General features: G+C 53.2%; 109 protein-coding genes, 3 tRNA genes, 1 pseudogene and 1 riboswitch (2 of these 114 only partly in view). Of the genes and pseudogenes, 66 read left to right on the forward strand and 47 right to left on the reverse strand.

The genetic code is table 11. From position 1 onward, the window contains the following. From V9K92_RS06115 to V9K92_RS06125, 3 genes are all read left to right on the forward strand, one after another. Positions 1–1212 carry the 3' portion of a 3-hydroxyacyl-CoA dehydrogenase NAD-binding domain-containing protein gene (locus V9K92_RS06115; RefSeq protein WP_337353574.1) on the forward strand. Its footprint begins 1008 nt before the window's first position, so the window shows 1212 of its 2220 coding nt (coding positions 1009–2220); the start codon falls outside the window, past its left edge; its stop codon occupies positions 1210–1212. Positions 1213–1380: 168 nt separating this feature from the next. Beyond that, the gene (locus V9K92_RS06120; RefSeq protein WP_337353575.1) at positions 1381–2022 is read left to right on the forward strand and encodes a helix-turn-helix transcriptional regulator; all 642 of its coding nucleotides are present in this window, start codon (positions 1381–1383) and stop codon (positions 2020–2022) included. Between the two features lie 12 nt (positions 2023–2034). Then, positions 2035–2913: a thermonuclease family protein gene (locus tag V9K92_RS06125; RefSeq protein WP_337353576.1), complete on the forward strand. Its 879-nt coding sequence runs from the start codon at positions 2035–2037 to the stop codon at positions 2911–2913. Positions 2914–2917: 4 nt separating this feature from the next. On the opposite strand, the gene V9K92_RS06130 is transcribed toward V9K92_RS06125, so the two are convergent. The 3 genes from V9K92_RS06130 to V9K92_RS06140 form a co-directional block, all read right to left on the reverse strand. Beyond that, positions 2918–3301, reverse strand: a complete 384-nt coding sequence (locus tag V9K92_RS06130; protein ID WP_307282645.1) for a VOC family protein — start codon at positions 3299–3301, stop codon at positions 2918–2920. Between the two features lie 23 nt (positions 3302–3324). Then, on the reverse strand, positions 3325–4980 hold the full coding sequence (locus V9K92_RS06135) for a lysine--tRNA ligase (RefSeq protein WP_337353577.1): 1656 nt from the start codon (positions 4978–4980) through the stop codon (positions 3325–3327). Between the two features lie 127 nt (positions 4981–5107). Next, positions 5108–5947 carry a transporter substrate-binding domain-containing protein gene (locus V9K92_RS06140; protein WP_337353578.1) on the reverse strand — a complete coding sequence of 280 codons (840 nt, stop codon included), beginning with the start codon at positions 5945–5947 and terminating at the stop codon, positions 5108–5110. A 299-nt stretch (positions 5948–6246) separates the two neighbouring features. Here V9K92_RS06140 and V9K92_RS06145 point away from each other — a divergent pair, with 299 nt between their 5' ends. Continuing rightward, positions 6247–8073 carry a glycosyltransferase gene (locus V9K92_RS06145; RefSeq protein WP_337353579.1) on the forward strand — a complete coding sequence of 609 codons (1827 nt, stop codon included), beginning with the start codon at positions 6247–6249 and terminating at the stop codon, positions 8071–8073. Here the strand turns inward: V9K92_RS06145 and ppk2 are convergent. Continuing rightward, the gene (gene ppk2, locus V9K92_RS06150; RefSeq protein ID WP_336440624.1) at positions 8066–8971 is read right to left on the reverse strand and encodes a polyphosphate kinase 2; all 906 of its coding nucleotides are present in this window, start codon (positions 8969–8971) and stop codon (positions 8066–8068) included. The two genes, V9K92_RS06145 and ppk2, sit on opposite strands and share 8 nt — an antisense overlap. A 92-nt stretch (positions 8972–9063) precedes the next feature. Between ppk2 and phoR the strand changes: the two genes are divergently transcribed. Continuing rightward, positions 9064–10329: a phosphate regulon sensor histidine kinase PhoR gene (gene phoR, locus V9K92_RS06155; RefSeq protein WP_115051322.1), complete on the forward strand. Its 1266-nt coding sequence runs from the start codon at positions 9064–9066 to the stop codon at positions 10327–10329. Between the two features lie 64 nt (positions 10330–10393). Here phoR and V9K92_RS06160 read toward each other — a convergent pair whose 3' ends face one another. Next, a complete protein-coding gene (locus V9K92_RS06160; RefSeq protein ID WP_115051321.1) occupies positions 10394–10915 on the reverse strand; it encodes a GcrA family cell cycle regulator in 522 nt (173 codons plus the stop codon). Between the two features lie 499 nt (positions 10916–11414). Here V9K92_RS06160 and V9K92_RS06165 point away from each other — a divergent pair, with 499 nt between their 5' ends. From V9K92_RS06165 to V9K92_RS06180, 4 genes are read left to right on the forward strand one after another with little or no spacing between them, the layout of a single operon-like run. Beyond that, entirely contained in the window at positions 11415–12620 is a 1206-nt protein-coding gene (locus V9K92_RS06165) for an aspartate aminotransferase family protein (RefSeq protein ID WP_336440622.1), read from the forward strand. A gap of 10 nt (positions 12621–12630) precedes the next feature. After that, positions 12631–13569, forward strand: coding sequence for an ornithine carbamoyltransferase (gene argF / locus V9K92_RS06170; RefSeq protein ID WP_115051319.1), 939 nt, complete (start codon positions 12631–12633; stop codon positions 13567–13569). Continuing rightward, the gene (locus tag V9K92_RS06175; protein ID WP_307282664.1) at positions 13514–14566 is read left to right on the forward strand and encodes an Hsp33 family molecular chaperone; all 1053 of its coding nucleotides are present in this window, start codon (positions 13514–13516) and stop codon (positions 14564–14566) included. The genes argF and V9K92_RS06175 overlap by 56 nt, the downstream gene beginning before the upstream one ends. An 11-nt stretch (positions 14567–14577) precedes the next feature. Next, complete coding sequence (locus V9K92_RS06180; protein ID WP_115051318.1) at positions 14578–14790, forward strand: alkylphosphonate utilization protein; 213 nt, start codon at positions 14578–14580, stop codon at positions 14788–14790. An 11-nt stretch (positions 14791–14801) separates the two neighbouring features. Here V9K92_RS06180 and V9K92_RS06185 read toward each other — a convergent pair whose 3' ends face one another. The 3 genes from V9K92_RS06185 to V9K92_RS06195 form a co-directional block, all read right to left on the reverse strand. After that, positions 14802–15098, reverse strand: coding sequence for a hypothetical protein (locus tag V9K92_RS06185; protein WP_307282669.1), 297 nt, complete (start codon positions 15096–15098; stop codon positions 14802–14804). A 14-nt stretch (positions 15099–15112) separates the two neighbouring features. Then, positions 15113–15505 (reverse strand): Co2+/Mg2+ efflux protein ApaG, encoded by a 393-nt coding sequence (gene apaG, locus V9K92_RS06190; RefSeq protein WP_336440620.1) that lies wholly within the window; start codon positions 15503–15505, stop codon positions 15113–15115. Positions 15506–15725: 220 nt separating this feature from the next. Continuing rightward, the gene (locus V9K92_RS06195) at positions 15726–16934 is read right to left on the reverse strand and encodes an O-succinylhomoserine sulfhydrylase (RefSeq protein ID WP_115051315.1); all 1209 of its coding nucleotides are present in this window, start codon (positions 16932–16934) and stop codon (positions 15726–15728) included. Between the two features lie 61 nt (positions 16935–16995). Then, positions 16996–17075, reverse strand: a riboswitch (SAM riboswitch). 82 nt (positions 17076–17157) lie between these two features. On the opposite strand from V9K92_RS06195, the gene V9K92_RS06200 reads away from it, so the two are divergent. The 5 genes from V9K92_RS06200 (at position 17158) to V9K92_RS06220 (ending at position 20769) form a co-directional block, all read left to right on the forward strand. Beyond that, complete coding sequence (locus V9K92_RS06200) at positions 17158–18249, forward strand: 2'-deoxycytidine 5'-triphosphate deaminase (protein WP_337353580.1); 1092 nt, start codon at positions 17158–17160, stop codon at positions 18247–18249. A 60-nt stretch (positions 18250–18309) separates the two neighbouring features. Further along, positions 18310–18383 (forward strand) — tRNA-Gly (locus V9K92_RS06205). 93 nt (positions 18384–18476) lie between these two features. After that, positions 18477–18743 (forward strand): DUF6460 domain-containing protein, encoded by a 267-nt coding sequence (locus tag V9K92_RS06210; RefSeq protein ID WP_115051313.1) that lies wholly within the window; start codon positions 18477–18479, stop codon positions 18741–18743. Positions 18744–18829: 86 nt separating this feature from the next. Next, complete coding sequence (locus V9K92_RS06215) at positions 18830–19324, forward strand: CAP domain-containing protein (RefSeq protein WP_337353581.1); 495 nt, start codon at positions 18830–18832, stop codon at positions 19322–19324. A gap of 89 nt (positions 19325–19413) precedes the next feature. Further along, positions 19414–20769 (forward strand): MATE family efflux transporter, encoded by a 1356-nt coding sequence (locus tag V9K92_RS06220; protein WP_337353582.1) that lies wholly within the window; start codon positions 19414–19416, stop codon positions 20767–20769. On the opposite strand, the gene V9K92_RS06225 is transcribed toward V9K92_RS06220, so the two are convergent. Both V9K92_RS06225 and V9K92_RS06230 read right to left on the reverse strand, forming a co-directional pair. Further along, a complete protein-coding gene (locus tag V9K92_RS06225; RefSeq protein WP_337353583.1) occupies positions 20766–21863 on the reverse strand; it encodes a quinone-dependent dihydroorotate dehydrogenase in 1098 nt (365 codons plus the stop codon). The two genes, V9K92_RS06220 and V9K92_RS06225, sit on opposite strands and share 4 nt — an antisense overlap. Next, positions 21860–22207, reverse strand: coding sequence for a DUF952 domain-containing protein (locus V9K92_RS06230; protein WP_115051599.1), 348 nt, complete (start codon positions 22205–22207; stop codon positions 21860–21862). Before V9K92_RS06230 ends, V9K92_RS06225 begins: the two co-directional genes overlap by 4 nt. A 134-nt stretch (positions 22208–22341) precedes the next feature. Here V9K92_RS06230 and V9K92_RS06235 point away from each other — a divergent pair, with 134 nt between their 5' ends. Next, positions 22342–22782 carry a hypothetical protein gene (locus V9K92_RS06235; protein ID WP_337353584.1) on the forward strand — a complete coding sequence of 147 codons (441 nt, stop codon included), beginning with the start codon at positions 22342–22344 and terminating at the stop codon, positions 22780–22782. Positions 22783–22904: 122 nt separating this feature from the next. Continuing rightward, a complete protein-coding gene (locus tag V9K92_RS06240) occupies positions 22905–23348 on the forward strand; it encodes a VOC family protein (RefSeq protein ID WP_115051308.1) in 444 nt (147 codons plus the stop codon). 41 nt (positions 23349–23389) lie between these two features. On the opposite strand, the gene pip is transcribed toward V9K92_RS06240, so the two are convergent. Then, on the reverse strand, positions 23390–24340 hold the full coding sequence (gene pip / locus V9K92_RS06245; RefSeq protein WP_115051307.1) for a prolyl aminopeptidase: 951 nt from the start codon (positions 24338–24340) through the stop codon (positions 23390–23392). Positions 24341–24566: 226 nt separating this feature from the next. Here pip and V9K92_RS06250 point away from each other — a divergent pair, with 226 nt between their 5' ends. Then, positions 24567–25229: a response regulator gene (locus V9K92_RS06250; RefSeq protein ID WP_115051306.1), complete on the forward strand. Its 663-nt coding sequence runs from the start codon at positions 24567–24569 to the stop codon at positions 25227–25229. A gap of 27 nt (positions 25230–25256) precedes the next feature. Here V9K92_RS06250 and V9K92_RS06255 read toward each other — a convergent pair whose 3' ends face one another. Further along, positions 25257–28742: a hybrid sensor histidine kinase/response regulator gene (locus tag V9K92_RS06255; protein WP_337353585.1), complete on the reverse strand. Its 3486-nt coding sequence runs from the start codon at positions 28740–28742 to the stop codon at positions 25257–25259. A 196-nt stretch (positions 28743–28938) separates the two neighbouring features. Between V9K92_RS06255 and mscL the strand changes: the two genes are divergently transcribed. Together mscL and V9K92_RS06265 are read left to right on the forward strand one after the other, a co-directional pair. Beyond that, entirely contained in the window at positions 28939–29343 is a 405-nt protein-coding gene (gene mscL, locus V9K92_RS06260) for a large conductance mechanosensitive channel protein MscL (protein WP_115051304.1), read from the forward strand. 193 nt (positions 29344–29536) lie between these two features. Further along, complete coding sequence (locus tag V9K92_RS06265) at positions 29537–30703, forward strand: pyridoxal phosphate-dependent aminotransferase (RefSeq protein WP_337353586.1); 1167 nt, start codon at positions 29537–29539, stop codon at positions 30701–30703. Between the two features lie 12 nt (positions 30704–30715). Here the strand turns inward: V9K92_RS06265 and hemA are convergent, their stop codons facing one another. After that, positions 30716–31993, reverse strand: a complete 1278-nt coding sequence (gene hemA, locus V9K92_RS06270) for a 5-aminolevulinate synthase (protein ID WP_115051302.1) — start codon at positions 31991–31993, stop codon at positions 30716–30718. 198 nt (positions 31994–32191) lie between these two features. Next, on the reverse strand, positions 32192–35584 hold the full coding sequence (locus tag V9K92_RS06275; protein WP_337353587.1) for an autotransporter domain-containing protein: 3393 nt from the start codon (positions 35582–35584) through the stop codon (positions 32192–32194). Positions 35585–36108: 524 nt separating this feature from the next. Here V9K92_RS06275 and galE point away from each other — a divergent pair. Next, positions 36109–37098, forward strand: coding sequence for a UDP-glucose 4-epimerase GalE (gene galE, locus V9K92_RS06280; protein WP_115051300.1), 990 nt, complete (start codon positions 36109–36111; stop codon positions 37096–37098). A 14-nt stretch (positions 37099–37112) separates the two neighbouring features. On the opposite strand, the gene V9K92_RS06285 is transcribed toward galE, so the two are convergent. Both V9K92_RS06285 and V9K92_RS06290 read right to left on the reverse strand, forming a co-directional pair. Then, complete coding sequence (locus V9K92_RS06285) at positions 37113–37556, reverse strand: MgtC/SapB family protein (protein WP_115051299.1); 444 nt, start codon at positions 37554–37556, stop codon at positions 37113–37115. Between the two features lie 452 nt (positions 37557–38008). After that, entirely contained in the window at positions 38009–38626 is a 618-nt protein-coding gene (locus V9K92_RS06290; protein WP_337353588.1) for an FMN-dependent NADH-azoreductase, read from the reverse strand. Positions 38627–38734: 108 nt separating this feature from the next. Here V9K92_RS06290 and V9K92_RS06295 point away from each other — a divergent pair, with 108 nt between their 5' ends. Further along, complete coding sequence (locus tag V9K92_RS06295) at positions 38735–39637, forward strand: LysR family transcriptional regulator (protein WP_307282722.1); 903 nt, start codon at positions 38735–38737, stop codon at positions 39635–39637. A gap of 287 nt (positions 39638–39924) precedes the next feature. On the opposite strand, the gene V9K92_RS06300 is transcribed toward V9K92_RS06295, so the two are convergent. Further along, complete coding sequence (locus tag V9K92_RS06300; protein ID WP_337353589.1) at positions 39925–40668, reverse strand: hypothetical protein; 744 nt, start codon at positions 40666–40668, stop codon at positions 39925–39927. 98 nt (positions 40669–40766) lie between these two features. Between V9K92_RS06300 and V9K92_RS06305 the strand changes: the two genes are divergently transcribed. Next, positions 40767–42083, forward strand: coding sequence for a hypothetical protein (locus tag V9K92_RS06305; protein ID WP_337353590.1), 1317 nt, complete (start codon positions 40767–40769; stop codon positions 42081–42083). Positions 42084–42309: 226 nt separating this feature from the next. Here V9K92_RS06305 and rnhA read toward each other — a convergent pair whose 3' ends face one another. The 5 genes from rnhA to V9K92_RS06330 form a co-directional block, all read right to left on the reverse strand. Beyond that, complete coding sequence (rnhA, locus tag V9K92_RS06310) at positions 42310–42801, reverse strand: ribonuclease HI (protein ID WP_337353591.1); 492 nt, start codon at positions 42799–42801, stop codon at positions 42310–42312. Positions 42802–43063: 262 nt separating this feature from the next. Further along, complete coding sequence (locus V9K92_RS06315; protein WP_337353592.1) at positions 43064–43447, reverse strand: hypothetical protein; 384 nt, start codon at positions 43445–43447, stop codon at positions 43064–43066. 335 nt (positions 43448–43782) lie between these two features. After that, positions 43783–44382, reverse strand: a complete 600-nt coding sequence (locus tag V9K92_RS06320) for a hypothetical protein (RefSeq protein ID WP_337353593.1) — start codon at positions 44380–44382, stop codon at positions 43783–43785. A 2-nt stretch (positions 44383–44384) separates the two neighbouring features. Continuing rightward, on the reverse strand, positions 44385–45140 hold the full coding sequence (locus V9K92_RS06325) for a hypothetical protein (protein ID WP_337353594.1): 756 nt from the start codon (positions 45138–45140) through the stop codon (positions 44385–44387). 548 nt (positions 45141–45688) lie between these two features. Continuing rightward, a complete protein-coding gene (locus tag V9K92_RS06330) occupies positions 45689–46264 on the reverse strand; it encodes a recombinase family protein (protein ID WP_337353595.1) in 576 nt (191 codons plus the stop codon). A gap of 669 nt (positions 46265–46933) precedes the next feature. Here V9K92_RS06330 and V9K92_RS06335 point away from each other — a divergent pair. The 3 genes from V9K92_RS06335 (at position 46934) to V9K92_RS06345 (ending at position 50710) form a co-directional block, all read left to right on the forward strand. Continuing rightward, on the forward strand, positions 46934–47278 hold the full coding sequence (locus V9K92_RS06335) for a hypothetical protein (RefSeq protein ID WP_337353596.1): 345 nt from the start codon (positions 46934–46936) through the stop codon (positions 47276–47278). Positions 47279–48696: 1418 nt separating this feature from the next. Then, on the forward strand, positions 48697–49344 hold the full coding sequence (locus tag V9K92_RS06340) for a hypothetical protein (RefSeq protein ID WP_337353597.1): 648 nt from the start codon (positions 48697–48699) through the stop codon (positions 49342–49344). A 211-nt stretch (positions 49345–49555) separates the two neighbouring features. Beyond that, complete coding sequence (locus tag V9K92_RS06345) at positions 49556–50710, forward strand: protein NO VEIN domain-containing protein (RefSeq protein ID WP_337353598.1); 1155 nt, start codon at positions 49556–49558, stop codon at positions 50708–50710. A 260-nt stretch (positions 50711–50970) separates the two neighbouring features. Here V9K92_RS06345 and V9K92_RS06350 read toward each other — a convergent pair whose 3' ends face one another. From V9K92_RS06350 to V9K92_RS06375, 5 genes are all read right to left on the reverse strand, one after another. After that, the gene (locus V9K92_RS06350) at positions 50971–54183 is read right to left on the reverse strand and encodes a type I restriction endonuclease subunit R (protein ID WP_337353599.1); all 3213 of its coding nucleotides are present in this window, start codon (positions 54181–54183) and stop codon (positions 50971–50973) included. 3 nt (positions 54184–54186) lie between these two features. Beyond that, the gene (locus V9K92_RS06355; RefSeq protein ID WP_337353600.1) at positions 54187–55449 is read right to left on the reverse strand and encodes a restriction endonuclease subunit S; all 1263 of its coding nucleotides are present in this window, start codon (positions 55447–55449) and stop codon (positions 54187–54189) included. A 2-nt stretch (positions 55450–55451) separates the two neighbouring features. Beyond that, a complete protein-coding gene (locus tag V9K92_RS06360; RefSeq protein WP_337353601.1) occupies positions 55452–57035 on the reverse strand; it encodes a type I restriction-modification system subunit M in 1584 nt (527 codons plus the stop codon). 211 nt (positions 57036–57246) lie between these two features. Continuing rightward, a complete protein-coding gene (locus V9K92_RS06365) occupies positions 57247–58971 on the reverse strand; it encodes a DUF6538 domain-containing protein (RefSeq protein WP_443094444.1) in 1725 nt (574 codons plus the stop codon). A 79-nt stretch (positions 58972–59050) separates the two neighbouring features. Continuing rightward, positions 59051–59125: transfer RNA gene (locus V9K92_RS06375), tRNA-Thr, on the reverse strand. 155 nt (positions 59126–59280) lie between these two features. Between V9K92_RS06375 and V9K92_RS06380 the strand changes: the two genes are divergently transcribed. The 9 genes from V9K92_RS06380 to yacG all read left to right on the forward strand — a co-directional run bounded on the left by V9K92_RS06380 (position 59281) and on the right by yacG (position 65074). Next, positions 59281–59472, forward strand: a complete 192-nt coding sequence (locus tag V9K92_RS06380) for a hypothetical protein (RefSeq protein WP_115051296.1) — start codon at positions 59281–59283, stop codon at positions 59470–59472. 213 nt (positions 59473–59685) lie between these two features. After that, positions 59686–60975, forward strand: a complete 1290-nt coding sequence (gene murA / locus V9K92_RS06385) for a UDP-N-acetylglucosamine 1-carboxyvinyltransferase (RefSeq protein WP_115051295.1) — start codon at positions 59686–59688, stop codon at positions 60973–60975. Positions 60976–61104: 129 nt separating this feature from the next. Further along, a complete protein-coding gene (locus V9K92_RS06390; RefSeq protein WP_115051294.1) occupies positions 61105–61542 on the forward strand; it encodes a DUF2948 family protein in 438 nt (145 codons plus the stop codon). Between the two features lie 25 nt (positions 61543–61567). Beyond that, positions 61568–62860, forward strand: coding sequence for a histidinol dehydrogenase (hisD, locus tag V9K92_RS06395; RefSeq protein ID WP_337353602.1), 1293 nt, complete (start codon positions 61568–61570; stop codon positions 62858–62860). 7 nt (positions 62861–62867) lie between these two features. Then, a complete protein-coding gene (locus V9K92_RS06400; RefSeq protein WP_115051292.1) occupies positions 62868–63344 on the forward strand; it encodes a UPF0262 family protein in 477 nt (158 codons plus the stop codon). Between the two features lie 17 nt (positions 63345–63361). Next, entirely contained in the window at positions 63362–63829 is a 468-nt protein-coding gene (locus tag V9K92_RS06405; protein WP_115051291.1) for an arsenate-mycothiol transferase ArsC, read from the forward strand. A gap of 127 nt (positions 63830–63956) precedes the next feature. After that, positions 63957–64175 (forward strand): translation initiation factor IF-1, encoded by a 219-nt coding sequence (gene infA / locus V9K92_RS06410; protein ID WP_008122731.1) that lies wholly within the window; start codon positions 63957–63959, stop codon positions 64173–64175. A 33-nt stretch (positions 64176–64208) separates the two neighbouring features. Then, positions 64209–64835, forward strand: coding sequence for a Maf-like protein (locus V9K92_RS06415; protein WP_336440607.1), 627 nt, complete (start codon positions 64209–64211; stop codon positions 64833–64835). A gap of 29 nt (positions 64836–64864) precedes the next feature. Beyond that, a complete protein-coding gene (yacG, locus tag V9K92_RS06420) occupies positions 64865–65074 on the forward strand; it encodes a DNA gyrase inhibitor YacG (RefSeq protein ID WP_443094445.1) in 210 nt (69 codons plus the stop codon). 26 nt (positions 65075–65100) lie between these two features. Here yacG and V9K92_RS06425 read toward each other — a convergent pair whose 3' ends face one another. Beyond that, the gene (locus tag V9K92_RS06425) at positions 65101–66186 is read right to left on the reverse strand and encodes a Gfo/Idh/MocA family protein (protein WP_337353603.1); all 1086 of its coding nucleotides are present in this window, start codon (positions 66184–66186) and stop codon (positions 65101–65103) included. A 185-nt stretch (positions 66187–66371) separates the two neighbouring features. On the opposite strand from V9K92_RS06425, the gene V9K92_RS06430 reads away from it, so the two are divergent. Together V9K92_RS06430 and V9K92_RS06435 are read left to right on the forward strand one after the other, a co-directional pair. Further along, positions 66372–66447, forward strand: a tRNA-Phe gene (locus V9K92_RS06430). A 510-nt stretch (positions 66448–66957) separates the two neighbouring features. After that, positions 66958–67707 (forward strand): hypothetical protein, encoded by a 750-nt coding sequence (locus tag V9K92_RS06435; protein ID WP_337353604.1) that lies wholly within the window; start codon positions 66958–66960, stop codon positions 67705–67707. Between the two features lie 61 nt (positions 67708–67768). On the opposite strand, the gene chrA is transcribed toward V9K92_RS06435, so the two are convergent. From chrA to V9K92_RS06455, 4 genes are all read right to left on the reverse strand, one after another. Then, positions 67769–68983, reverse strand: a complete 1215-nt coding sequence (gene chrA, locus V9K92_RS06440; protein WP_337353930.1) for a chromate efflux transporter — start codon at positions 68981–68983, stop codon at positions 67769–67771. Between the two features lie 52 nt (positions 68984–69035). After that, positions 69036–69335, reverse strand: a complete 300-nt coding sequence (locus tag V9K92_RS06445; protein WP_307282771.1) for a PadR family transcriptional regulator — start codon at positions 69333–69335, stop codon at positions 69036–69038. 77 nt (positions 69336–69412) lie between these two features. Continuing rightward, complete coding sequence (gene arsK / locus V9K92_RS06450) at positions 69413–70675, reverse strand: arsenite efflux MFS transporter ArsK (protein ID WP_337353605.1); 1263 nt, start codon at positions 70673–70675, stop codon at positions 69413–69415. A 32-nt stretch (positions 70676–70707) separates the two neighbouring features. After that, the gene (locus V9K92_RS06455; RefSeq protein WP_307282780.1) at positions 70708–71037 is read right to left on the reverse strand and encodes an ArsR/SmtB family transcription factor; all 330 of its coding nucleotides are present in this window, start codon (positions 71035–71037) and stop codon (positions 70708–70710) included. A 40-nt stretch (positions 71038–71077) separates the two neighbouring features. Here V9K92_RS06455 and V9K92_RS06460 point away from each other — a divergent pair, with 40 nt between their 5' ends. The 7 genes from V9K92_RS06460 (at position 71078) to V9K92_RS06490 (ending at position 75565) form a co-directional block, all read left to right on the forward strand. Next, the gene (locus V9K92_RS06460) at positions 71078–71608 is read left to right on the forward strand and encodes a DUF6428 family protein (protein ID WP_337353606.1); all 531 of its coding nucleotides are present in this window, start codon (positions 71078–71080) and stop codon (positions 71606–71608) included. A gap of 69 nt (positions 71609–71677) precedes the next feature. Continuing rightward, entirely contained in the window at positions 71678–72034 is a 357-nt protein-coding gene (locus V9K92_RS06465) for a metalloregulator ArsR/SmtB family transcription factor (protein ID WP_115051284.1), read from the forward strand. Beyond that, complete coding sequence (arsN2, locus tag V9K92_RS06470; RefSeq protein ID WP_337353607.1) at positions 72027–72518, forward strand: arsenic resistance N-acetyltransferase ArsN2; 492 nt, start codon at positions 72027–72029, stop codon at positions 72516–72518. The genes V9K92_RS06465 and arsN2 overlap by 8 nt, the downstream gene beginning before the upstream one ends. Positions 72519–72529: 11 nt before the next feature. Further along, positions 72530–73591, forward strand: coding sequence for an ACR3 family arsenite efflux transporter (gene arsB / locus V9K92_RS06475; protein WP_337353608.1), 1062 nt, complete (start codon positions 72530–72532; stop codon positions 73589–73591). Beyond that, positions 73588–74007 (forward strand): arsenate reductase (glutaredoxin), encoded by a 420-nt coding sequence (gene arsC / locus V9K92_RS06480; RefSeq protein ID WP_337353609.1) that lies wholly within the window; start codon positions 73588–73590, stop codon positions 74005–74007. Before arsB ends, arsC begins: the two co-directional genes overlap by 4 nt. Continuing rightward, on the forward strand, positions 73982–74710 hold the full coding sequence (gene arsH / locus V9K92_RS06485) for an arsenical resistance protein ArsH (protein WP_115051280.1): 729 nt from the start codon (positions 73982–73984) through the stop codon (positions 74708–74710). Before arsC ends, arsH begins: the two co-directional genes overlap by 26 nt. A gap of 129 nt (positions 74711–74839) precedes the next feature. Beyond that, positions 74840–75565, forward strand: a complete 726-nt coding sequence (locus tag V9K92_RS06490; protein WP_337353610.1) for a membrane-anchored protein — start codon at positions 74840–74842, stop codon at positions 75563–75565. Here V9K92_RS06490 and V9K92_RS06495 read toward each other — a convergent pair. From V9K92_RS06495 to V9K92_RS06505, 3 genes are all read right to left on the reverse strand, one after another. Beyond that, a complete protein-coding gene (locus V9K92_RS06495; protein ID WP_336440597.1) occupies positions 75562–76263 on the reverse strand; it encodes a polysaccharide deacetylase family protein in 702 nt (233 codons plus the stop codon). The genes V9K92_RS06490 and V9K92_RS06495 overlap by 4 nt on opposite strands. Before the next feature lie 2 nt (positions 76264–76265). After that, positions 76266–77021 (reverse strand): glycosyltransferase family 25 protein, encoded by a 756-nt coding sequence (locus V9K92_RS06500; RefSeq protein WP_337353611.1) that lies wholly within the window; start codon positions 77019–77021, stop codon positions 76266–76268. 141 nt (positions 77022–77162) lie between these two features. Beyond that, complete coding sequence (locus V9K92_RS06505) at positions 77163–77306, reverse strand: DUF1127 domain-containing protein (protein WP_336440595.1); 144 nt, start codon at positions 77304–77306, stop codon at positions 77163–77165. Positions 77307–77488: 182 nt separating this feature from the next. On the opposite strand from V9K92_RS06505, the gene V9K92_RS06510 reads away from it, so the two are divergent. From V9K92_RS06510 to V9K92_RS06545, 8 genes are all read left to right on the forward strand, one after another. Then, entirely contained in the window at positions 77489–78787 is a 1299-nt protein-coding gene (locus V9K92_RS06510) for an amidase (protein ID WP_337353612.1), read from the forward strand. A gap of 85 nt (positions 78788–78872) precedes the next feature. Then, positions 78873–79184, forward strand: coding sequence for a Dabb family protein (locus V9K92_RS06515; protein WP_115051274.1), 312 nt, complete (start codon positions 78873–78875; stop codon positions 79182–79184). A gap of 5 nt (positions 79185–79189) precedes the next feature. Next, the gene (locus V9K92_RS06520; RefSeq protein ID WP_443094446.1) at positions 79190–80461 is read left to right on the forward strand and encodes a glycerate kinase type-2 family protein; all 1272 of its coding nucleotides are present in this window, start codon (positions 79190–79192) and stop codon (positions 80459–80461) included. 154 nt (positions 80462–80615) lie between these two features. Further along, positions 80616–80828, forward strand: a complete 213-nt coding sequence (locus V9K92_RS06525) for a hypothetical protein (RefSeq protein WP_115051272.1) — start codon at positions 80616–80618, stop codon at positions 80826–80828. A gap of 528 nt (positions 80829–81356) precedes the next feature. Then, entirely contained in the window at positions 81357–81767 is a 411-nt protein-coding gene (locus tag V9K92_RS06530) for a hypothetical protein (protein WP_336440591.1), read from the forward strand. Positions 81768–81942: 175 nt separating this feature from the next. Then, positions 81943–82149, forward strand: a complete 207-nt coding sequence (locus tag V9K92_RS06535; RefSeq protein WP_115051270.1) for a hypothetical protein — start codon at positions 81943–81945, stop codon at positions 82147–82149. Positions 82150–82254: 105 nt separating this feature from the next. Next, entirely contained in the window at positions 82255–83277 is a 1023-nt protein-coding gene (locus V9K92_RS06540) for an LLM class flavin-dependent oxidoreductase (protein ID WP_337353931.1), read from the forward strand. A 134-nt stretch (positions 83278–83411) separates the two neighbouring features. After that, entirely contained in the window at positions 83412–83789 is a 378-nt protein-coding gene (locus tag V9K92_RS06545; protein WP_115051269.1) for a hypothetical protein, read from the forward strand. Between the two features lie 61 nt (positions 83790–83850). Here V9K92_RS06545 and proC read toward each other — a convergent pair whose 3' ends face one another. From proC to V9K92_RS06560, 3 genes are all read right to left on the reverse strand, one after another. After that, the gene (gene proC, locus V9K92_RS06550) at positions 83851–84669 is read right to left on the reverse strand and encodes a pyrroline-5-carboxylate reductase (protein ID WP_337353614.1); all 819 of its coding nucleotides are present in this window, start codon (positions 84667–84669) and stop codon (positions 83851–83853) included. A 72-nt stretch (positions 84670–84741) separates the two neighbouring features. Continuing rightward, complete coding sequence (locus tag V9K92_RS06555) at positions 84742–86046, reverse strand: O-antigen ligase family protein (RefSeq protein ID WP_337353615.1); 1305 nt, start codon at positions 86044–86046, stop codon at positions 84742–84744. Further along, the gene (locus V9K92_RS06560; RefSeq protein WP_443094447.1) at positions 86015–87013 is read right to left on the reverse strand and encodes a glycosyltransferase family 2 protein; all 999 of its coding nucleotides are present in this window, start codon (positions 87011–87013) and stop codon (positions 86015–86017) included. The genes V9K92_RS06555 and V9K92_RS06560 overlap by 32 nt, the downstream gene beginning before the upstream one ends. Positions 87014–87090: 77 nt before the next feature. Between V9K92_RS06560 and V9K92_RS06565 the strand changes: the two genes are divergently transcribed. From V9K92_RS06565 to V9K92_RS06575, 3 genes are read left to right on the forward strand one after another with little or no spacing between them, the layout of a single operon-like run. Further along, a complete protein-coding gene (locus V9K92_RS06565; RefSeq protein WP_337353616.1) occupies positions 87091–88260 on the forward strand; it encodes a glycosyltransferase family 4 protein in 1170 nt (389 codons plus the stop codon). A 2-nt stretch (positions 88261–88262) separates the two neighbouring features. Next, complete coding sequence (locus V9K92_RS06570) at positions 88263–89009, forward strand: WecB/TagA/CpsF family glycosyltransferase (protein ID WP_336440587.1); 747 nt, start codon at positions 88263–88265, stop codon at positions 89007–89009. Continuing rightward, entirely contained in the window at positions 89006–89866 is an 861-nt protein-coding gene (locus V9K92_RS06575) for a DUF6492 family protein (RefSeq protein WP_337353617.1), read from the forward strand. Before V9K92_RS06570 ends, V9K92_RS06575 begins: the two co-directional genes overlap by 4 nt. Here the strand turns inward: V9K92_RS06575 and V9K92_RS06580 are convergent. Beyond that, positions 89863–91122 carry a lipopolysaccharide biosynthesis protein gene (locus V9K92_RS06580; RefSeq protein WP_115051595.1) on the reverse strand — a complete coding sequence of 420 codons (1260 nt, stop codon included), beginning with the start codon at positions 91120–91122 and terminating at the stop codon, positions 89863–89865. The genes V9K92_RS06575 and V9K92_RS06580 overlap by 4 nt on opposite strands. A gap of 68 nt (positions 91123–91190) precedes the next feature. Between V9K92_RS06580 and V9K92_RS06585 the strand changes: the two genes are divergently transcribed. The 3 genes from V9K92_RS06585 (at position 91191) to V9K92_RS06595 (ending at position 94160) form a co-directional block, all read left to right on the forward strand. Then, positions 91191–91589 (forward strand): type II toxin-antitoxin system RelE/ParE family toxin, encoded by a 399-nt coding sequence (locus tag V9K92_RS06585; RefSeq protein WP_337353618.1) that lies wholly within the window; start codon positions 91191–91193, stop codon positions 91587–91589. Continuing rightward, on the forward strand, positions 91586–91864 hold the full coding sequence (locus V9K92_RS06590) for a helix-turn-helix domain-containing protein (protein ID WP_307282839.1): 279 nt from the start codon (positions 91586–91588) through the stop codon (positions 91862–91864). Before V9K92_RS06585 ends, V9K92_RS06590 begins: the two co-directional genes overlap by 4 nt. Before the next feature lie 121 nt (positions 91865–91985). Beyond that, positions 91986–94160: a GumC family protein gene (locus V9K92_RS06595; RefSeq protein WP_337353619.1), complete on the forward strand. Its 2175-nt coding sequence runs from the start codon at positions 91986–91988 to the stop codon at positions 94158–94160. Between the two features lie 26 nt (positions 94161–94186). Here V9K92_RS06595 and V9K92_RS06600 read toward each other — a convergent pair whose 3' ends face one another. Beyond that, positions 94187–95440 (reverse strand): sarcosine oxidase subunit beta family protein, encoded by a 1254-nt coding sequence (locus tag V9K92_RS06600; protein ID WP_307282845.1) that lies wholly within the window; start codon positions 95438–95440, stop codon positions 94187–94189. Between the two features lie 200 nt (positions 95441–95640). Here V9K92_RS06600 and folD point away from each other — a divergent pair, with 200 nt between their 5' ends. Continuing rightward, on the forward strand, positions 95641–96540 hold the full coding sequence (folD, locus tag V9K92_RS06605) for a bifunctional methylenetetrahydrofolate dehydrogenase/methenyltetrahydrofolate cyclohydrolase FolD (RefSeq protein WP_115051261.1): 900 nt from the start codon (positions 95641–95643) through the stop codon (positions 96538–96540). 38 nt (positions 96541–96578) lie between these two features. Continuing rightward, the gene (locus V9K92_RS06610) at positions 96579–97541 is read left to right on the forward strand and encodes a GlxA family transcriptional regulator (RefSeq protein WP_115051260.1); all 963 of its coding nucleotides are present in this window, start codon (positions 96579–96581) and stop codon (positions 97539–97541) included. A 77-nt stretch (positions 97542–97618) separates the two neighbouring features. Here V9K92_RS06610 and edd read toward each other — a convergent pair whose 3' ends face one another. The 3 genes from edd to zwf all read right to left on the reverse strand — a co-directional run bounded on the left by edd (position 97619) and on the right by zwf (position 101700). Continuing rightward, positions 97619–99445 carry a phosphogluconate dehydratase gene (edd, locus tag V9K92_RS06615; protein ID WP_307282848.1) on the reverse strand — a complete coding sequence of 609 codons (1827 nt, stop codon included), beginning with the start codon at positions 99443–99445 and terminating at the stop codon, positions 97619–97621. A gap of 66 nt (positions 99446–99511) precedes the next feature. Further along, positions 99512–100246, reverse strand: a complete 735-nt coding sequence (gene pgl, locus V9K92_RS06620) for a 6-phosphogluconolactonase (protein ID WP_337353620.1) — start codon at positions 100244–100246, stop codon at positions 99512–99514. Then, entirely contained in the window at positions 100228–101700 is a 1473-nt protein-coding gene (gene zwf, locus V9K92_RS06625) for a glucose-6-phosphate dehydrogenase (RefSeq protein ID WP_115051257.1), read from the reverse strand. The genes pgl and zwf overlap by 19 nt, the downstream gene beginning before the upstream one ends. Positions 101701–101870: 170 nt before the next feature. Between zwf and V9K92_RS06630 the strand changes: the two genes are divergently transcribed. The 5 genes from V9K92_RS06630 (at position 101871) to V9K92_RS06650 (ending at position 108160) form a co-directional block, all read left to right on the forward strand. After that, positions 101871–103346, forward strand: a complete 1476-nt coding sequence (locus V9K92_RS06630) for an aldehyde dehydrogenase family protein (protein ID WP_337353621.1) — start codon at positions 101871–101873, stop codon at positions 103344–103346. Positions 103347–103384: 38 nt separating this feature from the next. Next, positions 103385–104134 (forward strand): SDR family oxidoreductase, encoded by a 750-nt coding sequence (locus V9K92_RS06635; RefSeq protein ID WP_307282860.1) that lies wholly within the window; start codon positions 103385–103387, stop codon positions 104132–104134. A 121-nt stretch (positions 104135–104255) separates the two neighbouring features. After that, on the forward strand, positions 104256–105098 hold the full coding sequence (locus V9K92_RS06640; RefSeq protein ID WP_115051254.1) for an oxidoreductase: 843 nt from the start codon (positions 104256–104258) through the stop codon (positions 105096–105098). 145 nt (positions 105099–105243) lie between these two features. Beyond that, complete coding sequence (locus V9K92_RS06645; protein WP_115051253.1) at positions 105244–106680, forward strand: glutamine synthetase family protein; 1437 nt, start codon at positions 105244–105246, stop codon at positions 106678–106680. 193 nt (positions 106681–106873) lie between these two features. Beyond that, positions 106874–108160, forward strand: a complete 1287-nt coding sequence (locus V9K92_RS06650; RefSeq protein WP_307282868.1) for an NAD(P)/FAD-dependent oxidoreductase — start codon at positions 106874–106876, stop codon at positions 108158–108160. 25 nt (positions 108161–108185) lie between these two features. Here the strand turns inward: V9K92_RS06650 and V9K92_RS06655 are convergent, their stop codons facing one another. Continuing rightward, positions 108186–109310 carry a beta-ketoacyl-ACP synthase III gene (locus tag V9K92_RS06655; protein ID WP_337353622.1) on the reverse strand — a complete coding sequence of 375 codons (1125 nt, stop codon included), beginning with the start codon at positions 109308–109310 and terminating at the stop codon, positions 108186–108188. 140 nt (positions 109311–109450) lie between these two features. On the opposite strand from V9K92_RS06655, the pseudogene V9K92_RS06660 reads away from it, so the two are divergent. After that, a pseudogene (locus V9K92_RS06660) lies at positions 109451–109774 on the forward strand (inorganic phosphate transporter); the annotation flags it as partial. Between the two features lie 297 nt (positions 109775–110071). Here V9K92_RS06660 and V9K92_RS06665 read toward each other — a convergent pair. Next, on the reverse strand, positions 110072–110305 hold the full coding sequence (locus V9K92_RS06665; protein WP_115051250.1) for an SMc00767 family acetate metabolism repressor: 234 nt from the start codon (positions 110303–110305) through the stop codon (positions 110072–110074). A gap of 22 nt (positions 110306–110327) precedes the next feature. Continuing rightward, a complete protein-coding gene (gene aceA, locus V9K92_RS06670; RefSeq protein WP_337353623.1) occupies positions 110328–111617 on the reverse strand; it encodes an isocitrate lyase in 1290 nt (429 codons plus the stop codon). 242 nt (positions 111618–111859) lie between these two features. Here aceA and V9K92_RS06675 point away from each other — a divergent pair, with 242 nt between their 5' ends. Next, positions 111860–113305, forward strand: coding sequence for a helix-turn-helix domain-containing protein (locus V9K92_RS06675; RefSeq protein ID WP_307282876.1), 1446 nt, complete (start codon positions 111860–111862; stop codon positions 113303–113305). Here the strand turns inward: V9K92_RS06675 and V9K92_RS06680 are convergent, their stop codons facing one another. Further along, positions 113306–113756: the 3' portion of a LysR family transcriptional regulator gene (locus V9K92_RS06680; protein ID WP_115051247.1), read on the reverse strand. 419 nt of this gene lie beyond the right edge of the window; 451 of the gene's 870 nt are visible here — the last part of the coding sequence; its start codon lies off the right edge, out of view — the gene reads right to left on this strand; its stop codon occupies positions 113306–113308.

The following is a 113756-nucleotide window of genomic DNA, read 5'->3' on the forward strand; positions in this document are numbered from 1 at the left end:
ATGGGGGCAAGTATTGCCTATGTTACCGCGAAAGCCGGCATTCCTGTCGTTCTTATCGACCAAAGCGTTGAAGCCGCGGAGAAGGGTAAGGCTCACTCTGCTGATCTGATTACCAAGGAAGTACAGAAGGGCAAAGCGACTGCTCAGGATAAAGAGGCGCTTCTCGACCTGATCACCACCTCGTCGGACTATGCCGATCTTGATGGTGCTGACCTTGTTATCGAAGCGGTGTTTGAAGATCGTGAAGTGAAACGGGTCGTGACGGAAAAGGCCGAGGCCGTGCTTAAACCTGGCGCTGTTTTCGCGTCAAACACTTCGACGCTTCCCATTACTGGTCTAGCAAAAGTTTCTGTCCGGCCAAAAAACTTTATCGGCATTCATTTCTTCTCGCCCGTCGACAAGATGATGCTGGTGGAGGTCATTATGGGCAAGAAAACCTCCGAAAAGGCGCTTGCCGTGGCGCTCGATTATGTGCGCGCTATCAAGAAGACGCCCATTGTCGTCAACGATACCCGTGGGTTCTACGTCAATCGCTGCGTCCTGCGGTACATGTCAGAGTCCTACAACATGCTGATTGAGGGCGTTCCTCCGGCAATGATCGAGAATGCCGCTCGCATGGCAGGGATGCCCGTTGGCCCATTGGCTCTCGGCGATGAAACGGCAATCGATCTTGCTCAGAAAATCCTGAAGGCGACGCTTGCTGATCTTGGCCCCAAGGCGGTCGACCCGCGTCACGTAGAGCTGATCAATACGCTGGTTGATAAATATGATCGTCGTGGCCGCAAAAATGGCAAGGGCTTCTACGACTATCCTGCCAAGCCTGCGAAAAAACATTTGTGGCCGGAGTTGAAGACACTCTATCCGCAACAGGATGCCGATAAGATCGACGTTGAAGTGCTTAAACAGCGTTTCCTTGTAACGATCGCTCTGGAAGCGGCACGCGTGATGGAGGAGGGGATCGTTACCGATCCGCGCGAGGCAGATGTTGGCTCCATTTTGGCCTTCGGCTTTGCTCCTTATACGGGTGGAACGTTGTCATATATTGACGGTATCGGCGCAGCGAAGTTCGTTGAGATCGCCAAGGGGCTGCAGCGGAAATATGGAGCGCAATTCAAAGCTCCAAAGCTCTTGCTCGATATGGCCGAAAAGGGCGATACGTTTTACGAGCGCTTCAATCCCTATCCTGCGGCAAAGACAAAGAAAGCCGCTTAGTATCAAGGCGGGGACCGTTTGAACGGTTCCCGCCTTTTCTAGAATAATAAAATAATGGCGGTTTGAATAAGCGGAATAAGAAAGTTTTCCGTAATTTCTCTCGACTTTTGTTAAGATGCCGCTTAAAATCATGTTCAAGGTATTTTTTCCTTTTACTTGGATATGTCCATGTTTTCACATGACCGCATATGGGCGGCCATCGATGCGCTGGCTCAACGTCATTCTCTTTCCGTGTCCGGGTTGGCGAAGCGTGCCGGCCTTGACCCAACGACATTCAACAAATCCAAGCGATATGCTGCGGATGGCCGCGCGCGTTGGCCCTCAACCGAGTCACTGGCAAAGATCATGGAAGCAACTGGCGCTTCTCTGGATGAGTTCATGACGCTAGTGCACGGAAAAGCATTCAATGCTGCTGGCGCAGCGATGCGATCCATCCCGCTTCTGGGTTTCGCGCAAGCTGGTGCAGGCGGATTTTTCGACGATGGCGGCTTTCCTGTCGGCCAGGGATGGGATGTTGTGGAGTTTCCTATCGGACCGGACGATGCGGTCTATGCGCTTGAAGTGTCGGGAGATTCAATGCTGCCTCTTTACCGGGATGGCGATACAATTATCGTGGCGCCCGGCGCAGCTATAAGGCGGGGTGACCGTGTGGTTGTTCGAACCAAGGACGGCGAAGTCATGGCAAAAATTCTTTCACGTCAGACGCCTCGGACAATAGAACTACAGTCAATGAATCCCGAACATGCAAACAGGACTTTTGACGCAGCCCATATTGATTGGATTGCGCGTATCCTTTGGGCGAGCCAATAGGAATTCGCACTCATGCGCCAGATACCGCTCTATGTCCTGACCAGTCTGGTCGCGCTGGCTCTAGCTTATTCCTTCATTGCACCCTTCCATGGAGCGCTTGAGTCAACCATTGCGTCGGATCAGGAAGTGAGTGCTGCTGTCGAGGATTTTGAGCTGCCGGCCGAAATGCAGAGCGGAGCTTCGCCAGAGCAGGATCAACCAGCCCCACAAGAAGAGGCTCAATCAACCATTGATCAGCTTCCTCTGCGTCAGGTGGATCCGGATGATGGCACTGCTCCCACGAAGGTGGGACCATTGGAGCGCATAGCTCCCCGCCAGCCTTTAAGCGATATCGGTCAGGCTACGCCTCCTGCTCCACCCCCCGCAGCTGTGGCAGTGGACGATACCGCAAAACCGGCCTTGCTTTACCGGCCTGTCGCGACAAGTGCAGGCGACATCGAAGTATCCGGATACAAGATTTCACTTAGGGGGATAAATGCGCCGGCTATTGAAGAAACCTGCAATGCCGATGGCGTTGATTGGCCCTGTGGGATGGCTGCGCGCACTGCCTTGCGCAATTGGCTGCGCTCACGCGCAATCGAGTGCAACGTACCGGGGCAGCCCTCGGATGAACTGATTGCAACTGAATGCAAGCTGGGAAGTATGGATATTGCCGATTGGCTCGTGTCAAATGGCTGGGCGCGTGCCCAAGACGGTACGCCTGCGGTTGAGATGATGAAAAAAGCCCAGGAGCAAAAGCTTGGTATGTTCGGCAGTGCGCCGCCATCCTTACCAACGGACACGGAACTGCCGCTGCCTCAGCCGACAGAAACACCCGAGATCATTGAAAATCCCGTCGCACCCCCGCCACTTACCTCTCCCGACGCTCCGTTTCCACCCGCCCCACAGTAATGTCTCAAGGCAGGTGGCATACGGCTTCGATATTGTGCCCGTCGGCATCACGAATGAACGCCGCGTAATAGTTTGGATGGTAGTGAAGCCGTAACCCGGGTTGCCCATTGTCACTGCCGCCTGCTGTTAATCCCGCTTTGTGGAAAGCATCGACAATATCGCGGCTGTTCACTCTAAAGGCCACGTGGAGGGGCGGCTTGTTCGGTGTGCCGCTGATCACCCAAAAATCAGGTTTACCATTTTCGCCGAAACCGGCGACGTCGGCATGGCCGGTGATCGAAGCCGGGATTTCGGTAATCAACGTGTATCCGATTGTAGCCAGCGTATTGGCGTAGAACTTTTTACTCTGCTCGAAATCGCTGACGATTATCCCGGTATGGTCAATCATTCACGTCTCCAAATGAACTCCGATCAGAGTAACTCACCAGCCAGCGCTTTAGCAATCAAAGCACGTGTTTCCTCGATACCATATAATGCCACGAATGAACCAAAACGTGGCCCGCGTTCCTGACCGATTAGAACTTCATAGAGCATCTGGAAGAACGATACGGCGACGCCGGGGCCACCCTCCGGGCTTTTCTTGGTGTGATCCTGATAACGCTCTATTGCACGCGCAACATCCAGAATTGCATTCTGTATGGTATTGCCATCGGCACCGGTCGGCAATGTCGACAATTTTTCCGACATTTCTTGCAGCGCGACCCGCTCTACCTCATCGGGCATGCGGAACTTCTTGGTGGGTTTGACGAAATCGTTGAAGTACCGAATGGCGTAGGTCACCAATGCGTCGAGCTCTGGGTTTTTCTCCGGCGTAACACCTGCGGCGTGGCGCGAAATAAATCCCCAAAGAACGCTGCTGCTATCCGCATTGGATGCGCTGACGAGATTGAGCAACAGGGCAAAGGGCACAGGCATTTCCACGGTTGGCGGATTACCGCTGTGCAGGTGCCAAACCGGATTATTCAGCCGGTCTTTCCATGATTGCCGCTCATAGGCCGAAAGATACGTGAAATACTCGTCTACAGCCTTGGGAATAACATCAAAATACAAGCGCTTTGCGGTGCGCGGCTTCTGGAACATGTACAGCCCCAGACTTTCAGTCGGAGCATAGGACAGCCACTCATCGATGCTGAGGCCATTTCCCTTGGACTTGGAAATCTTCTGCCCGATATCATCGAGGAACAATTCGTAGACGAAGTGCTCGGGCGCGCGTCCGCCCAGTATCTCGCAAATACGATCATAGATAATCGCATTTGTTTGATGATCCTTGCCGAACATCTCAAAATCAACACCAAGGGCTGCCCAACGCATGCCGAAATCCGGCTTCCATTGCAGCTTGACGTTGCCCCCCGTTACGGAAAGGGTCGTTTCCTCACCATTTTCATCGTCAAAGGTTATCGTGCCGTTCTTCGCGTCGACCTTCTTCATCGGCACATAGAGAACCCGCCCGCTTGTTGGCGAAATTGGCAGGAATGGGCTGTAAGTTGCCTGACGCTCTTCACCAAGTGTCGGCAACATGACCTTCATTATGTCATCATAGCGTTCGACGGCGCGCAGCAAGACCTCATCAAAGCGGCCATCCTTGTAATATTCAGTTGCGCTGGCAAATTCGTAATCGAAGCCGAACGTATCGAGAAACCGGCACAGCATGACGTTGTTATGGTCAGCGAAGCTCTTATAGTCACCGCCATAGGGATTAGGGACCGATGACAGCGGCTTATGCAGGTGAGGTTGCAGCATTGACGGGTCCGGCACATTGTCCGGTATCTTGCGCATACCATCCATATCGTCGGAGAAGCACAAAAGTTTCGTTTTCACGGTGTCATTGGTCAAAACCCGGAAGGCATGCCGCACCATAGTAGTGCGAGCAACTTCACCGAATGTGCCGATATGCGGCAAGCCGGAAGGGCCGTAACCAGTTTCGAAAAGAACCGTCTCTGGATATCCGGTCTTCTGGTAGCGTTTGACAATCTTCTGCGCCTCTTCGAAGGGCCAAGCTTTGGCCTCTGCTGCCGCCGCGATCAATTCGGGGGTCAGTTCGATATGGGTGTTTGGGCGCGAAGTCATTCGTTTATCCTGTATTGCTGCTATATTGTGGAGCGGGCGGACACTATGGCGGCAGATATCCCGCGTCAATCGCATGTGTCCCTGCAGCGCCCGGTCAGAATTGATTTTTTACGCTTATAGGGTGCCGTTAATAAAAATCGACGGGGAAATACCGCAAATACAGCTCCGATATCGTACCCTTTGCTTCCATTGACTTCAGGGCAAAATTGAAGCCTTCGGCAAGGTCATTGTTTTGAAGCGTTGTAGCAATCATCAATCCGTCGCCGAGAAATTGCGGGGCGGTATAGGGGCGTCCTGCAAAGACACAGCAGTTTGCAGCATCGGTGCTGCCGATCCAGAATGACAAATCTGAACCATCACCAAATACGGCATCAATCTTTTTTGCTTTAAGATCCTTGAGCATAAGATCGCGTGTGGGATAGCCAATCCAATGAGCTTTTGGAAAGTAATCTGCGAATATCGCCTGGTGCACGGAGTCTGAAATCACGCCGACATTCTTGCTTTCCAATACTTTGTCGATTGGGTCGCTCAATTGATTGTCTCTTAATGTCACAAAGCGCGCCACCAAGCGTATATATGGTGCCGTAAAGGCATATTTTTGCCTAAGCGCAGCCGTAGGCCTTAATCCGGCAAGTATGGCTTCCGCCTCACCGCTCTCCAGAGCTGTCTGCAGTTCGTTCCATGGCCGCGCTTCTATTTGACAGATCGCTGTAACATCAAGCTCGGCGCATATCGCCCGCGCCAGATCAATATTGAAACCCGATATGCGGCCGGTATTGTCAATGAAATTAAATGGCGGGTAGTCGACGGTTGTAACAAAACGGATGCGCTTGACCGCCGTCAGATCAGGTTTGGACACCCGCTCGCGTCCGTCCCAATAATGGGGAAAATCCCCGGCATAAGCCGTCTGCGCTATCGTTAGCAGAAGAAGCCCCAACACAAAGGTGACGATAGATCGAAAATACATGAGGTCTCGGAACGCACTGATTTGCACAGAGGCTAGCGCATAAGGCGGAAAACCGAAACCGCTATTTGAACGCATAGGTTTATATAATTGCGCGGACTGCACGCAGCAGTGTTGTATATAGACTAAAATACTATTGACCCGCGTATATATTGAACAATTATAGTGATTTATTGTATAGTTGCTTTATAAAAAGCAATAATTACTTATAATTGTAGGTATATTCCGATGCAACCAAAAGACGATTATTCTCGTATCTATGTGTGGGCACGGAATGAGCCTTTTGCGATATTGAGTTTGCGATGACGGAGCGCCGTCTGGAGCCATCCATTGCAGCACGGCTTTGTTATGCGGGCCTGCCAAAAACCGCCTTGGTAGAGGCATTCACGCGGTATCGTCAAAACGGCACGTCATTTATCGAGGAACTTTACGCGGTAAATGGCATAGACCATTTGCTGCTCACGCAATGTCTCGCAGAGGAAGCAGGCCTGGTCTTTGAGAACATAGACGATGATCTTCATATTATCTCACCAAGCGGCGCGGAATTTGTGGATATGCGCCACAGGCGGCATATCGTGGGAGTCACTGCGGATTTTACGCTGAAGATTTATACCGCACCCACGCTCTCAACCATTGCCCGGATCAAGCAGGGTCTTGTCGATAGAGGTGTTGAGGGTCCTCCCGTCAACATAATCTCCCCAGCACGCCTGACGCAGTTTTTTCTGGCAAAGCATTCGGATCATCTAGCACGCAACGCTGTTAATATGCTTGAGAATGGTCCAAGACATTCGGCTCGCACCGTGGCCGACGGTCAGCAAGGCGTTATTATCGGAATGATAATTACTGTTTGCCTGTTCCTCGCAATGCTCGCTCCGAACTCGCTTTGGCAGGCATTTCACGCTCTTTTCTCTCTGCTGTTTATGGGCTGTATTCTTTTGCGGTTTCTGGCGGGCCGCCATGCCTCCAATCAAACCGTGCAACTCATGAAGAGTACGAGCGGCAGCTTACCAAAATACACCGTTATGGTGGCGCTGTATAAGGAAGCTGAGGTGGTTCCTCAGCTTGTAGAAGCGATGAAGCAGCTTGATTGGCCGCGCTCGCGTCTTGAAGTTCTGTTCCTTTGCGAAACGGACGATTATCACACCCGCGCGGCCTTCGAAAAAGAAATGCTACCCGCCAGCTTCAAAATTATCTGCGTGCCTTGCACAGGCCCACGAACCAAGCCGAAAGCGCTTAATTATGGTCTGCAATTGGCGGAGGGCGATTACGTCGTTATCTATGATGCGGAGGATCGCCCGCATCCCGGTCAGTTGCGCGAGGCCTGGCAAAGATTTTCAGAAAGCACCGACGGGAAGCTGGCCTGTCTTCAGGCCCCGCTCGTCATTACCAATGAAAGGGACAGCTGGATCGCACGGCAATTTGCATTTGAATATGCAGCGCATTTCAGAGGGCTCTTGCCTTGGCTGGCCGATGGTCGATTTGTGGTTCCGCTCGGCGGCACATCCAACCATTTTCGTCGTGAGTGTCTGGTGGAGGTTGGAGGCTGGGATCCCTTCAATGTCACCGAAGATGCAGAGTTGGGTTCAAGGTTTGCGCGTCATGGATATCGCATCGAAATGCTCTCACTGCCCACAGCAGAGGATGCACCAATCGAAGTTGGAATATGGCTGAAACAGAGAACGCGATGGTTGAAAGGTTGGATGCAAACATGGCTGGTTGAGATGCGGCAACCCAGGGAAATGCTCCAGCGGGCTGGATTAAAGCGCTTTCTGGTTTACCATGTCCTGACGGCAGGCGTTTTGGGTTCTGCGCTGCTCTTTCCCTTCATGGTGCTTTTCGTCAGCTACATGCTGCTTATGATCACGCTTGTGAAGAGTACCGGTTTTGCGGGTCCCATCCTCATTTTTGATTTGATGAATATTGTTTCGGGTTTCCTCTCATTTCATTCCCTCGGTCGGGCGGCCCTGAAAAAAGAGAAAATGTCGGGTTGGATATTGCCGGGCTTGCCAATCTATTGGGCGCTCATATCTTTGGCAGCGTGGCGGGCGCTTTGGCAATTATATGTCGCGCCTTTTCTTTGGGAAAAGACGCCGCATCGTCCCGTCCACTCGGCAATTTCTTTCAAATAAAGTCTGGACCGTTTCCGATGATCAGGGAATCTTCATTGCCGATTACCGCCAGGTCACGATCCGCATAGGGCAGGCTCAACAAAATTCGCCGTATGACGGCAATTCGCGCACGACGTTTATCGTTTGATCGGACGATCGTCCAAGGTGCATATGCCGTATGGGTTCGCGCCAGCATGCTATCGCGTGCTTTGGTATAATCATCCCATTTTTCGGCACCGGCAATGTCGATAGGCGAAAACTTCCAGTTTTTCAGTGGACTGTGTCGGCGATCATGAAAACGTTTCAGCTGCATCGTCTGGCCAATGTCCAGCCAAAATTTGAAGAAGTGGATACCATCCGCAACGATCATGCGTTCGAAGCCGGGCGTCTCCTCCAGAAAAGACTCGTGCTGTTCGGGCGTGCAAAACCCCATAACAGGCTCCACGCCGCCACGATTATACCAGGAGCGGTCGAAGGTCACGAACTCACCCGCACTTGGGAAATGCGAAACATAGCGCTGGTAATACCATTGTGTGCGCTCGGTTTCACTCGGTTTGGGCAAGGCAACATTGCGTGCAGAACGCGGATTCATGTATTGGCGCAAGTTGAATATTGTGCCGCCTTTGCCAGCTGCATCTCTTCCCTCGAACACCGAAATCAAGCGACCGCCTGTCTTCTGAAGCCAGCTTTGCATCTTTACAAGCTCGATCTGGAGCTTCTCCAGTGTCTCCGCATACTCATCGCTGGGCATTTTTTCGGTGTAAGGAAAGCCTCCCGATGTCAGGTCTCCATCATCAATCCAGTCTGGCAATGTCGGATTGTTGATATCAAACTTACGCTTCTTGCCATCAATCTTCAGCTTGAGGGTCGCGATCTCGGGTTTGGATGATGTTGATTTCTTTTTTGAATCTTTGCCCAATGCGAGGTCCTCAATTGACATAAATCCATGTTATTGGGACAGCAGTGTGGCGTCTAGTGGTTAAAAACACTGACTGATCGGGAGGTTAGTGGATGAGTATCTGGGGGCAGGATGGTAGCGGGCTAAGGCGCCGGGCATTGGAGCGCATTATCCGTTCGCGTTTCATACTTGCCGCCGCCGCTTTCATTACCGCCTTGATACTTGGAGTAAGTGAATCCTGGTGGCTAAGTTTTGCCGTTCTGATGATCGTTCTTGTGAGCGTCGTGGTGGTATCCGCAGCATTGCCGAGGACGGAAAAACCCGTAACAGCGGATCCCGGCGATCCAGCGATATTCCACTTGTCGGGCCAGCAATTGGCGGCGCAATTACCGGACCCGCTGATAATTTTTGATCATGAGGGCACTATTCTTTACGTCAACCCGGCGGCGAGCGGCGCATTTCGCTCGGTGGAGCGCGGCGGGGTTCTCATGTTGCATTTCCGCGCGCCGGAAATGCAGTCGCTGGTTCATTCGGTCATGGCGGATGGCGTAGCACGTTCGGTGGATTATTTTGAGCGGGTGCCGGTCGAGCGCTGGTACAGCGCGACGGTTCTTTTGCTGGATCAAGCGCGAGCGGGTGATCGGCAATATCTTCTATCCTTCCGCGACCAGACAGAAGCCCGTCGGCTTGAGCGCATGCGTTCAGATTTTATCGCCAATGCCAGCCATGAGCTGCGCACGCCGCTCGCCTCGCTCTCAGGCTTCATTGAGACATTAAGAGGCCCGGCACGTAAAGACGAAGCGGCTCGCGATAATTTCCTGGAAATCATGCAAAAACAGGCCGAACGCATGGCTCGGCTGATAGACGATCTTCTGTCGCTGTCGCGCATCGAAATGAAGGCGCATATTGCTGTGAAAGATCAGGTTGATCTGGCCGCTATTCTTAATCACGTTGCCGATTCACTTCGTCCCGTTGCCTCCGATTTGGGTATTACTATCGAGCGGGATATCGATCCGGGGCCAGTCAACGTGCTTGGGGATCGTGACGAGCTCACGCAGGTGTTTCAAAATCTGCTGGAAAACGCCTGCAAATATGGACAATCCGGAAAACGTGTCATTCTGGAGCTCAAGCAGACGGGCGATATGACCAAGGTGACCGTGCAGGATTTCGGGCCGGGAATACCCGATGAACATATTCCGCGCCTTACCGAGCGATTTTACCGGATTGATGTGGAAACAAGCCGGGCGCAAAAAGGCACTGGTCTGGGACTTGCCATTGTAAAACACATTCTGACGCGGCATCGCGCGCGACTGATAATCCGCTCGCAGGTCGGAGAAGGTTCATCCTTCACGGTGGTTTTCGGTCCGCAAAAAGTGTAGCCGCCGACCTACAAAAAAGGCGCCAATTGGCGCCTTTTTTGTTTAACTCTGATACGCGGCTCAATTAGCGACGGCGACGATCCGAAGCTGGCTGATAGGCCAGACGCGAGTGGTATGTGCAATAAGGCCCGCCTTCGCCCACATCATTGCCGCAGAAATTGAAGCCAGGCAGCAATGGATCACCAACCGGCCACTTGCAGGTGCGTTCGCTAAGCTCGACCAATTCGAGTTTGCGAGAGATCGGCACCACAACATCGGTAACCGTCCGCGTAACCATGGGCACGAGATCGGTGCTGTATTCCGCCTGCAATGCGGTCGCTCCAACGCTGCGATTTACAACGCGGCTCGACATGTGACCGACGGTTGCACTGCTGCTGCGCTGGCTGCTGGATGCAGCGGTATTGACCTTCTTGCTGCGGGTCTGCGACGAGGTTGTCTTGCCGCGTCCGGACAGCTTTAGCCGGTGCACTTTGCCGATGACGGCATTGCGGCTGACGCCGCCCAGTTGTGCTGCGATCTGGCTTGCACTCAGGCCTTCGGCCCAAAGTTTCTTCAGCTGCTCTACGCGCTCATCTGTCCAGTTCATTGTTCCCTAGCTCCATATGGGGCTTTGTTTTGTACGGCTTGCGGACTGAATCCTTCCTCGCATCTGGATTGCTCCAGATTGTATCAATACTATATCTATTCAGATGACGAGGACGCCGTACGAAATCTAGCTATTTCGTTTCCCAAGCTACAATATGCGATGACTCCGTGACAAGAGTCAGGCTTGGGTTGCAGGGGTGCTTTTTTTGGTTTTCCCCAACTTGCGCGTTAAACTGTTGCAAAAATGACGTTTTACGGCTTTGTCGACAAACCAAATAATACCGGGCCGTTGAGCCCGCCGGTTGCAATCAAAATACAGCAATATTTGTGATGTAAGTCTTTTGAACTGTTTATTTGACAATTGGAAACTGAATGATGATATTGCTTTGGTGTGGCCGCCCCCAAAAATGGCATTGTGGGGCGGCTTTTTGATTTAATCATTGCCGATTTCCTTTAAGGGTCAGCAGTACGAAAAATAGGGTTATGGAGGCCCGGAAAAAATGACGGACGCAAACGCGCAACCGCTATACGACACTTTTGCTCGTGCGGATCTGCGCTTTGAGCGAGGAAACGGTGTATGGCTGACGACCGAGAGTGGCGAAAACTATCTTGATTTTGCTGCCGGTATCGCCGTGAACCTGCTTGGTCATTCGCATCCGCATCTGGTCGAAGCTCTGAAGACCCAGGCCGAAAAGCTTTGGCATTTGTCGAACCTCTATGAAATTCCCGGCCAAACCCGGCTGGGACAGCGCCTTGTCGACAATACATTTGCCGATAAGGTGTTCTTTGCGAATTCCGGTGCCGAAGCACTTGAATGCGCCATCAAGACCGCGCGCCGCTATCATTATGTAAATGGCAATCCGGAACGCTTCCACATCATCACTTTCGAGGGTGCTTTCCATGGCCGGACGCTTGCGACAATCGCCGCAGGTGGACAGGCGAAATATCTCGAAGGATTTGGTCCCAAGGTTGAAGGTTTCGACCAGGTGCCTTTTGGTGACGAGAAGGCTTTGAAAGCCGCAATTGGTCCTCAGACCGCAGCTATTCTGATCGAGCCGATCCAGGGCGAGGGCGGCGTTCGCCCGGTTCCCGATGCGGATCTGCGAGCCCTGCGCAAGCTTTGCGACGACGAGGGTATTTTGCTCATCCTGGACGAAGTGCAGTCAGGAATGGGTCGTACCGGCAAGCTTTTTGCCCACGAATGGTCAGGCATCAAGCCTGATATCATGGCTGTGGCCAAAGGTATTGGAGGCGGTTTTCCGCTGGGTGCATGTCTTGCAACAGCTGAAGCTGCAAAGGGCATGACCGCTGGCGTGCATGGCACTACCTATGGTGGCAATCCCTTGGCAATGGCCGTTGGCAATGCCGTGCTCGATATCGTTCTTGCGGATGGCTTCCTTGATCACGTGCAACAAATGGCTTTGCTGATAAAGCAGGGACTGGCTTCTATTTCCGATCGCTATCCGGATGTTATTTCCGAAGTCCGGGGGCGTGGCCTTCTTGTTGGTCTTAAAGCGGTTGTTCCGAACACGACGCTGGTACAGGCGCTGCGCGATGAACATCTTTTGACTGTGGGTGCCGGCGACAATGTTATTCGTCTTCTGCCACCATTGATTGTAAGCGAAGAAGAAATGCGCGAAGCATTGTCGAAAATCGAAGCTGCGGCAGCACGTCTTGCTCCTGCATCCAGACAGAAGATCGCGTGAGGGTAATCCAATGACAATCAAGCAGGATCTCCGTCACTTTACGGATCTTTCGGCGCTTTCATCAGGCGATCTTAGGCTTATTCTTGACGATGCGCGCGCGCGCAAGACGCGCTTGAAATCCGGCAATATTGAAAAGCCATTCGCCGGTAAGGTGTTGGCGATGATTTTCGACAAGCCATCGACCCGTACTCGCGTGTCTTTCGATGTTGGCATGCGTCAACTCGGTGGTGAAACACTTATGCTGACCGGCTCGGAAATGCAGCTAGGGCGTAGCGAAACCATTGCCGACACCGCCAAGGTTTTGTCGCGTTATGTCGATATTATCATGATGCGTACGACAACCCATGAACGGCTCATCGAGATGGCGGAAAATGCCACTGTGCCGGTTATCAATGCGCTGACCGATGATACACACCCTTGTCAGATCATGGCTGATATCATGACGTTTGAAGAGCATCGCGGCCCCGTTAAGGGCAAGACGTTTGCCTGGACAGGCGATGGCAACAATGTTCTGCATTCATTGGTCGAAGCGGCAGCGCGATTTGACTTCAATCTGAATATTGCAACGCCCGACGGCAGTGAGCCGGAGCGGAAATATCTCGATTGGGCGCGTAATGCCGGGGGCAAGATCAAGCTTACCACCGATCCTGTTGCTGCTGTTGAAGGTGTGGATTGTATTGTCACAGATACCTGGGTTTCCATGGGGCAGGAAAACCGCGCCCGTGGTCACAATGTATTCATGCCCTATCAGGTCAATGATGCGTTGATGAAGCATGCAAACCCTGATGCATTGTTCATGCATTGTCTGCCCGCGCACCGGGGCGAGGAAGTTACGGATTCTGTTATTGACGGACCGCACTCGGTGGTTTTCGATGAGGCTGAAAACCGGTTGCATGCGCAAAAGGCCATTCTCGCATGGTGTCTTGAAGGAGGGCGCCCTGGTGTCTGAATCATCAAGCTTTCCCGATGAATATGTATTTGCAGGCGATGACGCTGTAGTCCCGTTTCAGGTTCAGGGTCTGGATGCCCGCGGTCGAGCGGTCCAGCTTGGGCCTGCGCTGCATGATATATTGAGCCGCCACGATTATCCTGAGCCTGTTGCGCAACTCCTGGCTGAGGCGATTGTTCTGACTGTCCTGCTCGGCACTTCATTGAAATTTGAAGGCAAGTTCATTTTTCAATCGCAGTCAGACGGTCCCGTCGACATGCTGGTTGTTGATTTCCGCACCCCGAATTCTGTGCGTGCCTATGCACGCTATGATGAAGAACGTCTTGCTGATGCGATTGAAGCGGACGAGCTTTCCCAGGTCGAACTCATGGGCAGCGGCACGCTGGCATTGACCGTGGATCAGGGCGAGTATTCGCAGCGATATCAGGGCATTGTCGCGCTTGACGGTTCCAATCTTGAAGAAATCGCGAAAACCTACTTTCGTCAGTCGGAGCAGATTCCTACCGATTTGCGGTTGTCGGTCGCCAAGTTGATCGAGCGCGGAGAAGATGGCAAGCCTGTTGAGCAATGGCGTGCTGGCGGCTTGATTGTCCAATTCCTTCCCGAGTCTGAGTTGCGCATGCGGCAGCGTGATCTGCCTGCTGGCGATGCTCCGAATGGCGATTCTGAAGATGATGCCGAACTCTTCGAGGATGATGATTGGGCGGAAGTAAAGGCGCTGGTTTCCACGATCGAAAGCTCAGAGCTTACTGATCCGCAGGTGGGCGCGGAGCGATTGCTCTATCGCCTTTTCCACGAACGGGGCGTCCGGGTTTTCGACGCGGTTCCGGTCAATGATGATTGTTCCTGCTCTCGCGAGAAGATTGCCGGGGTTCTTTCAGGTTTCACCGCTGAAGAAATCAATGACAGTATCGAGGAAGGCAAAATCAGCGTTACCTGCGAATTTTGCTCGACACAATATGATTTCGATCCAGCAGAATTTCTGCCAAAAAACTAGGAATTCGCATTATGACAATCAGGGATAGTAACGGCGCCGAACTGACCGACGGCGATTCTGTAACCTTGATCAAGGATCTCAAAGTTAAGGGTACGTCGGAAACAATCAAGCGGGGAACCTTGGTCAAGAATATCCGCTTGAATGGCCGCGACGGTGAAATTGAGTGCAATACGAAGCAGGTAAAAGGGCTCGTGTTAAAGACAGAGTTCGTCAAGAAGGCCTGACCTGTGAGAGCCTAGGCTCGAAACTCGGCCGTCATTTCATGTGCGATCGTTACCACAATCAACAGGACGATAAAGGCGCTGACGATCAGCCACAGCGGCCATGGCCGGGTTGACTTCTTGGCCAGCAGGCCAACGATCAATCCGGGCACGGCAACGAGTGCCACGAGCTGGCTGGCGGCTTCTGCATTTGTGGTAAAGCTTGGAAGCCGAAATCCGAAAAAAAGCGCGGTAAGTCCAACCAACAAGGCAATGGCGGAGCAGCTAAGCGCCTTGATGTAAGGCGATTGGGTTCGGTTGGTTTCCTGCATCGTTTCTTCCATAATCAGTTTAATGTCCGCAATTGATCGGGAAGATCAAGCGAAAATGCTGGAATCTCTATGTTGAAACGATCTCCGCCATTGGTTTGCATGACATAGTGTCCAACCATGACGCCCGAAGCGGTCTTGAGCGGACAACCAGATGAATACTGAAAACTGTCTCCTGGATTGAGTACGGGCTGTTCTCCAATAACGCCAGCGCCGCTTACTTCTTCCACGCGGCCATGGGCATCGGTTATTTTCCAGTAACGGGAGCGCAATTGTACCGTACGCTCAGATTCATTGGCGATGGTTATACGATAGCCCCACACATAATGGTTAGCGGCCGGGTCGGATTGCTCCTCCAGATAAAACGGTTCGACACTAACCTCTATGTCGCACGTGGTGGCTTTATACATTCCTGCTCTCATCGCGTGAGCCTTCTCCATCTCATCCGGAAAGCATTACGCGCAATTGAAGTATCCGCGATCAGTACAATCATCGTGACGTATGTATTTGATATCACGGCTCAAAGCCGTGACGTCAACCTTCTCAATCTAAATCATTTGTGATCGCAGCTTGGGAGCTTCAAATGAGACAAACCGCGACGGTTTCATTCCCGGCGCGACAGCTACCCGATCAAAGAGTAGCCTTCAATGCAATGTCGAGATCTTCGATCAGGTCGTCAGCATCTTCCAGCCCGACAGACAAGCGCAATAATCCGTCGGAAATTCCGAGCTCAGCCCGCGCTTCGTCGGTAAGGTTCTTATGGGTTGTCGTCGTCGGATGCGTAACGAGGCTTTTTGAATCGCCCAGATTGTTGGAAATCAGGACAATCTCAAGAGCATTCTCAAATTTGAATGCTGCCTTTTTGCCGCCCTTTACTTCAAAGGCAAGCAAAGTGGAGCCGCCCTTCATCTGCCGGGAAATAATATCGGCTTGCGGATGGTCCGCACGCCCCGGATAGATGACTTTCGAGATCGCGGAATGGGTGGAAAGGAAGTCTGCGATTTTCGCAGCACTTTCAGTTTGCTGCCGAACACGAACGGATAGTGTTTCCAGACCCTTGAGCATCACCCATGAATTGAATGGGCTCAGGCCCGGACCAGTATGGCGGAAATATTCATGCAGGTTTTCGTCGATCCATGCCTTGTCCGAAAGGATCATGCCGCCGAGGCAACGGCCTTGTCCATCAATATGCTTGGTCGTTGAATAAACGACGATATGCGCGCCAAGTTCGAGCGGCTTCTGGAAGAGCGGTGTGGCAAACACATTGTCGACGATAAGTTTTGCGCCAACTGAATTGGCGACGTCTGCCACCGCGCTGATATCAATGACTTCAAGCGTTGGATTTGTCGGGCTCTCCAGGAACAGGACCTTTGTATTCGGCCGAATGGCATTTTGCCAATTCTCAATTTTGGAACCGTCGATCAAGGTGAAGTCCACGCCATAGCGCGGCAACAATGTCTCGATGATATACCGACACGAGCCGAACATGGCGCGGGCGGCCAGCACGTGATCACCGGCCTTGACCTGACAGATAATGGCCGCTGCGACCGCTGCCATGCCCGATGCAGTGGCGCGTGCATCTTCGGCACCCTCGAGGGCGCACATGCGCTTTTCAAACATGTCTGTCGTAGGGTTGGCATAGCGCGAATAAATGAAACCGGGTTCTTCGCCCTTGAAACGGGCTTCCGCCGCCTCCGCATTGGGATAGACAAACCCTTGCGTCAGAAACAGGGATTCGGATGTCTCGCCAAAACCGGAGCGAAGCGTTCCGGCATGAACGAGCTGAGTGGCAGGGCGGAGCGTGCGGGCAATGTTCCCGATTTTTGTATCTTCTGGCATCGTCTTCTCAATCTGCCTGATCAGGCAATAAAAAACCGGCCTTGCGTGTCTCGCAAAAAGGCCGGAACGATACCGGGCCTCTTTTAGCAAATTATTTTACGTGGCTGCAAGCCGGCCGGCCAAATCACCACGGGATAAAACTGCTTTAATCCTCTCTGGCGCTTGCGTCAACGGGGTGAAACGCTAAAGCTTTCCTCATGTTTTACGGGGTTGAACGGCTAACATGAGCAGACACCAAGCGGGCATTCTTGCCGATAACGGTATCAGGGCATTGTATCAGGCGGGGTCGCTAAAGACTGCGCGTGATTTTGACAGCGATCAAATTCAACCGGCGAGCCTGGATTTGCGGCTTGGAACCAAAGCCTATCGGGTGCGCGCCAGTTTCATGCCGGGGCCTGGCACGGCTGTCTTGTCGAAGCTGGAGCGTCTAAAGCTGCACGAGATCGACCTGAGCGAGGGCGCTGTTCTTGAAACCGGCTGTGTCTATATCGTCCCGCTTCTGGAAAGCCTCGATCTTCCGCCGGACATTTCTGCTTCAGCCAATCCGAAAAGCTCAACTGGCAGGCTCGACATTTTCACACGTGTCATAGTCGACGGTGCGCAGGAATTCGACAAGGTGCCCGCAGGGTACAAGGGGCCACTTTATCTGGAAGTCAGCCCGCGCACATTCCCTATCGTTGCAAGAGCAGGCTCCAGGCTGTCACAGATACGTTTTCGTACAGGCAGGGCGCAATTGGAAGAAGCTGAGCTGACAGCGCTCCATGCCAATGAAATATTGGTGGCTTCGGAGACGCCGAATATATCGGGCGGAGGTATAGCGCTTTCTATAGATCTGACAGGCGATGCAAACGGGCTGGTCGGTTATCGCGGCAAGCATCATACGGGCGTGGTCGATGTCGACAAGCGCGGCGCTCACGATCTGTTCGATTTTTGGGAACCAATCCATGATCGCGGTGCGCGTGAGCTCGTGCTCGATCCAGACGAGTTCTATATTCTCGTTTCCCGGGAGGCAGTGCATGTCCCCCCCCTCTATGCGGCTGAAATGACGCCCTTTGATCCTCTGGTTGGTGAGTTCCGTGTTCACTATGCAGGGTTCTTCGATCCCGGCTTTGGACATACCGCTGCCGGAGGCACAGGAAGCCGTGCTGTGCTGGAAGTGCGCAGCCATGAGGTGCCGTTCATTCTTGAACATGGGCAGATCGTTGGAAGACTGATCTACGAGCATATGCTGGAACGCCCAGCCGCGCTTTACGGTACCGACCTCGGTTCAAACTATCAGGCTCAAGGCTTGAAACTCTCCAAGCATTTCAAATAGACTTACGGTGCTAAAGCCCGGCTTGACAAAGCCGGGCTCAACCGGTCCTGATAAGGTCATGCGGGTGTAGCTCAATGGTAGAGCAGCAGCTTCCCAAGCTGAATACGAGGGTTCGATTCCCTTCACCCGCTCCAGATTGAAACCTTCAAGCCTGATAGCTCCGCCTTGATTGCAGTCTGCAAAGGCCATAAGAGTTATCGCGATGAAGAGCGAGCCCCGGAGTTAAAATGTCAGAACGCACAAACCGTTTCTTGGGAGATACGCCGGGAAGGGTATTGCTGAAACTGATAATTGTTTCGCTGGTTGTTGGCGTCGTCATGAGCGCCTTCAATTGGTCGCCGATGGATATTGTTTACGGGGTCGAAAACTTCGTCCGGCGTATCTGGAATCTCGGATTCGGGGCGATTGAAGGTTTTGCATCCTACTTGCTGCTTGGAGCAGCGGTTGTTGTTCCATGTTTCATCATCCTGCGGATTTTGAATTACCGCCGGTAAAACAAAAATTACTTGCACAGCAGCTTTAACGTGAAGCAGCCATAATTCGGCGCTACCCGCATGCGCTCGATATTCAAGGGTTGCTCATGCCAAACACCAGTTTTCAAATTTCCCGCCGCCACTTCATCGGTCTGGCTGCCGTCGGAACCTTGCTCCCGCTGGCCGCCTGTCAGACCATCGGGCCTGCCGGCAACAGTACAGGCGCTTCGGCTTCTGCGAGCGCAAACATCAATAATATTCGTAACGGCAATGGACTTTCTGGTTTGGAGAGCGATACCATTCTGGAGCGAGCAGCCGGACAACAGGCAGCCTATATGGCGAAGGCCGGGCGCATGGTTCACACCACGGGCTGGGGAAAGAGTTTCGAAGCACGGGTCAAGACCAACGAAATTCATGGTGCCGCTGCAGAGAATATTGCAATGGGGCGCATGGACATCGACCGGCTTTTCGCGATGTGGATGGCGTCCCCGCCACATCGTCGCAATATGCTGGATGCTCGTTTCAAACGCTATGGCTTGGCCTATGCCGAGGCAAAGGGTGGTAGCGGAGAGCGATACTGGGCGCTGGTTCTTGCAAGCTAAGGTAGTTGTCGCAATTACTCTGGCAAGGTTTGATGCGCGGTGGCATAGAGAAACAGCAGCTGATTCCGGTTGCAATGCCGGTGCCATAGATGATGATCGATACGCCACCTGTTCTCAGTTCAAAAACTATTCGCCCTTTTGAGGTAACGAATCGCCTCATGTTGGCCATTACCATTCCAGTAATGCTGGCATCGCTGACAACGCCATTGCTGGGGCTCGTCGATACTGCCGTGGTTGGTCAGCTTGGTGATCCACATTTGCTGGGTGGTCTTGCCATTGGGGCGTTGGTCTTCGATTTTCTGTTTTCGACCATGAACTTCCTACGCGCCGGGACGACCGGGCTGGTTGCGCAAGCCATGGGGCGGCACGACAATATTGAGCAACAGGCGGTCTTCTGGCGCGCTATCGGCATCGCGGTTGTTGCGGGACTCGTCTTTATAGCGGCAACGCCACTTATCCTCAGTGCTACGATCAGCTTCATGAATCCGGGTAAGGCAATCGCCGATGCCATATCGACATATGTATCGATCCGGTTGCTTTCCTCGCCCATGGCGCTTGGCAATTTTGTGGTGCTCGGCCTCCTTTTGGGGCAAGGCAAGGCGATGCAGGGTCTTTATCTTCAATTCCTGCTGAACGGCATCAATGTCGTCATGACGATCTGGCTCGGACTTGTTATGGGATGGGGCGTTGTGGGTATTGCATGGGGCACAGTGCTTGGCGAAACCGCCGCGCTTCTTGTCGGGCTCGCCCTCGTTTACAGGCAGTTTCGTGCTGTAACCAATCCATCCCGCGCGCGCATTCTGGATATGCACGAAATACGCAGGATGTTTACCGTCAATCGCGATATCATGTTGCGTTCGTTCTTCCTGTTGATCGCCTATACCTATTTCACGCGCGCAGGGACGGAAGCAGGCGCTGTAACGCTTGCAACCAATGCTGTCCTGATGAATTTCCTGCTGATCTCTGGCAATTTGATCGACGGCGTTACCACTGCCGCAGAACAGATTGCCGGGCGAGCCGTGGGTGCGCATTATCGCCCGGCATTTGACCGTGGTATCAGGCTGTCATTTTTGTGGGGGATGGTGCTTGCATCCCTCATGGCGCTGTTTTTTCTGATCTATGGCAATGCCATTGTCGCGGTGCTGATCAAATCACCCGAAGTGCAGGCTCTTGCCGCGATCTATTTGCCCTGGGCGGCCCTATCGCCGGTCGTCGGCCTGTTGGCGTTCCATATGGACGGCGTGTTTATCGGCGCAACCTGGTCACGCGATATGCGCAACATGATGGTTCTGTCATTGCTGGGCTATTTTGTGGCCTACTTCATATTGCCGAAATATTTGGGCAATCACGGGCTATGGCTTGCCTTGTACCTGTTTCTCGGACTGCGTGGAATATCGCTCTTATACATCCTGCCCAGCAGAGCACGCGTACAGTTTGCCGATTAGTCCGGGGTGCTTCTTGATGCCCAATCATTGACATCGCGATCGCGCAATTCTGCAATATTGGAGATAGCTTCCCTGCGCATTATTGCCGAAATTTCCTTGATGATCTGGCCAGCAAGACCCGGCCCTTGGTAGATCATACTGGTATAAAGTTGCACAAGATCAGCTCCTGCGCGAATTTTGCTGATCGCCGCTGCGGCGCTGTCTATACCGCCCACGCCTATGATGGGAAGGCGTACGCCGACCCGCTGGCGCATTTTGGCGAGTATGATCGTTGAACGCTCAAAAACAGGACGGCCTGAGAGGCCGCCGGATTGGGCAGCGTTGCCGGTATTCTTCAAGCCGGATCGAGCCAATGTCGTATTGGAAACGATAAGCCCATCGAGCGGATGCAAGGCAATTTCCGCCGCGATGTCATCAAGGCTGGCATCGGGCAAATCCGGTGCAATCTTGAGAAAAACCGGTCGTTTGGCTCCAGAGCGCGCAGCGAGATCGTCACGCGTTTCCAGAACTTTGCCAAGCAACTCTTTCAGGCTGTCTCGAGTTTGCAAATCCCGCAAGCCGGGCGTGTTTGGTGATGAAATATTGACGGTGAAATAGCTTGCAAGATCATGGAACTTGCGAATTCCCGCCACATAATCGGCGATCCGATCAGAGGAATCTTTATTCGCGCCAATGTTGACGCCGACAATACCGCCGCGCCCGCGTCGCTCACTCAGACGTTTAAATGCAGCATCGTGCCCGCCATTGTTGAAACCAAGGCGATTGATCACTGCCTCGTCCTCGACAAGACGGAAAATACGTGGCTTTGGGTTGCCCGCCTGGGGCAGCGGCGTCAACGTGCCGACTTCAGCAAATCCAAATCCGAGCTTGAGCAAGGCATCGGGAATTTCAGCGTTCTTGTCATAGCCAGCCGCCATGCCAAGCGGGTTGGGAAAGTCGAGGCCCGCTACGTTGACACGCAATGCCGGGTCGCTGATCGGGGCACAGGCTGGGACAAGGCCAGTCTTGAGCGCCTTGATCGAAAGGCCGTGAGCGTCTTCCGGATCGAATTTGAAGAGCAGATTGCGACCGATTGTTTGAAACAGGCCGCTCATGCCGTTAGCTCCGGAAATATGTGTTTGCCATCACTGCCGAGAGGCAGCGGCTTTACCCATTCAACAGCATCGAGCGGCAATAGTGCATAAAGATGGGGGAAGAGGGCGCCGCCCCGCGATACTTCGAATTTGAGCGCCTGACCAAGTCTGTCGGCACGCACAGCGACCAGAAGCAGATTATCTTGTCCGGCAAAATGCTTGTCGGCCGTTTCCCGAACCTGCTCTGCTGTCGAAAAATGGATATAGCCATCGGCATGGTCGATAGGCGCGCCATCGAATACACCCTTACTTTCGGCCACCTGCCAAAGCGCACGCGGTGTCAGCTTATAAATCATTTGTGTCATTACAGGTTTACTAGACGCAAAACCGCCATGCGCAAAGCGTAGACTGCACTCGATAACAGAAATATCGGTCGTTTTCGGATTTTTGGCGTATTGTTTGATCATGATGGATCGTCTGCAAAGGCTGGAGGAACTCAATGTCACGCACACTCGCACCATTCGCCTTTCTTGCTGCTGCATCGCTATTTGCAGGATCAGCAACGGCACAAGAAACAACAAGTTACTCGCTGGAGAAAACCGCAGACGGTTATGTCCGGATGAATAATAAAACTGGTGAAATGTCGATCTGTCATGAAAAGCTTGGCCAACTGGTCTGCAAAGTTGCAGCGGAAGAACGCACGCTTTACGAAGAAGACATTGCCGATCTGAGGGCTCGTGTTGCCAAGCTGGAAGATACGGTGGCCGGAATCGGCAAGCTGCCGCCAGTGGTCCGCGACAATCTTCCTTCAGATGAGGATTTTGAAAAAGGCCTGAGCTACATGGAAAAGTTCATGCGCCGCTTCATGGGATTGGCCAAGGAACTCGATGGGGAAAACAAGGATGCGCCGTCAAATCCGGCTGTTCCGCAAAAGACCTGAAGACTTCGGATTTTGACAGTAAGTTGGCAGTAGGCACTGTGCATTGAATCGCATTTGTTCTTGATTTGTTCTGCAACTTCGTGCACCTTTATCGCTTGGAATTCTTCTCTGGGAGCGATGAAATGTTTGCCGTACCAACATTGATTGGAGAGGTTTCGATCAGGCTTTTTGTGCGACATGGTGATCAGCAGGATGCCCTCGATTTTTATGAGAATGTATTCGGGGCAAAACTGGCGGGTCGTCCTTATTTGCATGACGGTGTTTTGATTGCCGCCGAAATACGCATGGGTGAATCGGTAATTATGATTGTGGGAGCCAACCCGAAACGTGATGCTGATGCCTCGCTGGGTGGTCCTCGCTCTGCCCATGCTATTGGCGCAACACCCGTTATGCTGGATATCCATGTGGATGATGCGGATCGCGTGATGCATCATGCAATCTCGGAAGGTGGAACGGCACGCAACGAAGTGGAGACGCTTGAGAGCGGCGATCGCGCTGGCGTGCTGGTCGACCCGTTCGGCCATATTTGGGTCATCAAGTCACGCCGCAAGCATCTGGCAGCGTGACTGGTCAGAAAAATGGATGCCGGCCTTTTATACTGCCGACATCAGGTGGCAAAGCGTTTCGTCGCCGCCACAAGCTCATGCACTATCCCGGGTTCGCTTACCGCATGTCCCGCATCTTCCACGATACGCAAGTCGGCTTCCGGCCACACCTTCTTTAAATGCCATGCGTTCAGAAGGGGAGTGCACATGTCGTAACGGCCATGCACGATGATCCCTGGAATATCGCGGATCAGATGTGCATTGCGCAGCAAATGATCATCCGTATCGAAAAAGCCCTTGTTCTGGAAGTAATGGCATTCGATACGCGCAAAAGCGATGGCGAAATGGTCGGAGGCGAAGGCATCCGCTCTGGCGGGATCAGGTAGCAAAGAGAGGGCTGAACCTTCCCAGCGCGCCCACAGCTTGGCCGCTGCCAGACGCACAGCTTCATCAGGATCGGTCAGGCGCTTGTAATAGGCCGCGATCATATCGCCGCGCTCTTCTTCAGGAATATGCTCCTGATACGCTTCGAAGCGATCCGGGTATATAATGCTGGCACCGTTTGAATAGAACCAATCAATCTCGAAGCGGCGAATAAGGAATATGCCGCGCAAGATAAGTTCGGTTACTTTTTCAGGATGGGTTTGCGCATAGGCCAGCGCAAGCGTTGATCCCCATGATCCGCCGAATACTTGCCATTTCTCCACGCCAAGATGCGCACGAATACGCTCCATGTCGGCGACCAGATCCCATGTCGTATTCTCATTCAATTCGGCATAGGGCGTTGATTTTCCGCAACCACGCTGATCAAACAGAATAATACGATAAAGTTCCGGGTCGTGCAGCCGACGCATGGTGGGGTTTATCCCACCACCCGGACCGCCGTGAATCATGATGACAGGTTTGCCATCAGGATTACCGCACTCTTCCACGTGGATTGTGTGCAATTCGGAAACTTCCAACATTTCTTCCGAATAAGGCTGCGCCTCAGGGTAGAGAGTATGTGTGATCATCCAGTTCTACTTTCAAACTTTTCCCCACAAGCGATAATCGCTTGGGAATAAGATTTTAACAAGGCATTTCATTTCTCTGACCCTAATAGGTTTGAGTAGGGCGCAGTAAAATTGCGACCTGTAAAAATCTAGTTGATATATCAGATGAATTGGATTTAGTCGTTTGAATTAGATATTTAGCATTAATAACTGCAGTTATTTTCAATACCAAGGGATCGTTTGGACTATGAAATATACAATTGTCATTGTGGATGACCATCCCTTGTTTAGAGGCGCTTTAAAATTAGCGCTTTCCTCTTCAAACGAACATGTAGAAATTATTGAAGTTGGCGATCTTGATGGTGCCAAGCGTCTTATTGAGTCATCGGCCGAGATTGATCTTGTATTACTGGATCTCTCATTGAACGGCATTGGTGGGATGACCGGTCTTATCACCTTGCGGGCGCTGCAGCCACTTGTTCCGATAGCTATCGTATCAGCCACGGATGATCCGGTAACCATACGGGCTGCGCTCGGATTGGGCGCTTCCGGATTCATTTCCAAATCCTCCACACCAGATGTCATTAATGCAGCCGTGCAAACCATTCTTGACGGGGGTATCTGGTCCCCATTGGATGGAAGCGAAGAAGGTGAATTGGACGCCGATTTAGCCGATCTGATCCGGTGTATCCGCAAGTTGACGCCGCAGCAGGCGCGCGTGCTCGATATGATGGCGGATGGAATGCTGAACAAGCAGATCGCCCATGACCTGAATGTGTCAGAAGCCACGATCAAGGCCCACGTTTCTGCGGTGCTTTACAAACTGGGCGTGGAAAGTCGCACCCAAGCCGTTATCAGGCTGGCCCGGTTCAGGGACGAAATGCAACCGGTGGAACTGCCACAGGGCTAGAGTAAAATTTGGCCTAACCTTCGAGAATCACTCGGCTGCGATACTTTGCCGGAAATGTGAGAGCAGCGCGCGCAATATGGCTGGCCGCACTGGCTTGTTGATCAGCGATACACCCAATGCGGCTGTCCGGCGCTGGACCTCTTCAGATCTGTCGGCTGTAATCAACGCCGCATCAATATCACTGCCATAATAGTCCCTTGCCGATTGAATGACGTCGAGTCCGTTCTCGTCCTCGAGATTATAGTCAGCCAGGATAGCATCAGGCGGGGACTTGTTTTTAGAACAATACTCCAGGACTGCTTTGCCCGTTCGAAATGCCACTATGCTGCAACCCCAGGCATTCAACAGTTCTTGCAGACCAGCCAGCGAATCCGCATTATCGTCAATGCAGACTATGCGCATTCCTGTCAGCGAACTCGCTGGACGCAATGTGGACGCGGTTTCACTGGAGGATAAGGCAAGTTTATCGGAAAGCGGCATCGTGACTGAAAATATCGAGCCCTTGCCGACAACCGACTGTACGTTGATACCCAAGTCAAGGATTTTGCCAATCCGTTCCACAATAGACAGACCAAGGCCAAGTCCGTCAGATTCTTTCATGCCTTCTGATAACCGGGCAAACTCATGGAAAATATAATCGAGTTTTGACTGGGCAATACCTATGCCTGTGTCACAGACACTCAGCTGTGCAGATTGGCCGCGTTTACGCATGCCCACCAATATTTTGCCGCTTCGGCTGTATTTAATCGCATTGGAAATCAGGTTTTGGATCAGACGTCGCAGCAAGTTGCGATCCGTCGTTACGATAGCAGAGGTTTGCACGAGGCGAAGATCCAGCCCTTTTTCGCGCGCTGCGGGAGCAAAATCCCTGACTATCTGCTGCAGGAGCGGATCAAGGCGAAAGACAGACATGACCGGTTTCAATGCGCCTGTATCCAGCCGGGAAATATCGAGGAGTGCACTGATAATGGACTCGACAGCTTCAAGCGATGAGTCAACATTTTGTACAAGCTCTCGCTCACGCAAATCGCCCAAGCGTTCGATCAATGCCGATGAGTAAAGGCGCGCGGCATTTAACGGTTGAAGAATATCGTGGCCGGCATCTGCCAGGAAACGGGTTTTCTCGATATTGGCCTCTTCCGCACGCTTTTGGGCCTTCGCCAATTGCTGATTGGCCAATGTCAGTTCGCTTGTGCGATCGCGCACACGCTGTTCGAGAGACTCGTTTGTTTGCCGCAGTAATTCATCAGCATTGATGGTGTCGCTGATATCAGTGAAGGTTGCAACCAATCCGCCGTCAGGCATGGCGTTGGAGCGAATTTCGATGGTTTTTCCGCTCATTCGAAGCTTCACGCGCAGGGGTTCTTTGGCATTGATGAATGCGTCCATATTGAGCGGCTGTTGCGCGTTCGAACTATCCCCATGGCGAAATAATGCGGTCAGAATCCGGTCGAGCGGTGTCCCCATCCGCTGTTGTTCACTGAGCAAATCCAAAGTGAGTTGAAACTGCAAATTCCAGCAGCTCAAGCGATATTGACTGTCGAAGACGCCAATTCCTTGATCCATCTGGTCCAAAGCGGTCTGGAGAAGCTGGCGGTTCTGCGAGAAGGCATCAGTAGCGTGATCCAGCAGAATTTGCGCCTGCCGTTGCGCTGTGCTGGCCGGTCCCATCGCCAGCGACAAGATCAGTCGGGCTGATGGTGGCCCAACGATGCCGGACAAAAACTGTTCGGCAAAATGTATGGTGTTAAAGTCCGCCGGTTCATCATCGCCCAGCGTGATGTTCGACTGTTTGTAGAAATTGTTGAAAGCAAATTCCGTCTGCGCGCTGCCAATATATTTTGCCAGCGTAGCCTTCAATTGCCTGACTGTGAGGTTCGATTCCACACTATTGAGTGGGTTTTTTGAATGAACCTTATCTGCAATGAATATCGATGCCTGGATGCGTTCGCTTGGAGTAGCGGTTCTGGAAACCGATCCGATGATGAAGAGCGCAACATTCACCACCAGCGTCCAGAAGAGACTATTGACCAGTTCGGATGTCTCGAAGCCAAACAAGGCCTGTGGTCGTAGCGTTACAATGCCGAATGGGCCATTGGTGAGAAGACTGGAATCCATCGGCACGAGACTTGGCAGGGCCATCGTGTAGAACCAGATGGAAATGCCTCCGAATATGCCAAGAAAAACGCCGCGCGCATTGGCACGGCTCCACAGCATTCCGCCCAAAAAGGCAGGAGCAAGCTGGATCATGGCCGTGGCGGAGATAAGTATCAGTGATGCAAAGCTCACATGCACCGAAAGGACAAATTGATAGCCGAATGCGGCCAGAAGAATCGCGAAAACAACGACGCGGCGGACCCTAAGAATGATTTTTGAATAATCCTTGGCTGCATTTGTGCCCACCGATGTCCGTTTCAGAAAAAGCGGCAAAAGCAGGTCATTTGAAATCATGACGGACAATAATATCGATGGAAACAGCATCATTGTCGCGGCTGCTGCCAACCCGCCCGCAACCCCGATTATTGCCAGCCAGAATTGTCCTGCGGCCACAGGCAGCGCCAGGAAATAGAAGTCGACGGAAGCATTGGCCGGAAGAACGATCGAGCCAACAGTCGCTATGAGAAAGATGAAAACTCCAAGGACCAGCATGGTTGCCGAAATGAACCAGCGGGCCGTGCGCAGCTCGCTATCATTCCTGTTTTGAACGATGATGAGATGAAATTGACTGGGGAGAAGAAATACTGAAGACACTCCGAATATGACAAGACTGATGAAGTCCCCAATGGAAAACTCATGCTTGAGTGCGGTTATGTGGCTTGGATTGGTCGAAATCATAGCAAGAATTTCTGACGGCGAGCCGAAGAGCCAAGTGGCAGTGGCTATTCCAATGGATAAAATCGCCGCATATTTGATCACAGTGTCCAAGGCCAAGCTATGAACGATTCCATTGTAGCGCTCTGCTGAAGGATTGGACCGGCCGCTGTAAAAGACAATGAACACGGCGATCAGTGCGATAAACAAAAATGGAACGACAAGGTGGTCGGTGTGGTCATGGCCGGTTTGCGGCGTATAAGCGCCTGCCAGCACGTCGAAGAGGTAGTGAATCGAACTCATCAACAGGGCGAAATAGGGGATTAAACCCACGGTCGTGATGGATGTTACGACGGCGGCCACCAGGAAGCTTTTACCGTATCGCGCACCAATCATATCGGAAATCGAAGTGATACCTTCTGCCCGCGCCAACTGTCGCAATTTGAGCAGGAAGGGGAAGCCGACAGTAAAGATCAGTAGAATTCCCACATACAGACCAACAAATTCTATGCCATGCAGTACAGCGTAGCCCGTCGACCCGTAATAGAGCCAACTACTGCCACTCGCGGCAATTGCGAGTGAATATAGCAATGGGCGTGATCGGTTTATTGTGGCTTCGCTCTGATGATCCGTAATGTAGATCGTACAGAATTGTATCGAGAAGTAGAGAATCGCGACGATTATCGCGGTCCAGCTTGCCATTCGCTATGTCCCCGTATTGGGCCGAAAACGTTGAGTGATTTACGCTGAAGCAAGCGAGTCAGCCGGCAAATCAGCTGTAGAAACATTCAACCGGTCTATTAATTAATACGCAAATTCTGGTAGTGTGGCGCTTGGAATAAAGACTATCTGGGGCGGATGATTCGCTTTATCACACAATACTGGAGAGTGGTATATCATGCTAAAGGAATTCAAAGAATTTGCCTTGAAAGGTAACATGGTTGATCTTGCAATCGGTGTGATCATCGGTGGCGCTTTTGGCAAGCTGGTAGAATCCATCGTAGCTGATCTGTTGATGCCAATTATCGGCCTCTTGACCGGCGGTATTGATTTTACAAATCTCTACATCCAATTGTCGGGTGCTCCGGCCCCAACCCTTGCAGCTGCGCGCGAAGCCGGTGCAACCATTGCTTACGGCAATTTCATCACTCTCCTGATCAACTTCCTGATCATCGCCTGGGTGTTGTTCATGGTGGTTAAAGCCATGAACAGATTCAAGAAAAAGGAAGTGGCGGCCGATCCCGCTCCAGCCAGAGAAGAAGTTCTACTTACGGAAATTCGCGATCTGCTTGCGAAGAAATAAGTTTTCCCCAAACCCCAGCCAGCAAGCTGGGGTTTTTCTTTTGTCATCTTCTGTCAGCAGCACATCATTTCGGCTGATGGAAACATCACAAATATCCGCGTGATAAAAGACCTGCGTTGCGTTAGGCCTTCTGCTCAATGGGTCTCTACGGAATGATCCTTGGGGACCTGCAAAATATTGAGTGGGAAGCGCCATGAGTTTAATTCAACATCTCCGGCACGAAGCGGCAGTGGCACCGGAAAGCGGCATCGTCGCGGTTATGAACCACGGCAGAAAGCAGGAAGGAGTTATTCCTCTCTGGGCCGGTGAGGGCGATCTTCCAACCCCGGAATTCATTCGGGCCGCAGCGGGCGAAGGTCTTGACAATGGCGAGACATTTTACACCTGGCAGCGCGGCATTCCCGAGTTGAGGCAGGCTCTATCCGACTATTATAAGCGTCATTTCTCTGTCGATCTTCCTGTCGAGCATTTCTATGTGACAGGCTCAGGCATGCAGTCCATTCAACTCGCCGTGCAAGCCACCGCCGGGACGGGCGATGAAGTTATTTATCTTTCTCCCGCATGGCCAAATTTTGCCGCCGCCGCCGCCATTGGCGGAGCAACGCCCGTTGCGGTGACGCAGGATTTTACCGGCAATGGCTGGACCTTCGATCCGCAAAAGATTCGCGATGCAATCACGCCAAAAACCAAAGCTTTGTTTATCAACACGCCATCCAACCCATCCGGCTGGACTGCGGATGTGGAGACATTGCGGGAGATGCTGGCAATAGCGCGCCAGCACGGCCTGTGGATAATTGCCGATGAGATTTATGCGCATTTTTACTATGGCGCGCGCAGGGCTCCGTCATTCCTTGATGTCATGGATCCGGAAGATCGCATCATCTTCGTCAATAGTTTTTCGAAGAACTGGGCCATGACTGGATGGCGGGTGGGGTGGCTCGTTGCCCACCCTTCGCTCGGCCAGACCATTGAAAACCTGATTCAGTATTCCACGTCAGGTGTTGCGCAATTCATGCAGCGTGGGGCCGTAGTCGCGCTGAATCAGGGTGATGATTTCATCCGTTCGCAGGTAGAACGCGCCCACAAGGCTCGCGATGTCCTGTGTGCCCGCTTGGCTGCCACGGGACGTGTGCACCTATCGCCACCTGCCGGCGCATTCTATCTCATGTTCGGAATTGAAGGCATCAGCGATTCTTATCGGGCTGCCTTCGATATTGTCGACCAGGCGAAGGTTGGCCTCGCGCCCGGAACAGCTTTTGGAGATGGAGGAGGGGCGTTTTTGAGGCTTTGCTTCGCCCGTAGGCTCGATGAGATTGAGACCGCTGCCGATCGACTGGCCGAATGGATCAGGTCCCGGTAGCGGACGGCCTTATCAGCCGCCTGCCTTGGATACGGCCAGCGTTACCACCCGGTCACTGGCTTCCACAGGTGTCGCTTCTCCGGTGGAGAATGGAATGCCGAGCGCGGTCCAGACTTCCACGAGGGCATCCTTCAGCTCAACAATCAGCTCATTGCTGTGGAACGGTGTTGGCGTAATGCGCAGCCGTTCGGTGCCGCGAGGAACTGTCGGATAGTTGATCGGCTGGATATAGATGCCATGCTTTTCAAGCAGGCGATCACTGGCCTTCTTGCACAACTCCGGATCGCCCACGTGAACCGGTACAATATGGGTTTCTGAGGGCATGACTGGAAGATTGGCCTGTGCAAGAACATGTTTGGTCAATTGCGCCTGTTGCTGGTGCAATCGGCGCTCTTCCTGAGACACCTTCAGGTGCCGGATGGATTCTGTCGCGGCAGCGGCGATCACCGGCGGCAAGGCCGTTGTGAAGATAAAGCCCGGTGCATAGGAACGAACTGCATCGATGACACTTTTGGGCCCGGTTATATAGCCGCCCAAGGTGCCGAATGCCTTTGCCAGCGTTCCCTCAATAATGTCGATTCGATGCGAAAGGCCTTCGCGATCGGTGATTCCACCGCCCCGCTCGCCATACATGCCGACCGCATGAACCTCATCAATATAGGTCATGGCATTGTATTTTTCGGCAAGATCGGCAATGGCATCAATGGGGGCGATATCGCCATCCATCGAATAGACAGATTCGAACACAATCAGCTTGGCGCGTTCGCGTCCGGCAGCCTTCAGGAGTTCTTCCAGATGCGCCAGATCATTGTGACGGAAAATGCGCTTCTCTGCACCCGAACGCTTGACGCCCTCGATCATGGAAGCGTGGTTCAACTCATCGGAAAAAATCAGGCAGTTGGGCAGAAGCCGGGCAATGGTTGAAATCGAAGCTTCGTTGGAAACAAAGCCCGACGTGAAAACAAGCCCGGCCTCCTTGTCGTGAAGATCGGCAAGTTCAGCTTCAAGCTCGACAAGCGGGTGATTGTTGCCTGAAATATTGCGGGTGCCGCCAGCGCCCGAACCCATGCGGCTCGACGCGTCATGCATCGCTGCAATCACCTTGGGATGCTGGCCCATGCCGAGATAATCATTGGAGCACCAGACAGTAATCTCGCGCGTGTCCTCCGCCGAGCGCCAGAGCGCGCGCGGGAACTTTCCCACAATCCGTTCCAGATTGGCAAAGACTCTATAGCGCTTTTCAGCATGCAGCTGGTCAATAGCGTCTTCGAAAAAACGACGATAGTCCATGAAGTGCTCCTGTATACTTCATTTACTACCGTTTTTGCCCGCCAAAATCCACGACTGCGGGGTGGGCAATTTGCCACGCTTCGCATAATGCGCGATGGACAGTGGAAACCTTATGGAAATGCTGACCTATCAGCAGCCTGCGCTTGATAATTACGCAGGACAATGCCGGGGGGCATCCCCCCGGCGATTGCTATTACGTCAGAAACGCACGGCGATATCGGCGTTGACACCATTGGCATGGCCCGATTGCGAGAATTGGCCTGTATAAGTTACACCCAGTGTCGTCCGTTGGCTGACATTAAAGTCCATTCCTGCCTCGATGAAGGCGGCATCGCGCGCCGTGGGCAGCCCTTCAACCGTGAAGGGAGATGCTCCTGCAAACGACAATCTTTGTTGCGGTGTCAGGTCACCGAAGCCATGATTCCAGCCTATCGTACCGCGCAACATGGCTGAAATATCGCCACTAAAGACCATTTGGTAGGAAGCGCGCAGACCGAGTGTCGAGCTTGTACTGTCCGTTCTGTTTGCGAGCGCCGCAAGCTGACTGACCGCACCACTTTCCTCAAATGCCTCAGTTTTGACCGAAGCATGCCTGATACCGGCAAATGGTTCGACCACAAGCCCCTGCGCAGGTTTGAACTCATAGCCGAGTTCGCCGAAAACCTGAACCGAGTTCGCGCCATAATCCGCATGATGATCGCCGTTAATATTACCGAAATGCACTTCGCGCTCGGTTTCGATCTCGTGATGAGCCAGATTGACGCCGAAGCGCAAGCCAAGCGCATCCCAGTTTGCCCCGCCATAGACGCCCATCTGGTAGCTGTCTATATCGGCTTTGCCATAGGTGTTATTGACGGAACTGCTGCCATAGCCTCCCAGCAGACCGGCACGCCACTGTGCACCGAGAAAATCATCCTCGATGATACCGTCAAAGCCGGTGACCAGACCGCCCGTCTTGCTGCTGACGCCGCTTGCATTGCCATTGCCATCAAGCCGCGCCCAGGAGCCGTAGCCCTGTCCCCAAAGCTGCGTTGTCGCTTCTGGTTCGGTGAGGGCGAAAGCTTCAGGGATTTTCGTCCGGTCCGGTCCGTAGGCAAGAGGTGCCACGCTGACAGACTGCGCCGACTGCCCCTTGGTAGCAATGCCGTCAAATGCACTGCGGATACGGCTTGCGGCAGCATCGCCTATCATCTGATTGTTCTGCACAAGGGTATTGCTCAAGGAGGCATGAACCTCACCGGTCAACGTGTCATAATCCAGAGGCCTGTCCTTTGTGGAGAATAGAACAGTATTGAAAAGCGGGCTTTTTGTGCCAAAGGACTTGAACCCGCCCCAGACGCTGCGGTGGTTACTGGAACTCGCGTAAATAGGGTCCTCCAGCGCCAGCATCCTGTTCAAAACCGATTTGGTCGGATCAAAAAGGACATTGACGTTTTTCGCATCCTGAATGAGAGACGGGCTAATAAAGTTGAACTGTGGAGAAACCGCTTCAAATTGGCCCTCTACTCCACCATTCGCATGTAAAATCTCATATTGTTTGAGAAATAGCTGATCGACCTGCTCCGAGGTGATTAACTCGGGGTGACTAAGCATGCGGAGCTGAACATGGCCACCGCGCAACATGGCCTTGCCACCTATGTCGATGCGATCGGCAGAGGATAGATCATCAGCAATTTCAATATCGAGCAGAGCCCCTTTTTGTATGGTTGCGTCACGGGCGATGCGAAGATCACCTATACGATCCCTCGTTCCAGGAGCAATCTTGGAGCCCGTTTCCGCATGAAGCGAACCGACGCTCCCATTTCCGTCTATGAACGTATTACCTTGGGCGGTAACGTCCGAAATCAGTGAACCGGTAACACTCAATCCGCCATGCGAAATTGTTGTTGGACCGGTATAGGTGCTGTTACCCGTTAAAATGGTCACGCCCGTTCCCAATTGCACCACAGTGCCTTCGCCGCTGATCGAGCCGGCAAAAGTATAACTATTAGATCGGTTGAAACCGAGCTCGGCTCCTTTGGATACCGCAACATCCCCGACGATAGAGCCGCTCAGTCCGCCATTTCCAAGCTGAAGCTTTCCTCCCTCGATGAAGGTTCCGCCCGTATAATTATTGGCATCGGTCAGCGTGAGGGTCGCATCATTCAATTTGTATAGAGCATTGTTGCCGTTCAGCTGATCGCCGAAGGTGAGGTCGTTTGTCGGAAAGAAATAGTGGCGCCTCGTGTCGTAAAAGCCTTCAGGTGATGAGAAGTAGGATCCGGCAAGGTCAGGGTGCTGCCAATGGGTGGCGAAATAATTCGCGATATATCCATGCGCACGCGTGGTCGCATGAACGCCGTCCCAGAAGAGATAGCCAGTTTCCAATGGCGTTGGATTTAGCCGACAGGTTTCATCGTCAATGCATTTATCGGTTGTATTTGAGAAGCCGAAGGCGCTCGGGTACCGCGTAACAACACCCATAAGCTTCAGCATGTCAGGCTTATAGATCGTCACCTCGCCGGAGTGCTTTGCCTCGAAATTGGCTGCAACCGATGCGATCGTATCGTTTATTACCTTTGTCAGGGCGCGAGCTGTATCACCATTGTTTTTGAACTCGGGAGTCAGGGAGGCATCCGGCACATTTGGCAGCAGGAAAATGCGCCCATTGGCAGAATAGAGCGTCTCCAGCCCTTGCTCCAGATTGTCTTTCACTTCCTTCACCAAGGGGGCAGGATTTGCACCAGACGCGAGGAGCTTGCTCAGCGCAAACAAATCATTGCCGCCGAACCAGCTGACAATAAGCGTATCCTTTTCGATGTGAGCGTAATCCAATTCTTCCAGCTGATCGAGTAAGCCGGGGATGAGCAGTGTTGAAATAAGGTCATCACCCTTACGCCCCACGCGCGCGCCCCCGACGGCATAATTCATCGACGAGCTGTCAGAAGCAGGCTGCGCTGGATATTCCCAAAGGTGTCCCGTAGCCTGTGCAACGGTGCTCAGGAGGTATTTAAGTCCAACATCATTTTGTTGGTAAACAGCCTCAATGAGCGCTCTTGATATAAGCTTGTCGACATTGTCGGGATAGCTTGTTGCTTGGACCTGATCACCCGCAAGATACTGGTTCCAGACCGGGCCGTTGCTAAACCTGCCAAACGGCATATTAGCGCCATACTCTGCCATGTCTTTGATTTTGTTCTCAACGTCTTTCAGGGTAGCAACAATCGCTTTCTTGGTCTCAGAAGACAGAGACTTGCCGAGCGTAGCTAAAGTTTGCCTGGGAACAGAGTATGGAGGCTCGGAAAATGCACGAATAGCATTAGAATACTCATGTGATTTCCACCAGTCGAAATCTGGAGTGTCCGCAGGAGGAGACTCAATCAAACCAGAAATATCTCTGAGCGTCTGCGTTATTTTTTGCTGGTTTTGCCTAATGAGGTCCAGTGGTGGTTTGAGCGCCCCTATATCCGAAAGGCTGTCGCCAAATGTAACCATTCGCTTAAAGGGAAAGGGCTTGCTTACAAATTCTTCTGCCTTGGCCTGCGTAATGCACAAAGCCGCCGCAACAATTGCCAGAGTGCTTACCCTGTTGAACTTCCGTAAAATGCTCAATTTAAATCCTCCCAGTATAAAAAATACGCAATGAAACTCGAGCTGTGCGCAGACACGCGGACGGCATGTCAGTATGAAGCAAGAATCGCAGATGATTTCTTTGGCTGGATAACACTCCGGCCTAAATCAATTGTTCTTTAGTATATATCGGTGACAACGTCAGAAATTTTCAACTGATCGCATTATAAGCTTAGAATAATACAAAAAAATATTCTTGTAGAAACGCGATTCATAATAAATCATCCCAAATTTATATGAAGTAATATCCTTCATATAAACGTTATTTGGCAAATGACGTCAAGCTACTGTAAGTTGCGGATGGTTGATCTTCACTCTAGTTTTTCGGCGAGCATTCAGCAGCAAGGTTCGGTTGAAGGAATGGGCCGGTAAGTATCTCAGCAATTGGACGTATAAATGACCGGAAACCGGATAGAAATGCGTTCCGAGGCAGTCACAAGGCTTTTCCGTTGCGCCAGATGCTGCAATATAGGTTGGAGTGAGGACATAAAGGATAGGCGATCGCAATGACTGTACTTGTGACGGGTGGTGCTGGATATATAGGCAGTCACATGGTTTGGGACCTGCTTGAGGCTGGCGAATCTGTCGTCGTCGTTGATGCTCTTTCCACCGGTTTCAAATGGGCGGTGCCGCCTGAGGCAAAGCTGGTCGTCGGGGACATTGCCGATCAGGCACTGATGCGTCAGACCATTGAGCGCAATTATGTCGACGCCATCATCCATTTTGCGGGTTCCGTCGTTGTGCCCGACTCTGTCCGCGACCCGCTCGCCTATTATGAAAACAACACGTCAAAATCCCGCACGCTTATTGACGCCGCAGTTAAGTCTGAGGTCAAGAATTTCATCTTTTCGTCAACCGCCGCTGTATATGGCGATGCTGGTCTGCTGCCGGTAGATGAGGAACATCCCCCCCGTCCGGAATCGCCCTATGGCCTGTCGAAGCTGATGACCGAATGGATGTTACGCGATACCGCCGCCGCCCATAATTTTCACTACACGGCCCTGCGTTATTTCAACGTAGCGGGCGCTGATCCAAAGGGCCGCACGGGCCAGTCAACCCGTGGCGCAACACATTTGATAAAGATCGCCTGTGAAACCGCGCTTGGCAAACGCCGGTTCATGGAAGTCTTTGGCAATAATTATTCCACGCCCGACGGCACCTGCGTAAGAGATTACATACATGTCTCTGACCTGGTTGCAGCGCACCGTCTCGCGCTGGAGCGGTTGCGTTCGGGGGGCAGCAGCATGGTTGCCAACTGCGGCTATGGCCGTGGTTATTCTGTCAAGGAGGTCATTGCCAGTGTTGAGCGCGTACACGGTGCGCCGATCGATGCCCGCCCCACCAGTGCGCGACCGGGCGATGCCGCCTCGGTTGTGGCCGACAGCAGCAAGGCCCGCAATGAACTGGGCTGGGTGCCGCAGCTGGATGATCTAGACAAGATCGTTGAGTCCGCGCTGAAGTGGGAGGCGGCGTTGCAATTCCGCAATCAACGATAGGTCAGGGGGACAGGCTATTCCTTTGGCTCTTTTTTGAAGGGCAGCATCAGCCGCAGCGTCAGGAATGTGAACAGTGAAATGATGATCGCGACATCATAGCTTGCCAGCCCAGCCGAAATGCCAATGGCGCCTGTTGCCCATATGCTTGCCGCCGTAGCCGTCCCGCGCACGGAATTCTTCAATTGGAGGATGGCGCCGCCGCCAATGAAACCGACACCGGTAATCAGGCCCTCAACAATGCGGGCCATTGCCTCGGGATTATCAGTGGTCAAATGCTCCGTCCCTTGGATGACACCGCAACTGGCAAGCGCCACCAGCGGGAAAGTCCGCACGCCGGCGCTACGCTCTTCCGCCTCGCGCTCAATGCCAATCGGGACGGCAAGCGCATAGGCTATAAAGAGGGCAATCACGTGCGGAACGACAGGCAAGGAATTGAGATAATGGAACGTCTCGATCAATGAATTTTCCCCTGAAATGATTTGGCGGTTAACGTTTGGCACGACCAGACGTTCCACCAAGCTGTTGAAAACCGGGGAGATACGTTAGGCTGCGGCGCAGCGACACATTGCGTTAAGACCTTGCACTGTAGGAAAAGGGGAACCTTCGTCGTAGCGAACGGGTTTAAAGGACAAGAAAGTTGGAGTCTAAAACAATGGACGGCAGCAACCGGACCTACGAAAAACAACTCTCTCAAATATTGCGACGACATATATCGCAGTCTTGTTACCGGTCGGCAATTAGAGCTGCCGGAATATATAAAATAGAAGAAACCGTGCCTGAAAGCCTGCTGGATCAATTGAAGCGGCTTGATGATGCAGAACGGAATCGCCAAGGATAGACTATCAATTTTATTGCAGACCAAACAAAAAGCGGGCCGTTAAGCCCGCTTTTGTTTTTCATGCCGATCAATTCAGGCTGCGAGTGCAAGACCGTTGGTCTGTTCGATGGCCGATGAAACGGCTTTCGCTTCTGCATCCGCACCCATGGCAACGCCTTCGATGCGAATAAATTCCACGTCAGTCATGCCGATAAAACCAAGCGCTGTCTTCAGATAGGGTGTGGCATGGTCAAATGATGCGCCCGGACCATTGGAGTAAACGCCGCCGGAGGCGAGAATGACATAAACCTTTTTGCCGGTTACAAGACCTTTGGGACCCTCTGCACCGTAGCTGAAGGTTTTGCCGGAACGCATAACGTGGTCGAGCCACGACTTAAGCGTCGACGAGATGTTGAAATTGATCATGCCGGTTGCCAGAACGATGGTATCGGCCGCCATAAGCTCATCGACAACCACATCAGAGACACCCACCACCTTTGCTTGTGGGGCTGTACGTGTTTCCTCGGGTGTGTAGATGCCTGCCGCAAAATCGGAATCGATATGGGGAAGGGGAGTGGTGGCGAGGTCACGTGTGACGAGTGTATTGCCAAGCTTTGCCGAAGCCAGCTTTTTTGCAAATTCGGTTGCAACACGGGTTGAGTGAGATGCTTCACCGCGTGGGCTCGAAGTAACGAGAAGAATGGATGACATCGTATTGTCCTTTCAGGAACGAAACTGATAGGCAATATTTGGCACTGGACATCTATCTATAAAACTGGGAAAATATCTATTGAACCCATCGATAAGATAGATATTTAAATGCTGCCCAATCCTACACTTGATCAGTTGCAAGTCTTTGTAGCAGTTGCCGAAACCGGGAGTTTCTCGTCCGCCGCAAGACGGCTCAATCGTTCGCAGTCAGTAATCAGCTATACAATCGCCAATCTGGAAGCACAGCTCGAATTGCAGCTTTTCGAGCGCGGCGGAGTACGGGAACCGCGATTGACTGATGCTGGCACAGCCATGCTTGAGGATGCGCGGCGCATGATTTCGGTGCTTCAAAACCTGCGCTCGCGGGCCGAGGGTTTAAAACAGGGGCTGGAAGCGGAAATTGCAGTGGCGGTGGATGTCACTCTGCCGTCACCTGTCCTCATTGCTGTGTTGACTGCATTTCAAACGCAGTTTCCCACCGTCAGCCTGCGTTTGCACGTCGGCGCACTGGGTGTTGTCTGGGATCTGGTTCTCAAGAAGCAGGCGGATATCGGATTTGGCGGGCAGCCATTGGAGCCTTACGACGAGTTGGCCATTGGCCGCTTGGGGCAAACAACGATGATGCCTGTGGCAGCGCCTGATCACCCGCTGGCACTATATGAGGGGCCGGTGCCATTGGCTGTTATCCGCAACCACATCCAATTGGTGGTGACAGATTTGAGCGAACATACAAAGGGTAAGGACTTTGGCGTGTTTGCCTATAAGACATGGCGCCTGACTGATGTCGCGACAAAGCATTCGCTCATGTTGGCTGGCCTTGGCTGGGGTGGTTTGCCTAAATGGATGGTCAAGGATGATATTGCCGAAGGCAGGCTTGTTCCCCTTGATCTGGAGCCCTATCCGGAACTGCCTTATAATTTAGTTGTTCTTCATCCTGTTGATGCAGCAATGGGCCCCGCAACGACGTGGATGGTTGAACGATTCAAACAAGAGTTGGCAAAGTTCGATTAAAGCCAGATGACCAATACAAGCCACTCAATATCGCCTTGTACTGCGATCGGAACTGTCTTCGGCAATATAGGAATGGGAATTGTCATAGGCATCGCGATTGGCCTTACTCCGGGCAAAACCGACGATAAGGAATAGCCATATTGTCTGCTTGGAAAACTGGTGCTGCGAGAGAGGATTGAACTCTGCTATCGTGCATCTAACAAATTGAAATACAATGCATATATATCGACCCTAGTGTGCATTGTGTACCACGGGCGATACCAACGCGCAAGTGCACTTTACCTGAATTACCACCTCGGCTCAGGGTGGTAAGCCATTTGGGCCACCACCTTTGTCGCATCGCCACGTCGTTGATACTTTCCTATCGATTCACCCTTTTCGTTCTCCTCAAGGGAAGTTACGCGAAAGAGTTTCCACATCTTGTCCGTCGTCGGCGACAGTCTGTAGGTTCGACTATTGGTACGGCAATACCAATGAGGCGATTTCGGAAGCTGTGTCCATTTGCAGTCTGCACCCGATATCAATCGTTGCTCGCGGGCTATTCGCTCTTCCTCGCGCAAACGCCGGTATCGTTCATTTTGTTCTACGCGCAAACGCTCTTCCTCGCGCTCTACATGATCTCGAAGAAGACCTATAATAGCTGGGAGTTCTGTACCTTCAGCCTTTTCCTTATTGTAAACGGCCAAACAGCCTTGCTGGAGCTCTTCGTTCGGATATGAGTAATAATCCTCGTCTTCAAACGCCCTTAGGCGTTGAGAAACATCCGTCATCGTAAGCGATGGACCGGGCATCTGGTCTAAGACGTCACGCAGGTCCTCAATGGGTATCCAGCAACCAAGTGCGGACTTTAATAAAACCTCACGCTGGCCATTCCATTTTCTCCAGATGGAATTGCCGCGATCTATCTTCTTGACAATCTGTTGCGCCAACTTGATCACTGAATGAGGATCACGGATATGGCGCAGAGACGGGCTCTTCACATAGTCAAACAGGACCTCCTTTACGGCCCAAATGCGTTCGTCTTCTCTCATAGGATTTTTCAGTCAGAAACATAAAGCCTCTGTGTCCGCCTTCTCCGATTATTAAGTACTTACCGATATAACAACAGACCTTGCAGTCTAGGTGCGAAATGACAGATATAAAATTACCCGCAATTCTATCCAACACATTGCCCACTTTAGATGCTCTTACAAGCAGTATAGGTGTGCCAAGAGATATACTGGCATCACAGGACGAAATCGAGGGTGCTTGGCAGAATTTACCGCGCGTGTTGCAGAAAATTCCACCCGAACTTAGGACCGCGCCGCTTGGCCGAATGTGCATTGCAATTGCGGTGGGATTATTCGACAGCGCTATCAATTATATCTGGAATCTCTCAATTGTTGAACTGCGAGATAAGGTACGACGATTTGGCTTGAACGTTGTGTCTCAGGTTACGTCTAAGAGAGACTTCGACGAACAGACTCTTGTGGAAATGAAAGACGCGGAGCTTCTTCTGCTCTGCCTCAAACTAAATCTTATCACGGAGGATGGTTACTTTTTTCTCGATCAATGCCGAGACATCCGTAATAATTTTTCGGCGGCGCATCCTGGTGTCGGGAACATTGACGATCATGAGTTTGTCTCATACGCCAACCGTTGTGCGAAATACGCATTAAACAATGAGATAAATCCTGTTGGCGTCGATTTGTCGGCCTTTATAACTGCTATTAAAGCTTCAAAGTTTACTGATGAGCAAGCGAGCCAGTGGATAAAACGAATATCGGGAACGCACGAGGCACAACAAAACTTGATTTTTGGGTCACTGCACGGCATCTACTGTGATCCGAAAAGTCAAGAAGAAGCCAGAGTAAATGCATTGGGGATCTCAGCGCATTTTGCGCCGTCCTTCACGCCTAAAGCAAAATCGGACCTTGTTAATCGTCACCACAACTACATTGCCGATGGCGTGGTCGACCGGCACACTGCTTCCAAACAATTCTTTGAGAAACTGGGAATGTTGGCACTCCTCGGAGAGCACGAGGTTCATGCCGTTATATCAAATGCGGTGCAACGACTTTTGCAAGCTCACTTGGGCATGAACAATTTTTACAATGAGCCCCCATTCTCTGAACGGCTTTTGGAGCTATCGTCTCAAGTTGCAATTCCTGAATCGGTCAAACAAGAATTTGTAGAGGTGGTCGTTACGTGTGCCACTGGCAATACCTATGGAGTATGCCGCGCGGCAGTTCCCGATTATCATAAAATGGTCAAAGGGTTTTCCCCGAGCGAGATTGATATCATGTTGGCTCTGCCGAACACCAAGAGTACTCTTGCGCGGAGGATTGAATCTTCCCTGTCTTGCAAACGTCGTTTTCAAGAACTCGTAAAGTTGCTGGACGCTAGTTCGGTTTCATCATCCAATTTGGGTGCGTATAATTCCTGGTTAACCGTTGATTTGACATAATTACTTCCGGTGTTCGTGAGTTAGAGAAGGAGCATGGCGTCTCCGCCCTCGGCGACCGATTCTCTCGGCTTCAAAAGGCTAGGCCATTTCAGAGCTCCATCATCGCCTCGTGGTGCTCTTTCAAAAGTGATGCTATGCTATTGTTCAATCCCGCGAACGTGGCATATTTCAAGGCGAGTGTGAAAAGCTCCTGCCATCTCTGTAGGAGCCCTCCATCTAAATCGGCTCAAGCGGTGAACAAACGATTCTCCGGGGATCTCGCGGCCGCAGTCGCTAACCTATCGACCATCTCGTTCAATTTATTGCCAGCGTGTCCTCGAACCCAACTCCAATGGATACGTGGTGTCGAAAGACGATCGAGGAACTCCCAAAGGTCTTGGTTTGCGACCGACTTTCCTCCGGCGTTCTTCCAACCTTTCGTCTTCCAACCGGGAAGCCATTCGTTCATTCCACGTATGAGGAGATTGCTGTCGCTGCGAATGTGAACGGGGTTGGCATTGTCCTTCAACGCTTCCAGAGCTTTGATTGCAGCAGTCATTTCCATCCGATTGTTTGTGGAATCACTGTCGTAACCCGAAATCTCTTTGCGTTTCAGTTCGATGTTGCCGTCCATTGACTGGAGGATTGCGCCCCAACCGCCGGGACCGGGATTTCGAATGCAAGCGCCATCGGTGTGAATGATGATGTGTCGGCCTTTGAAGGTATTGTCAGTGTCCAATCTCGATAGTCCTTTTTGTTGATTGATAGTCGTATAGCGCTCTGACTAGTGACCACAGCTTTTTTAGGGTGGGACCTGTTCAGTAATATAGGCACACCACCAGCGGTCTCATTGGTGAACCTTAGAGGCCGTGTCTGCTCGAAGCGCCATCGAGATCAGCCGGTAGCGCTGAAATCTTTGGTCGCCTAATAAAGTCTGTGGCTGTCATTGTTAAACCAAGGCTACCCGGGGCGGGTTAACCACCTCAGGATTTTGGTTTGTCTTAGTTGTGGGCAGACTTGGCAGCCGTAGCCGCATCAATCTCAGCCCGCTGCACCATATCCTTGGCTATTTCCTCGGGGCTATCTAGCAGGTCCAAAACAGTATTGACCGTTTCCTCGCCCCAGATTGCCACCGCCATTGCTGTGATGCCCTCCATTATTCCGTCATTGAAGGCTTCGGCCACGCGGCCCTGATGTGTTTTTGGAAAGCTCTCAATCGGATTTCCATCCGCATCGCTGCGGCTGTCCATTGGTGCCACACATACAACCTCCAAGAGAAAGTCATACACCTGGGGGGTGGTCATGGTCGCGAGGGACTCATGGCTTGTCGAGGCAAGGCTTGGGATGTTGATAGCAACGTTATTTTCGTAAGGTGCATTGGTCATTTAGTTTTAGGCTTTCCGGCCACTCGTGCCTGTGTACGTCGCATTAGTCGTACGCTTCGTCCTCCGGGAACCATTTCCCGTAGGCATGCAATTGCCGCACTGCCCAAGGGGCAATCCAGCGTGTTTTTTAGTTGGTTGGAGGATCGCTACTAAGCCAGCCCAACCGTTTTTTGAGGCTGGGACTTCTTCAGTAATATAGGCATATGACCAACGGTCCCGGCCGTAGAGCTCAGGAGACCTTTCAGTTCTAAAGTGGCCCCGTGGTCAGCCCAGACATGATGAGGGGACAAGACAGCCCCCACACCTTTTGTTGGCAACGTCGTTGAGCGCTAAGGTCACGTGAGTGGACTTTCAACGTCAAACAGAGAGGCTGACCTATTTGCTCGTGCTTTCGTCTTGGATGCTGATCTGAGACTTGCATACCTGCTCACGGTCTGCTTCGGCACAGCAAGGATTTCGCAGACATCGGCTTGCGACAAATCAAGGAAGTGATCTATCAGCCAGCAGATTTCCATCTGCGTCGTCATCTCTGAACGTCGAGCCTTGGAGAACTCTTCGAGTTTTGCCTTAGCAAGAAGTTTGGTCGGGTTGTCTTGCGACTTCACTGCAACCTTGCGTGAAGCTTCTGTCCACCTCTCGTCCGCCCAAAGCTGACCTGAGGGTGACAAGACGTCAAATGGATACTTTCCGTTCTTGGGATGTAGACGCTTCCCCAGTCCAAGTGCCACAGCCTTAAGTTTCAGACGGTTGCGAACATTACCCGATGGACCGAAATATTCCGGAGCAAGGAGACCCATCTCCGTTAAAATTGCACGGGTTTTCCGTGGTCCTTGCCCTTTTGCCTGTCCATACTCCGTGACTGTGATCCATTCCCCAATAGACTTGGTGACGAGATCGCCTGAAGCCCGATCAAAGGCTTCTGTGGTGTATTCCAAAGCTACACAGTCTCACCACGCTGTTCTGTCCGATCTAGTCCGATGATAGCTGTACGTTCCTCATCGAACCGTTGCCGACGTGCTTTGAGTTCTTTCTCTGTCCGCTTGGCTATTTCCATACCGAAGCCAACGAGCTTGGTCTCATTGATTATCGACCAAATTGCCTTGATGGTCTTTGGTGGAACCTCACGATAGACGGATCGTGTAAGCCCATGCATGGACCATTCATACGCAGCTTCCCGGGGATTCAGTCGCAGTAGCATTCTGACCGTCTGGAAACGGAAACCTTCATCGTATTTCCATTGTCTCTGGTTAAACTCGTACCAGAAGCCCATTGCCATCAGGACCTTGCAGATGGTGGCACTGTCGATCTCCTTCGACAACGACACGATAGCCTTGGACGCGTTCATAGAGTGGCCGTTAAAGGGGACGCCATTGCTGGCGCCGTGGGTGTGGTCTTGGGCCTTGCGCACTGTCCGGGCCCAAATATCGTTTAGGATTGCATTGGAGTTGGATGCCGATTTCGTCGTCAAGTAGGTCTCGATATCCTTGATGTATGGTTTGAGGTCGGATTTCTTGATGCCAATTTGGTGTGGATGGCCATGGCGGGCCAAGGTTCTCTTGTGACGCTCGCAGTACGAGCTATAGCCATTGGTTTGCTTGAAGCAGCCATCAGCCTTGCAGTTTCTCATATTTGATGAAGTCTCATCGTTGGGATTGGGGTCTAAGGCAGAGAAGAAGCTTCCCTGTTCATGCAATCTCACAGCATGGCCGAAAGTCGTACCTAGACCTAAAGGCACGGGGGCGAGGACTTATTTGAGTAGTCTCGATGATTTTTTATGTCATGGGTTTAATGCGGCAGTTAGACGTATAATGGCTAAGACCTTAGTTTCTAAGTCGCGGCATTTGTCGTCTTAGCCACCCTAAAAAACCTAATGCCGCTTGTGCACCAGTCTTTTCGGGTATTCCATTTCTTGGAGGCGGCTCCGGTTCTCACCGTACTGGGCCTTGTATTCAACTGTCAAAGAACTCAGGTCCGAAGTCCTGCCCGTGGTTTATGTACGGTACGACATATATGATCGACAAGAGTGAACTCGTCAAGCGCCTAGTTCATAAATTCATTGTAAAATCAGTAAGTTAGAGGATGAAATTGGCAGATGCACCAGATCTTTAGTCCCTTGTGCCATCAACGATTTCAAGCCTTTGAGAGACGGTACGATACGGAATTGGCTCAAACTTGAGCAAAATTGGCGTTGCAACTTTTTCGTAAAGGTCGAGAAAATCTACTCGCATGGCACAAGAAGACCTATGTTTTGAGACTGCTCAGCGCTCTATAGACGCTGGCCTTGCTCAGACGCGTGTTCGCCATGATGTCTTTGATCAAGACACCTTCATCACGCATCCGAACAATCTCAGACACCACCTCGGGTGTGACCAACGTTTTTCTCCCAAACTTTACGGCATCGGCACCAGTCTTCGCCTTTGCCTTCGCTATGCCGTCCATCTGACGCTCTTTGCGTATGTCAGTCTCAAACTCTGCAATAAGGGCCAGAACGCCAAGCAACAGCTTTCCGGTGGAGGTGCTGGTGTCAATCTGCTGATCCAGAACCTTGAATGTCACACCTTTGGCCTCAAGCTCCTTGACGATATTCAAGAGGTCGGAAGCCGAGCGAGCCAGCCGGTCGATACGGCTTACAATGAACTCATCACCTTTCCGAGCAAACCTCAGGGCTTCTTTAAGAGCCGGTCGGCTGCTATCTAGCCCCGAACGCTTCTCTTCAAAGATATTCTCCTGCTCGATGCCCAGTGCCAGCATCTTGTCACGCTGCACATCAAGGCTCTGTCCGACCGAAGAAACACGAATGTATGCCACCTGCGCCATGTCTCACAACCTCTCAGATGTTTCGATAACACACTTATGAGACATGAAATGAGACGCGTCAATAGGTGATCTCACATCCTATACATTTTGAGAAACTCGAATTGGAAACTAATAACAGTTCGTATAGACCGGCGCCCCGGCATAACTTTGCCGTGACGTGCAGTTGACCTGACGAGGGGGAGTGTATGCAGGGGTGTTCCGCGCATTTTCCTGCATCTGCTTCCCAGCGTCACTAAATGCTTGGCCTATAGCTTGTCGTCTGCGCTGATTGGTCTCGATGCGCCGTTGGTCTAACTGGAACACACATTGTGCATAGGCGTCTGACCCCGGAACAAAGCCGTAGGTTGCTTGGCAGGTCTCACCAAGCCGCTGTGCTTGTTGCGGATTTGCAGGTTGCTCGGTAATACAGCCACTCAATAGTACTGCGGCGATGGTCAAGTACTTCCATGACTTCACTGGCATTCCCCCAAAGCGCTGTCCGAACATAAGTTCGGTCCCGCTGCTCCACGTTAATCTGAACCAAAGATATCAATTTGTCACCGGGATATTCATGCCAATTTAAATAATCGCGAGAATTTAATCTTTGAGACTAACAAATGCGCGTATATATTCTCAACAAAACGATGCATTGCCAGTAGGCTTAATTTGCTACAATAAGGGGCGACACAATTGAAGTGCATTATTTTTTTGGTATTGGGAACAGTACTTTGTTCAACGGGTGCATCAGCTTACTGTTCTAAGCCTAGCCAATCAATTGACTTCCCTGATGGTCCCGGTTCATATGATCGCCCATCGGTTCCGTTCTGTCTATCAGGGTACAAGTTCTCAGGCACCCATACGTGTGAAGACTACGAACTGACGAGTTACCAGAGCGATATTGAAGAATACATAGGTAAACTTAACAAGTACATTCGAGATAACAATGATGCTGCTGAAGAAGCTGCAGCCTACGCTTTGGCGGTGGCAAAGTATGCTCAGTGTGAAGCCGATGAAGCTTCGAGCCAACACAAATGACTGCCATTGGTGGACAGGGTGCGGGGCTACTCAACCTGTTACCACGCGCATAGTAACGCCTTGTGTTCCACGGTCATTCAAGCTTCCTTCAGTCATGGTGCGCAGGTTGCCGTACAAGGCTGGGCACAGCAAGATTAGCTTCTGCGGAACAAACGGTGAGTAACCGTCATCGGTCATGTCAATTTTCAAAGCGTTAATTGACGACGCATCTCGATTGCTGCCCGAATATCTTGGAGCGTGATATCAACCAGCCGCCGCCATATGGGATAGCCAACGTGATCGCTAAGCAAAACCTCCGCATCGCTTACGCCGATCGGACTGGGCAATATCGCGCAGCTAGGTGCAGTTGCTTTGGTATCCTGCTGGGGTATCAATCCATCCGCCCTCAGTCGAATAACAACGCTTGCACTATTTCTCCGCTGCTGGCCTTTGCTGGTAGAATTGGAGCTCATCGCCCAATCATGTGCAGATCGCCAACTGGTGGCCATAAACACCCCGCTTTCGAGATGGTCCGTGTCCACGTGTTTCTGCCACGAACTTTGAGAGAATGCGGCGATAAGACCATGCTGGTTTATTGATGGAAGATGCCGAGATGAGGTGCCATGGTAGAGGTAAAGTGGCCAACTTGGCAGCGCCTTCCTCACTGCACACCTTGCCTCCGCGATGCCGCTCTCCTCATCGAACCAATAAATTCTTTTGCCTTGGCGGTGGTTCATGATCTCTCGGGCTAGGATCAACGCACTGCTAGCAGGGTCCGCGGGACAGCTTGTCAGGAAATGATTAATCCGCTCAATGTGGGCATCATAACACCTATTGCTATGTAGCGGCATTGCCAAGGCATCGTCAATCTCGACCAAAAGCTCAATCTGATCGTGTGTGTGTTCCATCGAGCGCGTGTTTCCTTTATGGCTGGCTTAATCGGTTCCACATCGATAGCTCGAACCTTTGGCGTGAATTGATTTACTCGCTTGGCTAACGGGTCACAAGAGCGGCGGTTCGGCGCAATGATGGGGCCTTGTTGGGTCCGGCGACGACTGGAGGTGAACATCAGGGTTCAGCGACTTTGAGAAATGCAATCTTCATACCAGAGCGTTAAGGGGGGTATGGGGGGATGAAGTGCACGTCATTTAATTTCATCACTCAGACATATATTTTCGGCGCAAACATTGCGACCACCTGGATTTACTCGGAACCCCCTTTTGCCTTTGTAAGCCTGATGCAACTCCAAAGATTTTTTCGGTTCAGTGGAAGGTGAAGAAGTAAAGGCTTTACCGCTGAGTGTGCGTGCCAGTGTTTCTCAACGAGTGCAGGTATTGCATCTTAACATGCGATGCCAGGTATTTTCGACCAGACAATCTGAGTTGATTATCTGCAGTTTTATCTGTACAGATAAATTTTATCTGAAAGGGAGCAAAACTATGGCGTTGTCAATCACCGCATCAGAGGTAAATGAAATCGGACAAGGTGTCTGGGCTCTGGACCTGCCGCCGCATCAAATCAGACTGTTTGGTGGCAGCCCCCAGTCGATTGGATCACGAAGTGTAGTGCTTCTTCACGAATGCAAGTTTGATAAAGAAAAACGTACAATCACCTTTGACATGAGCGATGTTGTGGCACTGAACGTAGGGACCACTAGTGAGGCGATTGCACTCGCTGGCAGTCCGAATGGTGCACTCAAGTCATCGCGCAGAGTTGAGGAAAACACTATCCAAATACCCTATGGGCCTGGCGACCGTGAGTTTATATCCATGGCAGGAAAGTTGTTCGAGCTGGATATGCAAAAGGCCGCAGAGGCTCTTCTTTCCGGTGTTCGTAAGCGTATATCTGGTGATCTTAAGCGCGGGAAATCCAAGAACTTCAGCGAAACTCCCGATAACTTTTGGTATGTTATTGTGCAACCACGAGTACAACAGCTGTCCATAACGGTACGTGGCACCGTCGATCACTTTGCTTCAATGGCGAAACTCCCGATTAAGGATGATAGGGGAAACACTCTGTTCAAAGTCTCCGGCGAAGGAGATGTTGAGGCAGCTCTCGAGTTGATCTTTCACGCGAAGCGTAAATGACCGCAGGTACTATAATAATAACTCAGGGGACGAAGCGGAAATTATGGCGAGAACTGATTGGACGGAGGAAGAATTACGCGCGTGTGTGGTGGCATATCTTGAAATGCTTTCGTCAGAGCAGGGCGGCGAACCTTACTCTAAGACGACGTTTAGGAACAGATTGCTTCGGGGGCCTCTAGCTCAGCGTAGTGCCGCCAGCATAGAGTTCCGTATGAGGAATATTTCAGCGGTTATCACTGACTTAGGCCGCGCTCACATCAAGGGGTATCTGCCTGCCAAACACTCGGGCTCGTCTATAGAAAAGCGACTTGCAACCATCATAGAGGAGATCTCAGGGAAGCAAGGGGTACCGACTGCTGAAGCGCCTCCGCCGATGGTCTTTTTCAACATTGGATGGATGAAGAAGTATGCTGGGGCTGCTCAGGATGATCCAACGCGTGGAAGACACGGTTATCTTGTTGGCAGGACGCATGGCGCAGAAAGCTTTAATTTCGCCCCAAAGCGGGGCAAGGTGTTTGGCTATCGCCCTGGTTTTGGTCGAAAGGTAAATATCAATGAACTTGGCGCGGCGACCAAGGACGATCATATTAGCGGCGTTCTTGTTGTGTGGATCGCGATGGAGCCGACCAGTAAGAAAGCTTTTATCGTAGGTTGGTATCGCAACGCGACGGTGTATCGTAGCGCTCAGCCGTCCACAACTCTCAAGGGTAATATCCATCCCGGGATGGATATTAGTTATACGGCAGAGACAGAAGCTTTGTTAGCAACGCTGCTCCCTGAGCCCAACAGAGATTTCTGGGTACAATCTAATAAAACAATGGACGGTGGATTCGGACAGTCCATCGTGTGGTATGGACGTGATGACGAATATCGTTCGCGTGTCTGGAAATACATTTCAGAAGTTGAGAAAGAAAAAGCAAGACTTTCGACATCGAGCACAAAGAAAACTAGGCCACCTCGTAACCTCGATCCTGAATTGCGACGTAAGGTTGAGAAAGCCGCAATTGCTCATGCCACCAAACATTTCAAATCAACGGTGGGGGGAGGCTATACAGTCGAAAGCGTCGAAAGCCTGGCACGAGGCTGGGATTTGGAAGCTAGCCGAAATGATGGATCGCTGTTTATCGAGGTTAAAGGCTTACATGGGCCCAAAGGCGTCTGTGAACTCACGCCCAACGAATATGGCCAGTTCATCAATGAGGACGTCAAGAGGCGTTACATAGTCTACATCGTCAATCATGCCCTATCGGCCAATCCTATCGCCAGCGTTTTCCGTTATGACAGTAACGAGCACCGATGGAAGACAGCGGACGGGCGCGTGCTTCACATAAATGTCCGACCGGGAGCCGTGCTCCGCTTTGATTGAGTGGGAATGGGCGACGCCGCTGCGACATAACCCTTCCAGAGTACACGTTCAATGCCGCGGTGCCTCTCCTGCCAACCTGCATATTCATCTCATGACACCAATTTCATAAGCAAGATGCAGAATGATGCAGGGGGCACGGGGGGAATCGCCATAGAACTCATCTCATGACGAGACCTGAGATTTCTACGACAAAACCGTTCAGGGCATACATGTTTATCCTTTGGCTGTACAAAATGTCCTGGAACAGGATCGAGATCATCTCACTGGATAGTGTTCGTACTGGAAGCGCCTGAATACTTCTCGAAAATCCATTGGTAGGTGCGTTCTACTTTCTCGTCGAATATGCCTTGTCCGTACGCCGAAGGCAGTCCGTCGTCATATAGCTGCTGGATCGTCGCCTTAACGGCTGCTTTTGCGCGTTCCTTGAGGCGCCAATCGAGGACAAGTTTCTCGGCTTTCAACTTCTCCAAGAGAGATTTGGCCACGCGCTTGACGAGGTCCTCGTCCTCGGGTCCCAGCTTCGGCTCCGGTTGCGTCAAAATATCAAATATCGTCAGCTCTTCTTCGGTAAGACCTTGACGAACAGCGCGTTGGTCCTCCGTATTCATGTCGCCAACCAGTGCTAGTAACTGATTGAAGAAATCGGCGGCGGTCAGGCTTCCTGTATTGTACTGAGAGACCAGAACTTCGAAGCGTTCAACGAGGCCACGGCGCGTTGGATTGCGAGCTGCCATTTCCTCCAGCTGATCCTCGATAGCCCGGCGAAGACGTTGTGTCTCGGTGCGCTGGCGATTACCCGTATCGAACATGGCCCTCAGGCGCTCGATGTCGATGCGGGAAAGGTCGAAGAGACCGTCTGTGCTGCCATCTTCGCGGATCGGTGCGGTGATCTCAACACCCGCAATCGAATTGTCCAGCAGCGCTTCAATTTGGCTGGAGACTGCCGAGATGTCTGGTCGCTCGGTGAGTGAACGGATGCGTTCTGCTATCACTTCAATGGCCGCTGAGATCTTGCGATATGGCTCGGCTCGGGCGTCTGGAAGAACGGCCTTGAACGTAGTCCAAACGTTGGAGGCCAGCGCAAGGAAAGTGCGGCGCTCGGGGTCGGTGCCGTTCAGCGCTTCCACGGCATCGCCGAGCCTCCGTAGCCGGTCGAACCCAGCCACCTCAAGGATCACACCCGCATCAACGTCTCGCATCCGGCAGAAGGCAAGTGCCTCTTCGATGGCTTGGGCAAGATCCTCGATCAGTGCGGACTTGTCCTCGATAGGCTTTGCATTTTTTGCGCCGCCCACGGCATAGATCGTCAGCGCCTTCTCCAGATTGCGAAAGATGCCGACATAGTCGACGATCAGGCCAGCCTTCTTGCCCGGCGCATTGCGGTTGGCCCGAGCGATGGTTTGCATCAGCGTGTGGTTCTTCATCGGTTTGTCGAGATAGATGGTCGAACAAGTCGGCACGTCGAAACCGGTAATCCACATGGCGCAAACGAAGACGAGACGAAGCGGATCGCTTCCCTTCTTGAACCGCTGGTCCAGATTTTCCTCGATCATTCGCCTCCGGTGGGTGCGAATGTCGAGGCCCTTTGCCTCCATATCGGCGATCTCGTTCTGGGCTTGGCTGACCACAACTGCCATTTCCGTCTCGCGCATGAAGGCGATGACAGCGACCAAGGCCTCGCGTTGATCGGCGGGGACTAAAGCAAGGGCTGCCTCGCGCCGTGCAATCTCGGCATTCCAAGCGCGGAGAACCTTGTCGTACATCCGCACCGCTGTTGCCTTGTCGATGGCCACGAACATGGCCTTGCCGCGATAGCCTCGACCGACGAAGTGGCGAACGAGGTCCTCGGCGATCCGGTCCAGACGGTCCTCGCGAGTGATCAGGTGGTATTGGGTGCCGAGGCGTTTCTCAAGTTCGCGCTCCTGCTCCTCGTCGAGCTCGGCCTCTTCGATGACGGCTTCCAGATCCTCGGCAAAGCTCTCGTGGGCGAACTCCAGCTCGGGGATGCGGTTCTCGTAATAAAGCGGAACGGTGGCTCCGTCCTCGGCCGACTGCTGATAGGTGTAGGTCGAGACATAGTCGCCGAAGACGTCGCGGGTCTTCTCTTCCCCGGCCATCAGCGGGGTCCCTGTGAAACCAATGAACGCGGCGTTCGGCAACGCCCGGCGCATATTGGCAGCGAGCGTGTCATATTGCGAGCGATGGGCCTCGTCTGCGATGACGATGATGTCCGACCTTTCGGAAAGGACCGGAAAGGTTTCTCCCTTGGCCGTGCCAAACTTGTGGATCAGGGTGAAGACGTATCGCTCATTGCCCCGCAGCAGCGCCTTCAGATGCTCCTTCGATCCGGCGCGAACTTCCCGCACATCCTTGGTTACCGCGCCACAGGCGGCGAAGACGTCGGAAATCTGCTTATCCAGCTCCTCGCGGTCGGTGACGATTACGAAGGTCCATGCCCCGGGTATCGTCCGTAGAACCTTTCGGGTGAAGGTCAGCATGGAAAGGCTCTTGCCGGACCCCTGCGTGTGCCAGAAGACCCCAAGCTTGCCCCGGTTCTCCCCCAGGTTGACCACGGCCTGAACTGCCTTGTTCACCCCGAGGAACTGGTGGTTCTGGGCAATTTTCTTAACAAGCCCGTCCTTGGTTTGCTCGAAGATGAGGAAGTTCTCGACAAGATCGATCAAGCGTTCGGGCGTGGCGGCAGCACGGATGGCAGTTTCGAGCGATACGCGTCCCGGTTCAGTCTCGTCGTCGATCCGCTTCCATTCCTTGTACGTATCCCATGGCGAATAGGCTGAAGCGCCGATCCGGGTGTCGAGCCCATTGGATACGAGAACAAAGCCGTTGGGGCGGAACAGCTGAGGAATGCTGTCGCGGTAGTCGCGGACATTGTCGCGGTAGGCATCTTCGATGCGTCTGTGTCCGGCTTTCAGCTCGATGAACAGCAGCGGCACTCCGTTCGCGAAGCCGATCAGGTCCGTGCGACGGCGGTGAAGTTCGCCCGAGATCCAGACCTGAGAGATTAGTGTGAAGTCATTGGCGTCAAGTTCGCGCCAGTCGACGACGCGGACCCGTTCCTTGGTCATCCCGCCGTTATCGTCGCGGTATTCGACGTCTACCCCATCCCGCACCAGTTCCAGCACTTCCCTGTTCGCGGCCATTGGCACCATCGATGCTCGGTCCTGCGTCAGGGTATCGAAGGCAAGGTCAAGCGCATCCTGTGGCAGGTCGGGATTTAGACGAGAAAGCGCGGTGCGCAACACTTTGGTCAGATAGGGATCGCGCAGTGTGTCGCGAAACGGCGAGCCGTCATGACCGAAGGTTTCGTCATAAAGATTGTAGTGGCTCCAGCCGAGGCTCTCCAGAAGATCAATCGTCGGTTTTTCAACAAGCCCTTCCTCGGAGAAGCCGGTCAGCGTGGCGCGTGTCCCGTCGGGAATACCGTATTGGATGTCCTTCGGAGTGTCGGCCATAGGCTATTCCGCCGCCTCGGCAAATCTCTCTTGGGCGGCCGAGACGTCAATCTGGCCGGAGATCAGCTTGGGAAGCAGTAGGTCACGAGCGGTGCGAAGGCAGTTATTTTGATTGGCCAACACCCGGACCTGCTGAAGCATCGGGTCGGTAACGGATGCAAACTTACTCAGTAAGTCAGTTTGAGGGAAGGCAAATTCATAGCCCTTCAATGCTTCTGTTCGAACCCGCTGACGACCGTCAGCACCGCCCATGGACTTAATTGCTATTGCCCGAAAGGCTTCGGATCGCGCCAGCAGGTAGACAAACGATGACGAAACGCCTTTGCCGCGCATCACAGTGAACTCTGTGGAGCCGAAGGCAGTTTCCTCTACTTCTAGGAAGTTGACCAATCCCGTCTTCCCGTTCTCCAGGCAGGGTGTGATGCGAGCGAAGAGTGTATCCCCATTCTGGAACTTGGAGCCAGAGTTTCCCGAGCGTGTTTCCCAACCAGATATGACCGAAGAAACGGTATCTAGGGAGCCCATTGGTACGAAACGCTTGATCCCTTCCTTCGGGACTTTGGTGCGTGGATCAAAGTCGATCATCTCCTCAGCGCGAACAATTGACCACCCCTCAGGCACCATACCAAGTCTCGTCTCGACCAATTGCACGGCCTCACGACCCGGATAGCGGAAGCGGAGAAACCATTCATCGAACAACCTCCGCGCCATCTCCTCAAGGATAGCAATGCGTCGTAGGTTCACCTCGATCAGATCGTCGTACACACCTAAAATGTGTGCAATGCGTTGCTGGACAGGGAGCGAAGGAACTTCAATCTCGATGCTCTTCAAGAGCACTATGGTGAAGGCCGATTGGGACGAACCAATCGTGCATTTCTTGAGCTCTGCCTTACCGCGAGGTGAGCCGAGCCAGTAATACAAGAACTGGCTGTCGAGACCTCTGAAATGGCGAAACCAAGTCAGATTTCCGTCTTTGAAATAGAAGCGGTCTCCTGCTTTTACGAGGTAGACAGATCCCAGCGTTCCCACCGACGTGAGCAGCAAGTCGCCCTGTTTTGGTGCGCCGAATTTGCGTTCAATCTCTCGGAATTTCTCTTCCGTTATGAAAAGCTCGGTTGTGACATCAAGGTTGCCTTTGTACTTTTCAGTGATTTCCCGCCCGCGATAAAAAGGCACGCCATCGTGAACGTAATCTGCGGCGAAGATGCGTTTGCTAGAGGTGATCTCACAAAGCTCATCCATGCGTCTTACTGGCCACATAGCCATCGTCACACCCCTAGTATCTCAGCCACGTTCACAGCGACGATCTTGTCCAGCTCCCGTGCTTGGACGTTCAGGACTTCCAGTGTTTCGTGGAGCTCCTCCAGTTTCTCGCGGAAATCCTCGTCATTCGCTTCACCAGACGCCACTCCGACATGGCGTCCCGGATTGAGCGACCAGCCTTGGCTTTCGATCTCCGCGCGGGTGGAGCTGCGGCAAAGACCGGACACATCGCCATAGACGAGCCCCGGGAAACGCTCCTCCAGCCACGCTTTGGATTGGGTAAAGAATTCCGGAGGCTCGCCACGCCAGAGACGCACGATATTGGCCAGAGTTTCAACCTGCTCTTCGGTGAAGTCGCGATGGGCTCGGTCGATCTGGCGGAAGATGTGTCGGGCATCGAGGAACAGCACTTTGTCGGCCCTTGGTCCAGTCGCCTTGCCCTTGTCGAAGAACCATAGGGTGCAGGGTAACGTGACTGTCAGGAAGAAGTTCGGTCCGACTGAGACGATGACATCGACGCTGCCGCTCTCTATCAGCTTCTTGCGGATTTCCTGTTCCGTGCCCCGCGCGTCAGCTGCGGAATTGGCCATGACGAACCCGGCGCGGCCCGTTTCGTTGAGCCGCGACCAGAAGAACTGTATCCAGAGATAGTTGGCATTGTCTGCACTCGGGACACCATAGGGAAAGCGGTTGGTGACGTCCAGCAGCTTGCTCTTGTCGAGTTCTTTCACGTTGAAGGGAGGATTGGCCATGACGAAGTCGAAGCCGCCCGGCCCCTCGTAACGGCCCCTGTCGTTCTTCTTCGGCATCACCTCTTCGAAGACCGGGTCCCGATAGCTGTCGCCGTCGAGAATCCTGCCAGAGAGGCCATGCACCGCAAGGTTCATCTGGGCCAATCGCCAGGTCTCGCGTGTGCGCTCGACGCCATAGATCGACAGCTCCTTGTCGGGTTCTTTTTGGTGACGCTTCACGAAGTCTGCCGAATGTACAAACATGCCGCCTGAGCCACAGGCCGGGTCCAGAATTCGTCCATGATAAGGTTCGATAATTTCAACGATCAACCGCACGATGGTTGAGGGCGTGTAGAACTCGCCACCCTTCTGCATGGTCTCTTTAGCAAAATTGCCCATGAAATATTCATAGACATGACCGAAGGCATCACCGGCAATCTTGAGCGGGTTCAGAGCACGGAGCAATTCGACCAGGACGTCATCAGGGATAGTCTGATAGGTCTTCGGCAGGACGTCATTCAGTTCGGGATTCTTTGCCTCGATTTCTCGCATGGCGGTTGTCAACGCGCGGCCAAGGTTGGATCCTTCTGGCAACTTTAGCAAGAAAGAGAACCGGGCCTCCGGCGGCAGGAAGATTGCGCCTTCCGCCTTATAGGCCTCTGCTCCAGGTCGGACACGGGATCCCTCGCGTGGAGACAGCTTAGCCTCGACTTCCACGAATTTTTCCTCAGCATGACGAAGGAAGAGCAATCCCATCACCGGCCGGGCATAGTCGGCAGGGCGCACACCCGAATTGGCGCGGAGCTTCTCTGCAGTGGTCCACAGCTTGTCGGAAATCGTCTTGAGGTCGTCAGCCATCTACACCATTCGCATCCTATTTCGTGTAGTACAACCTGTAAGGAAGGTTCGCAGTACGTCAATATAAAAGCGGATTAATAATGCAGCGGATGTCGACGCAATCATAGATACATTTGACGCGCACGAGATTGCGCAAGCGATCAGATATGACCGAAGTCAAATTAAGCTAGCGCAGATGCTCGGGCTCAGCTTTCTGATCACAGGAACCTATCTAAGTCTTTCTCGTGCGAATGGATGGGCGCTGCTTCAAACGTTCATTACGCAGTCCCTCGGGAACAAGTTGCTCCAATGTTGGCCGGTAGTCGCCATCGGGAACGGCAAACCGCCCAATTTTATTAATTTCACGGTTGATGACCATAGGCGACCATTCTCCGTAGCCTTCGCGGGCGTCAACTCGTGACCTGCTGCCCATCATGTAGTCTCGGGCCTCCTTGTCCACATCGAAGTTGCGAGATCGGGTTGTCGCGAGATGCCTCCATGCGTGGCTTGGCTTGCCCCCCGGCGCAGACCCTCCCAATACTTCATGGGTTATCCAATTGCCTATACGCTCTGCGCTGTCTTTGGAGCGATGCTTTGGAAGTTTCGTAAGGTCTGTACCCTCCGGATACGCACGATAGAATGCTGGGCCATCGCCAATAGCTTTAAACATGTCAAGCAAACCGAGCTCAATCAGGTGTTTGTGTACGCCGACCGTCCAAGCTCGCTTGCTCTTTGTGCTACCATCCTCGGGTGTAATCAGAAAGAATGGTATGCCGTCTTCCTCGCGGACATTGCGACCCCGCAACTGTGTTACTTCACTAACCCGTAGTCCTGTATAAGCGCATATCCAAGGTACCCAGAAGATTGCGCGTTGGTAATGAGGGGCAAGTGCTTTGCCAGTTCCGTCAAAGGTTGCATTCAGTATCGTCTCGGCCTGTTCAAGGGTATAGTCTTTCGATCCAACAGGGACTTTATCATCGCGCTTGTCTTGTATTCCATGAGCGGCGTTTGTTGAAAGATTGAACTCTTCAACTCCATGCGTAAGAACTGCCTTCAGTGCTGTCAGGTGCTTGCCATTAATCGTCTTCTTAGAGAGGCCTCTGATGATCATTTCATCCCGCCACTTCCTGACATCTTCCTTCGTGATCGTGTCTGCTGAGATGCGTCCTGTGACGCTTACAAAATCATTCAGGGACCGTCGGTAATCCTCTTTGGTTTTCACTGCTTTGGACTGGGTGGCGAACTTGTGATCCAGCAGTTTAAAGAGGTCTAGATCTGATTTTGATTGCTTCCTTGGTTGTGCTGGCGGCTTTGGCGCGTCCCAATCGGGAAAACGATCGATATAACTGTCGGGTGAATAATCACCCTGAGCTTTGCCCAGATTAGTCAACGCTGCTTCAGTTAAGGCCCTTTCGGTGGCCGCGATCAGTCGCCGACGGCTCGCACCATCAACGATCAAATGTTGATGTCGAAGGGTGCTGTCAACAATATCGCCGAAGCGCTTTTCCAACCCGACTTCTCGCCGCTCTGCGTCCGGGCCGATGCGAATCACATTTGCACCCACGGAGGCAGCAGCGTTAGCCCTAATCACGTTTTGCCAACGTATTGGCTCACCGGGGTTTTTATCGAAGATGGCGACGAAGGCCTTATAGGCGTTGCCAGCAAGCGCTTGGATTTCCTTCTGAGATAGCGATCGAGGTCCCTGTCGTATCGCCTTCCAATGCGCTTGAAGAGCGACATCGGTTTCCCGATAGAGAGCTTTGGCCGTTGCAGGGTCTTTCGTCCCAAGGGAGACTTTGACGACTGAACCGATCTTAATTGTCTTGGGCTTGCCATCTATAGGGAGCGAAACCAAACTGCCAATTGCTTTGGCCGTTATATCATTTGGAACACGTTGCCGCAGATAGTAGACGCCGGTTGTGGGATGTTTGAATGGTGAAGGCATAGACAGACTCATGTGAACCACCTCTGTGTACCAGAAGAGCCGTCAATAGTCATGGGATTTCAATTAATTCCATCAAATCAACATGATGGGCTGGTGCTGCGAGAGAGGATTGAACTCTCGACCTCTCCATTACCAATGGAGTGCTCTACCACTGAGCTACCGCAGCCGATTTGCGAACGCGGCGGACTTCTGGCATATCATTGCTGAAATCGCAAGCAAGCAATCGTAATCTCTTGGGTAAAATATCCATAGAGAGCAAAAAACATAGGCTGGCTACCGGCAGATTGCTGTCGGCACTGGTCAAAATACCGGATAAAACCAATGTCCTTATTGCCCAAAAACCCGAGCCGCGAACAAGAGGAGCGGGAAAAACGCCGCTCGGAACAACTGCGCGCAAATCTTGCGCGGCGCAAACAGCAGACGAGATCGCGCCGCTCAGGCGCTGAAGATGGGCGCGATGAAGGTTTGAAAGCCGCGGCGTCGCAAAATGAGTCAGCCGATAGCGAAAAATAGAGCATTATTTTTCTGCCTCTCCTTCTTTGACGCAGAAACGACGCACTCACAATCAAGATCGAAAGATCTGTGTAAAGCCGATTCGAAGATCAGCGTTATGCACAGGAATGACAAGCCTTTCTTGAACCAGCACACGTGATGGTTTAAATGAACCCGCTCTGCAAAGGGCCTTTAACGACAGGACGGGTATTTCCCCCGCGAAAGTGACAAATTATGGATCGCATCAAGATTGTTGGCGGTAACAAGCTCAACGGCATCATTCCTATTTCGGGCGCCAAGAATGCGGCCCTGCCGTTGATGATTGCTTCTCTTTTGACCGATGACACGCTGACGCTGGAAAACGTGCCGCATCTGGCGGATGTCGAGCAGCTTATCCGCATCCTTGGCAATCACGGGGTTGATTATTCCGTCAATGGACGCCGCGAGCGTCAGGACGGCGCTTATTCACGCACGATCCATTTTACTGCACGCAATATCGTCGATACCGTAGCACCCTATGAGCTTGTCTCCAAGATGCGGGCAAGTTTCTGGGTTATCGGGCCGCTTCTCGCCCGTATGGGCGTTGCAACCGTTTCTTTGCCGGGCGGTTGCGCAATCGGTACCAGGCCGGTTGATCTGTTCATTGATGGCCTGCGCGCTCTCGGTGCCGATATCGAGATTGAAAACGGCTATGTCAAAGCCAGCGCGAAGGGCGGTCTTGTCGGCGCGCGCTACGTGTTCCCGAAAGTATCGGTCGGTGCAACCCATGTTTTGATGATGGCAGCAACGCTCGCCAAAGGCGAAACAATCATTGAGAATGCCGCACAGGAGCCCGAAGTCGTCAATCTGGCTGACTGCCTGAATGCCATGGGTGCAAAGGTCAGCGGCGCTGGCACGGCGACGATCACAATCGAGGGCGTAACAAGTCTTTCCGGCGCGCGCGTCCGCGTCATTCCTGATCGTATCGAGACAGGAACCTATGCCATGGCTGTCGCCATGACGGGTGGCGATGTCATCCTGGAAGGCGCCGATGCCAATCTTTTGACTGCTGCCCTCGCAACGCTCGGCCAGGTCGGCGTTGAAATTTCAGAAACCAATTCCGGCTTGCGCGTTGTGCGTAATGGCCACGGCATCATGCCCGTCGATGTGACGACGCAGCCATTCCCGGGCTTCCCGACCGACTTGCAGGCGCAGTTCATGGGCCTGATGACCAAGGCCAAGGGCACGTCCCATATTACCGAGACCATCTTTGAAAACCGCTTCATGCATGTGCAGGAATTGGCTCGGCTCGGTGCCAAAATTTCGCTGTCAGGTCAGACCGCGAAGATCGAGGGTGTTGAGCGCCTACGCGGTGCGCCGGTCATGGCGACAGATCTGCGTGCATCTGTTTCGCTGGTTATTGCCGGTCTTGCGGCCGAAGGGGAGACGACGGTCAATCGCGTCTATCATCTCGACCGCGGTTTTGAGCGTCTCGAAGAAAAGCTGACACGTTGCGGTGCGGTGGTTGAGCGCATCAGCGACTGATCATCCGGAATTTCCACGTCGATTATGCATCTTGCATAATTCCCTTTGCCTTCGCTTTCCTCTAACAGGGAAGAGAGCAGGCTTCCCCACCGGAAGCCCTGATCCCGCAAATTAAGGCAAAGGGTAGACATGGACACTCTCAAACTCATCGCGCTTGATGAGGAAGATCTGCAAATCCTATCTGCGCATCTGCAGGATTCCGTGCTTAAAGTCAGCGATATCGACTATCTGGCAGCGGAAAAGAAGCTGGTACTTGGCGTCAATCGCTTCGTCTGGGAACTGGCCGATGATGGCAAGCGCCATCGCAGTTTCGAGCGTCGGCGCACAGCACTCCATTTTGGTCAGGTCTTGAGTCTCAAAGCCACGGGCATCGACCGCCATTATCCGGATGACGTTCTTTCCGTATTGGCAATTCGTTTCATCGTTACCGAGGCTCCATCCGGGTTTATCGAGCTGGTTTTTGCCGCCAATAAAGCCTTGCGTCTCGAAGTTGAAGCTATTGAAGCCCAAATGGCGGATTTGGGCCCGGCCTGGGAAACACAATCGCGTCCAGAGCATGAAGTCTAGCTTCTGACCCTAAGGAATATGTATCGTGGCAATTGTGCTGAAACAGTCTGACTCTGACTTTAACGAGAGTTTTTCCGCATTTCTTTCGACTAAGCGCGAGGTTTCCGAAGATGTTGACCGCGTGGTCGAGACGATTATCAAGAATGTTCGCACCAATGGTGATGCAGCGCTGATCGACTACTCGAAGCAATTCGACCGTATAGATTTGGCGCAACATGGTATCGCCATTTCTGCGGACGAGGTTGATGCGGCCATGGAATCGGCACCGCAAGCAACGGTGGAGGCACTCAAGCTTGCGCGTGATCGCATCCATTCCCACCACGCAAGGCAAATGCCCAAGGATGACCGTTATACGGATGCATTGGGCGTTGAACTTGGCTCGCGCTGGACCGCAATTGATTCAGTCGGGCTCTATGTTCCAGGCGGTACTGCGAGCTATCCAAGTTCTGTCTTGATGAATGCTGTTCCGGCACAAGTGGCGGGTGTTGAGCGCATTGTCATGGTGGTTCCCTCACCAGACGGCAAGCTCAACCCGCTGGTTCTGGTTGCAGCGCGTCTTGCTGGCGTCTCCGAGATTTACCGTGTGGGCGGCGCGCAGGCGGTTGCGGCACTTGCCTACGGCACGGAAACCATTGCGCCGGTCGCCAAGATTGTCGGCCCCGGAAACGCCTATGTGGCTGCTGCCAAACGCCGAGTTTTCGGCACTGTCGGTATCGACATGATTGCCGGCCCATCCGAAGTTCTCATTTTAGCCGATGCTGATAACAATCCGGATTGGATCGCTGCTGACTTGCTGGCTCAGGCCGAGCATGACAGCGCCGCGCAATCAATTCTCATAACGGATGATGAGACTTTCGGTGAGGCGGTCATGGCCGCTGTCGAGCATCAACTCAAGACATTGCCGCGCGGCCAGACCGCGAGCGAGAGCTGGCGGGATTATGGCGCGGTCATTTTGGTCAATGATTTGCCGTCAGCCTTGCCTCTGGTCAACCGCATCGCGCCGGAGCATCTGGAGATTGCAGCCGCCGATACAGAAGAGCTTTTGGCCGGCGTCCGCAATGCAGGCGCGATCTTTCTTGGCCGTTATACCCCGGAAGTCATCGGTGACTATGTTGGTGGTTCCAACCATGTTTTGCCCACAGCCCGTTCAGCCCGTTTTTCTTCGGGGCTTTCCGTGCTTGACTATGTCAAGCGAACCTCCATTCTGAGGCTTGGCGTTGAGCAACTGCGTGCCTTGGGACCGGCAGCGATTGAACTGGCGCGTGCGGAGGGGCTTGATGCGCATGGCAATTCGGTTGCAATCCGGTTGAACCTTTAGGAATCTGATGACGGCAAGTGATGCGAGATTGATCGATGTGGAACTGGACGACACGATCGGCCGTTCAACACCCGACGTCGAGCATGAACGAGCGGTCGCAATTTTTGACCTTATCGAAGAGAATAGTTTCCGTCCTGTCAGCGATGAGGGGACAGGGCCCTACAAGCTGAAGATTTCTTTGGTCGAATCACGTCTAATTTTTGCGATTTCACGGGAAAGCGGCGACGATGTTGTCACGCACATCCTTTCGCTCACGCCTTTACGCAAGGTCATCAAGGACTACTTCCTTATCTGCGAAAGCTATTATGATGCCATTCGCGCATCCAGCCCGAGCAAGATCGAAGCCATCGATATGGGTCGGCGAGGGCTGCACAACGAGGGATCGCAGGCTCTGATGGATCGACTTGGCGGCAAGATAGATGTCGATTTCGACACTGCCCGCCGGCTTTTTACACTGGTATGTGTGCTCCATTGGCGGGGATAGGCGCACCCGTGCCGGGAATGCCCGACCATCTGCCGGATGATGCGGCAGGTGGCAAACCGAGGATTCCGGGCGCCGTTCTTTTCATATGCGGCATGAATGCCATTCGCTCTCCCATGGCCGAGGCACTGGCTCGAAAAATACTGCCGTCAAAGGTCTATGTGGCATCAGCGGGCGTTGAAAAGGGCGATCCCGATCCCTTTGTGGATGCCGTGCTCGAAGAAATCGGATTGAAGCGGCTGTCCGTAGCGCCGCGCACCTTCAAGGAGCTTGAAGACGATTATTTCGATCTGATTATTACATTATCACCCAAGGCGCACCATATGGCTCTGGAGCTGACCCGGACGACGTCGGTGCATGTGGAATATTGGCCCACGCCTGACCCGACATTGGTGCGCGGTCGCAGGGATCAGATTCTGGACGCTTATCGTGATGTTCGGGATCATCTGAAACAACATATTGAGGATCGTTTCGGTCCATTGACTTGATACTCTTGTGCGTCCGTACAATTGGATCGAACTCCCTTGTTCACAAATGCTACGCAATACTATAGGTTCCGCGCAAAATTGCGGTCGAACACGGCCGCAAATTCAATTTCTGGAGATAGAACTACGCATGGCGAAAGAAGAAGTACTGGAGTTTCCTGGCCTCGTGACGGAGCTGTTGCCCAACGCGATGTTCCGGGTAAAGCTCGAAAACGATCATGAAATCATTGCTCACACGGCTGGGCGCATGCGCAAGAACCGTATTCGCGTTCTGGCAGGCGACAAGGTTCTGGTTGAAATGACCCCCTATGACCTGACCAAGGGTCGCATCACCTACCGTTTCAAGTAAACGTCCTTCAGCCTGTCCGCAGGAATTCTCTTTATGAGCGATCAGCACAAATTCGTTCTTGCCTCCGGTTCGCCGCGCCGCCTGTCGCTGCTTGGTCAGATCGGTATTGAGCCGGATAGTCTGCTGCCCGCCGACGTGGACGAGACGCCGCTACGGGCGGAGCATCCGCGTTCGTTGGCGCGTCGGCTTTCCCGCCTGAAGGCGGAAAAAGTTGCCGCAGAACTGAAGGGAAGTGCCGAGCTTGGCAAGGCCTATATCCTTAGCGCTGACACGGTTGTCGCTGTCGGGCGGCGCATTTTGCCGAAGGCGGAAATACTTGATGATGCGACCGCATGCCTACGTCTGCTGTCCGGTCGCTCCCACCGTGTCTATACGGGCCTTTGCCTGATAACGCCGGCAGGAAAATTGCGTCAGGACCTCATTGAAACCCGCGTTCGCTTCAAAAGGCTTTCGCGGGAGGAGCTGGAAAGCTATCTTGCGTCAGGCGAATGGCGCGGCAAGGCAGGCGGCTATGCAATTCAGGGTTTGGCGGGCAGCTTCGTTATCAAGCTGGTCGGCTCATACACCAATGTTGTTGGCTTGCCGCTTTATGAAACCTTGAACCTTTTGCAGGGTGAAGGGTTTCCCGTTTATGCCAATTGGCAGGCCTCAGGCCACTAGCAACTATATGTTTCCAATGGACTGCAATAGTGACTGACAACAAAAACAGTATGGCGAATGTTACGCCCCTGCGACCGACACGTCCTTGCCCCGAATGCAAGCGGCCATCCCAACGTGAACACTATCCATTCTGCTCGTCACGTTGCCGCAATGTAGACCTTAATCGTTGGCTGACGGGCGCCTATATATTGCCCGCCGTCGAAAGCTCGGAAGACAGCGACGGCGAAGAAGACATGTAGCTGTTGGCCCGGAGGGCTGACGAGCTCTAAAGTCTTATCACCCGCTGCGTTGCAGGCTGCGACAATACAATATTGATAGCCCGCAATGAGCTTATGCTATCTGCTATCGGCATGATAGCAGAGCCGGTTTTGCCCTGCCTCATAGCATCCATCAATGCAATTGCTTCAAACTGGCGGCCATTGCCGTCAAAATCGTATTCCTCAACAGTCCGGCCCGGCACAGGAAGGCGATCCAGTATTTTTCCGATAGTTCCGCCTGGGCCTGATAGAGGGCTGAACAGCGCTTGCCGGGAAAACCCCTGGTAGATCGTCAATTCCCTTGCCTCGGTGAACGGAGCATTCAGCCGAATCGTGCCGGTTGTGCCCTCGATGATAAAATGATTCTTGCCATTTCGGTCGAAGCCACAGGAAAGTTCTGCTTTCACATGATCATAATGCAGCACGATTTCAGAACTTATGTCGATGCCGTTTGGGGCCGCATGCCACAGCCCCGAAACCTTTTGTGGTTGACCAAGGAAAAACATTGCCAAGGAAACACACGAGATCCCGAGATCCCGACTGGCACCGCCGCCCAATGATCTGCTGAAATAGCGCGTCTTGGGATCATATGGATGTTCATAGGCCAATTCGGCGGTAATTTTGCGGATTGCTCCGATTTCTCCGGCATCCACTTTGGCTTTTGCGGCCGCGATTGCTGGCAGGAATCTTGTCCCCATCGCTTCCATGGCGAATACATCGGCGCGGGTGGCTTCCCGTTCGATGACGGAGGCTTCCGTGTGGGAAGGCGCGAGCGGCTTTTCCGTCAGAATCGCTTTGCCTGAGCGGATGGATTTGAGAGCCTGCGCCACGTGGACCGAATTTGGCGTTGCAATGTAAACCGCATCAATCTCGGGATCGGCTACAAATGCATCAATGTCGGAATAGGCACGCTTGCTGCCAAAGTTTTCTTGAAACCGTTTTGCATTGGCTGTTGTCCGCGAAAAATTACCCACAAGCGACGCGCCGGGCACCAACGCCAGATCAGCGGCAAATTGTCCAGCAGTCTGACCGCTGCCAAGAATGCCCCAGCCAAAAGGCGTCGCTTTGGCGGTTTTATCCCCCGTATCAATCATATAAAACGAATCCTGTCTGTAACCCCATCAAGAACGCATCGATCTATGCCCTTTGCAAGAGGCAGAAAAACGGCGAAAAAATCCTTAGTTGATGCTGGACAGCAGGATTTTTAGTGTTATAACCCACCCGCTTCCAACGAAAACCAACGCGTCGGAATGGCCTGCCAACTTTGGCAGCCAAAAGTGCCCAGATAGCTCAGTTGGTAGAGCAGCGGATTGAAAATCCGCGTGTCCGTGGTTCGAATCCGCGTCTGGGCACCACTTCTCATTTTACCCATTGTTGTTGATGATTATTTTCGCCCAAGTGGCCTTAAAACGCACACCACTGGGAAAAGCTGGACACTTTTATTCCCTTTTTAGTTCGTTTGCGGCAGCTCGATCACGTGCCACTCAAAGTCCGTCAGATCATTGCGACTCCAGTGACCCACAATCGAACCAATGGCGTGCGAATTGTGGTGAAGCTCTCCTGGACAGATGATTGCAAATATTTTTAAGCGCAAGTTAAAAAATAGTATAGAATGGGCATAAAAGAATGGAGGGCCATTTCAACTTTGATAAAATTGTAACTAATGCTTGAGTAGTGTGTTGTTTGTTTTCGCATCCCGTTGGATGAGTTAGAGTTTTGTTTGAATTTTTAATAGTATTATGAATAGTAATTAGCTTAGTATTAGATTTACTTGTAATTTTGAAATAAATAATGAATACTATTCTCCAACCCAAGCTGCCATTGTATTTCACATTGGTTTGAAAATTGGGATAAGGGAGGACATAATGACTAGAATTATAACCAATGTTACCAAGTTACTCTCATATTCTGTCATCATAACAGCACTTACTGTTCCAGCATTTGCAGGCGGTATCTCCGTCGGTGGCTCGCGCAATGGCGGCCTCGGTGCGAGCGTCGGTGCAGATCTCGGCGGCATCAAGGCTGGAGTGGACGCTTCAATCGGCGGATCCAGAGGAACGACGGTCGGCGCTGGAGCAAATGTCGGCGGCACGAGCGGTATTTCGACCGGAGTGGGAGCTTCTGTCAATAACGGGATCAATGCAGGTGCAGGCTTAAACGTTGGTGGGGCAAGCGGCGTAAATGCAGGCGCGGGTGCTTCGATCGGCGGATCCGGAGGAACGGCGGTCGGCGCGGGAGCGAATGTTGGCGGCACCAGTGGTGTTACGGCCGGAGTGGGCGCCAGTGTCACTGGCGGGGTTCGTGCAGGGGCGGGCTTAAGCGTTGGTGGGGCAGGTGGCATAAATGCCGGCGTCGGCGTCGGCATTGGTAACACCATCACTAATCCTGGCAGTGGCATAAATCCCGGCACCAGGACCACTGCTGGAGTGACTCCCAGGGGAACTTCTGTCAGTCCCGGTACGCGCCTGAATGCCCGTGTGGTATCCGCCCGGTTCGCCAGCTTGAGTGCAACCGAGCGCACGAAGTTGAAGGTGCGTTGCCGCGATATTTCCGCTAATGCAATGAACTATGACGGCGGGCTTGTCGCTCTTTGCAAGATGCTGCGCGGTATCTGATCCGTCAAATTAATGTTAGGTGGCCCCAAATGGGGGCCACTTTTCTTGTAACGACTGAAGTCTACGCAGCGCCCATGATCGCGCCAGCAATGGCAAGAGCGACTACGACAATCCAAGGCGGGATCTTCCATATCGTCAGAAACAGGAATCCGGCTGTCACCAGCAGGAAGTCCGATGGCTTGAAAACTGCGCTCGTCCAAACAGGATTATAGAATGCAGCTGCAAGAATCCCCACCACAGCGGCATTGGCGCCTCTCATGGCTGCTTGCGCTAAGGGGACGCGTCTGAGGTCGTCCCAGAACGGCAAGGTTCCATAGGCAAGAAGCAATCCCGGCAGAGATAATGCAATCACTGCAATAAGCGCGCCGAGCAGCCCGTTGGGCGGTGAACTCACAATTGCGCCAAGATAGGCACCAAACGTAAAAAGCGGCCCGGGAACCGCCTGTGCTGCCCCATAACCTGCAAGGAACGCCTCGTGGCTCACCCAGCCGGGAGCCACGACCGCTGTTTCGAGCAGTGGCAAAACCACATGGCCGCCACCAAAGACGATCGCGCCAGAACGGTAGAACGCGTCAAACAGCGAGATCGCTTGGCTGTGCAAGCTATCTGGCAATATCACAGGAAGAGCAAACAAAGCCGCAAACAGAATGAGGGCCAGGATGGCGCTGCGCCTGGTAACGGAAAAGCCGAGACGATGTGTGTCTTGAGTATCGGTATTGCGGCAAAAGAACAGACCGGCCAATGCGCCACCTGCAATCGCGCCTATCTGTCCGAGTGTGCTGCTAAGGAAAACTGCTGCAGCTATTGCGGCCAGCGCAATGGCGATTCTGGTTTTATCAGGTGTCAGCGTACGAGCCATGCCCCAGATTGCCTGTGCTACAACGGCGACGGCGACAAGTTTCAATCCATGGATAATGCCCTGACCGATTGGCCCCGCAAAATTTGCTGCTCCATAAGCAAATGCGATCAACAAAATCGCGGAAGGGAGCGTAAAAGCCGTCCAGGCTGCGATTCCTCCCAATACCCCGCCACCCCGGAATGTTCCGATAGCGAAGCCAACCTGACTGGAAGCAGGGCCGGGCAGAAACTGACATAGGGCCACCACGTCGGCAAAGGCTTCATCGGTCAACCATTTGCGGCGATTTACAAATTCCTCTCGAAAATAGCCAAGATGGGCAATGGGCCCGCCAAAGGAGGTAAGGCCGAGTTTCAGGAACACAATGAATACTTCGACAATCCGGTTCATGGCGGAAGCGATGGGGGTGGGTTCGACCATGGTCACTCAGCAGTTCCTTATTGCGGATGGAAGGGCGCTCTTTTCCAGAGCTCTAAGAAATCATTTCTCCAAAGAGTTCCTTTACTTTGAGACGGGCGATTTCCAATGCCTCGCGTCCCAAAGGGGTGGCACGGTAAAATTTACGGGCCGTACGTCCGTCGCGCCGATTTTCTGACACAAGATAGCCCTTCTTTTCCATGGCCTTGAGCATTGGATAAAGCGTGCCCGCACTCAGCCTATACCCATGATGGGCAAGCTCATCGATCATCCATTGACCGTAAAGTTCCCCTTCGACTGCGTGATGCAAGACGTGGAGCCGGATGAGGCCGCTGAGTAAATCCTGATGTTCCATGTTTGCCCGGCTATAGTTATTCGGCTCACAATAGCGATTTTCGATATCGTCAATCTATAGGGAGAAGAAGCCGGTCGTCAATCGGGAATACTGGTCAACTCAGCCAAGTCAGATAGAGGTTTGCGGGCTGATTTCTTGGCAAAAACGCCATGGCCCTGCCTGCCGAGAGCGGCGAACGATATGACGGCCGTTAATCCAAGTACCGCAAAGGCTATCAAGCCGGCTCGAACACCAAAATGTTGCATGATAAATGCGAATGTGAAAGGCGCCGCGGCAGTCGCAACCAAGCGAATTGCGGTGGCCTTTCCGACGCGTTGTCCGTAACCGTAGCTGCCGAAGAGAGCGAGCGGCAGCGTTCCCTGTACGATGCTGGCAAGCCCAGCTCCCAAACCAAAAATGATAGCAAATGCAAGGGACCCGGGAACCCATGAGCCGCTCAACAGCAGGATGAAAACGGACACAGGCACGAGCAGTGCTGAGATCAGCGCCAGACCCAATGGTGGGATATGATTGCCGCTGAACATGCTGAATAGTCGACTGGCAACTTGAGCGGGGCCAAACAATGTTCCGATCAGGACGCTTGTGCTTCCAATTCCCAATGAGGTCAACATCGGCAACATGTGGATAAGAATTGCTGCGTCAACGAAGCTTACAAGGGCGAGTCCCATGGACATCAGGATAAAGCCTGATCGTCTCTGGTCTTGAGCAAGGCTGCCCTCGACGGAGGGCGTTGCCGGTGCCTCACCAGACATATCTGCCCTCGATCTGGCGGGTAGGCAGGACAGCCAGACATGTATTGGAAGGCAGAAAGTTATATGGAGCGCGGCAAAGACGATATAGACCTCTCGCCACGACAAAGACGCGTGGAGCGCTGAGGTCAAGGGCCAGAATATTGTCGAAGCGAAGCCTGCGATAAGCGTGAGATAAGTGATCGCCCGTGGTGCGGTGACAGGGTTGATCTGTACCAATACAGCAAAGGCGGCATTGTAGAGAACGAAGGTGGAGGCAAGCTCTATCGTTATCAATCCAGCAGTAAAGGTCATGGGGCTTGGGGCAATCGCGCAGGCGATCAATGCCGTCACTGCGCCAATGGTGCCCCAGCTCATGACTTTGCCTGCTCCGTGGCGATCTATCCAGCCGCCCGCCACTGGAGCGGCCAATCCACCTGCAAGAAGCGAAATTGAGAAAACGCCAAAAACCCATTCCGGTGGCCAGCCAAAATCTTCCGCCATAGCTTGGGCAAGTACACTGAAACTATAATACAGCGTGCCATAGCCGATAATTTGCGTTAGGCCGAGAACGGCAACGACGAGGTAGTCCCGATGGGAGGAAGCGGACATTCTGGACCTCTTGGATCAAACGGGTACGCGGCTCAGTCGGTGCAGGTATCAGCGCAATTTTTCTCGACTGGGTCGCACCGTCCTTGACAGCAATCTTTCATCAGGAATTCAATTAACCCGGAGAGCGCGGGATAGACGGCGCTGTAAATGATGGAACGCGCCTCGCGCCGTGACTGGATCAGGCCAGAGCGCTCCAGATGGCTCAAGTGAAACGAGATCTTGGACGATGATGCTCCCATAGCGTCGCCTACCGCTCCGGCAGGCATTCCCTCCGGGCCAGCCTTGACCAGCAGGCGCACAATCCTCAACCGGGTTTCTTGTGAGAGCGACGCAAATGCGTCAAGGGCTTGCAATTCATTCATAATTACCTCAATATCTCAAAAGATGTTGAAATGAGGTTATATGATCATGAACTCCGTTACCAGCCCTATACTCATAGATTTTCATGGCGATGCTTCACTTCATGCATTGCTGTCAGCGCTCGAACCCTATCACGAACGCCCCCTTGTTATTGAATATGCAGGGAGGACCATCCAGCCCGGATATCATGTTACAGAGGTGAAGGCAGGTTCGTTTGTAACGCTGGACTGCGGTGGCAATCCCGATAGCTGGCATGAATCGGTCCTGCAGGTAGAAGACTTGCCGTCGGAACAGGGTAGAGACTTTATGACTGTGGAAAAATTCAGCAGCATCCTCAGCCTGGTAGGAAAGAAGGTCGAGCTTCGTGCCGATGCTCGCCTGACGTTCGAAGTAGGGCTGCCAGATATGCCCATGCAAATATTCGACGCGAGCACGTTGATCCTTGAGGCTGAACGGCTTGTGTTGAACCTGGTTGCTCGTCCGGCGATCTGCAAGCCGAGACATCGTGCGGCGCAAGTTGCTGCCACCAGCTGTTGTGGCTCGAGCAGTGCATCGTCCACATGCTGCAACTAGAGCAAGTTTGCTCTCGTTGATCAGCAAAATCAATTGACTGCAAGCAATTATATCCGTATATCTCGATATATGGAAAAAGAAAGCACAATCGATGCCTTCGCCGCCTTGGCCCAGACCACGCGGATGGATGCGTTCAAGCTTATCGTTATGCATGAGCCTGACGGCATTCCTGCGGGTGAAATTTCACGGATACTCAATGTGCCGCAAAACACCATGTCCACTCATCTTGGCATTCTTTCCCGGGCCGGCTTGATTTCCTCCGAACGGCAAAGTCGATCCATCATCTATCGTGCGGACTTCGAAAGCCTGCGCGGAGCGATCAATTATCTTCTGAAAGATTGCTGTGCCGGACATCCGGACATTTGCGCGCCACTGCTTGCGGATATCGTTCCCTGTTGCCCGCCCAAGGAGACCTTCAATGGCTGACCGTATCTCCAATGTCTCGATCCAGTGCACTGGAAACTCCGCCCGCTCCGTCATTGCCGAATCGATTCTGTCGTCCGATGAGGAATTGGCAAAAGCGCTGCAGGAAGCCTCGCTGCCGATTGACGATCTGTTGCAGTCCGGAGGCACATTTTTTCGCTTCACGGATGATAAGGGTGAGCCTGCCGGGTTTGGTGGAATCGAATTGCATGGCAAGAGTGCTCTGTTACGTTCAATAACAGTCCCGCAAGGCATGCAGAAGTCCGGTTACGGCACTGCCATTACGCGCTCGCTTTTGCGCTACGCCGAGGTGGCGGGTGCAGAATCTGGATATTTGCTGACAATGGGAGCCGCGCCATTTTTCAACAAGCTCGGTTTCAAGACCATCGCCAAAAGCGAAGCGCCCCCCGAGATTCTGGCGACACCGCAAGCCTCTGGTCTTTGCCCTTCAACCGCTACCTTGATGGTGCGCTCGGTCTCTCTTTAAGGAAAAGCAGAATGTCTATCTTCGAGCGCTACCTCACCGTGTGGGTTGCCCTGTGCATTGTCGTCGGCATTGCGCTTGGTCATTTCATTCCAGTCGTTTTCCAGGCCATAGGTTCGGCGGAATATGCCAAGGTCAATATTCCGATGGCAGTACTGATCTGGTTGATGATCATCCCCATGCTGCTGCGCATTGATTTTGCTTCGCTTGGCCATGTAGGACAGTTCTGGCGTGGTATCGGCGTCACGCTATTTATCAACTGGGCGGTCAAGCCGTTTTCCATGGCATTGCTCGGTTGGCTATTCATCGGCTGGCTGTTTCGGCCATATTTGCCTGAAATGCAGATCGACTCGTATATTGCCGGTCTGATCATTCTGGCAGCGGCTCCATGCACAGCAATGGTATTCGTCTGGTCTAACCTTACAAAAGGCGAGCCGCATTTCACCCTGTCGCAGGTTGCCTTGAACGACACGATCATGATCGTGGCTTTTGCTCCCATTGTCGGCCTCCTGCTCGGCCTTTCGGCAATTACCGTGCCTTGGGATACGCTTGTCCTGTCAGTGGTGCTTTATATTGTTATTCCGGTGATTATTGCGCAGTTTGCCCGCCGCCAGTTGCTGGGACACGGCAATGCTGCGTTCGAACGCGTTCTTGGTATCTTGCAACCAATTTCGCTGGTCTCGCTTTTAGCAACCCTCATCATGCTCTTCGGTTTTCAAGGTGAGCAGATCATAGCCCAGCCGCTGATTATTGCCTTGCTGGCAGTGCCCATCCTCATTCAGGTCTATTTCAATTCGGGACTTGCCTATCTGCTCAATCGCATAAGCGGGGAACAGCATTGCGTGGCAGGGCCATCCGCGCTGATCGGCGCCAGCAATTTCTTCGAACTCGCCGTTGCAGCCGCCATTAGTTTGTTTGGCTTTAATTCCGGTGCGGCCCTTGCCACAGTTGTGGGCGTGTTGATCGAAGTGCCCGTCATGCTGTCTGTCGTGTGGATCGTAAATCGCAGCAAGGGCTGGTACGAAAGCGGTGCCGCCGTTCAAAATCTCAAGAAAATTGAAAGGACAGTCGGATGACCGTCACCATCTACCACAATCCATCCTGCGGCACGTCGCGCAATACGCTGGCACTCATTCGCAATGCGGGCATTGAACCTGTCGTGATTGAATATTTGAAGACAGCGCCGAGCCGCAAAGAACTCAAAGACATGATCAAGCGAGCCGGTTTGACGGTGCGTGAGGCTATTCGCGAGAAGGGAACGCCTTACGCCGAGCTTGGTCTTGACGATCCATCCCTGACGGATGAGCAATTATTAGATGCAATGGAAGCACAGCCGATCCTGATCAACCGCCCTTTCGTTGTAACGGATCTCGGCGTGCGTTTGGCGCGGCCATCTGAACGGGTGCTGGATATTTTACCTGCGCAACAAGGCCCCTTCACCAAGGAAGACGGTGAAGTCGTTATAGATGCGGAAGGAAATCGCCTTGTCTGATCTGCCGAACACAAATCCGGAGGCTCTGCGTCTCCCAGAGTCCGCAAAGCTCAGTGCTCCGATGTCGACGCATCGTCCACGCATTCTTCTGCTGTATGGCTCATTGCGCAAAGTCGCCTATAGTCGTCTCCTGACGCAGGAAGCAGCCCGGTTGCTTGAGCATTTTGGTGCCGAAACGCGGATCTATGATCCTTCCGGTCTGCCACTGCCGGACGACGCACCGGTCGATCATCCAAAAGTTCAGGAATTGCGGGAATTATCACTCTGGTCCGAAGGCCAGGTCTGGACCAGTCCAGAACGCCACGGCGCAATGACAGGCGTCATGAAATCGCAGATTGATTGGATACCGCTCGCAATGGGAGCAATCCGTCCGACGCAGGGCCGCACGCTTGCCCTCATGCAGGTCTCGGGCGGCTCCCAGTCTTTCAACGCGGTCAATCAGATGCGGGTGCTTGGACGCTGGATGCGAATGATCACTATCCCCAATCAGTCCTCTGTGGCGAAGGCCTATCAGGAGTTTGATGAAAACGGTCGCATGAAACCCTCCGCCTACTATGATCGGGTGGTGGATGTGATGGAGGAGCTGGTCAAATTCACACTGCTGACTCGCGATGTTTCCGGTTATTTGACAGATCGCTATAGCGAGCGAAAAGAGAGCATCGCGATGCTGGAAAAGCGTGTGAAACTGAACGAAGCGGTTTAACAACACTTTGGGGCTTCCATGAGATGGCGCGTGTAGCGGCCGTCCTGTTCAAACTTATGCAGACTGAGGATGGGCAGAACCCTGCAAATAGCCTATGTACCATTGGGTCTCTTGCATCGGGTTTGAAAATTGAAAGCTTATAAATCACTCATTCGCCGGGTCGGTTATTATGCGCTTCGCCCGCACCCGCCTCACTATCCTTCGCCCTTTCGCAATCCTGTTTTGATTGTGGGGTCTGCGCCTGTTTCAAATCTGCCGGAAGGTCATCAATCCAATTACCACCTTCTTACGATCAACGGGTCGCAATCGGTGTCGACCGGTTGGGGGCTGGCCGATCCCGATGTGACTTTCCTTCAATACAGGCAGGTCTATGGCACCAATGACAATGCCGTGGCGGTACGCAAGGCATTGAAAGACCAGTCGACAGGGCATCTTTATGTGATGCGCTGGACCCAGAGCAGGAAAGAGCTTGAAGACGGGCTGGCTGCGTTCAATTACAGCTATCGCCACCTGCATATCGTGAACAGGCTGCAACGCATGGCATTGTTCAAGCGCATTATGGGCTATCTGAACACTGAAGACGATCTTGAAACAAGATTCTCAAATGGTGTGACTGCCGTGCTTTACGCGCTGGCCAGTGGGGCTCGCGCCGTTATCATCACCGGCATCAATCCTGCGTCCCAAGGGCACATTTACAACAATCTCAATCTGGGTCGTCAGCATAGTCAGACTGATCATGATGTGCTGGTTGCACTTCTTCGGGCTGGCCATCCTGTTTACACCGCTGATCCGGACGTTGCGCAATCAACGGGATTGCCGCTCTGGAAAGCGGATAACTGGACTCTGGGTTCTTAGCGCAGCAGGCACTTTGCGACGAAGTGTAACCAGGTATCATCGCGGCGGATTGTCAGCCTTGGCAGGTTCATCAGATCGTCATTGCCGGTCGAGCGGCGCCGTTCTGTGCCTGCTGCCACTATATAGCCTGCCTGCCTTACGAGCTCGCGCACCCTGTCATTGTGGTCGCCATAGGGATAGGCAAAAGTCTCGACCCTGTCGCCGACGATCTCCTGCAGCTTTTCCTTACAAAGGGAGAGCTGCTCGAAAGCCTGCGTCTCGGGAATCTGACTGAGATGCACATGATCCATTGTATGCGCACCAACTTCGTGACCGGAAGAAAGCCATTGTTTTATCTGGCTGATATCCATGCAGGTTGCTGGTAAAACACCGAGCGGACGATCCCATTCATTCGAGCCGCCAATCTGGTTGCTGACGAAAAAATTGGTCGCGGTGAAACCGAATTCCTGCAGGATCGGCATGGCATTTTGATAAACATTGGTAAAGCCATCATCGAAGGTGATAGCGGCCACTTTTCCGGTTTTCTGACCGGAAATGTAAGGCAAGCTTTCGCGCAGCGAGAGCCCTTGATAACCCAATCGCTTGAGCCAGCCCATCTGCCGCCGAAAGGATTCCGGGCTTACAATCATGCTTCTAAAGGGCGTCTTGCGAAACGGTGGCGTGGCGATCTGATGATATAGGAGAATTGGTACAGGCACGGTCAGCTCTCCTTGCCGCGAGAATAGGCGTTGACCCGCATTCGGTAAATCGGCCGTAATATTTCGCGCCTTAATTTTTCCAGCAAAGGTTTCTTCTGTTGAATTGTGCTGCCGCCAAGTTGCGAAGAAACTTCCCTGACGCCGCCAGGAACGACTGCGAGCGGGGACAGTCCTGTTATCCAGTTCATCTGCAACATCGTATCAACCGGACGGTCAAAGGTTTCGGTGACAGCCAGTAATTGTTTGGCCGCTTCACGGCCGATGAGTTGCGTCACCATTCCCAGCCCAACCGGTTTGGCGCGCAGAATGCGGGCGTTGTCGGCGGCAAAAACCTCCGGCCCCTGTTCGCGATGAGGTCGGAATGGAAAGCGGATAAAATCCGTCGGGCCTGCAAATTGGGCAGCTGCGGAATATGCCGCGGCAAATTCGGGCGTCAGGGCAACATCATCCTCAAGCACCAGCCCCGCTGTGAGATTTTGGTCGACGATCGCTTGCCATGCTTTCCGGTGCGACAGGAAACAGGCGACTTCCCTGATATTGAGATCAAAGGGATAGCGCGGAGCATGCAGTCCGGCTTTGTAGACACGGCGGACATCTTCATCGGTCAGTTTTCTGGCATCGACAGCGTCGACGACATCGGTCGAAACAGGGAGCGTTTGGCTAAGCAAATCTACCTGTTGCTGTCTGTCTGTAGACCGTGCCAGATGTATGATGAATGCTTTGATCACTGTAGAATGCTCACCCCGGGCTCCGATCATCGGATATTGTCCCACGAGCTTCTTAGTACCGGTTTGATGTGCGCCGTGCAATGCGATGCATCGGATGTCGTGCCACCAAAAACTCAACAAAAAGCGCCGGAGCAAAGCCCACGGCGCCTTTTTAAAGCTTTATGGGTTTGATTAGTTGCACGCCATCCAGGCAACCTGGCGGATGTCGGCGCGGGAAATACCAAGATCAGCAAGATTGCGATCGCTGCACAGGCGCAGCTCATGGAGATTCTGGCGATATTGACGATATTTCTGAATGCGATTGCGAAGGCTCATGGCTCTTACCCCTTTTATTGTTGCCCTCCCTGTTGCGTAGATTGCTTCAAATAATATCGATTTAAAACTGTGAATGTTGCAACGCACCCTTGCACTCGGTGCATGGCAAGTTACCGGACTTTAACCCGCAAGGTCTTCGCGCTATAGAAAGCGTGACGCAACATTTCCAGCGGGATATTTTCTTGCCAAATCCAAATCCGTCGGCCTCCCAAAGGCTTGAGCATATTCTTGCGCGCTTGATGGAGCGTGAGGCAGACGAGCGGGTTTTTACCCGCCTCTATGCCGGTTCAGCGCGCCGGGAGGCGCAGGCCTCGGACAGTCGCTTCCGCAAGAACGAAACGCTTGGGCCGCTCGATGGGCGAATAGTCTCCATCAAGGATCTGTTCGACGTTGCCGGGGAGGTCACCTTGGCTGGCTCGGTGATACGGAAAACGGCTGCGGCAGCGGCCAATGATGCGCTCATCGTGCAGCGATTGCGCGCAGCGGGTGCGGTCATCATCGGCAAAACACTCATGACCGAGTTTGCATTCACCGCAGTAGGCTTGAATCCGCACTATCCGACAGCAGGCAATGCCATGGATTCTTCGCGCGTGGCTGGCGGCTCATCTATCGGAGCTGGAATTTCGATAGCGGAAGGCACGAGCGAAATTTCAATCGGCTCGGACACGGGCGGTTCGATACGAATTCCAGCGGCGTTGAATGGCGTGACCGGTTTTAAACCAACCGCCAGGCGCGTTCCTCTGCAAGGCGCGTTTCCCCTTTCGCCCAGTCTGGATTCCATTGGGCCTTTGGCGCGAAACGTAGCAGACTGCGCATCTACCGACTCGGTCTTGGCGGGTGAGCGTCCGCAGCTCCTCGATCAGTTCTCATTGTCCGGCCTGCATATCGGCGTGCCGCGCGGTATATTATTCAGCAATATCGAATCGGAAATTGAAAAGGCATTCGATTTAAGTCTTCAAGCCTGCGAAAAAGCCGGTGCGACGATTGTCGACTGTTCGATAGATGACCTGATTGAGGCCATGGCGCGAGCAACCTTGGTCGGATCGATTGCAGGTATCGAAGCCAGCAGGATTCACGCGGGATGGTTGCGAGATGAAAGCCTGGACGTAGACCAGCGTGTGCAGCGTCCGCTCTTGCGTAGGTTGGAGACGTCCGAATCCGATTACATCGACCTCATGTTGAAACGTCAGTCTTTGATGCATGAAATGGATCAGCGATTGAGAGCCTATGACTTTCTGGCTTTGCCGACTGTGCCAATTATGGCTCCTTCGATCGAGGCGGTCAGCGATGAAAATTTCTACCGGGAAACAGAATCGCTGCTGCTGCGCAATACGCAGGTGGCCAACCAGTTTGATCTGACCGCGATCAGCCTGCCGATGCCGGATATGGCACTGCCAGCGGGGCTAATGCTCATGGCGCAGCACGGTACCGACCGCAGGTTGCTCGCTATGGCAATGGCCGTAGAGCGCATTTTGACCTGACGTTTTGTTGAGGGGGTGAAATATTGCTCGCAATTTTCAGCAATCCCGTCAGGATGCGCATCCAATATTCAGAAGGAAGGTTTTCATGATCCGTCACTGTGTTTTTATCCGTTTTCGTGATGGGGTTCCCACGTCGGATAGACAGGCTTGTTATGATGATCTCGCCATACTCTGCGCGAAACTGCCGGGCGCCCTGACCTTCCGGTCCGGTGTCAATGTCAGCCCGGAGGTGGGCATGGATAAAGGATTTACCGAAGGCTTTCTGATTGATTTCGCTGACGCCGCGGCGCGGGATGCCTATCTTATCCATCCGGAACATCAAGCCATTGGCGGGCGCATCGTCTCTTCAGCCATTGGCGGTCCGGACGGCGTCTTTGTGTTCGATCTGGAAGTTTGACACCCATGCGAGACAAGGAGTTTTTCACCAAACTATTCCGCGCTGCTGTGGACGCCGCCAATCCTGAGCGCGTGATTGCATCTCACCTGCCACCAAGGCCAAAAGGCCGGACGATTGTAATCGGCGCAGGCAAAGGTTCGGCGCAAATGGCGAGGGCGTTTGAAAAAGCATGGACGGCCAAATATCCTGATTCATCCATCGAAGGACTGGTCGTGACCCGTTATGGTTTTGGCGTGGCCTGCGAGCACATAGAAATTATCGAAGCGTCCCATCCAGTGCCCGATGCGGCGGGTCTCGTCGCCTCGAAACGTCTTCTGGAAACCGTGTCTGGTTTGACGGCGGATGATCTTGTCATCGCCCTTGTGTCGGGTGGGGGCTCTGCATTGCTGCCATCGCCGCCGGACGGCATGACCATTGAGGACGAGATTGTAGTGAACAAGGTTCTTCTGGCTTCAGGAGCACCAATTTCGGCAATGAATGCGGTTCGCAAGCACTTATCCACCATCAAGGGCGGACGTCTTGCTGCAGCGGCATTTCCGGCCCGGGTATATTCGCTTGTCGTGTCGGATATTCCCGGAGACAATCCTGCATTTGTCGCTTCCGGGCCTACGGTTCCGGACGAAACAACGCGGGAAGAGGCGCTGGCAATTGTGGACCGCTACAGTCTCGACTTGCCGGCCGCAGCTCTTGCGCATCTTCAATCACATGCTGCGGATGCTCCAAAACCAGGCGATGCTGTTTTCAAAGGTCACGAACACCATGTCATAGCATCGGCTGGTGTTTCCCTCGAAGCTGCTGCCAAAGTTGCGCGGGAAAATGGCATCGAGGCCGTCATTCTCTCTGACGCAATAGAAGGCGAGGCGAGGGAGGTTGCTCATGTGCATGCGGCTCTTGCAAAACACGTGCTTGCAAAAGGACAGCCTTTTACGAAACCCGTTGTGATCCTCTCCGGCGGCGAAACCACAGTCACAGTGCGCGGAAAGGGCAAAGGGGGTCGCAATACCGAATTCCTGTTGTCGCTCGCCATGGATATTGATGGCGCCAATGGCATCAGTGCTTTTGCCGCCGATACGGACGGCATTGATGGTTCCGAAGACAATGCAGGTGCATTTGCCGATAGCACAACGGTGGCGCGTTTGCTGGCAAAGGGACAGGACGCATCGGCCTATCTCAATGGCAATAATGCGTGGACGGCATTCGATGCCATTGGAGATCTTTTTGTACCCGGACCCACTGGAACAAATGTAAACGATTTGCGGGCAATTCTTGTTCGTTGACGCGCTATCGCCATTATTCGATGGTCAACCGTGGTCCGCGTTTACGGGTTTGACATTTGCATAAGAGTTTGCGACCGGATGGGACGCAAATGTCAAATTCGCAGCGCTTGAGGCCTGCGCCACTCAATGGCGGTTTATGCAAAAGGAAAGTTGAATGCGAGTTGCACCTACCTTGATTATTCTTTCGGCAATCGTCGTTGCTGGTTGCACAACCGGTTCGACTGGTGGCGTTCCCGCCAATTCGCCGGTCAAGGACGTCTCGTTTGTCCCGCCGCCGAAGTCTCTTACCGAACGTGCAAAGCCTGAAAAGAAATTGACCCTCGAAGAGAGCGTCGCAAGGCGCAAACTGGAGACGGGCAAGCTATAAGCCCTGATACGTTTTATGGCCTGATTACAATGCCGTTTCATTTCGCAAGAACTGAAACGGCATTTTTATTTGAATGAGAGCCGGGCGAGCATCCGAGAATGAAATTTCGATTGTGGCTGCTATCCCGCAATGACCTGACTGGCACAATCCACTGTAGAAGCAAGGTTTTGAACAATTCCATGGGAAGCTAGCAGTTGGATGGCCGTTCTGCGCCCGCGCAGCCTGAGGCCTAGAAACAACAAAACCCACCGCGGGAGGAGGTGCGGTGGGTTTCGTTGGTTATGGAGGGTCTTCTGGGAGGAGAAGAGACCGTCCGTTTCGACAGGGTCGGGAGGAGGTGACGCTGTCGAAAATTCCTGATCTGAAAATAACTCAATCGCCGTGATTTAATACAGACAATATTGCATAGCAGCATTGCAGTTGGTGCAATGCAACATTTTTGCTTGGTTTTAAGCGAGACATCACAGCCAGTTGAAGAGGCTCGGGGAACGCAAACGGCTCCGCATCGTTTATAATAGGTTAACGAGGTTGAAAACGGCAAACTGCCGCGCTTTGGAATATGGCTGGAAAGGGCGAATCATGCACCTTTTAAGATCATCAATGATATTGCTTACGACAGGGTTTCTAGCATTTGCCCCTGTTATGACAAGTCATGCTTTCAGCATCAAGGGGTCTCTGGAAACCGAAGGTGAGGGCGGCGATATTAGTAATAAGAAGTTCCAAAGGGCGGCTGTATTGGAAGCCAAGGCCTATATTTGCGGTACTGGTACTGAAGCAAGTGAGGCAGCTATGCGGGCCGGCATGGCGGAGACCGGTTTGCCGGAAGATATCGCTGTTGAAGTCGTTTCCGACCTCGCCTCTGGTATTATTGATAATGCCACCAAGACCGGATCAAAAAAGATGTGTGAAACTCCTGAAGTGCAAATGTCTAGCTTTTAATTGAGCAAGTACGGTACTGAATGATCTCATAGGGTTGCATGCAACATGATAAAATTTGAAATTAATTTTACTGTAAATTACTAACGAAATCTGTGGTCCATGCAAGATTTAGTCTTTTCAAAATGCCAAATGTGGTATTAGGGTCCCGCAACTTTGGGTTGTGGGAGCGGCAGGCATGAATAAGAGGACCGAGACATTGGAAGTTCTGAAAGCAGAGCTTTCCCGGTTATGCGCTCTTGCAGATGATGAGGGTTTTGAAATGATTGCCTATTTCATTGAAACCGCCATTCGCGAATCCGATGAACAGCTTTCACAGGAAAGACGCCCCGTTGTTGGCATGGAGTTGCGCTTGGCTTCCTCTCGCAGCGGCACAGTCGGATAAGAACAGGATTCAACAAGATCCCGATTTAATCGACGTTCAATTTTTGTGAATCATGAAATCGCGTGGCCTCATTGTGTAGCGTTTGTCGCGGCCTATATTCAGCTCATGATCCCATTGTCAGTCCTCGACCTTTCACCGATTGCAGCAGGCAGCACTGCCGCGCAGTCTCTTCGTAACTCACTGGATCTCGCGCAGAATGCCGAGCGCCTTGGCTATCATCGTCTTTGGCTTGCCGAGCATCACAGTATGCGCGGCATTGCCAGTGCGGCGACAGCCGTTGTGATCGCGCATGTTGCGGCGGGGACCTCCAAAATTCGCCTTGGTGCAGGCGGTATCATGCTGCCCAACCACTCGCCTTTGATGGTCGCCGAAGCTTTTGGCACGCTTGCCTCTCTCCACCCTGGCCGCATTGACCTTGGCGTTGGTCGCGCTCCGGGTACAGATCAGATCACGGCTCAGGCGCTTCGCCGTAATCTCAATCAGGATATTAATGGGTTCCCGCAAGATGTCGTCGAATTGCTGAGTTATTTTGGCGAGCCTCAACCCGGCCAGCACGTCATAGCCGTTCCTGGTGCGGGACTTGATGTTCCCGTGTGGATTTTGGGCTCCAGCCTTTTCGGCGCTCAGCTCGCTGCCGCATTGGGGCTGCCTTATGCTTTTGCATCCCATTTCGCGCCAGCGGAAATGGAGCGCGCAATCGAAATTTATCGCGCGCGTTTTGAGCCATCTCGCTATCTCGACAAGCCCTATGTGATGCTTGGTCTCAACGTATTTGCCGCTGAGAGCGATGAAGAAGCCCAACTTTTGCAAACATCCCAGCAACAGGCCTTTGTAAATTTGCGTACCGGAAATCCCGGACCGCTTCCAGCGCCTGTTCAGGGATATGAAGAAACGCTTGATCTGCATGCAAAGGCGATTCTGCGCCAAGCTCTATCCTGTTCTGTCGTTGGTGCCGCGCCTGCCATCAAGACCGGTGTCGAAGAGTTTATCCATCGTACCGGCGCCGATGAGATCATGGTTACGGGCCATATTTTCGAGCATAAGGCGCGGGTGCGGTCATATGAAATTCTGGCCAAAACAATGATTGGACATGATAGTACGCCCGCGCCAGTTGGTCTGTTGGCATAATTGGCGGACACATTTTTGCCGCAATATTGCCTTGAAAAAACCCGGCCATCGACTGGTTGAGATCGAATTTCGCAGGTGAAGTGGCGGGCATCATCAATAGATGATCGTTCGCCAATCATCTGAAAGGAAAAACGATGCGAAAGATGATAGTGCTCGCGCTCTGCGCGGCATTCCCCTTGGCCACTTCGGCCGCTTATGCCCAGACAGCTACGCAGACCGCTCCAAACGCTGCTGCTCCATCACCTGAAGCGCCAGCTCAAACAGGGGCACCGCAGATCACGACCATCAATATTGTCGATATCAATGAATTGCCGGATGCCACCAAAACGCAGGTCAACGATGCCGTTGCTCAGCGCAGCGATGAAGACGTAAAGAAACTGCGTTCTTCCATCGATAAATCGCCGGAAGTAACATCCGCGTTGAAGGAAAAAGGCCTCACATCCGAAGCAGTTGTGATAGCCAGCCTCGATTCAAAAGGGCTGCTGACGCTCGTCACCAAAAAGCCGAGCTAATCCAAATTTCTTTGCCTCCAGCAAAGTCAGTGAATACGACCGGAAACTTCCGGTCGTATTTCTATGCCTGATTACCCAATTCGACAGCACGCTTATGTGCAGCGGAAACCGCTTCGATCACGAGGTTTTTAAGCCTGTCTGCACCCATCAAGACATCGAGGGCGGCGGCCGTTGTTCCCTTCGGGCTGGTTACCTGTTCCCGCAGCTTTGTCGGCGTATCCTCGCTTGAAGCGGCCAATGCGCCTGCTCCGAACACTGTCTGCATGGCCAGTATTTCTGCGGTCTTCCGTTCAAGCCCTGCATGGACACCAGCCTCTGTCAGCGCTTCTATGAAATGAAATACATAAGCCGGTCCCGATCCTGAAACGGCTGTTGCAACATCAATCAGACTTTCATCATCCACTGCGGCCACGGCGCCGCTGGTTTCAAGCAGCCGGTCAACAAATGCTGCATTATCATCTGCGACATGGGCATTGCGAAATGTCACTATCATGCCCTTGCCGATTGCTGCCGGCGTATTGGGAATGGTGCGGATGATCGCTGCGCTTGCGCCGAGATGTTCTTCAAAGAATGCTACTTTTATTCCCGCTGCCACACTGACAAAGGTCGATGTTCCTGCAAATCGCGCATAGGAAGGAAGCACGTCGCGCATCACCTGAGGCTTCACCGCGACAAGTATGATACGCGGTGCGAGATCATCCTCAACCTTTGATGCGTCATCAACAGCATTCACGCCCAAACTTGCAGCGCGTTCGAGAAGGGCAGGGGTTGGCTCGACAACAGTGACTTGGTTAGGCTGCAATATCCCGGCGTCCAGCCAGCCTTTAAGCATGGCAAAACCCATATTGCCGCATCCAACCAGAACCACATTATCGGACATTTTTTCTCTCCATTTGAATGGGCGGCACTTTGATCCGGTCCGGGTGCTTCGGTCAACTGGCTTCCGTCAAAATCAGGAACGCGATTGCAATGGAACCCGGGCCGTCATGCGCAATCCGAAACAGGCCATGACGACAATCAACCAGACAGGATCCGCCCGGCGAAAGAAAAAGCTCTCAAGAAAGGCATTCATAAGCGAGAAGGTCAGGCACATCATAAGAAAATCGGAGAGAAATATATTCTCGCGTTTCCTCAAAGTTCGCACATAGTCCACAAGCGGAAGCACGACCAGAACGACCATCGCGCAAATCAACGCGGGAACGCCCATAGCAATGGCAATATCCAGATAGCCATTATGCGCATGAACTATGCCTCGGACATCCCAGTCCAGATAATATGGGTTTTCCGCTTGCCGGACAACTGCCGCCTCCCAAAAGCTTTCCAGTCCATAGCCTCGCCATGGCGTTTCGCGGAGCTTTTCAAGACCAAACTGCCATATTGATGTTCGGCCCGTAAAGGTCGCATCGGCTCCCATTTGAACCAGTAGATCGTGTAGGGGAGGAAAGAAAAGCGTGCCAATGGTGAAACAGAAAAAGCCTGCAAGCGCAGCCACGATGAGCAGCGCAGTCAGTATTCGTAATCCGAATAGACCTGGAACCATGACAAGCAGGATCACCATGGGGACCAGCGCAGTGGATGTTTTGGAGCCAGTATGCGCAACAAAGACCAGCGCAAATATCAAAATTGCTGCCCCGCTTTTTCGCCAGTCACGGCGAATGAGATAAATGCCTGCAAAGGCGAAGGAGGCCATGACGGGCCCGGCAACATTCTTATGGGCAAAAATACCGCGCCAAAGTCCGGCATGTTCAGACTCTATTTCACCCGCCGTATGCTTGGCGAGATCGGGTACGACGACCAATCCGACATAGGACAGAACAAGTACTGCCGTTGCAGCAATAATCAGAGCAAGCGAGAAGCCGTCCATGTCGGGTGGAAGCGCCAGAACAGCAACGACGCATAATACCCCGATAATGGTGAAGATGACCGCACGTTGTGCCGCACCGGGATCGACAGCAACAAACGTTGAAAGGAAAACAAACCCGAACATGACGACCCACAGCGGGCTTGCAAGAGAAAGCAGACGGCGTGGATCAGCCAACACAATCATCGCAAGAATTGAAACGCCGCCAAGGGCGCCAAAACCCAGCTGGTTGACCAGATCACCGCCGCCCCCGGCAATGGCAGTGCTCGCCGGTTGAAAAGGCCGGAATGACACAAGCAGAACACACAAAATCAGCCCGGCAAGAAGGCTGGCGACAAGCCGCATCGGTATCGCCATAGGCGCGTCAGTTCTTTTCAGGTTGCCGATATTGCTCATTCGAATATCCGAATTCTGCCAAGACGCGGCCAAGCCCAATATAAATTTGATAGACACCGATAGATAGCGAGCCGGTTTGCGCTGTTTTCAGCGCGGCGCGAAAAGGCGAAATTGCAAGCAGCGCAAGGCTTTTCAAAACGGTCTTTACCTTGCCCAAAGGTTCGTCAGCGCGTTTGCGTTTTTCGATGAGGCTTGAGATGACGCCATTGCGCAAAGCGCGTGCTCTGATCCAGCCGGCTTCTACGCGCCGGGCAGGCACGGTTTCATAGACGGGCGCTTCTGCACACCACGCAATGGTGAAGCCTTTGACCACGCTCCTGCTGATAAAATCAGAATCTCCGCCACCCATAAAATTGAAGGTGAGGTCGAGAAACGGGAAAGGCATCGCCTCAAGCACATTTCGCCCAATCAGCAGATTGCCCGAGGAGTAAATAATCGGCACGCGTCCGGTTGTATCATAATGGGGGCTGAATACAGGATGCTTTGCCCATATTTGGTGTTCCGGCTTTGCAAATATCGGGATTTGAGGGCCGCCGACAAAATCGACATTATAGGCTTCGCGCGTTTTGCAAAGATTTTCGAGCCAATCGGGGGCCGCAATCTCATCATCGTCGATCACCACCAAGGATGTGAAGTTCGGGAAGATTTCCAGCGCTGTCTGCCAACCGGCATTATAGGCATTACAATTGCCGCGATCATGCGCGACGATTACCAAGCCACTATAGTCGCCGCTTTCGAACAGCGGTGAAGCGACAGCCGCGCCCTCGCGTTTCTCCGCCTCATTCTCCATGACAATAATTGCAAATGACCGGTCTGTCGCCTGTTCCTTGAGCGAGGCGAGGGTCCTCAGCAGGTGATCGGGCCGCTTGAAGGTTGGCAGAGTAACAACAACGTCAATCGTTTCCGGCGAAAGGCCGGGTGACTGCATGACGATACTTATATTGTCGTGGCCGTTCAGTTTCATCACGGGGCTATTTATCCGTTATTTATCTATATGAGGATATAGAAGACACTTGTTCAATATTTCATTACGTTCGAGCCGCAATGCATGTAGTTTTCGTCACATCTATCGTCCCGGACGGTAAACCGGCCACCGGCTATGAAATAGCCAATAAGGCAATTATCGATGGGCTGAAGCGCGCTGGCGTAAAGGTCACGGTAATCGGCTTTGTCTGGCCGGGCAGCACGCCGCTTGATCCGGAAAATACAATATTGCTCGGCGAGGTGGATGTTAGAAACGATACGGCGAGCTTTAGCCGCAAATTGCGTTGGCTGGGCAAGGCCGTGCTCACAGGACTAACCGTATCCTCAGTAAAACTGCGCATCATTACCAGGGCAAAGTTTCGAGCCGCACTTGCTTCTGCGGAACCATTCGACGCCTATATATTGAATGGTGTGGCGCTTGCGGGTGCTTTCGAAGATTGTTTTACCGGCAAGCCGCAAATATTCATCGCCCATAATGTCGAGCACCGCTCCGCTCGCGAAAACGCAGAGGCCGCGACGAGCCCGATACAAAAATATCTGTTCGATCGCGAATCCCGGCTGTTGGCAGGATTGGAAAAGCGCCTTTGCGATAGTGCTGCATTCGTCTTTACATTGGCTGATGAAGACATAGCCGCATTGCAACTTAATACAACTGATCGGGCCGCCGCCTTGCCTTTGGTAACCGAAGCGGACCCGGCGAAAATGTCCAGCCGCACGATTGAACATGATTTGGGCCTGATAGGCACGTGGACATGGCAGCCCAATCGTATTGGCCTTGAATGGTTTCTGCGAGAAGTAGCGCCCCATCTGGACAATGATATTGGTATTACAGTTGCTGGCAGCATCCCGGCTGATCTCAAAGCGGCATGGCCAAAGGTAAATTTTGCTGGGCGCGTGCCGGACGCAACGGATTTTGTTCGCAGCTGCGCGGTGATTCCATTGATCAGCCGGGCGGGAACAGGCGTTCAGCTGAAAACGATCGAAACGTTTGAGCTGGGCTTACCGAGTGTCGCTACAGCGCTGTCTATACGGGGCATTGCCGATATACCGGACAACTGCGTGGTGGCGGACGATCCGGTAGTGTTCGCCAAGGCTGTCAGCCAAATGGTTCGCAAGGTACGGTCCGGCGAAGATATGATCCGCTCCGGTAAAGTTTTCCGGCAAGCGCAACAGGCCCGCTTTGATCGCCAGCTAAAGCTCGGCCTTGGCCGAATTGAAGCGGTGAAATGAGCATGAGCGCTTTACCCAGCCGCTCTATTCTCGGCGTGTCTGTTATTGCTTTGCCATGGCAGGAAGCGATTGATCTGCTGCGCCAGTGCATTGCCACGCATGATTTTACGCTCATCACTTGGCTCAATGCTCACAATGCCAATGTTGCACAAACAGACGCCGGATTTCGCGCAGCGCTGGATAATTTTCTGGTTCTACCCGATGGCATCGGCGTAGATATCGCCGCAAAGATTCTGCATGGCTCACCGTTTCCCGCCAATTTGAATGGAACAGACTTTACGCCCGCTCTGTTGCAAGCCGAAATCAATCCGCTGCGCATCGGCCTGATTGGCGCAAGGCCGGATGTCGTTGAAAAAGCGGCGGGCAAGTTCCGGCAGATCGCTCCTCAGCACGAGATTCGTGTGATCAGCGACGGGTTTTTTAACGCGGCAGATGAACCGCGTATCCTGGAATCATTGAACGACTTCTCGCCGCATATTCTTCTTGTCGCGATGGGCGTTCCGCGCCAGGAAATATTCATGGCGCAAAAATTGACGGCACAGCATTGCACCGTGGCATTAGGCGTCGGCGCATTGTTCGATTTCATGGCGGGCGCCGTGCCTCGCGCTCCGCTGCTCATACAAAAAATGCGTTTTGAGTGGCTTTATCGTCTAGCCCAGGAACCGGGACGTTTGTGGCGCCGCTATGTTGTCGGCAACCCGCTTTTTCTGCTACGCGTCGTGCGAGCAAAATTAAGGGGTCGCAATTGAAGAACGCACTGGTTACCGCGAGTTACGCGCCGGATTTCCGGCGTTGCCAACTTCTGTGCGAGACCATTGACCGTTTTGTGACGGGCTATACCAAGCATTATATCCTAGTAGAGCACCGCGATATTGCTTTGTTCAAGCAGCTCGAAACGCCCAACCGCATCATCATCGATGAAAACGATCTTTTACCCGGCTGGATAAGGCCTTTTCCTGATCCCACGAATTTTGGCAGGCGCCGTATCTGGCTGTCGCCAAAAACCATGCCGTTGCGTGGCTGGCATATGCAGCAGTTGCGGCGCATCGCTATTGCCAAATATACAGATGATGATGCGCTGATCTACATTGATTCAGACGTGACTTTTCTCAAGCCATTTGACTGTGCTTCGTTCTGGCGCGGTAACACTATGCGGCTGTTCCGGCGCGATGGTGATCTGTTGCGGCCAGTCCCGGGCGATCAGCTCATCTGGTCGGAAAATGCGGGAAATCTGCTCGGCGTGACGCCGGTTAGTATTGCGGGGCATGATTACATTGGAACCCTCATTGCATGGCGGCGCGATGCGGTGATCGGCATGTGCAATCTCATAGAGAAGCGCAGCGGCAAGCACTGGGTGGCAGCTATTGGCCGCACACGCAAGTTTTCAGAATGCATGATCTATGGCCGCTATGTCGATGAAGTTTTGAATGCCAGGGGCCATTACCATGATGGCGAGGAGTTTTGCCGGATTCATTGGTCGGCACCCGCGCCAACCGATGCCGAACTGGTGAAATTCGTTGAGGAAATGGCACCTTATCAGGTGGCAATCGGCATTCAGTCATTTCTTGGTGATGGCACCGATCGCATTCGCAAACTGTTCTTTTAGACGCGGCGCGCCGGTTTCTTGATCGCACTGTAGGTGAGCGCGGTAGAAGCGATATAGATCACTACGAACATTGCGTTGAGCCAGACAAGCCAGTCATTGACCTCAAGGAATGTCACCAAAAGCCAGGACAGCAGCCCCGCTTTGATAATACCGAGCACGGCAAGATTGACTGCCCTCAAACCCGATTGGCCGCGCGCATAGAGTATTTCCGCTTGGTATTCAACGAGATTGCGCAGGCCCGGTACGAGGATGACCAAGGGCAGCAGGGCAACCACGGATGCAACATTGTCGCCCAGGGCCCGTGGAAAAATATGCAGGAAAAGCGCTAGCGCGGCCAAGCCGAGAGTTGAGACCAGAAACACGCCCAGTTCCAACCCGCCACGGATTTTCATCGACTTGAGCATATCGGGCGTGCGCATCAGCTTTTGAACCAGCATCATATTGAAAGAGCGCACCGGCAGCGCGGTCAAATCAACGAGACGCATGATGATCGTGTACACACCGGCTGTCTGCGGTCCGCCAACAGCCAGAACCAGCAATTTGTCCAGTTCTGACTGAACATAGAACAATACTTCCGCGCCGGTGACCGCAAATGAGTCACTTAGCCTGCGGCGATAAAGTTTCGGCACCAGCCGCAACCGCACTCTCGGATAGAAAAACAGGATGGCAATGATCAGGGCAATGCCATTGGCGCCTGCATACCACCAGCTCCAGATGGCAAGATTGGCAATGCTGGAAAATGCAAATAATACCGCTGCACCGGCTCGTAATGCCGTGCCGATAATGACAAGCAGCGCTGCTCGGCCAAATCGGTTGAGGCCATTATTGACAATGACCACAACTTCCATGGAGCGCCAGAGCAGGGCTTCAGTGCCGACAATGACGGCAAAAGTTCCAAGCGCAAGATCGGCACCGAAAAATACCAGATGAGCCAGATAGGCAGCGAGTATGAAGATCGGTAGAGATATGATGACGGCCGCCAGAAACCCGCCCGTATATGCACCGATTAACTGCGGTTTCACCGTCGAGATACGGTAAAGCGGCGAGACAAAACCGAAAGAGACAAGGCGTGAAAGTACCACGCCGGTCGCCGATGCTGTGGCGAACAGTCCAAACTCTGCAATTGTCAGCGTGTTGGCCAGCGCGACAAAATAGGCCAGCGATATAACCAGCCGCCCCGCCGATCCGCTGATCACCGAGAAATAGTCGCGGATGAGCCCCGCATTGGCTTTCACGTGCCGAACGACCAATTTCATATCCTGCATAACAACGTTTCAATGATTTAGCGTAAAAGGCTTAACGGCTCGTATTGGAGCAATTGTAAATGGCGCTTGCGGAAGATAGCTTCTTATTTTCTCTGCATCATATTTCAAAATTATATCATATAGGCTATACTGAAATGGATTGGTCTGTTGAAATTCTAGGCTCGGCGGAAGCGGAGATGGATGCACTGCCTTCTGGTTTGCAGGCGCGATTGACCCGCCTTATGGAGATGGTGGAATGTATAGGGCTCGAAGCCATGCGAGAGCCCCATGTAAAACATATTGATGGAAAGCTGTGGGAGCTTCGCGCCAAGGCACCGGAAGGAATAGCACGAGGGTTATACGTGGCTGTAACAGGCAGGCGAATTGTGATTTTGCATGTCTTTGTAAAAAAATCACAACGGACACCCCGAAATGCGTTGGCATTGGCCTATCGGCGGATGAATGAGGTGGAAACATGAAAACTCTCGGGAAACTGAAAGAAAAATACATGAATGATCCGGAATTCCGGAAGCATTACAAACAAGCAGATTTGGAATATTCGGTGATAGAGTTGCTTATTCGCAGCCGAACCCAGGCCAAAATGACTCAAGCAGAACTGGCCAAGCGCATGGCAACCACGCAGTCCGCAATTGCAAGGCTCGAAGGCGGGAGGGTCTCCCCCTCTATTGCAACTTTGCGACGATACGCTGAGGCCACGGGATTTGAGTTGCGTGTTGATATGACTCCCCTGTAAGCCGGAAGGTGCCATGACAATTAACGTTTTATTTTCCATAGAACTTTAGTGTGGATTAACCGTGGATCTCAGCATCCGCGATTGATCGCATTTGGGTTGAGATGTTGGAGTTCAGTTGCGGATGACTAGTCGTGAAAACGAGACGGTAAAGCGGCGCTCGCTGCTCTCGTTTGCCAGCGAGGAGGGCTTGGAGGCACAGCCATTGCCAGCTGGGCCTGCATCATCCGTGCGCAACGAGACCAATCTCGATCATTATCACAGAATGCGCAATTTGCGCCTTGCCGCTGAGTCCGAATCTATCCAGCCGCCGCTCAATGATATCCCTGAAAATCTCAGTGATGAGGCAGCCGAGCAGGATGCCATAAACCGTATGCGCGCCGATATGGCGGCGATCAAGGCCGAGCTCAATCGCCGCGTTGATGCTGCCGGAAGCGAAGTTCGCATGCCCGAGGCGACCTATGACGACCTGCTGCCGAACAACAAGCCTGCGGACGTGCCTCGAGTCCCCATTCCCCCAATTACCGAGCCGGTAATTGAAGAGCCGGTGCCGTTTGAGAAGCCGGTATTTTCTCCTTTGCGGCGGCCGGAACCAGCCCGGTCAGAACCTCAAAATACCAGTTATCAGGATGATGAATGGCGGCCTCTGGTCGATCCGCGTATTGTCATAAACAGAGTTGGCCGGTCTAAATCATTGATCGTGGCGACGACGCTCATTGGGACTTTGCTGGGCGTCGGTTACGCCATGACCCTGCCCAAACTGTATTCCTCCACGGTTGAATTGCTTGTTGACCCTCGTGACCTCAAAATCGTCGACAAGGAGATTTCGTCAACCCAACTTCCTCTCGACGCCTCGCTTGCCGTTGCTGAAAGTCAATTGCGTGTCATCCAGTCGAGCAGCGTGTTGACGAAAGTGATAGACCGGGCCGGTCTTGCCAAAGATCCGGAGTTTAATGGTGATCTGAAAGAGCGCGGGCTGGTTGCTACGATAAGGGAATTGTTTTCCACTGACAGCACGCCTGATGCCACGACACGAGAGACTCTGCTCCTTCGCAATCTTTATGAGCATTTGAACGTCGAGCGCAGCACCAAGAACTACATTTTCAACATCACGGTCGATTCACGCGATCCGGAAAAATCCGCACTCATCGCCAATACCGTGTCGGATGTCTTCCGTGAAGAGCAGGGCAATATTCAGTCCGATACGGCAAGACAGGCCACAGAGGCACTGACAGCCCGGCTGAATGACCTGCGGGCAGGGGTCGAAGAGGCTGAAAACGCCGTTCAAAAGTTCAAGGCTGAAAATGATCTCGTTGATGTTCAGGGACGGCTGATCAGCGACGACGAAATCACGCGCACCAATGATGAATTGACAGCCGCGCGCAACCAGACAATCCGGCTGAACGCGCAGGCAGCATCTATTCGCAGTACCTCTGTTGATGGTGTGCTTGGCAATACTCTGCCGGAAGAATTTCGCTCAGGCGTCATTGTCGCCCTGCGCTCGCAATATGGTGCGTTAAAGCAGCAGGCCGATGGCCTTGCCACCAAGCTTGGACCGCGCCACCCGCAACTCATTCAGGCGCAATCGCAAGTCAGTGGTATCCGCAGTGAAATCCGCAATGAATTGCAGCGCATCGCCTCATCGGTGCAAACGGAACTCAAGCGCTCTCAACAGCAAGAACAGGAGTTGATGACACGCCTGAACCAGTTAAAGGCGCGCACCGCCTCCAACAATGAGGAGATGGTCAAACTACGTGAACTCGAGCGCGAAGTTGCGGCCAAGCGTGCAGTCTATGAAGCGTTTCTCCTGCGTGCCAAGGAAACCGGTGAGCTTGAAGGCGTCAACACCACCAATATACGCGTGATTTCTCCTGCACGGCCTGCACTCGAAAGCACGGGCGGGTCGCGCAAGCTTGTGGCTGTCGCAGGTTTGCTCGGGGGGCTTTTCGCAGGCCTTGGTATCGCGATCCTGCTTGGCATGATTGAAAGTTTTCGTGCGGGAAATTCGCCAACGGAGCCTCGCCCAACAGGAAATGGCAGGCGAACCAAACCTTCGCCCAGCGATGAGGCTTCCTCGCCGGAGAAGTCGCGATTGGGTGCTGCCATTGAACGTGTGCATAGCAGCGGAACCTCATCCGAGCTTGAGGATGAAGTGGCAATCGCCGAGTTCCTTTATGCCTATGCCGACGCCCATATTGCCCCCCGTGAACACGACAATTCCAATATCGAAGAGATGTTGGACGAGATTGCAGCATTGCGCGAGATATTGCGTGAAGAAGCCGAGCGGCAGGCTTCTTAGGTAGTTCCAGCGTTTTCCGATCAGCTCTAATGCAGCCTTGGCGTGGGGCCTTGCCCCTTATCGTCTACGACATAGCCACGATAGAAGCGATCCAGCGTAAAGGGCGCGGAGAGAGGGTGCGGCTCATCCCGGGCAATTGTCCAGGCAAAACATTTGCCGGAAATCGGCGTTGCCTTGAAGCCGCCATAGCACCAGCCGGTGTTCAGATACATGCCAGGGAGTGGTCCCGTGGTAATGATGGGTGAGCCGTCCATGCTCATATCCATGATACCGCCCCACGAGCGCAGCAACTTGACCCGCGCCAGAGCCGGGATAAGCGCGACGAATTCGCTCATGACATCTTCAACAACCGGAAGATTGCCACGCTGCGCATAGGAATTGTAACCGTCAATGTCGCCGCCAAAAACCAGCCCGCCCTTGTCGGACTGACTGAAATAAAGATGCCCCCCGCCAAAAGTTGCAACCGTATCGACGACGGGCTTCAACGCTTCCGAAACAAACGCTTGCAGCACATGTGATTCAAGCGGCAAACGATCAATGCCTGCACGGCGCATGAGTTCACTCGTATTGCCCGCCACCGCACAGCCAACCTTTTTGGCATTGATCGGTCCGCGGGTCGTCATGACGCCGGTAACCTGATCGCCGTCTTTCAGAAAACTGGTCACTTCGCAGTTCTCGATAATATCGACGCCAAGTTGATCGGCAGCCCGCGCATAGCCCCAAACCACGGCATCGTGCCGCGCCGTACCCGCGCTGCGCTGCATCAAGCCGCCAATAATGGGAAAGCGCGCCGAACTGCTGATATCGAGGCCCGGTATCAATTTCTTGATCTGGACCGGAGTCACCAGTTCTGCGTCTATACCGTTCAGCCGCATCTGGTTGCCGCGCCTTGCATAGACGTCGAGCTGCGGCAGGGAGTGAGCGAGATTAACCACACCGCGCTGCGAAAACATCACATTATAGTTGAGGTCATGGGACATGGTTTCCCACAGCTTCATCGACGCTTCATAGAAATGCTGATTTTCGGAAAGAAGATAATTGGAGCGGATCGCGGTGGTGTTGCGGCCGATATTGCCCGATCCGAGCCAGCCTTTTTCCACCACGGCTATGTTGCGGATGCCATGTTCCTTTGCAAGATAATAGGCCGTCGCAAGTCCGTGACCGCCCCCGATTATAACCACATCATAGGCAGGTTTCGGATCAGGTTTACGCCATGCAGGCTTCCAGTCCTTGTTGCCGTTAAGGGCATTTTTAAGCAGGCTGAAGGCTGAATAGCGCATTTGAGTTCCCGGAATCGGTAAGGTGTTCACAATCATGCTTGGATTTGCTGCGTTAGCCAAGCCCTGCAACGTATCATCGCATTGCGGTTCTGTATCGCTTTCGCTATTGCGTCAGGGAACGCCGTTCTGACGGTATTGTTTGGGCGTAAAATCAAGAGAATGACGCTCAATCCGCGAAGTAAGAGTTTCAGGAGCAGCACATGGCAGTGACAATCAATGGCAAGGAGATTGCCGAGGATGTGGTTTCGAAGGTCAAGCTATCTGCCGCCAAGCTGATTGAGGGCACGGGTATCACACCGGGGATCGCCGTTGTCATCGTCGGCGAAGATCCTGCCAGTCAGGTTTATGTTGCATCCAAGGGCAAAAAGGCGCGCGAATGCGGGTTTCATTCCGAGCAACATACCTTGCCTGCGGAAACCTCCGAGGAAGACCTTGTTACGCTGGTAGAGAAGCTCAATGCCGATCCGCTGATCCACGGCATTCTGGTTCAGCTCCCTTTGCCCAAGCACATTGATTCGGGCCGCATTATCCAGACGATATCGCCGGACAAGGATGTCGATGGTTTCCATTTTATCAATGTCGGAAAATTGGGCACCGGCGAACTAGACACTGCGTTTGTTCCCTGCACGCCTGCTGGCTCGATGCTGTTGATCGATCGGGTTCTCGGGCGCGATCTTTCCGGCTTGAATGCTGTGGTGGTTGGTCGTTCCAATATTGTTGGCAAGCCCATGTTCAATTTGCTTCTTGCACATAATGCGACAGTCACTATCGCCCATAGCAAAACGAAAGATCTGGCCGCACTGTGCCGCACAGCTGATATTCTGGTGGCCGCAGTGGGCAGGCCGCAAATGATCAAGGCCGATTGGGTAAAGCCAGGAGCGACGATCATTGACGTTGGCATCAATCGTATTCCAGCTCCTGAGCGAGGCGAAGGAAAGACACGGCTTGTGGGCGATGTGGATTTTGCCGATGCTGCGACGGTTGCTGCGGCGGTCACCCCGGTGCCCGGTGGCGTTGGTCCCATGACAATCGCCATGCTTATGGCAAATACGCTTGTCGCCGCCTATCGCTCCGCTGGAAAAACGCCGCCGCGCTTCTGATCCATTTGCTCAAATAGGGAATCTCGTTACAACACCGTATGGCCGAAACAATCAAGGTCGGCAGAACCTTCGCCTTTCTGCTCGTCGACAAATTTCCGATGTTCAGCCTTGCGGCTGCTATCGATACAATGCGCACGGCCAATCGCATGTCCGAAGAGACCTTTTATTCGTGGATCACTGTATCGGCGACCGGAGCAGCTGTAACTGCATCCAATGGTCTTCAGATCAATGTGGAATATGCGCTTGCTGATCTGCCCTCGGCCGACATATTTTTCATCTGTGCCGGATTGACGACCGAATTTGAAGACAAGCCGAAAGTCATCGCGACATTACGCAATCTTGGACGACGCGGCGCCTCATTGGGCGGTTTGAATATTGGCAGCTATATCCTTGCTGAGGCGGGCCAATTGGAAGGGCATCGTTGCACCATTCACTGGGAAAACCGGGCTGGTTTTCAGGAGCGTTTTCCGCAGATTGAATGCACGGGAAATGTCTTCGAGATTGACCGCAAGCGCTATACATGTGCAGGCGGCACTACATCGATCGATCTGATGCTGGAAATCATCAAGCAGGATTTCAGCCCGGCCCTTGCCAATGAGGTGGCCAACCAGTTTCATCATGAGCGTATTCGCTCTCAAACAGACCGACAGCGCATCGGCCCTGAGCGCGATCTCACCGGCAAATCGGAGAAATTGCGCAAGATCGTCGAGATTATGGCCGATAATCTGGAGCAGCCGAAATCTGCCGTGCGGTTGGCCAAGGCCGTTGGATTGTCCGTTCGTCAGGTAGAGCGGCTCTTCCTGCGTCATCTCAATATGACGCCCGGACGCTACTATATGAGCCTGCGCCTTGAGCGCGCGCGCGAGCTTTTGCGGCAAACCCACTCGCCCATTCTGGATGTAGCGCTGGCCACCGGCTTCACATCACATTCTTATTTTGCCCAAAGCTATCGCGCGCAATTCGGGCGCTCACCTTCCGACGAGCGCCGTACCAATTACTGATTTTTCGCCGGCCCGATTGTTTCGATATCGGTAAGTGCGAAACCAGCATCCTTGGTCAGGATAGGCACGTGCTGACCCTAAAGTCCAAACACCGATGCGCCTGCATCCGCGCGGCCTACGACATTGCGGAAGGAAGCAAAGAGTTCCCGTCCCATTCCATAGCTGTTATGGCTGATATCGACGACCGGCTCCGGACGCGCCGCCAGCACTGCCGGGTCTTCCAACACGTCAAGCGTGCCGATCTCAGCGTCTAGCCGCACTATATCGCCATCGCGTATTTTGCCGATGATGCCGCCGTCCAGAGCCTCTGGCGTGACATGAATAGCGGCTGGCACCTTGCCCGATGCACCGGACATACGGCCATCGGTAACAAGCGCAACCATGTGACCGCGATCTTGCAATACGCCAAGGGCAGGGGTCAATTTATGCAGTTCCGGCATGCCATTGGCACGCGGACCCTGAAAACGCACAATCGCTACGAAATCGCGATTGAGTTTTCCGGCCTTGAAGGCATCCTGCAGCGCCGCCTGACTGTCAAAGACCAAAGCCGGTGCTTCAATAATATGGCGGTCGGCTTTGACTGCGGAAGTTTTGATAACGGCAGTGCCAAGATTGCCCTTGAGCATCTTCAGTCCGCCAGTCACCTGAAACGGTTCTACGCAGGTCGAGAGCACTTTTTTGTCGGCGCTTTCGGCTGGCGTAGGATTGCGAACCACAGTACCGTTTTCGCCAAGCGCGGGTTCGATTGTATAAGCGCGCAAGCCATCGCTGCCGCCCCAGACCGTCTTGACATCCTCATGCAGCAATCCGCCATCAAGCAATTCCCGGATGATGTAGCCCATGCCGCCCGCCGCGTGGAAATGGTTTACATCGGCAAGACCATTCGGATAGACGCGTGCCAAGAGTGGCACGACATCGGAAAGGTCGGAAATGTCCTGCCATGTGAGTTTGATGCCAGCGGCGGCAGCCATTGCAACCAGATGCATCGTGTGATTGGTTGAGCCGCCGGTTGCATGCAGACCCACAACGCCATTGACGATAGTACGCTCGTCGATCATTTCGCCGACAGGCGTAAATTCATTGCCGAGCGCGGTGATTGCAAGTGCGCGCTTGGCGGCTTCACGCGTCAGCGCATCACGCAAGGGCGTGCCGGGATTGATGAAAGATGAGCCGGGCATATGCAGGCCCATGATCTCCATCAGCATCTGGTTGGAATTTGCAGTGCCATAGAAGGTGCAGGTACCGGGACCATGATAAGATTTTGACTCCGATTCAAGCAATTCGTCGCGCCCGACCTTGCCTTCCGCGTAGAGCTGGCGTGTTTTGGCCTTCTCATCATTCGGCAGTCCAGTGGTCATGGGGCCCGCAGGTATGAACACGGCTGGCAAATGACCGAAAGTCAGCGCACCGATGACCAGACCCGGAACAATCTTGTCGCAAACACCAAGATAGACCGCCGCGTCGAACATATCATGCGATAGGCCGATGGCTGTCGCCATGGCGATGACATCGCGGGAGAACAGCGACAATTCCATGCCGGGCTGGCCCTGTGTCACGCCATCGCACATGGCAGGCACGCCGCCCGCAACCTGCGCCACGCCGCCTGCTTCCTTTGCTGCCTGCTTGATCAGGTTCGGATAAGTCTCGAATGGCTGATGCGCGGAAAGCATATCATTATAGGAAGTGATAATGCCTAAGTTTGGCACCACATCGCCCGCTAGCGCCGCCTTGTCGGAAGGGCTGCATGCGGCAAAACCATGGGCGAGATTGGCGCAGGCAAGAGCGGAGCGCTTTGGCTTGCGCGATGCGGCCTCACGCAAATGATCGAGATACACATCACGCGTTGGCTTTGACTGTTCGCGGATGCGATTTGTAATGCTTTTCACCCGTTGCATGACGGTCATGTGTTCTCTCCTTGTAGCGTCTGCCGGTGAGTTTGGGAGCCTCCCGGCGATCACGCATCCGGGCGTTTACGGCGCCCAGAAAATCTCAAGATCAATCGGCTGAGAGGATAGCACGGCGCGGATAGGCATGTCCTCGACCTCACCCTCGCCAAGTGCTGCTTCCAGCGTGGTCATCTTGCCGGCACCTTCAATGTGCAACGCGATGAAACGCGCGGCTATGATGACAGGCAGTGTCAGTGTTAATCTCGGCTCGCCTGCATTTTCTGCGGACATTGGCAAAACCAAAGCTTTCTCATCTTTGGAAATTGCTGCTTTCAAATTGTCGCCGCCGGGAAAAAATGACGCCGTATGGCCATCACCGCCCATGCCAAGCACTACCACATCGAAAGGTTGTCCGAGCCTGGCAATTTCAGCGGCCGCCATTTTCGCGCCTTGATCCGCGTCAACAGCTTCGTGATACAGCCCGACAAAATTTGCGCCAGCTGCCGCATTTTGCAAAAGCGCTTCGCGCACCAGACGTTCGTTCGAGCGCTCGCTGGTGGGCGGCACAAAGCGCTCGTCCACCAACGTTATCGTGATCGTGTTCCACGGCAAATCCTTGACCGATAAAGCCTTGAAAAAGCGGGCAGGTGTCGTCCCGCCAGAGACAGCCAGCACGGCCTTGCCATTTGCCTCGCAGCCCGCCAGCAGGTGGCCCGCAACAGTCGTTGCCAAAGCCTCGGCCAGAGCGTCGCCATTCTCAAAACTGTTCAATCGTTCGTCTGTCGCCATGGAATTGCGCCCTATTCCGGCTCGTGCCATGTGCGGCCATCACGCTCAATAAGTGCAATAGCGGATGAGGGGCCCCATGTTCCGGCGGTATAGCCAGAAGGCACCTGCTCGGTCTCGGCCCAGGCTTTGAGAATAGGGTCGATCCAGCGCCAGGCCGCAACCACTTCGTCACGGCGCATGAACAATGTCTGATTGCCGCGAACAACATCCATCAGCAGCCGCTCATACGCGTCAGGGCTGCGAACCTTGAACGATTCGGCAAAACTCATATCCAGCGGAACGTGACGCAGGCGCATGCCGCCCGGACCCGGATCCTTGATCATCATCCACTGCTTCACGCCTTCATCCGGCTGCAGGCGGATGACGAGCTGGTTGGCAACAATGCGTCCGGCTGTCTCGCCAAAAATGGAATGAGGAATTGGCTTGAACGAAACGACGATCTCCGATGCGCGCGCGCCGAGACGCTTGCCGGTGCGAAGGTAGAACGGCACACCAGCCCAGCGCCAATTGGCAATTTCCGCTTTGATGGCGACAAATGTTTCCGTGCTGCTTGGAGAGCCAAGTTCGTCGAGATAGCCTTTGACGGCGCCGCCCGATGAAGCGCCGGCACGGTATTGGCCGCGTACGGTCAGTTCTTCGGCGTTTTTGGAGGTGATGGGGCTCAGCGAGCGCAGCACTTTCAGCTTTTCATCGCGAACGGCATCGGCATCCATGGATGCGGGCGGTTCCATTGCGACAAGACACAGGAGCTGCATGATGTGGTTCTGCACCATGTCGCGTAGCGCACCGGCCTTGTCATAGTAACCGGCACGGCCTTCAAGACCCACCTGCTCGGCAACAGTGATCTGAACGTGATCAATATGGGCGGAATTCCATAGCGGCTCGTAAAACGCATTGGCAAAGCGCAGCGCCATGAGGTTCTGCACGGTTTCCTTGCCGAGATAATGATCTATACGGAAGATTTGCTGTTCGCTGAACACATGGCCGATTGTGTCATTGAGCGCGATGGCGCTATCGAGGTCGCGGCCGATAGGCTTTTCAACGATGATGCGCGTGTGGTCGGTAACGAGCTTGTAGCTCTTTAAACGGCTGGCGATATCACCGAAAAGCGAAGGGCTGACCGCGAGGTAGAAAGCGCGGATGCGCTTGGAGTCATTGCCGATTTCGTTCTTCAGCTCTTCCCATCCGGCATCCGAGGTCGCGTCAACCGCGACATAGCTGATGCGCTGGAGAAATTGCTCCACCTGCGCTTTGTCATATTCATCAGCCTTGACGAATTCCTTGATCGCAGCCTGGGCAAACTTGCGATAATCCTCAGTCGACATGGCTGAACGTGACGCACCGATAATACGGGTTGGTTCGGAAAGCTGGCCATCCCGCTGGCGCTGATAAAGCGCCGGGATCAGCTTGCGTTCGGCAAGATCGCCGGTTCCGCCAAAAACAATGCAATCAAATGGTTCAACCGGGATAATCTGACTTGTCATGAATAGAGTCTCGCTATGCCTGAATTGCGCAACACAAAGTGTAGCTCCGAAGCGCATGGTTTCTATAATCTAATCGATTTAAAATGACCAGTCCTTTAGCGCAAACTGCGTCAAATTGCATTTCCAATCCGCTGAAGTTCCGGTACGACTATCACGAACGGGAAACAGCCATGTTACAGAATCTCTCGCGAATTATCGCACAGGATAAGAATTTCCTGAACATCATCAATGGCAGACGTGTCGGCGCAGTCACGGGAAAAACCATAGCTGTGGCATGCCCTTCGGACGGGTCGGATTTCGCCACTATCCCCGCCTGCGACGCAACCGATGTGGATCGCGCTGTCAGCGCGGCCCGGCTGGCTTTTGAAGAGGGAGCCTGGTCGCATATGCCTGCCTTTGAGCGCGGGCGCTTGCTGACGCGTCTTGGGCAGCTCGTAGAAGAACATGGTGATGAACTCGCGGCCCTTGAGGCGCGCGATACCGGAAAACCGATAAGACAGGGCAAGGCTGACGTTGCTGCAACGATACGCTATTACGAGTTTTATGGCGGTGCAGCCGACAAGATTCACGGCGATACGATACCTTTTTTGGATGGCTACACGGCCCTGACATTACGCGAGCCGCACGGCGTTGTTGCCGGTATCACCCCATGGAACTATCCGATGCAAATCATGGCGCGCGTTGTTGGCGCAGCGCTTGCCATGGGCAATACGCTGGTGATCAAACCCGCCGAAGATGCCTCGCTATCCACCATCCGCATCGGCGAACTCGCCATTGAAGCGGGGTTTCCAGACGGCGTGCTCAATATCATCACCGGGTTTGGGGGTGAAGCAGGAGCGGCCTTGTCCGCCCATCCCGGCGTTGATTACGTCACTTTTACCGGCTCGCCCGTGACTGGCACTGCGATCCAGCAGGCGGCGGCCACCAATAATCGCGGCGTAACAATGGAGCTTGGTGGTAAATCACCGCAAATTGTTTTCGCCGATGTCGATATTGGCAAGGCTCTTCCAGTCCTCGTCAATGCCATCATTCAGAATGGCGGCCAGACGTGCTCGGCAGGAAGCCGCATTCTCATTGAGCATTCTATATATAACGAAGTGGCGGGAGAGTTGGCGGCAAGGTTCAACAATCTTGTCGCCGGGCCACATGACGCGGATCTCGACCTTGGACCCATGATCAATGCAGCGCAAAAGCGCCGCGTGGAAAATTATATAACAGCCGCTGTCGAAGCCGGGATTGAGGTCGTGGCGCGCGGCTCAATCCATGTGGATGGGCCTCTCTCCGGTTTCTACGTCGCGCCGGTTCTGTTCGGTGCGGTCGATCCGGCGGCAGTTCTGGCGCAAGAAGAGGTATTCGGCCCCGTACTTTCGCTTTTTTCCTTCAATGATGAGGAGGAAGCAATTCGCCTCGCCAACAGCACTGAATATGGGCTTGTCGCGGGGGTCTGGACCAGTGACGGTGCGCGTCAGCATCGTGTGGCCAAGCGCGTGCGTGCAGGGCAAGTCTATGTCAATTCCTATGGCGCTGGCGGTGGCGTGGAGCTGCCTTTCGGCGGTTTCAAGCGTTCCGGCCATGGCCGCGAAAAGGGGTTTGAGGCGCTTTACGATATGTCTGCAACCAAGACGATCGTTTTCCGCCACGATTGAATCCCATAAAACAAATCACAGTAGATGGAGGATAGAACATGGCCCGATTGGCAGGCAAAACAGCGATCATTACCGGTGCGGCATCAGGATTTGGCGAGGCAATGGCGCGCCGTTTTGCCGAGGAGGGCGCCAATGTCGTTGTTGCTGATTTAAATCTTGTCGGAGCGGAGGCCGTCGCTCAATCCATCGGTGAAAACGCTCTTGCCGTGCATACGGATGTGACGCGCAAGGAAGAAATTGACGCCATGGTGCAGACCACCATGGACAAGTTCGGTCGCATTGACATCATGGTCAATAATGCCGGTTATTCCCACCGAAACGGGTCCATGCTTGGCGTAGATGAAGATACATATGATCTCATCGCCGCGATCAACATGAAGGCCATTTATTATACCGCTCTTGCTGTTGTGCCGATCATGGAGCGACAGGGCAGTGGATCGATCATCACGACAGCTTCGACTGCTGGCTTGCGCCCGCGTCCGGGTCTAACCTGGTACAATGCCTCAAAAGGCTGGGCCATCAGCGTTACAAAATCCATGGCCGTCGAGCTTGGCCCGAAGAATATTCGCGTCAATTGCCTCTGCCCTGCGGCAGGCGAAACACCCATGCTCGGGCTGTTTCTCGGTGAGGATACGCCAGAACGCCGGGCGCAATTCAAGGCCACCATTCCTCTCGGCCGTCTGTCTGTACCTCTCGATGTTGCCAATGCAGCGCTCTATCTGGCTTCCGACGAAGCCCAGTTCATCACAGGCGTTGCGCTCGAGGTCGATGGCGGGCGTTGCATATAAAAGTGGGGTTTACCCTTGAATCAATGAGATAGGGGTCTACATCTTTGATGTATTCCCCCTTTAATAAGCGCTGCCCGGCCAAGCTGCCGCTCTGGCGTTATGCTTTTTCAAGGATATCATCATGACATCGAAACCTGTCTGGTTCATCACTGGTTGTTCAACCGGCTTTGGCCGCGAGCTCGCCCAATATACATTGTCGCTCGGTTATCCGACTGTTGTCACCGCCCGCAACCCCGCGCAGGTCGAAGATATCGCTAAGGGTCACGAAGACAATGCTCTTGTCCTGAAGCTTGATGTCACCAAGCCGGAAGAAGTCGCCGCTGCGGTCAAGGCTGCCGAAGCGCGCTTCGGACGCATAGATGTGTTGGTGAACAATGCGGGCATCGGCTATTTTGGCTCTCTCGAAGAAAGCGATCTGGCCGAAGCGCGCAAGATGTTCGACATCAATATCTGGGGTCTTATGGACATGACCCGCGCTGCTCTGCCGGGCATGCGCAAGCAACGCTCCGGCACCGTGGTCAATATCTCCTCGATTGGCGGATTAAGGGGCTTTCCGGCGGTCGGTTTTTATAATGCGACAAAGTTTGCTGTCGAGGGATTGTCGGAGGCGCTCTCCAAGGAAGTCGCGCATCTTGGCATCAAGGTGCTGATCGTAGAGCCGAGCGGATTCCGTACCGATTGGGCCGGTCGTTCTGCCAATGAAGCGTCGGAAACCATCGAAGATTATCGCCCCTCTGCCGGGGAGCGTATGCGCCAGATCAGGGAAGCGAGCGGCAATCAGCCGGGCGATCCGGTGAAAGCCGTGCAGGCAATCGTCAAGGCGGTTGAGGCGAACGATCCGCCGCTGCGTCTGTTGCTTGGCAAGATCGCCCTTGATGGCGCTCGCGAAAAAATCACGGAAATGCAACGCGATTTCGATGCTTGGGCTGAAGTGAGCATAGGCGCGGACGCGCCAAAGCAATAGTTAGAAGGGCCACGCGCGTATTTCGGACGAGATATTCGCGTGGCCGCATCCTTCACGAGTTTGCTAAAACAATTTTCGGGCCCAGCCTCCCATCGGCCTATTTTATGCGCTATCATCCTGTCACCGAAACTAATCCTGGTGATTGATGCCTTCCGAAACTCCCGAAAAGAAATCCGCGCGAACCTCAGCGAAGCGGCCGCGTACGCCTGCCTATGTCAAAGCCACACGCGGAGTAAAAAACTGGCGTGAAGCTGCCGAATGGCTGGCCTGGCGGGATATCGAAGACATAGAATGCATCACGCCCGATCAAGCTGGCGTGGCGCGGGGCAAGATGATGCCCTCGAAGAAATTCACTTCAAACACATCGCTTGCACTGCCATCGGCTGTTTTCATGGCGACGATTTCCGGTTCTTATCCGGAAGATGGCCATGGGTTCGCCTATCCTGAAGATGATGGCGATCTCAAACTGATGCCAGACCTTTCCACCCTGTCGGAGGTGCCATGGGAAAGCGACCCTACTGCTCAGGTCATTTGTGATCTGGTAAACAAGGATGGGCATGCGGTCGAGTTTACGCCGCGCAATGTATTGAAGCGCGTGGTGGCGGCATATCACAAGAAGGGGCTGAAGCCCGTCGTTGCGCCTGAAATCGAATTTTATCTCGTCAAGAAAAACCCCGATCCTGACTATCCGCTGACACCGCCAGTTGGCAGGTCGGGCCGCGCTATCGGCGGCGGACAGGGCTATTCAATTGCGGGCGTCAATGAATTCGACGAACTGATCGATGACATCTACCATTTCTCCGAGAGCCAGGGCCTTGAGATCGATACATTGATCCATGAAGAAGGTGCAGCGCAGCTGGAAATCAACCTGCGTCATGGCGATCCGGTCGAACTAGCCGATCAGGTTTTCCTGTTTAAGCGCACGATCAGAGAAGCGGCGCTGAAGCACGATATGTATGCGACTTTCATGGCCAAGCCCATTCAGGGACAACCGGGGTCTGCCATGCATATCCACCAGTCCATCGTCGACAAGAAGACCGGACGCAATGTCTTCTCCAATCCGGATGGCACGGAAAGCGAAGCATTCAGGCATTTCATCGGTGGTATGCAGAAGCACGTTCCGGCTTCGCTGGTCATGTTTGCTCCCTATGTGAATTCCTATCGCCGCCTGACACCGGCTGCTTCGGCACCGGTCAACGTCAAATGGGGCTATGACAATCGCACCACGGCATTCCGTGTGCCGCGCTCCGACCCGGCGGCGCGTCGAGTGGAAAATCGTATTCCATCCTCTGATGCCAATCCCTATCTGGCGCTGGCAGCATCGCTTGCCTGCGGGTTGCTCGGTATGAACAACCGGATTGAGCCCGACGCACCCGCTTCCACGACGGTTAATGACAATTTGATCGAGCTGCCTCGCGGATTGATCGAGGCCACCTTGCTGTTCGAGCAGGACAAGGATTTGATTGCCATGCTGGGTGAGTCTTTCGCGATCACCTATGCCGCCATCAAACGTGCAGAGTTCGAAACCTTCATGGAGGTTATCAGTCCTTGGGAACGTGAATTTCTGCTGCTGAACGTTTGAGTTTGGCGGCAGCATTTTCGTGCGTGGTCCGCCATTCGACAAGCTCGGGAGGGGCCACCATGAGGGAAGTGATTGATTGCGGTGCTGAAACTGTTCGGCAATTAACTTGCAGGGCAATACCTTCCTCATGGTGAGCTCCGTCGAACCACGCACGGCGTTTTTGCCTCAAGAGTGAACAAGATTGCATCAATATATGGCTTACCAGTCTCCCATCTCGCCCGGTATATCGTGGTACGAAACGACGATTTCTGATCGTACGGAATATCCACCTCTGGATGGCTCTCGCACGGCTGACGTTGTGATTATTGGCGGCGGATTCACCGGCCTGTCGGCAGCCGTGCATCTGGCGTCTTCAGGTGTTGATGTTGTTCTGCTGGAAGCGTTCCGGTTTGGCGACGGGGCGTCGGGGCGTAATGGCGGCCAGCTTGGTACGGGTCAGCGCGCATGGGCGGAAGAGCTCGAGGCTCAATATGGCTTTGAACGCGCCAAAGCCCTGTTCGAGCTTGCCGAAGAGGCAAAGAGCCATTTGCTGGAATTTGCTGAAACCCATCAGATCGATATTGAATATGTGCCCGGCCAGATGTCCGTTGTGCACAAGAAGCGTTACCTCAAGAGCTACCGCGAACATGCGGAGCTTATGACGACACGATTCAATTATCCGCATATTCACTATATGGAAGCCGATGAGACTGCCGAACGGCTGGGCTCCAACCGCTATTTCGGCGGCCTTTACGACAAAGGAACCGGGCATATCCAGCCGATGAAACTTGTTGTCGGCACCGCCAGCGCAGCGGCAAGGGCAGGCGCTCATCTCTATGAGAACACCAAGGTTACCGGCATTAAATCCGAGAACGGCAAGGTGCGTGTCACCACTGCGACCGGTACCGTCACTGCGGCAAAGGCCTTGATCGCGGTCAATGCCTATGGCGGTAACCTTGAACCCATCAGCGCGTCGCATGTCATGCCGATACGCTCCTTCATAGGCGCAACAGTGCCATTGGGTGACGATAGCCCGGTGCTGCCGGGTGGCGAAAGCGTGGACGATTCGCGTTTCGTAGTGCGCTACTTTCGCCGCTCAAAGGATGGCCGCCTGCTGTTCGGCGGGCGTGAGGCTTATACAGCCGACAATCCGCTAGATATAAGCACCCATATTCGCCGCCAGATCGCCGAGATCTATCCGGCGCTTGCCAATGTGGAGATGACTCAAGCCTGGGGCGGATCGGTTGGAATCACCATGCCACGCCAGCCTTTTGTGCGGGAGGTCATGCCCAATGTGATTTCCGCCGGCGGTTATTCGGGCCATGGCGTGATGCTGTCCAATTTCGTCGGCAAGCTCTATGCGGAAACTGTTGCTGGCAACCGCGACCGGCTGAAGCTTCTGGAAGACCTCAAAGTTCCGGCATTTCCGGGAGGGCGCACATTCCGTTCGCCCATGCTGTTTCTTGCCCTCAGCTGGTACGCGCTAGTGGACCGGATTTAGAGCCTTTCTTGCAATAAGAGTAACTTTAAACTTTCCGTACAATCACGCTGCCCACGGAATATCCCGCTCCAAATGAGCAGATAACGCCAAGGCTTCCCGGCGCAAGGTCATCGGAATATTTCGAAAATGCGATGATCGAGCCTGCCGATGATGTATTGGCGTAATCCTGCAAGATATTGGGCTGTTCGCCAGGTTCCGGTTCACGGCCAAGCACTTTCACCCCGATCAAATCGTTCATTCCCTTATTTGCCTGATGCAACCACAGGCGTGAAAGATGCGCAGGCGCGATATTCTCATCGGCGAGATGTGTCAGGATAAGATCGGAAACAATAGGCACGACCTGTTTGAAAACCTTGCGGCCCTCCTGCTTGAAAAGCATATCGCGGCGATCGCTCATGTGACCTTCGCGTGTACGGCGCAGAAAGCCATTATTGTTGCGGATATTGTTGGAAAACTGCGTCAGACAGCGCGTTGAGACGATCTCAAAACGATCTTCTGAGGTGGCCAGATCGTCGCGTTCGAGCAATACTGCCGTACAAACATCGCCAAAGATAAAATGGCAGTCACGATCGCGCCATTCGAGATGCGCTGAGCAAATTTCCGGATTGACCATGAGAATTGCGCGAGCGGAGCCGGAGCGGATCATGTCGGCGGCCGCCTGAATACCGAATGTTGCCGATGAGCAAGCCACATTCATGTCGAAACCGAAGCCTTCAATACCAAGGGCCTGCTGCACTTCGATGGCGATCGCCGGATAGGCGCGTTCATGGTTCGACGCCGCGCAAATGACGGCGTCAATTTCCGATGCTTCACGCCCGGCCTTTTTTAAAGCCAGAGTGGCAGCATGGACGGCCATTTGCGCCATGACGGAAAGATCTTCATCGCTGCGTTCGGGCAAGACGGGATGCATGATGTCGGGATCCAGAATGCCCGATTTATTGAGCACATACCGATTTTCAATGCCCGAGGCGCGGACAATGAAATCTTCGTTTGACATAGTCATCGCATCGCGCGTGCCAGCAGCGATTTCGCCCGCATGCAGCTCGTTTTGCCGCGTTGCATAAGTGTTGAACGCCTCAACAAGTTCGGCATTGCTGATGGACTGGTCCGGCGTGAAAACGCCTGTACCGCTGATGACGACTTTATGCATGGGCGTTTCCAGAGTTTTTCTTCTTCAAAAAGCGATAGAGCAAATGAGACCCATTGTCATTAAAGCTTCATGCCATTGTCCTAGTGATTTGTCATTTCGATGAGGAATTTTCATGATGACGATGACCCGATACAACCAACATGGGAATGGGCGTTGATCACCCATTGGCAAAGCCCGGAAAGCTCGGAAATTTGCCCAATTATGCCGTGGTTGCCATTTTCATTGGCGGCATGTTCTACGTGGGCTGGTCGCTGACGCAGGATCTGACGAGCTCTGTCGCTGTGCCATGGATACTTTTGGGGTTGGCGCTGGTCACAGCATTGGGCTTTGAGTTCGTCAACGGCTTCCACGACACTGCCAATGCCGTCGCGACAGTCATCTATACAAACTCGCTTCCCGCCGAGATTGCCGTCATCTGGTCCGACTTCTTCAATTTTCTCGGCGTTCTCACGGCAAGTGGCGCGGAGATCCGAGGATCCACACATTGATAGCGCCGTTCCTGTTCTTAGGGTTCGCGGGTCAAGCCAGAGAATGACGGGCGAGGTGAGGCGTTTTGGAAACCGTTAAAACAAAACCGCCCGCAATTTCTCGCGGGCGGTTCTGCGCTGCCGTGCTGGTCCCCAGACCGAAACCAGAGAAGGCCACAGCAGAGCAATTCCAGGAAAATTGGGAACCGGTTTTCCGTCCGGAATTGCGTAGACAAAGCTTATTTCCAGGAAAAGTGGGAACCGGTTTACCGATCAGAATTACGGTCCTGATCTTTACTGCCGGGTTACAACGACGGGGATCAAAAGGTCTCCCCAGTTTCCATCGCCGCCATGATGACGGGCAGAGCGGACCAGCTCGACCGAAACCCCGGCATCAACCGCCTTCATGACAGACTGGTTGAGGCGATGGAGATCATTGGCAACCATACGAATAACAGCCTGCTGGTCTGTATTCATGGAGGAAGCCTGTTCCTCAGCCCGTTCTTTTACGCGTGAAATGGAAGCCATGATCGTTCTCCTCTTGTTATCTCTATTCGGCAGCCGGGCGGAATTGCGCGGTTTCCGTTGATTCCTTCATTGCGGTTGTTGAAGACTGGCCACCTGTGATCGCCAGTGAAACCGCATCAAAATAGCCTGTGCCAACTTCGCGTTGGTGTTTGGTGGCGGTGTAGCCATTTGCCTCAGCGGCAAACTCAGCCTCTTGCAATTCCGAATAGGCGGACATCTGCCGGTCCTTGTAGCCACGTGCCAGTTCAAACATGCCGAAGTTCAGCTGATGGAAGCCGGCCAGCGTAATAAACTGGAATTTATAGCCCATCGCACCGAGTTCGCGCTGGAATTTGGCAATTGTTGCTTCATCCAGATGCTTCTTCCAGTTGAAGGAAGGTGAACAATTATAGGCCAGTAGCTTGCCCGGATGTTCCTTGTGCACACCTTCGGCAAAGCGTCGTGCTTGTTCCAGATCAGGCTTGGATGTCTCGCACCAGATAAGATCCGCATGTGGTGCATAGGCGACAGCACGGGCAATGCAGGAGTCGAGGCCATTCTTGACCTGAAAAAAGCCTTCTGTTGTCCGCCCCGCATCATAATCAACGAAAGGCTGATCGCGCTCGTCAATATCTGAAGTCAGCAGCTTTGCAGCTTCCGCATCCGTGCGGGCAATAACCAGTGTTGGCGTACCCATCACGTCCGCAGCCAGACGCGCTGCATTGAGATTGCGAATATGCGCTGCTGTCGGGATCAGAACCTTGCCGCCAAGATGGCCGCACTTCTTTTCCGAAGCGAGCTGATCTTCATAGTGAACGCCAGCCGCGCCTGCCTCGATAAAGGCTTTCATAATCTCGAAAGCGTTCAGGGGGCCACCAAAACCTGCTTCCGCATCGGCGATGATCGGCGCAAACCATGTATCGACCGAAAGACCTTTACCCTCGGCGGTTTCGATTTGATCGGCGCGCTGCAACGTCTTGTTGATGCGCTTTGCCAGTTCGGGAGCCGCATTCGCCGGATAAAGTGACTGGTCCGGATACATGGATGAGGCTGTATTTGCATCTGCGGCAACCTGCCAGCCCGAGAGATAGATCGCCTTCAGTCCGGCGCGAACCATCTGCATGGCCTGATTGCCGGAGAGCGCGCCAAGCGCATTGACGAAATCCTCCTCGTGAATGAGTTTCCACAACCGGTTCGCGCCGTTTTCCGCCAGCGTGTGCTTTATCTGAACCGAACCGCGCAGCCGCTTGACGTCTTCAGCGGTATATGGACGCTCAATATTGTCAAAGCGGCCAGCGGGCGCATTCGGTACAAGGTTGTAAAAATCAGTCATTGTCGTCTCCAAAAATAGATGTAAACACTCACGGCGACCAAATCAGGAAGTAAGATAGTCGCTTCTGTTTGACTAAATTTACATTGCACTGCGATGAAAGCGAGAAATATCGCCATTTTATGCCGATATATCGAGTTATCTTGTAATGAGATTTACAGATCACGATTGTAAATATGTAAATGTTGTAATAGGCTGCAAAGAGCGCTTTAATGTAAATATTGTCACAGAATGCGGGAGTTGTGATGGCTGAGGGAAAAATCTTCGCAGGTCCGCGCATCAGGCGCATCCGCAATGAGCAGGGTTTAACGCAGACCTCCATGGCCGAGGCGCTCGGCATTTCGCCCTCCTATCTCAATCTGATCGAGCGCAATCAACGTCCGCTCACCGTGCAGCTCCTGCTCAAGCTATCCTCCACCTATAAGATCGAGCTGGATACGCTGCAGCTTGAAACCGGATCATCCATGGCGTCGCTTAAAGAGGTATTTTCTGATCCGCTGTTGAATGGAGAACTGCCGGGTGATCAGGAACTGATCGAGATTTCCAACGCTGCGCCCAATGCTGCCACCGGCATGATCAAGCTCTACCGCGCCTATCGCGAACAGCAAGAGCGCCTGTCGGATCTTTCGGCGCTTCTGGCCAAGGACGGGCAGGCGCCATCGCTTTCCGGCACGCGCCTGCCGCTCAATGAAGTGCGCGAGGTGATGGAGCGCCGCGCCAATTATTTCCCGCGCATCGAGGGGGAAGTCGATAGTTTCCTCAGTCTGATAAAGCCCGGGGATGATCTTTCAGGAGCGCTGAAGGCGTGGCTGAAAAGCGAATATGGCACCACAGTTCGCATCCTGCCAGTCGCGACCATGCCCAACTGGCGCCGCCGTTATGATCGTCACTCGCAGCGCCTGTTTCTGTCAGAGCGCCTGTCGCCTTTCGACCAATTGCGTGAACTGGCCATGGAGGCGGCGCTGATCCGCATGCAGGTGGTCATTGCCGCCGAAATTCAGGATCTCAAATTCTCATCTGACGAAGCCCGCCGTATCGCCCGCTTTGAATTTGGCCGCTACGCCGCCCATGCGCTGATGATGCCCTATCAGGCGTTCCAGACCGCCGCTGCCCGCGCCAGATATGACATTGATGTGCTGCGCTCTCGTTTCTCCGTTTCCTTCGAACAAGCGGCAAACCGGCTCACCACGCTTGCCGCACCCGGTAACAGCATTCCCTTTTTCATGCTCGAAGTCGATCATGCGGGAAACCGTTTCCGCAGGGCGGGCGCGCAGGGTTTTCCACAATCGCGCTTTGGCGGCGACTGTCCCAAACTCGCCATTCATTCGGCCTTTGCGCAGCCCGGTCAAATATTGGTTGAGGCGGTGGAAATGCCGGATGGTGCAGAGTTTTTGACCATCGCGCGCACGCTCGAAGGTCCGCAAGGCGCTTTCAATGAGCGTCCGCGTCGTACTGCACTTCTGCTGGGATGTGACATCAGCTTTGCCGATGAGACAGTCTATGGCAGCGCGCTGGGAAATCGCAGCATTAGTGCCGCGCCTCTTGGCAAGTTTGTTGGCCTCACGCCTGTCGGGCCCGCCTGCCGCCTGTGCGAGCGTTCGGCCTGTCTTTCCCGTGCCGAGCCACCGGTTACACGCCCGCTCGGCCTTGATGAAATGGTCACAGGCTTGAGCGCGTTTGATTTTCAGTAATCATCCTCTCGGCCTTTGGCCACGAAACAGCGGCTGCTGTTTTTCGATCAGTTGCGCAAGCCGCTCGACCAAGGTGCGGATTTCCGGGCGCCGCCTGTCATCATCATGCATTACCAGCCATTGCCGGTGATAAAGCGGCTTGATCTCCTCGCCGGCCCGCACCAGCGAAGGGTCAGTATCGCCAACAAAGCACGGCAGCACTCCCCGTCCGGCTCCGCTACGCAGAAGATCATGCAGCATGCGCGGATTATTTGCCCAGATCGTCACCCATAGGTCTGTCTGAGCAAGCAGCCAGCGCGCAGAAGGTGCGACCGCGTCATCAGCCCCGATCCCCACCCAGTTGCAGTCACGCACCATGTTGAAATGGCTGGCGCAGTAGGGTGCATAGGCAACATCGCCAATCGGCCGCGCCGCCAGATTGCTGCTTTCCGGAAAGCTGTTGCGAATGCCG

The organism is Phyllobacterium sp. CCNWLW109, from assembly GCF_037203905.1.
GTDB lineage: Bacteria > Pseudomonadota > Alphaproteobacteria > Rhizobiales > Rhizobiaceae > Phyllobacterium > Phyllobacterium ifriqiyense.

Excerpts from the sequence above, each read along its gene's own strand:
- V9K92_RS06120 (WP_337353575.1), top strand. The coding sequence starts at position 1,381 with ATGTTTTCACATGACCGCATATGGGCGGCCATCGATGCGCTGGCTCAA.
- V9K92_RS06125 (WP_337353576.1), top strand. The coding sequence starts at position 2,035 with ATGCGCCAGATACCGCTCTATGTCCTGACCAGTCTGGTCGCGCTGGCT.
- V9K92_RS06130 (WP_307282645.1), bottom strand. The coding sequence starts at position 3,301 with ATGATTGACCATACCGGGATAATCGTCAGCGATTTCGAGCAGAGTAAA.
- V9K92_RS06135 (WP_337353577.1), bottom strand. The coding sequence starts at position 4,980 with ATGACTTCGCGCCCAAACACCCATATCGAACTGACCCCCGAATTGATC.
- V9K92_RS06140 (WP_337353578.1), bottom strand. The coding sequence starts at position 5,947 with ATGTATTTTCGATCTATCGTCACCTTTGTGTTGGGGCTTCTTCTGCTA.
- V9K92_RS06145 (WP_337353579.1), top strand. The coding sequence starts at position 6,247 with ATGACGGAGCGCCGTCTGGAGCCATCCATTGCAGCACGGCTTTGTTAT.
- phoR (WP_115051322.1), top strand. The coding sequence starts at position 9,064 with ATGAGTATCTGGGGGCAGGATGGTAGCGGGCTAAGGCGCCGGGCATTG.
- V9K92_RS06160 (WP_115051321.1), bottom strand. The coding sequence starts at position 10,915 with ATGAACTGGACAGATGAGCGCGTAGAGCAGCTGAAGAAACTTTGGGCC.
- V9K92_RS06165 (WP_336440622.1), top strand. The coding sequence starts at position 11,415 with ATGACGGACGCAAACGCGCAACCGCTATACGACACTTTTGCTCGTGCG.
- argF (WP_115051319.1), top strand. The coding sequence starts at position 12,631 with ATGACAATCAAGCAGGATCTCCGTCACTTTACGGATCTTTCGGCGCTT.
- V9K92_RS06175 (WP_307282664.1), top strand. The coding sequence starts at position 13,514 with ATGCGCAAAAGGCCATTCTCGCATGGTGTCTTGAAGGAGGGCGCCCTG.
- V9K92_RS06180 (WP_115051318.1), top strand. The coding sequence starts at position 14,578 with ATGACAATCAGGGATAGTAACGGCGCCGAACTGACCGACGGCGATTCT.
- V9K92_RS06185 (WP_307282669.1), bottom strand. The coding sequence starts at position 15,098 with ATGCAGGAAACCAACCGAACCCAATCGCCTTACATCAAGGCGCTTAGC.
- apaG (WP_336440620.1), bottom strand. The coding sequence starts at position 15,505 with ATGTATAAAGCCACCACGTGCGACATAGAGGTTAGTGTCGAACCGTTT.
- V9K92_RS06195 (WP_115051315.1), bottom strand. The coding sequence starts at position 16,934 with ATGCCAGAAGATACAAAAATCGGGAACATTGCCCGCACGCTCCGCCCT.
- V9K92_RS06200 (WP_337353580.1), top strand. The coding sequence starts at position 17,158 with ATGAGCAGACACCAAGCGGGCATTCTTGCCGATAACGGTATCAGGGCA.
- V9K92_RS06210 (WP_115051313.1), top strand. The coding sequence starts at position 18,477 with ATGTCAGAACGCACAAACCGTTTCTTGGGAGATACGCCGGGAAGGGTA.
- V9K92_RS06215 (WP_337353581.1), top strand. The coding sequence starts at position 18,830 with ATGCCAAACACCAGTTTTCAAATTTCCCGCCGCCACTTCATCGGTCTG.
- V9K92_RS06220 (WP_337353582.1), top strand. The coding sequence starts at position 19,414 with ATGATGATCGATACGCCACCTGTTCTCAGTTCAAAAACTATTCGCCCT.
- V9K92_RS06225 (WP_337353583.1), bottom strand. The coding sequence starts at position 21,863 with ATGAGCGGCCTGTTTCAAACAATCGGTCGCAATCTGCTCTTCAAATTC.
- V9K92_RS06230 (WP_115051599.1), bottom strand. The coding sequence starts at position 22,207 with ATGACACAAATGATTTATAAGCTGACACCGCGTGCGCTTTGGCAGGTG.
- V9K92_RS06235 (WP_337353584.1), top strand. The coding sequence starts at position 22,342 with ATGTCACGCACACTCGCACCATTCGCCTTTCTTGCTGCTGCATCGCTA.
- V9K92_RS06240 (WP_115051308.1), top strand. The coding sequence starts at position 22,905 with ATGTTTGCCGTACCAACATTGATTGGAGAGGTTTCGATCAGGCTTTTT.
- pip (WP_115051307.1), bottom strand. The coding sequence starts at position 24,340 with ATGATCACACATACTCTCTACCCTGAGGCGCAGCCTTATTCGGAAGAA.
- V9K92_RS06250 (WP_115051306.1), top strand. The coding sequence starts at position 24,567 with ATGAAATATACAATTGTCATTGTGGATGACCATCCCTTGTTTAGAGGC.
- V9K92_RS06255 (WP_337353585.1), bottom strand. The coding sequence starts at position 28,742 with ATGGCAAGCTGGACCGCGATAATCGTCGCGATTCTCTACTTCTCGATA.
- mscL (WP_115051304.1), top strand. The coding sequence starts at position 28,939 with ATGCTAAAGGAATTCAAAGAATTTGCCTTGAAAGGTAACATGGTTGAT.
- V9K92_RS06265 (WP_337353586.1), top strand. The coding sequence starts at position 29,537 with ATGAGTTTAATTCAACATCTCCGGCACGAAGCGGCAGTGGCACCGGAA.
- hemA (WP_115051302.1), bottom strand. The coding sequence starts at position 31,993 with ATGGACTATCGTCGTTTTTTCGAAGACGCTATTGACCAGCTGCATGCT.
- galE (WP_115051300.1), top strand. The coding sequence starts at position 36,109 with ATGACTGTACTTGTGACGGGTGGTGCTGGATATATAGGCAGTCACATG.
- V9K92_RS06290 (WP_337353588.1), bottom strand. The coding sequence starts at position 38,626 with ATGTCATCCATTCTTCTCGTTACTTCGAGCCCACGCGGTGAAGCATCT.
- V9K92_RS06295 (WP_307282722.1), top strand. The coding sequence starts at position 38,735 with ATGCTGCCCAATCCTACACTTGATCAGTTGCAAGTCTTTGTAGCAGTT.
- V9K92_RS06300 (WP_337353589.1), bottom strand. The coding sequence starts at position 40,668 with ATGAGAGAAGACGAACGCATTTGGGCCGTAAAGGAGGTCCTGTTTGAC.
- V9K92_RS06305 (WP_337353590.1), top strand. The coding sequence starts at position 40,767 with ATGACAGATATAAAATTACCCGCAATTCTATCCAACACATTGCCCACT.
- V9K92_RS06315 (WP_337353592.1), bottom strand. The coding sequence starts at position 43,447 with ATGACCAATGCACCTTACGAAAATAACGTTGCTATCAACATCCCAAGC.
- V9K92_RS06330 (WP_337353595.1), bottom strand. The coding sequence starts at position 46,264 with ATGGCGCAGGTGGCATACATTCGTGTTTCTTCGGTCGGACAGAGCCTT.
- V9K92_RS06340 (WP_337353597.1), top strand. The coding sequence starts at position 48,697 with ATGGCGTTGTCAATCACCGCATCAGAGGTAAATGAAATCGGACAAGGT.
- V9K92_RS06345 (WP_337353598.1), top strand. The coding sequence starts at position 49,556 with ATGAGGAATATTTCAGCGGTTATCACTGACTTAGGCCGCGCTCACATC.
- V9K92_RS06350 (WP_337353599.1), bottom strand. The coding sequence starts at position 54,183 with ATGGCCGACACTCCGAAGGACATCCAATACGGTATTCCCGACGGGACA.
- V9K92_RS06355 (WP_337353600.1), bottom strand. The coding sequence starts at position 55,449 with ATGGCTATGTGGCCAGTAAGACGCATGGATGAGCTTTGTGAGATCACC.
- V9K92_RS06360 (WP_337353601.1), bottom strand. The coding sequence starts at position 57,035 with ATGGCTGACGACCTCAAGACGATTTCCGACAAGCTGTGGACCACTGCA.
- V9K92_RS06365 (WP_443094444.1), bottom strand. The coding sequence starts at position 58,971 with ATGAGTCTGTCTATGCCTTCACCATTCAAACATCCCACAACCGGCGTC.
- V9K92_RS06380 (WP_115051296.1), top strand. The coding sequence starts at position 59,281 with ATGTCCTTATTGCCCAAAAACCCGAGCCGCGAACAAGAGGAGCGGGAA.
- murA (WP_115051295.1), top strand. The coding sequence starts at position 59,686 with ATGGATCGCATCAAGATTGTTGGCGGTAACAAGCTCAACGGCATCATT.
- V9K92_RS06390 (WP_115051294.1), top strand. The coding sequence starts at position 61,105 with ATGGACACTCTCAAACTCATCGCGCTTGATGAGGAAGATCTGCAAATC.
- V9K92_RS06400 (WP_115051292.1), top strand. The coding sequence starts at position 62,868 with ATGACGGCAAGTGATGCGAGATTGATCGATGTGGAACTGGACGACACG.
- V9K92_RS06405 (WP_115051291.1), top strand. The coding sequence starts at position 63,362 with ATGCCCGACCATCTGCCGGATGATGCGGCAGGTGGCAAACCGAGGATT.
- infA (WP_008122731.1), top strand. The coding sequence starts at position 63,957 with ATGGCGAAAGAAGAAGTACTGGAGTTTCCTGGCCTCGTGACGGAGCTG.
- V9K92_RS06415 (WP_336440607.1), top strand. The coding sequence starts at position 64,209 with ATGAGCGATCAGCACAAATTCGTTCTTGCCTCCGGTTCGCCGCGCCGC.
- V9K92_RS06425 (WP_337353603.1), bottom strand. The coding sequence starts at position 66,186 with ATGATTGATACGGGGGATAAAACCGCCAAAGCGACGCCTTTTGGCTGG.
- V9K92_RS06435 (WP_337353604.1), top strand. The coding sequence starts at position 66,958 with ATGACTAGAATTATAACCAATGTTACCAAGTTACTCTCATATTCTGTC.
- chrA (WP_337353930.1), bottom strand. The coding sequence starts at position 68,983 with ATGGTCGAACCCACCCCCATCGCTTCCGCCATGAACCGGATTGTCGAA.
- V9K92_RS06445 (WP_307282771.1), bottom strand. The coding sequence starts at position 69,335 with ATGGAACATCAGGATTTACTCAGCGGCCTCATCCGGCTCCACGTCTTG.
- arsK (WP_337353605.1), bottom strand. The coding sequence starts at position 70,675 with ATGTCCGCTTCCTCCCATCGGGACTACCTCGTCGTTGCCGTTCTCGGC.
- V9K92_RS06455 (WP_307282780.1), bottom strand. The coding sequence starts at position 71,037 with ATGAATGAATTGCAAGCCCTTGACGCATTTGCGTCGCTCTCACAAGAA.
- V9K92_RS06460 (WP_337353606.1), top strand. The coding sequence starts at position 71,078 with ATGATCATGAACTCCGTTACCAGCCCTATACTCATAGATTTTCATGGC.
- V9K92_RS06465 (WP_115051284.1), top strand. The coding sequence starts at position 71,678 with ATGGAAAAAGAAAGCACAATCGATGCCTTCGCCGCCTTGGCCCAGACC.
- arsN2 (WP_337353607.1), top strand. The coding sequence starts at position 72,027 with ATGGCTGACCGTATCTCCAATGTCTCGATCCAGTGCACTGGAAACTCC.
- arsB (WP_337353608.1), top strand. The coding sequence starts at position 72,530 with ATGTCTATCTTCGAGCGCTACCTCACCGTGTGGGTTGCCCTGTGCATT.
- arsC (WP_337353609.1), top strand. The coding sequence starts at position 73,588 with ATGACCGTCACCATCTACCACAATCCATCCTGCGGCACGTCGCGCAAT.
- arsH (WP_115051280.1), top strand. The coding sequence starts at position 73,982 with ATGCGGAAGGAAATCGCCTTGTCTGATCTGCCGAACACAAATCCGGAG.
- V9K92_RS06500 (WP_337353611.1), bottom strand. The coding sequence starts at position 77,021 with ATGATCGGAGCCCGGGGTGAGCATTCTACAGTGATCAAAGCATTCATC.
- V9K92_RS06505 (WP_336440595.1), bottom strand. The coding sequence starts at position 77,306 with ATGAGCCTTCGCAATCGCATTCAGAAATATCGTCAATATCGCCAGAAT.
- V9K92_RS06515 (WP_115051274.1), top strand. The coding sequence starts at position 78,873 with ATGATCCGTCACTGTGTTTTTATCCGTTTTCGTGATGGGGTTCCCACG.
- V9K92_RS06520 (WP_443094446.1), top strand. The coding sequence starts at position 79,190 with ATGCGAGACAAGGAGTTTTTCACCAAACTATTCCGCGCTGCTGTGGAC.
- V9K92_RS06525 (WP_115051272.1), top strand. The coding sequence starts at position 80,616 with ATGCGAGTTGCACCTACCTTGATTATTCTTTCGGCAATCGTCGTTGCT.
- V9K92_RS06535 (WP_115051270.1), top strand. The coding sequence starts at position 81,943 with ATGAATAAGAGGACCGAGACATTGGAAGTTCTGAAAGCAGAGCTTTCC.
- V9K92_RS06540 (WP_337353931.1), top strand. The coding sequence starts at position 82,255 with ATGATCCCATTGTCAGTCCTCGACCTTTCACCGATTGCAGCAGGCAGC.
- V9K92_RS06545 (WP_115051269.1), top strand. The coding sequence starts at position 83,412 with ATGCGAAAGATGATAGTGCTCGCGCTCTGCGCGGCATTCCCCTTGGCC.
- proC (WP_337353614.1), bottom strand. The coding sequence starts at position 84,669 with ATGTCCGATAATGTGGTTCTGGTTGGATGCGGCAATATGGGTTTTGCC.
- V9K92_RS06555 (WP_337353615.1), bottom strand. The coding sequence starts at position 86,046 with ATGAGCAATATCGGCAACCTGAAAAGAACTGACGCGCCTATGGCGATA.
- V9K92_RS06565 (WP_337353616.1), top strand. The coding sequence starts at position 87,091 with ATGCATGTAGTTTTCGTCACATCTATCGTCCCGGACGGTAAACCGGCC.
- V9K92_RS06570 (WP_336440587.1), top strand. The coding sequence starts at position 88,263 with ATGAGCGCTTTACCCAGCCGCTCTATTCTCGGCGTGTCTGTTATTGCT.
- V9K92_RS06580 (WP_115051595.1), bottom strand. The coding sequence starts at position 91,122 with ATGAAATTGGTCGTTCGGCACGTGAAAGCCAATGCGGGGCTCATCCGC.
- V9K92_RS06585 (WP_337353618.1), top strand. The coding sequence starts at position 91,191 with ATGGCGCTTGCGGAAGATAGCTTCTTATTTTCTCTGCATCATATTTCA.
- V9K92_RS06590 (WP_307282839.1), top strand. The coding sequence starts at position 91,586 with ATGAAAACTCTCGGGAAACTGAAAGAAAAATACATGAATGATCCGGAA.
- V9K92_RS06595 (WP_337353619.1), top strand. The coding sequence starts at position 91,986 with ATGACTAGTCGTGAAAACGAGACGGTAAAGCGGCGCTCGCTGCTCTCG.
- V9K92_RS06600 (WP_307282845.1), bottom strand. The coding sequence starts at position 95,440 with ATGCGCTATTCAGCCTTCAGCCTGCTTAAAAATGCCCTTAACGGCAAC.
- folD (WP_115051261.1), top strand. The coding sequence starts at position 95,641 with ATGGCAGTGACAATCAATGGCAAGGAGATTGCCGAGGATGTGGTTTCG.
- V9K92_RS06610 (WP_115051260.1), top strand. The coding sequence starts at position 96,579 with ATGGCCGAAACAATCAAGGTCGGCAGAACCTTCGCCTTTCTGCTCGTC.
- edd (WP_307282848.1), bottom strand. The coding sequence starts at position 99,445 with ATGACCGTCATGCAACGGGTGAAAAGCATTACAAATCGCATCCGCGAA.
- pgl (WP_337353620.1), bottom strand. The coding sequence starts at position 100,246 with ATGGCACGAGCCGGAATAGGGCGCAATTCCATGGCGACAGACGAACGA.
- zwf (WP_115051257.1), bottom strand. The coding sequence starts at position 101,700 with ATGACAAGTCAGATTATCCCGGTTGAACCATTTGATTGCATTGTTTTT.
- V9K92_RS06630 (WP_337353621.1), top strand. The coding sequence starts at position 101,871 with ATGTTACAGAATCTCTCGCGAATTATCGCACAGGATAAGAATTTCCTG.
- V9K92_RS06635 (WP_307282860.1), top strand. The coding sequence starts at position 103,385 with ATGGCCCGATTGGCAGGCAAAACAGCGATCATTACCGGTGCGGCATCA.
- V9K92_RS06640 (WP_115051254.1), top strand. The coding sequence starts at position 104,256 with ATGACATCGAAACCTGTCTGGTTCATCACTGGTTGTTCAACCGGCTTT.
- V9K92_RS06645 (WP_115051253.1), top strand. The coding sequence starts at position 105,244 with ATGCCTTCCGAAACTCCCGAAAAGAAATCCGCGCGAACCTCAGCGAAG.
- V9K92_RS06650 (WP_307282868.1), top strand. The coding sequence starts at position 106,874 with ATGGCTTACCAGTCTCCCATCTCGCCCGGTATATCGTGGTACGAAACG.
- V9K92_RS06655 (WP_337353622.1), bottom strand. The coding sequence starts at position 109,310 with ATGCATAAAGTCGTCATCAGCGGTACAGGCGTTTTCACGCCGGACCAG.
- V9K92_RS06665 (WP_115051250.1), bottom strand. The coding sequence starts at position 110,305 with ATGGCTTCCATTTCACGCGTAAAAGAACGGGCTGAGGAACAGGCTTCC.
- aceA (WP_337353623.1), bottom strand. The coding sequence starts at position 111,617 with ATGACTGATTTTTACAACCTTGTACCGAATGCGCCCGCTGGCCGCTTT.
- V9K92_RS06675 (WP_307282876.1), top strand. The coding sequence starts at position 111,860 with ATGGCTGAGGGAAAAATCTTCGCAGGTCCGCGCATCAGGCGCATCCGC.